The organism is Labrenzia sp. C1B70, assembly GCF_000475395.1.
Taxonomy (GTDB): Bacteria; Pseudomonadota; Alphaproteobacteria; order Rhizobiales; family Stappiaceae; genus Roseibium; species Roseibium algicola.
Map to the genome: position 1 here is coordinate 455267 of NZ_AXCE01000062.1, position 115343 is coordinate 570609.

Sequence of the window (115343 nt, forward strand, 5' to 3'; positions counted from 1 at the left end):
CGCCGGTACACTGGCCATCGGCCTGGCGTTGCAGGGAACATTGAGCGATATCGCGGCAGGCGTGATGCTGATCATCTTCCGGCCCTACAAGATGGGCCAATATGTCGATATCGGCGGAACGTCCGGAACGGTGAAGGATCTCAACATCTTCGTCACCGAGCTTGTGACACCGGACAACGTTCAGATCATCATGCCGAACGGCAAGGCCTGGGGCACGGTCATCACCAATTTCTCGGCGCATTCTACCCGTCGTCTCGATCTGACCTTCGGCATCGACTATGGCGACGATATCGACAAGGCGGTGCAGATCATTCTCGATGTCGCCAACACGGACGAACGCGTTCACAAGGATCCGGAGCCCTGGGTCCGGTTGACCAATCTGGGAGACAGTTCGGTCGATCTTGGCGTCAGGCTGTGGTGTGATGCCGCAAACTACTGGGAACTGAAGTTCCACATGCTGAAGTCGGTCAAGGAAGCGTTTGATGCCGGTGGCATCTCCATTCCCTATCCGCATTCTGTCGAAATTCAGAAAGCTGGATAATACGGCGTACCATCGCCGCAGGGGAACGTCCGCTGCGGCGATTGTATTCCGATCAAAAGCCTATGCCGTCTCGCGGGTCTTGGTCTTCGGCTTTCGAGTTTCCTCAGGCTCGCTCGTGGCGGTGGCTTCTTCAGTCGGTTCCGACTTGCCCTGGTTCGGCGTTGATGCGTCCGCTGCAGAAGCTTCGAAGCCTTTTGAGTGTGGCTGTGTGCCTTCAGCGCCACCCTTTTCCGGTTCCGCATCGGCAGAGCCGGCGTCACTCTTGGCGACTTCCTGTACTTCTTCGCCTTCTTCGGCGTGGCTGTCTTTGTCCTTCTCCAACTGAGACGGCTCTTCAGGCGTTGCAGTGACGGTATCCGCCGCGCTCAACTTCTCCATGAGCGACGGGTCATTCTGCGCGTCCGCCTCATCGAAGGTGAGAATTTCGGTTTCTGTTTCTCCTGCATCAGGCTCCGCAAGAATGGTCTCCGGGGACAGCTCCTCGCCGGTCTGGTTGCTGGTTCTGATCTCGGTGAAAATGGGAAAGACAGGGTCTTCCATTTCTGTTTCACCGTCGTCCAGGTTCATCAGCTGACGCCGTTTGGTCAGCATGGCAACGTGGTTGCGCAAGTCCTCGTTTTCGGCCAGCAGAGCCTTGAAGTCCTGCGCCCTTAGGCTGAGCAACTGGCAATACCCGAGTGCGACGACATCCGCGCTGCGGCGGCCGCCGGTCATCAGCGCAATTTCACCAAACACGTCACCGCGGCCAAGACGGATGTTGTGGCTGGGTGCACGCACTTCCACTGCGCCGGACGCAATGAAATAGGCAGCATCACCGCGGTCTCCCTTGCGGATCAGTTTCTCGCCCGGCGTCGCGAATTGCGGCCGCATCATCCGGCGAATGGCCTTCTGCTGCTTGCGGGTGAGGTCCGCAAACAGCGGATGCGCGCTGACGAGTTCGCGGGTCTTCAGGCCAAGATCGAGTTTAGGCCGCGTGTGACAGGCTTTTCGGGTCCGCTCGACGTCCCGCAGAAGGTCGCGATGCAGTTCGGTGCCGATCAGCATCTGCTCCTTGGCTTCGTCATAGGCGGTTTCTTCCAGCCGGACGCCGGCCTTGCGCAGGAACTGTCCTTCCAGGGCGTCGGCGTAATCCGGATACTGCAGGCGCAGGGCATCGATGGCTGCAAGGGTCTCGTCCTGCCGGATCGCCAGTGTGTCCTGCAGAATGTCGGCAACACGGTCACCGAGCAGGGGGCGTATCCGCTTGTTGTTGAAGTCGACAAGCTCGTCGGCAAGGATCCGGTAGACCAGCAGGAATTCGAACCGGTCGGCAAGACGGATGGCCAGTGGCCGGGCAATCCTGAGCCGCCGCTGCAGTGTCTGGGCGAGGCGGAAGCCGAGGCCAAATTTCAACGGCTGACGCGCAGCCTGATTATAGCCGGACCGGCCGTCGCTTCGTGTCAGGTCACCGGTACGTCCGGTCAGGGCCAGGAACCGCGAAACAGACCGTCCGGAGATGGTCTTTTCGTGGAAATGCTCCAGCACGAGCTGCTGTTCCCGGTCTGCAAGGGCGATCAGGCCAATGCGGACGCGGTCCCAGTCCTTCAGTTCTTCCAGCTTGTTGGTTTCCGCAGCTGCGGCTTCCGCACGGCTCTCGTAGTCTTTCAGCACATCGTCCGTGACGCGCGGTGCAATGTGATAGTTGCGGGCGGCGGTTTCCAGTTCGTGCCGGACGTCTGACAAAGCCAGGGCCAGGAACTGTGTTCGCAAGGCCTCGTCGCGGGCATTCAGCTTGTCGAGGCCGAGCAGCCGGATCAGCGGCTTCAGACTGGTGCCGTAAACCAGCAGCGTGAACAGGACGAAGCCCGTCGCCAGTTTGGTGACGAAGACCGACACTTCGTCCGAGAGCATCGCATGCTCGGACACGCTGAGCGCCAGCGTCAGCGTGACCGCTCCGCGCATGCCGCCCCACAGGATCACCGTCTTGTAGCGGTCGTTGACCGCCTGTCCCATCCGGAACACGCTGAGCACCGGCAGCAATCCGAAGATGACGACCGCACGGGCGGCCAATGCGGCGACGATGACGACGAACAGCAACAGGATGTCGACAGGCGTGAAGCCTTCCACGAAACGCGGGATCAGGATGGCGGACAGGAGGAAGATGAGCGAAGCAGCCCAGAAGGAGATCTGCTCCCAGACCGCATGGAGAAATTGCCAGCTGGCCGGCTGAATGCGGGCCGGGCCGTAAAGGTTGAACACAGTGCCCGCGCAGACGACGGCAACAACGGCGGAAACATCAACGAACTGATCGCTGAGCACATAGGTGCCATAGGGCAGTGCCAGGCTCAGGGTCACCTGTGCCAGCGGAATGTCGCGCATGATCGGCAGAAGGGAAACCGCGATCCGGCCAAGCAGCGCACCCACGATGATGCCGCCGGCGAAAGAGCGGCAGAAGGCAATGGCGGCTTCGCCGACGGTCATGGTCTCGTGACCGGCCAGCATGTGCAGCAGGATGACGAAGATCACGATGGCGGCAGCATCGTTCAGCAGGCTCTCGCCTTCCACGATGCGGCCGAGCCGCGCGGGCGCGCCAATGTCCCGGAAGATGGCGACAACGGCAACCGGGTCCGTCGTGGCGACAATCGAACCCAGCAGCAGGCAGGCGATCAGCGTGATGTCGGTGAGCGAAAACAGCGTTGCCAGCGGATAAAGGGCAAAGCCGATGAAGGCTGTTGCGACGAAGACGGCGACAACCGCCATCAGCAGGATCGGGGCAATGTCCTCGACGATCCGTCGAACTTCCAGGGTGAGTGCGGTTTGAAACAGAAGGATTGGCAGAAAAATGTAGAGGATCATCTCCGAATCCAGCGGGGGATTGATGAAGACGTCCGCAATAGCGTTGAAGGCATTCGTTTCGGCAGTGTAGCGCAGATAGATCGCCAGAATGCCGATCATGGTGCCGACCGTTGCCAGCAAAACGCTGGGCGCCAGCCCAAGCCGTCTGGCAAGGGGCTGCAGCAGGGAAATCGTAATCAGGAGCAGCGCGAAAGCGCCTGTAATTAATGGAGTTTCCATGTCGTTATGGTGCACCGCGATTGCGGCAATTTCAAATTGGCCATCCAAAATTATTGCCGCCACGGGCAATAGGGCACAGGATTACGCGCAAATGCGTTAACGTCCGAATGCTTTTCGGAACGGCCATGTAAGAAATCTCACCCAGTCGCCGATAAAGAGCCAGATCATCGCCGGAACCAGCATGATCAGTGCAAACGGCAGGAAGAAGACGATCTTCACGAGCTTGAGCGGCAAAGAGGGAGCATCGGCGGCAGCCCGGTTCCTCAGCACGAAACGCCAGAACCTGTTCCACCAGCGCCAGAGATACCAGCTCATGAACAGCGTTACGACGGAAAGGACCGAGAGCAGGATCAGGTCGAAATTTGATATCCAGGGTATCCAGCGGCTTTCGACTTCTTCCGTGTGCTCGGGGTCCTCGCCATTGCGGTGAATGGTCCTGACACTTGTGCGCAAGCTTGCGTCCAGCAACCAGCCTGCGAGCGTATAGTCGTCTCCGGCAGTGGCAGACACCTGAGGCGAGGTCGTTACGGCGTTCGCCTCCGGGCTGAAACGGCTTGCGGTAACAAGGCGGAAGTTTCGTTCATCGGCAGCGTGGATCAGTGTCGTGCTGTTCGGAGGCGAAAGTGCCTTGAGCAGCTCCGCCTGGGTCATTGCCGACTGCGCGGCCTCGAAGCGCTTTTCGAGTGCTGTTCTTGAAAACCAGCTTTTGCCGGGCTGCACCAGTGACTTGCTTTCCACAAGCATCAGGTTGACCCGCTGGCTTTCAGCCGCCTTCTGAAATGAGTCGAGGTCGATTTCCCGCACGGACTTGCCGTCACGCACGCTGAGCTGAGGGCGACCGGTTTGCGGGTGCGGGGTGATGCGGCCGGTGACAACCAGCGTCCTGTTTTTGTACTTCGCCAGGCTGGAGGCCAGAATGTCGGCATTCAGATCGGCAATCATGTCTCCGGGACCTGAAGCATTGGCTGCTTCGGAACTGTTGAACCGCGCCATCTTGAGATCCGCGCGTTTAACCGGCCGGGACAGGAACCTGATGTTTCCGTCGAGCGCTCTTGCAGTTGCCGGGTTGATCAGGACGTCTGGAGAAAGCGCAACCGCAAGCCGTGTGCCATTTGAAGTGCTGATCGGTTTCAGGTCGTAGGTCTTGCCATTTGGCCTCACCATCACCGCCCGGGCTTTGGGGGGGAGGCTATCCAGTTGGTCCCGAAGTTTGAAAAAATCGGTTTCCCGAAGCGCAAGTTGCAGGGCGTCGGGCACAGGAGCCTTGCCCGGGAGATCACCCGCCAGTGGCCGGTGGGTCTGTCTGGCGGCATCATCCAGGGCATTCGGCAAGTCGTGCAGGGAGGCGAGCTGAAGGCTTTTTCCGTCAGGCGTGACAAGCTGCCAGGCGTTGCCTGGTGCCGGCATCAGGGCAAGGGATGCAGCACCAGTGACCTTGGGCAACCGCTTTGCCAGGGAAGCGCCTTCATCGAGAAGATGCTTGGGCGTGTCGATATGCTTGCCTGCGGACCCCGCCGCATCGCCTGCTTCCCGCGCAAGCCGCGACAACAGCCCGGCGTCGGCGGTCGAGACAACACACAAGGTGGCTGCCATGAGGGCAAGCACGCGGAGAGAACCTTTGAAACTGCGCAACACGCCTGAAATCCCGGTCAGATAGAAAAGGTGTTTCCAAAAAACTCAAAACGGCAGCAAGGATAATGGGCTACGACCCGGTTGCAACTGGAGCGGCACTGTGCCGATCCGCTTAACCTGCCTTGCGCTCCGACAGCCAGATGCCGCCGATGACCAGCGCCAGAGCGGTGCCATGGTACCATTTGAACGGTTCTCCGAGGATGGAGACCGCCAGTATGGCCGCAAAGATCGGCACGAGGTTGATAAAGACCCCCGCGCGCGCCGGTCCGATCAGTTCGACACCTCGCATGAAGAAGATCTGCGCGAGGCAGGAGGGAAACAGCGCGATATAAAGGACCACGAGCCAGCCCTGGAGTGACGGCCACTGAACGGTGCCGGCAGCGATGTCGTATGCAAGTCCGGGCAGAGATGTGATGGCCGCAATGCCGGACAGAACCGCAAAGAAGGCCAGCGGTGAGACCTGGGGTCGGTCACGCAGGGCAAGCGTATAGCCGGAATAGAGTACACAGGCGATCAGCATGACGCCATCGCCCGGATTGACGGCAAGCGCCAGCAGCACGTCCAGGCTGCCCTGGGCTGCAATCAGCGTCACCCCGGCAAGCGTCAGCAGAATGCCGATCACCTGCAGGGCTCGGATCCTGCTGCCGAAGGCAATCATGGAACCGATCAGAACAAGAATCGGGACGGACCCCTGGATAATGCCAAGGTTGACGGCCGTGGTTTCCGTCGCAGCGATGTAGAACAGGGTGTTGAACCCGATGAACCCGAAGACGGCCATCAGCACCATGCGGAACGAATAGGGCCGCATCAGGGGCCACTCCGCACGTATGTGCCGCCATTGCAGCGGGACCAGGATGCCGGCAACGATCACCCAACGCAGGAACACCACCACCATCGGAGACACTTCCCCCACCGCAAGGCGACCGGCGACGGTATTGCCGCCCCAGAACAGCGTGGTCAGGGCCAGCATCAACAGGGCGTTGCCGTAGGTCAGATCGCCTACACGTTTAACCAGCGAAAACATGAAAACCGTTGCGTGGAAGATGGAGTGGAAACCCATCGGTAACGGATTGGCGGGCCCAGGCAAAGGGCTATCTTTTTGTATACCGACTTATACTGTTGGAGATAATGATCTGGATCTTTTCCAAAATGGAAAAAGTCATCCAATCGACCCGGCAATTGACGATTGCGTGTTAAGACCCCAAAACACGGGCTAATATCAGACATTCAAGTTCGTTTAGGGGAGCTGACAGATGACAGGCCGCGTCGATGCCCATGGATTGCAAGTTGCCAGGGTTCTTTATGACTTCGTCAATGAAAAGGCCCTTCCGGATACCGGCGTCGATCAGGACCATTTCTGGAAAAGCCTGTCCAGCCTGATCCACGATCTGGCACCGAAGAACCGGGCACTGCTGGCAAAGCGTGACAGCCTGCAGGAAAAGATCGATATCTGGCACAAGGCCAACCCCGGTACTCCGGACATGGACGGCTACAAGACCTTCCTGACGGAAATCGGTTACCTGGTGCCGGAAGGTGCGGACTTTGCCGTTGGTACCGCCAATATCGATCCGGAAATCGGCTCTGTCGCGGGCCCGCAGCTTGTCGTTCCGGTGATGAACGCGCGCTATGCGCTGAATGCCGCCAACGCCCGCTGGGGCTCTCTTTACGATGCACTTTACGGCACCGATGCGATGGGCTCTCTGCCGGCAGGCAAGGGATTTGATCCTGCACGCGGTGCCGAGGTGATCGCCTATGCACGCAAGGTCCTGGATGAGGCTGCACCGCTGGCTGATGGGAGCTGGTCCGACGTGACCGGATTTGCCGTTGAAGGCGAAGCTCTGGTTCTTTCCACCAAGACGGGCTCAACGAGCCTTGCCGACGGTTCGCAGTTTGCCGGCTATTCCGGGGACAACGCGGCTCCCTACAAGGTCCTGCTGGTCAGAAACGGTCTGCACCTTGAAATCGACATTGATGCGCAGCATCCGATCGGCAAGACCGATGCCGCCCACATCGCCGACGTGATCCTGGAATCGGCCATGTCGACGATCATGGACTGCGAGGATTCCGTTGCCGCTGTCGATGCGGAAGACAAGGTCGTCGTCTACACCAACTGGCTTGGCCTGATGAAGGGCGACCTGGAAGAAACCTTCGTGAAAGGCGGCGAAACCGTTACCCGCCGCATGAATGGCGATCGCAATTACACCGCTCCCGACGGCTCCGCGCTGTCGCTGCACGGTCGCTCGCTGCTGCTGATCCGCAACGTCGGCCACCTGATGACCAATGATGCCGTGCTCGACAAGGACGGCAACGAGGTGCCGGAAGGTCTCCTCGACGGCATGATCACTTCCCTGATTGCGCTGCACGACATTGGTCCGAACGGCCGGGAGCTCAACAGCCGCGCGGGTTCGGTCTATATCGTCAAGCCGAAGATGCACGGACCGGAAGAAGTGGCATTCGCCTGCGAGATCTTCAACCGCGTTGAAGATGCGCTGGGCCTCGAGCGCAACACGCTAAAGATGGGCATCATGGACGAGGAACGCCGCACCACGGTGAACCTGAAGGAGTGTATCCGCCAGGCCAAGGACAGGGTGTTCTTCATCAACACCGGCTTCCTCGACCGGACCGGCGATGAAATGCACACGTCCATGGAAGCCGGCCCGATGATCCGCAAGGGCGACATGAAGGCCGCGACCTGGATTAGCGCCTACGAGAACAACAACGTCGATGTCGGACTTGCCTGCGGCCTGCCGGGCCACGCGCAGATCGGCAAGGGCATGTGGGCGATGCCTGACCTGATGCATGCCATGCTGGAGCAGAAGATCGGTCATCCGATGTCCGGAGCGAACACGGCCTGGGTTCCGTCACCGACCGCCGCAACGCTCCACGCGCTGCATTATCACAAGGTCGCCGTGAAGGATCGTCAGAACGAGCTGAAGAGCCGCGCTTCCGCCAAGCTGGAAGACATTCTCTCCATTCCTGTTGCCGAACGTCCCAACTGGGCACCGGAAGACATTCAGGCAGAACTCGACAACAACGCCCAGGGCATTCTGGGTTACGTCGTCCGCTGGGTAGAACAGGGCGTTGGCTGTTCGAAGGTGCCGGACATCAACGATGTCGGCCTGATGGAAGACCGCGCAACGCTGCGCATTTCCTCGCAGCACATCGCCAACTGGTTGCACCATGGCGTTGTCGGCCGTGAGCAGGTTCTGGAAACCATGAAACGCATGGCTGCTGTCGTTGACAGCCAGAATGAAGGCGACCCGCTCTACCGGCCGATGGCGGCGGATTTCGACGGCTCGGTCGCCTTCCAGGCAGCTTGCGAACTGGTGTTCGAAGGCACCAGCCAGCCAAATGGTTACACCGAGCCGGTGCTGCATCGCCGCAGGATCGAGTTCAAGGCGAAAACCGCAGCCTGACATTTGTCACCAGGTCTTGAAGTTTCGGCCGCCGGGAGCGATCCCGGCGGCCGAAATCGTTATGATCCCCTGTTCCCGCATGGCGTGTTGCTTCGCTTTGTGTTGCGCAATACGGGAATGGTAAACGGGTAAAAATCGAAGCAAACTGTCTTGGATCGAAAGCGTACAGTTTCCGGAAAATACACTCGCATTTACAATCAGTTAAAACAATTTACCAACTGTTATCCATATTGCATGGGATATAGGTGTTTTTACTACTTTAGAGCAGAAAAACGCTATCTTGCATCATCTGGAGTTGATGATGCTAACCGTCCTGTCTTGCATAGCTTTCGAGCATGACCCGTTGTTTGTTGCCCTGGCGGTAATAATCCTGACGGTCGGTGCCGTTTTGACTATGCGGCTGTTCGCCCGTGTTCGGCGGACACAGGGCGATCTCAAGTATCTCTGGCTGCTGTTGTCCGGCCTGATCGCCGGCGGTACGATCTGGAGCACGCACTTCGTTGCCATGATCGCCTACAAGAGCCCGTTCATACTGGGTTACGATCTCAAACTGACGGCCTTCTCGCTGGTTATCGCCATTGCCGGGACGACAGCGGGACTTCTCGTCAGTAGCATCTCCCAGCGCTCGGCACTCATCGAGGTTGGGGGTGTCATCTTTGGCGCCTCTATTGCGGCGATGCATTTCATCGGGATCAAGGCGCTTCAGATATCCGGCATCATGATGTTGTCGACGCCTTTCGTGGTCGTTTCCATCGTTTTGGCCTGCGTCTTCTGCCTCATTGCCACCAGCCGTGTCGCCCGCCCGGTGACACGCTACTGCAAATACGGGGCTGTACTCAGCCTGATCCTGGCTGTAGCCAGCCTGCACTTTGTTGCGATGGCTGGTGTCGAAATTCTGCCCCTGCGGCTGGATGGCAGCGTCAAGGACCTTGTCTCCAACCAGTTGATCGGCATCTCGGTGGTCTTCACCATGAGCGTCCTGTTGCTGTCGGCGATGATCACCTATTCGATTGACAGTGCGAACTCCCAGGTTGCCGAAAGCAGGGTCAATCACATTACCCATCACGACCCGCTGACCGGTCTGCCGAACCGCCGGGCACTCGACCGCCATCTCGATAGTTTCCTGACAAGGTATGCTGCCGACAATGCCCGGGTCGTCGTGCTCAACTGCAGTCTGAGCCGGTTCAAGGAAGTCAACGAAGTTCATGGCCATGCGTGCGGAGATGCTCTGCTGCGGCACGTTGCCAAGCATCTGTCGGAGAACCTGGAGGCCGACGAATACATCGCCAGGAACGGCGGCGTCGAATTCGTGATCGTCGGCAAGCCGGTCTACTACCGGGGCTACATCCTTGACCTTTGCAAGCGCATCCAGAAGCTGGTCGCTCAGCCACTGCTATGGCAGGGCGAAGAAATCCGCGTCAGTTGCAGTGTCGGCTACGCGAACTATCCTGATCACGCATCGTCGGGTGCGCAGCTGATCGAAGCCGCGGAGCGGGCCATGCACCGTGCCAAGGCGGCCGGCGGCAATGCCGCGCTTTGTTATGACGTCGAGCTAGATCAACAGACCCGCGAGCGCAGTGCCCTTGCCATGGACCTGCGCAATGCCCTGAAGAACGGCGAGTTCGAGCTTTATTATCAGCTTCAGAACGATGTCATGACCCGGGAAGTCACCGGCACGGAAGTTCTGCTGCGCTGGAACCACCCGCAGCGCGGCATGATCCCGCCGTTCGAGTTCATCCCGATTGCGGAAGAGACCGGCCAGATCCGAGAAATCGGCGCCTGGATCATCCGTACCGCCTGCCGTGAGGCAGCGTCCTGGGACAACCGGGTCAAGATCGCGGTCAATGTGGCGCCAGTGCAGCTTGCCGACAGCAGCTTTCCGGATATCGTTGCCCACGCCTTGAAGGAAAGCGGCCTGTCGCCGGAGCGTCTCGAACTGGAGATCACCGAGACCGGCATTATCGCCGACACATCGCACGCGCTTCAGATCATCCACCAGCTGAAACGTCTCGGCATTCGCATCGCCATGGACGACTTCGGCACCGGCTATTCGTCGCTTGCCACACTGCAGGCCTTTCCGTTCGACAAGATCAAGATCGACCGGGAGTTCGTCAAGGATCTCGGGGGCAACAAGCAGTCAGAAGCGATCATCAAGGCAACGATCATTCTGGGTGAAAGTCTCAATATTCCGGTGCTGGCCGAAGGTGTGGAAACGGAAGACCATCTCGGCTTTCTTGCTTCGCAAGGGTGCAACGAGGTTCAGGGCTTCCTGTTTGGCAGGCCCATGCCGGTCGCCGACGTTCGCCGTGCCTTGATGGGATCAACCGCCATCCGGGTAGAAGAACCGGTTCCGCCCGCTGAACCCGCGCAGGACATGACCCTGATTAGCAGGGTGGCCTGAGGCAACCTTCTTTCCCGTCATCCCATGGTTTGACCAAGGCATGACAAAGGCAAGGGCCGGGCAAAGGAATACCGCCTTGCCAGCCCTGATCCCATTAGAGCGGCAAAGCCGGGCTTTCCTGAAACCCGAGATGCAATTCGTTGCCGGTATAGGGATGGGCCCGCGCGACGTCTTCGTTCAGATCATGACCGAGGCCCGGTTCGCTTGAAGGAATGACATAGCCGTCTTCCCAGCAGATCGGCGTCTTCAAGAGGTCGGCATAGAAACCGTCGAAGGTCCGGATCGATTCCAGCACCAGGAAGTTCGGGCTGCAGGTTGCCAGCTGGATGTTTGCGAGCGCCACCAGCGGTCCGCAATAAAGGTGCGGGGCGATCTGCGCTGACCGGCATTCCGCCATGGCGGCAATCTTCTTGGCTTCCAGAAGGCCGCCGACGCGGCCGAGGTTCATCTGCAGGATACTGGCCGCACCGGTTTCAAGCACGCGGGCGAATTCATACTTGGTGCACAGACGCTCACCTGTCGCAATTGGCATGGAAGTAAATCGCGCAACCTCGGCCATGTCTTCCGGCTTTTCGGGCGGGATCGGTTCTTCGAACCAGAGCGGATCATAGCCCTCGATCCGGCGTGCAAGCCGCTTGGCCCCGGAAACGGTGAACTGTCCGTGGGTACCGAAAAGAAGATCGGCCCTCGTGCCAACGGCATTGCGGATCTGCCGGCAGAAGGCTTCCGAGCGTTCCAGATCGTCAAGGCTCGGCTGGTGGCCATCGTAGATCGTATAGGCACCGGCCGGGTCGAACTTCACCGCCGTGAAACCCTGATCGACGGCCTTGAGGGCTGCTTCGGCCGCCATATCCGGATCGTTGTAGACATTGCGTTTCGCGGGGTCCGGATAGACATCGCCATCGGAGGGATAAAGGTAGGTGTAGGAGCGCAGGCGCTCATGCACCTTACCGCCCAGAAGCTGATACGCCGGCTTGCCGGCGGCTTTGCCGATGATGTCCCAACAAGCCATTTCCAGGCCTGACAAAACGCCCATCACGGTCACATCGGGACGTTGCGTATATCCGGCACCATAGGTCTTGTGCCACAGCTTCTCGATGTGATGCGGATCTTCGCCCTCGAACTGGCGCTGGAACACGTCCTTCGCCATCTCGGCCACCAGGTGCGGGCCGAAGGTGGCGTTGTAGATCTCGCCATAGCCTGTGATGCCGCAAGCGGTCACCAGCTTGACGAAGATGAAGTAGCGCCCGCCATGGCGCGGCGGGGCGTTTTCGACGACGAAGGTCTCGATTTGGTCGAGTTTCATGGTGGTCCGCTTAGCTCGCGTTGCTGATCGTGATGGACTTTACCTTGGTATAGGCGTCGAGGCCTTCCCAGCCTTTTTCGCGGCCGTAACCTGATTTCTTGTTGCCGCCGAAAGGCAGCTCAACCCCCCCGGCCCAGTAATCGTTGACCGATACCTGTCCACAATCCATTGCGCCGGCAACCCGCATCGCGCGCCCGACATCATTGGTATAGACGCTGGCAATCAGGCCGAAGTCCGTGCCGTTGGCAAGGGTGACGGCTTCTTCCTCGCTTTCGAACAGTTGCACCGACAGGACCGGGCCGAAGATCTCTTCCTGGATTGCCGGATCGTTCGGTGCAAGGTCCGCAATTACCGTTGGCTGGAAGAACCAGCCTTTGCCCGTCTCTGCGTCGCCGGTCGCGTCGCCGCCGGTCAGGATGTTGGCACCGCGCGCCTTTGCGGCATCCACATGGGCCTTGATACGGGACAGGTGCAGCTCGGAATTGATGGCCCCCATGTCCGGAGCCGTCAGTCCGTGACCGGTCCTGATCTTGGCGGCTCGTTCGGCAAGGATGGAAAGCACTTCGTCGCGGATCGATTTATGCAGGATCAGCCGGGATCCGGCCGAACAGATCTGACCGGCGTTCGAGAAGATTGCCCAGTAGGCTCCGTCGGCGACCTTTTCCGGATCGGCGTCGGCAAAGGCGATCAGCGGGGACTTGCCGCCAAGTTCCAGCGTCAGGCGGGTCACGTTCGGGGCAGCCATCTGGGCAACATTGATACCGGTGGTGACGGAGCCGGTGAAGGTCAGCTGCTTGATGCGCGGATCGCGCGCCATCTGCGCGCCGACATCACTGCCCAGGCCGGTGACCACATTCACCAGCCCTTCCGGCACCCCGGCTTCGCAAAGCAGTTCCGCCATGACCAGCGCGGTAAAGGGCGTGGTCTCGGCCGGCTTGGCAACAACGGAGCAGCCCGCGGCAAGGGCAGGTGCGATACCGCGCGCGAAGGTCGAGGTGGGATAGTTCCAGGGAATGATGTGTCCTGTAACGCCGACCGGTTCGCGCACGGTGAAGGCGGTATAGGCCGGACCAAGATTGACCGATCGGCCATCGAGCTTGTCGGCTGCGCCGGCGTAATATTCGAAAAGGCGCGCGGAGGACTGAACGTCACCCTGGGCCTCCGCCAGCGTCTTGCCGCTGTCGACCACCTCTATCACGGCCAGCCGGTCTGCGTTGTCGCGGAAGACCCGGGCAACATTGTTGAGGATACGGCAGCGCTCTGCCGGTGAGACTTGCCGCCAATGCAGGGCTGCTTTCTCGGCAGCGTCGATGGCGTTATCCATATCGGTGTCGGACCCGAGAGAAAATTCGGCAAAGGCTTCTGCCCGGCCCGGATCGAAGCTTTCCATCTTCTCGTTCGAGGCCGGAGTGCGTTTGCCGGCTATGAAATGCCCGTCGGGCAAGGCATCCAGCTTGCCGGTGGTCAGATAGTCTTGGGCGATGTCCTGAACGGTCATGAGAGGGCTCGCTTCTGGTCTTCAAGTATGAGATCGGCTCCCTTGAGAGCCAGCATCATGGTCGGGGCGTTGGTGTTGCCGGAGGTGATGTTCGGAAAGGCGGAGGCGTCGGCAACGCGAAGCCCTTCAATTCCGTGCACCTGCAGCCGGCTGTTGACGACGGTTGTCTCGCGGTTCTCGCCCATGCGGCAAGTCGATACCGGATGGAAGACGGTGCTGGCCCGGGTGCGGAAGTCCGCCAGGATGCCGTCGCCGTCGAGTTCTCCGAGGTTCGGAGCGATGGGGTGCTCGACAAGCGCGCTCAAGGCCTGGCTTGCCATCAGCTTCTGGCAGAGCTTGCCGCCGTCGATCACGGTCTGGCGGTCTTCCTCGGTCGCCAGCGAATTGGGCTGGATCGAAGGCGCTGCACTGGCATTGGCACTTTTGATGTCGATGCGGCCGCGGCTCGTCGGGCGGGCCGGCTGTGCGCAAATGATGAAGCCGTTGAACGGATCGATGCTCAGCCGTGTCTTGTCCTTGTAAGGCCTCAGGCGATAGCTGATCGGATTGAAATAGAGCTGCTGGTCCGGCCGGTTCAGCTCGGGACGCGAGCGCAGGAATCCGCCGCACTGGTTGACGGATAGAGCCAGAGGACCCTTGCGGGTTGCTGCATATTGCATGGCGGACAGGGCCAGGCCCAGCAAGGGACGCAGGATCGCATTGAGTGTCGGTTCCTTGGCCCGGAAGGTGAAGTTCGCAGCCAGATGATCCTGCAGATTGCCGCCGACATTGTCATTGGCCCGGATCACCGGAATGCCGAGCTCATTCAGCAACCTTCCCGGGCCGATGCCGGAAACCTGAAGCAGTTGCGGCGAACCGATTGCGCCCGCCGCCAGGATGACCTCCCGGCTGGCAAGCAGGATTTCCCCGCTCAGGAGTTCGACGCCGACAGCCGTTCTTCCTTCAAACAGGATGCGGGCAACCTGGGCCTGTGTCCGGACGCTTAGGTTCTTGCGGGCAAGGGCAGGATGGAGATAGGCGCGTGCGGACGAACACCGGCGGCCATCTTGCGTGTTGATCTGGTAAATGCCGCCACCTTCCGGAGCATCACCGTTGAAGTCGTCACTCCAGGGCAGGCCCACTTCACGGATCGCGGCAAAGAAGTGCCGGTTCACCCTGTGGATCTGGTCGGACACATTCTGGATATGGATCGGTCCCTCGCCTTGCTTCACCCCCTCGCAGGTCACCCGGGTTTCAAGGCGCTCGTAAGTTGCCTTTACATTCGCCCAGCCCCAACCTGCCGCGCCGGAGGCCTCCCAGTCTTCGAAATCGCCAGGCAGACCTCGGCAATAGACCATGGCGTTGATCGAGCCGGAGCCACCCAGCAATCGACCGCGGGGCCAGTAGACACTGCGCCCGCCGAGGCCTTCGTCTGGTTCGGTCATGAAGCGCCACGTGCGTTTTGGGTCGGAATTCAGCTTGCCATAGCCGAGTGGCAGCGACACCCAGGGTGAGGCATCGGACCCACCGGCCTCCAGCAGCAGAACACGCGTCTGCGGATCTGCACTCAGGCGTTCCGCCAGGATACATCCGGCCGAGCCGGCGCCCACGATGATGTAATCGACCTTGTCCATGATGCGCTGCCGGTTGACCGCTGTTTAGGAGAAGTGTCTGCGAGGATGGAAAATTCCTGAAACGAAAAAATATTTGGTATAGCTTTGAAAAAATTTGAAGGAGATGCTTGTTGCACAGGTGCGAATTCGTTTCAGAAAATGAAAACAGCTTCCGCACCTGATGATGGAAGGAAGACGAAATGGCCTACAGCCTGCCACCGCTCACATGGCTGCGCGCCTTCGAGGCGGCTGCGCGCCTGGGGAACTTCACCCGGGCGGCGGAGGAGCTGCTGATCACTCCAGCTGCTGTCAGCTACCAGGTTCGCCAGCTGGAACAGCTCCTCGGCTACCCGCTGTTCGACCGTGTTCACAGGGAACTGGCCCTGACCAGACTGGGGCAGACTTACCTGCCGACGGTCGAGAAGGCGTTTTCGGATCTTTCCATCGCCACCGTCTCGGTGTTTGGCGAGCGGGACAGGCAGCCGGTTCGTTTTCGATGCCTCAACAGCTTCGGCCAGCTCTGGATGATCCCGCGCCTGCGCTCTTTTCAGGAGGCCCATCCGGGCATCGACCTGCAGATGATCTCGGCCTCCTGGGCGGAAACTCTCAGCCCGGAACTGTTCGACATCGATATCCGCTTCGGCGACGGCAGCTGGACTGACGGAGTGGTGGCGTTTCTGTTGAACGACCCGATCATTCCGGTCTGTCATCCGGATCTGGCGCTTGACCCTGGCAAGCGTGAAATCGAGGCGCTGGCGGAAGCAACCCGGCTCGACATCATGGGCGTGATCGACACCTGGGAGAGCTTCTTCCGCAGCCACGGGCATGCGGTTCCAAAACGCAACGGCCTGCAGGTCGACCAGACCCTCTCGGCCCTGGAACTGGCTGCTCTCGGCCATGGACACGCTCTGGTTCTGGAAACGCTGGCCCAGCCGTATCTCGACAGCGGCCGGCTGATCCGTTCATCGGACAAGAAGATAAAGAGCCGGCACAGCTACTATCTCGTCACCGACGGCTCGCGTCAGGCACTCGGCCCCGACGCCCAGATCTTTTGCGACTGGATGTTCCGGGAACTTGGCGGCGAAGCGGGATGAGGAACTTGTCCAGGGACACGAACTGCTTGCCTGGTTGATCGCAACGAACTCCGGTTCATTCTTCGAGACGCCGCTCCTCAGAGTTTGTTTTGAAAGTATCAGAGAACGCAGTTGACGTGGGTCGTGTAACGAACTTGCGCCTTGCTCAGTTGTCATTCCCGCTTTCGCCGGAATGACAACTGTGGTTGTCGCGGTCGCCCCGGGCACCACTTTCGGATCAGACACTCAGGATGAGGAAGAGAGTTTGGCTGAGCAAAAGCTCACCCGCTCAAGCTACAAGATTAATCCAGCGAGAAGGTGAACTCGAACAACCGGTCAATCGGGTCGAGCGGTTTGGGGTCGCGGTATCGATTGAGGTCCAGCAGGCCCGCCTGAAGGGTGTCCTGGTCTTTCAGGGCGGTCTGGATCCGGTCGAAGTCGGCCCAGAACTCCGGGTCGGTTCTGCGGACGCCAAAACGGTCGACGAGCTTGAGGAAATCATCTTGTGACCTGATCTCCCGAACCGTCTTCACGAAGGCCGGCAGGTGATCCTGTTTCACCTTGAACATGAAATTCGGATAGCTGCTGAACTGGCCGGGCACGACCGTCACGCTGTCGTTCTGGGGTTCGCGGCGCAGATCCTCGTTGAAGATGAATGCAACGTTGCTGTGGGCCATGTCATGCACCAGGGTAAAGATCTGCGTGTCCCGTTCCGTTTCCACGAGCAGAACCGAGATATCAGGCAGGAACTTTGCATATGGCGCAGGTTTCTGGGCAAGCGGGCGTAGTTGCCCGGCAGGCGTGTCACTGGACGCACAGGCATTGCCGGTGCAGCGGTTGATAGGGTCTTGTTCAGCCCACAGGCCAGCAGGTTCGCGCAGCAGCTCGGTGAGGAACTCCTCCTTGGGATCGCTGGTGGAAAAGTCGATACCTGTTGGAGACCTGGTGTCGAGCGCGCTTTCCTTCCAGAGATCGACCATGCTGACAAGCGGACCCTGATACCAGCTTTCGTGCATGGGTTTGCGCACTTGTGGCGGCAGGAACGACAGGAAGGTTCGCTCTCCTTCACGGCGCAGGCTGTCCATATAAAGGCGTGTCGTGAGCTGGTGTTCCACGTTGCCGAAGACATCGAACCCGGCAACGAGATTGTAGTAGATCCGCTCGAACAGCGGGAAATCGATTACCCAGGCGGTTTCGGGCACCGCGCCGACGAAGCCTGTCACCACCGAGGCGGAAGAGAAATTACGGTAGACGGTCAGACGGGCATCGACTTCGGAACCGTCACCTTGCCAGATGTCACCGTAGTCGGGGCCGCCTTCCGCCAGGAACTTGCGTTCATACCGCCCCTTGCGAAACTCCTGATACTTGACCGGTCCGAGCGACAGGAAGCCTTCCAGACGCTTGGACAGTTTTCCCTTTGACTGGGCAACCGGCAGTTCGAGGATCGGGGTCGCGGCTTCCAGGAAGCTCGGGTCGGTGACGGAGAGATCGGCGTCGGGTGTCAGGAAGGAGACCCAGAAACGGTCCTCGATCACGTTCACCGCGACCTGGCCGTAGCAGACCGGACCACGAATGAACGAGCGGACAAAATAAAGCGCTTCGTCCAGCAGGAACTGGTAGCGGCTGCGCGCAGGAATGGCGCGGAAGGTCGACAGCGGGTTGCCGCCTGCAGCCGTTGAATAGGGCGGCAGGCTCGCAATCTCCCAGTCGCTTTTCAGGAACAGGTCTTCATAGCGGTTCAGGCGTTTGGGGCCGATCTCATAGACCATGTGCTCCTTGTGCAGGATGGTGCCGTCAATCGGGATGAGCCTGTAATGAAATGGGCCACCTGGATCGTCAAAGGGGCGGCGCGAGGCAATCTCATCTGGAGGCGAGCCGGTCGCGGTTCTGGAACGGATTACGCGGAAGAAGCGGTTCGGGTCATCGCTTTCCAGGTGCAGATGGGCCAGGAACAGATGTTCATAGATATAGCGCGCGACAAGTTTCGACCGTTTGTCGCCGCGGTTGAAGAACGTTTCGACGGTGTGCACCGACTGTTCGACACTCTGTGGCAATCCTTTGCCGGCGTCCGGTGCAGGTGCCCCATCCCTGGCCCAGGACAGCAGGGTCTCGTAGTCGCCATCTGCAAGCGGCGCCATGGCAAACGGCATGCCGCCCTGCGGGTGTTCCTTGAGATAGTCCTTCACCTTGCCGGGCATGGCGCAAGTGTTTGCACGCAGCGTCGAAATGTCGATGTCGTCAGGAAGCGGCGCTCCGAGCTTGAACGAATTCTTGCGGCCGGCCAGCAGCAGTTGTTCCAGAACGGATGGCCCGTCCTGTGCACCGACAACGTCGAAGAAACCCTTGGCGCGCCAGCCGGGAACAGACTTTGCGTCGATCCCGAGGCGTGTCATCGGAGCATCTTCCAGACGCGAGGAATCGTAGACTTTCTGCTTGCTTGCTCCGCGCATCCAGCCCGCGGCGGATGACAGTTTGAGCTGACAAGGCGCGTCATAGCAGCCGTGGCAGACGACGCAGCGCTTGTTGAGGACATCGAGAGCTGACGTATCCTCCTGCGCCGATGCAGCACCAGCACAGCAAATCAGAAGTATGGCGCGAAACGCCTGTTTCAGGATCCGGGACCAGAGAGCCTGAAGGCGGCCGGCCGAAATCATGCCAGAGGCATCAACCTTCATCGTCTTCCATCCGCGGACGGGTCACCCGGCTCGGGTCGTCAGGCCCCTTGTAGTTGAACAGGTACGCCCAGGCGGCATAGGCGGTGATTGCCGCCATGATGTAGACCCAGGTGATATTGCCGAATGCATATTCCACTCCGGTCCAGCCGGCGCAAAAAGCGACCAGAACAATTCTGCGCCAAAGCGCATCAAACCAGGGATGTTCTACAGGACCAAACACAGTTTTGCCTTCCTTTTGCGTCATCTGAGCCGAGCTGCCCGGGCTTGCTGACGTAGCGGGAGCCTCAAGAGCTTGCAAAATCAGGCAAAACTTGCCTGCCATCACCTGATTACACCTTGAAACTGGCTGCTGAACAAGGGAATGTGGCGTACCACTCCCGGCCACGGAAATTCATGTTGATAAGAGGAGCCTGGCTTCCGACATGCTGACTGCGCTTGATCTCCTGACAGCTAATGACACGCCAGGTCAACACCCACCTTCCTATTACGCTGCAACTGCCAACAGGCAAACGGCTCACCCGGTTCTCGATGGCTCTCACACCTGCACGGTCTGCGTCATCGGTGGCGGTTATACGGGGCTATCGGCTGCATTGCATCTGGCTGAACGGGGTGTTGACGTCATCCTCCTGGAAGCCAACCGGATCGGGTGGGGCGCCTCGGGCCGCAATGGCGGCCAGGTCGGTTCCGGCCAGCGCATGGACCAGACGGTTCTGGAAGAACGCCATGGCAAGTCTCACGCCAGATTGCTGTGGGACCTTGCCGAGGATTCCAAGGCGCTGGTCAAGGACCTGATCATCAAGCACCAGATCGCCTGCGACTACACGCCGGGGATACTGCATGCCGATCACCGCAAGAGTTTTGTCGAGGAAAGCCGGGACTATGTCGAGCATCTCAGGCTCGTCTACGGCTATGAGGACATTCGCTTTGTCGGTCCGGATGAAATCGGCGAGCAGGTCGGCAGTCCCCGGTATTACGGCGGCTCTCTGGACACGGGCGCAGGCCATCTGCATCCGCTCAATTTCGCACTGGGTCTCGGGCAGGCAGCCGAAGCGGCAGGGGCAAGGATTTTCGAGGAAACCAAGGTCACCGGCATTGACGGCCAGGGCACGGGACGGATCACCGTGAGGACGGGGCAGAGCGACGTTCGTGCAGAGCACGTCATTCTGGCGTGCAACGGTTATCTCGGCCGCCTTGACCGGCAGACCGCCGCGCACGTCATGCCGATCAACAATTTCATTGTCGCAACGGAGCCCTTTTCGGAAGACGAGGCGCAAAAGATCATCCGCAACAACGTTGCCGTGGCCGATAGCAAGTTCGTCATCAACTACTTCCGTCTGTCGGCAGATCGCCGGCTGCTTTTCGGTGGCGGTGAGAATTACGGCTATCGCTTTCCGGAAGACATCAAGGCCTTCGTGCGCGAACCGATGCTGGAAATCTTCCCCCAGCTCAGCGACGTGGCCATCGATTACGGCTGGGGCGGTACGCTGGCGATTACGCCCAAGCGCATGCCCTATTTCGCAAGGATTGCGCCCAACATGCTGACCGCAGGTGGGTACTCCGGCCACGGCGTTGCCATGGCAACCCTTGGTGGTCAGGTGCTGGCGGAAGCCGTGACGGGAACTGCGGGTCGCTTCGACGTCTTTGAAAAACTGAACGTACCGGCATTCCCCGGCGGTGACCGGCTGCGCTTCCCGCTTTTGGTACTTGCCATGACGTGGTTCTCTCTGCGGGACAGGCTCGGGTTCTGAGATGCCGCAGAGCCGTACAGAAGCGCGCCGGACGATCGGCAGTTACTGGGAAGCCAGCGTTCCGCAGGTCAAGCTGGACCGGCAGCTCATCGGCAACGCGCTTTTCGATGTTGCGATTATCGGCGCTGGGTTCGCCGGGCTGAGCGCAGCGCTACGGCTCGCGCAGGCAGGCGTTTCCGTGTGCGTTCTGGAAGCGGAACACGTTGGTTACGGCGCTTCGGGCCGCAACGGCGGATTTTGTTGCCTGGGTGGTACCAAACTCGACGAGCGCCGCCTCATCAAGAAATTCGGCCTCGAGGAAGCGCGCCGTTTCGTTGCCTATCAGGTCGCGGGCGTCAATCTGGTTGCCCAGAGGCTCGACAGCTGGGGTGTTGACGCCGACCGCCATTCCAATGGCGAAATCTATCTTGCCCACCGGCGGAAGGATTTCGCCGGCTTTCAGGCGGAAGCAGCGTTCCTGAAGGAGAACTTCGGCATCAAGGCCCGAGTGCTTTCCAAGACGGACCTGGACGCGGAAGGCTATGGCGGGCCGACATTCCACGGCGGACTGCAGGTACCCTACGGCTTTGCACTCAATCCGATGGCCTATGTCCAGGCTCTGGCGGATCAGGTGCGCCGAGCCGGCGGCAAGATCTTCGGCAAGTCGCCGGTGACAGGGATGACCCGGGACAATGACCGCTGGCAACTGGAGACCGAACACGGCTTCATCCGGGCCCGGAAGGTTGTCCTGGCGGGAAATGGCTATGCACGCGAGGATGCACCCAAATGGCTGCACGGGCGTACGCTGCCGGTCATGTCGTCAATCCTGGTGACCCGCCCCCTGAGCGAGGGTGAACTCGCCGCACAGGGCTGGACCTCCGACACCATGGCTGCCGACACTCGTAACCTTTTGCATTATTTCCGCCTGTTGCCCGACCGGCGGTTCCTGTTCGGAACGCGCGGCGGCATCTTCGAAAATGCCCAGTCGCTCGCGGCGATGTACAAGCGTGCAAGGTCGGATTTCGACGAGATGTTTCCTGCCTGGGCGGGCATTGAGGCCGAACACAGCTGGTATGGACATGTGTGCCTGGCGCGAAATCTGACCCCCTTTGTTGGGGAAGTGCCTGGTCTTGGCGGCGTCTATGCCGCAATGGGGTGGCATGGCAGCGGCATAGCAATGGCATCGATCTCGGGGGAGAAGGTCGCCGGACTAATCCTGGGCAAACTTCAGCCGGAAGATCTGCCGGTTGCCCTGCGCCGGCCTTTTGCAAGGTTTCCCCTGCCGTCACTGCGCAAACTCTATCTTCAGGGCGCTTACTGGTGGTACGGCTGGCAGGACAGGTAAACCGCAGATCTGCATTCGCCATGATCCGGGACCATTGAAGACAGAAATCGGATGCTTATGACTGATACCATGATCGTTCGGCAGGCCGAGCTTCGGGACCTGGAAGCCGTTTACGATATCTGCCTGAAAACCGGCCAGGCCGGGCGCGACGCGACGGATCTTTATTCTGACCCCGCATTGATCGGCCATATCTACGCAGGGCCCTATGTGGCTTTGAAAGGTCCCATCAGCTTTGTCGCTGAAGATGATCTCGGCGTATTCGGTTATGCCGTCGGCGTCAGCGATACACGGGCTTTCGAACACGAACTGGAGCGGGAATGGTGGCCGGCTTTGCGGGAACGTTACCCGGAACCGGTGCAGCAGGAAACCGAGCAGTCAGCAGATGATCAGCGGATCCGCACGATCCACAATCCGTCGCCCGTGCCACAGGCCGTCATCGATGAATATCCGGCGCATATTCACATGAACCTCTTGTCGCGTGCGCGCGGGAGGGGAGTTGGCACGAGGCTGCTGGACGCCTGGATTGCCGCTGCAAAACTGAAGGGTGTATCGGCCGTTCATGCCGGGGTGAGCGCTGCCAACGAAGCCGGGCTTGCTTTCTGGACAGCACGGGAGTTCCGTCCGGTTCTGACAGTCAGCAACAGCGGATCTCATGGCACCATCTGGTGCGGGCGAAGCTTGTAGTCGCCACAGGCCAACGAGGCTTTAGCTCCGCATAGTTCGCACTGAATGTTGTGGTCACGGGAGAGCGATATGCCTGCAACCACGAAAACGGAATTGCTCGCCGCAAGCGAGAGCGAGTTTTCAAAGCTGCAAACGCTCCTCGATGACCTGCCCGCGATGCTGCGTCTTGAAAAGGATGCGGACGGCATATCGCCAAAGGATATCGTCGGTCACCGGGCCCACTGGATAGACCTGTTTCTGGGCTGGTACCGGGACGGCCAGGCCGGCAGACCGGTCTGGTTTCCGGCCAAAGGCTACAAGTGGAACGAGACGCCCAGATACAATGCCGACTTGCGGCAAAAGCAATCCGGTCTTTCCTGGCGATCGATGCGATCCCTTCTGGAGGGAAACCACGCCGAACTGCTTGCCCTCGTGGAAAGTCTGGAGAATGACGAACTCTACGGCGAGCCGATGAAAGGCTCCAACAACAAGTGGACGACGGGACGCTGGGCGGAAGCTGCCGGTCCAAGCCATTACCGGTCGGCTTCGAAATATCTTCGCCAACGTCTCGCGCAGTTTCAGGAGGAAAGAGACCGGCGCAATTCCGATGTGAGGGATCAGTCCGGTTCGATCTGAGTCTTGCGCCTGACAACGGCTACGTTGACCTCCCGCCATATCTCGAAACCCAGCTTGCGGTAGAGGGCAATTGCTCCGTGATTGTCCGCATAGGCGTGAAGGAACGGAATGTCGCCGCGGTTCCTGATGACTTCAGTCACATGAAGAGAGAGCTCGGATGCCAGGCCTCTGCCTCGGAAATCGGGATGAGTGCAGATCCCGCTGACTTCCGTATAGCCGTCGAGGTTGATCCTGCTGCCCGCCATTGCAGCCAGACGGCCGTCCAGCCTGATGCCGAAGAACGTGCCCAGCTCCGGTGTGCGTGCGGTGAACGGGCCCGGTTTTGTCAGCGTTGCAAGCTCGACCATCTCCGGGACATCGGTTTCATCCAGCTGCACGATTGAAGTCGGTCGGGATGGGCCGGCTGACGGGGAAACTTCCACCATGAGAACACCCAGCGCGCTAATCTCTGCCTCAAGTTCATGGGGCAGGGCGATGTCGTCCGCCTGCAGAATGAACGCCCGGTCGTCACCCGGTTGAATCAGTTCCGCCAGCGCGGCCAGAGCTTCGGGCGAGTTGTTCGCCGCTGCCGCAAAGGGGGAGATGGCCGGATCGAAACGGCGGGCAAGGTCGCCTCCCTGGCTGAATTGCGCATGCCGGGAGGTCAGGGCTGACCAGACAACCCGCTTCAGAAGGCTGTCCCGGCTCGGTTCATTCATAACTGCGTGCATCTTCGAGCTCATAATGTTGTGAAATCAGATCCCATCGCTTCAGCACGTCCCGGGCGACATCGGGCACATAACAGCGCTCGTAATCCGGGCCTTGAAACGCGATGATGTCGTCAAGCGAGCGGAAACTCATGATGGTGATGAACTCCACCTCGGTTTCCAGGTTCCTTCGAAGCACCTCGATGCCGAGATAGCCGGGAATGGCTTTCGCCTCGATGCCCGGAATGACCTGTGTCGTGAGAACATGGGCATAGGTGTCGGCCATGCCTGGGTCTGTCCAGCCGTGCCAGATGCGCTTGATCATCGTTCAATCTCCGGGGGCGATTGCAGAGAGTTCCAGTCCTGCAAGGGCCTGTCCTTGCAGCGGACGGACAGCGGCCTCGTGCAAAGGGCATCCTCCAGACCTGCAAGCTGGTCCAGCAAAGGACCTTCCAGACTGTTGCAGGCATCGGCAACTGCCAGTGTGATCGCGGGCCAGAGCGTTTCTTTCAGATGGGCGACGAGGGCTACTCCCTTGTCGGTCAGGCCGATTGTCGTCACGCGACGGTCCTGTTGCGAGGGAACGGATTCAACCAGTCCATCCGACTTCATCTTGTTGATCGTTCTGGTAACACCCGGTTGGCTCTGGCCAAGGGTCTTCGCCAGATCGCCGATACTCAGCGGGCCTTGCCGGTCGAGTGCGGCAAGAACAGGGTTGTGCGGCGTCGGCAGACTGGTGTCGGCAAGCTCGGCCGCAACGATCTGCGTTTGTGCCTGCAGCATTTCCCCGATCCGTTTCAGCCGGCTGCCCAGGGTGGCATAGCCAAGCGCGCGGACGACATCTTCGCTCATGGGTCACTCCATTTACATAACTTGATATATAACTAGTTATGTAAATTCGCAAGATCTAGCTGTTTAGAAATTGGAGACTGACCTGAGGCGGAGATGTGGAAGATCGAAAAACGTCGCCCCACCAGTGGCACTGGCGGGGCGAGGTGACGGTCAACAGTTGACGAGGAGGCCGCCTAGTCGAATTCCGGTCCGCGTGCACGGTACGGAGTGATTTCCTTCCAGGCCCGCATCAGCGTGTCCAACTCGTCGTCGCCGTGCGGCGGCATTACGATCTGCAGCTTGACCAGAAGGTCGCCATGACCACCGGTCTTGGTCGGCAGGCCTTTGCCCTTCAGCCGCATGGATTTGCCGCTGGAGGCGTTGGCCGGAATAGTCAGGTTGACAGCACCGGACAGGGTCGGCGTACGCACCTTTGCGCCCAGGACAGCTTCATAAAGTGTCAGAGGCAGGTCGAGGTGGAGGTCGGATCCCTTCACTTCGAAAAGCTTGTGGGGCTTGAAGCGGATCTCGACCAGGGCGTCGCCTGCAGGACCGCCGTTTTCCCCCGGGTGCCCCTGGCCCTTGAGCCGGATCTTTTCGCCTTCGACCACCCCCTTGGGCAGGGTAACATTCACCGTCTTGCCGCTTGGAAGCGTTACCTGGGTCTTGCCGGAGTTGACGATGTCTTCCAGCGAGGCGCGGGCGACGATTTCCGCGTTGGCGCCTTTTGTCTTGGGCGGCGCCTTCGCGCGGGCGCCGCCGCCGAAACCTGCACCGGGTCCAGCGCCTGCACCTGCGCCGGCGCGTGCACGGCCACCGCCGAAGCTGCCGAAAATGTCGTTCAGAATATCGTCGAAACTGCCGCCGCCACCAGATGTCTTCTGGGTGCGTGCACCGCCGAAGTCTTCATATCCGGAAAAGCCGTCAAAACCATGCGCCTGATAGCGCTGCTTGCCCTCCGCATCGATTTCTCCGCGGTCGAACTTGGCACGTTTTTCCTTGTCGCCGACAATTTCATAGGCCTGATTTGCTTCGGAAAAACGCTGTGCGGCCGTCGGATCATCCTTGTTCTGATCCGGATGGTATTTTTTGGCCAGCTTCCGAAAGGCCTTCTTGATTTCGCTCTCGCTGGCAGATTTTGCCACCCCGAGAACGCTATAGGGATCACGCATTCGTCTCACCAGGTTCCTAAGATTTTCCGGCAGGCTGCCCCGCGCACTGCTCCGTTCGGCGAGCCGAACACAAGCGTGCAAGTTTAGCAGGTCATGCTTGACCGGACTTGTCCTCTATATCGGGATGGATAGGAAAAAATTCCAGACCCCGAATTCGTCTTGAGGACCTTCCGGTTTTAGCGGTTTTTTGACGGGGTTCAAGCTTCGGCGACAGTCAGGCTGGTGACCGCGAATTTTTGCGTGATGTCCCGGCAGGCCGTGCCGGAGTACAGCTTGATGCCGACGATGGTATTCGCCGTCGTCTGAAAGCCGAGACAGCCTGTCTCGCCGTAGGTGGAGGCATTGATGTTCGACAATGTGCCGGAATTGCCGCTGATCGCGTTGAGCCACGTCAGCGACAAGGCCTGCGTCGGCTTTCCGGCGGCAAGGTCCTGGCTGATAGTGTCGAGGTTCTGCGCGATCACAGACCGGTCGTCCTCGTTGATATCGGCATAGGCGACGTCGGATGCGGACGGAATGGAGCCGGTCAGGACTGTCGGGGAATCGATGTTGTTGCTGCCCACCGGAACGGACAACTGGCTACAGCCGCCAAGTGCGGTTGCAATGGCCATGCAAAGTGCGGCTAAGGGTTGGATCTTTATGTGCCCGGCAGTATATGAACGCATACGATACATTTTTCAGGCAGCCCCCCGGTCCGGCTTTTCGAGCCGCTTTAAAGGCTGTCGTTTCCTTCGACAGGTTACCGATGACAGACCTTAAAGATCCCCCTGAAGAGTTAACAAAAGGTGACTTTACAGAGGTAGTGAAACCATTTGAGCTTTTTGCAGAATGGCTTGAGGACGCCAGGGCTTCGGAGCCCAACGATCCCAACGCACTGGCGCTATCGACCGTCGACCCAGACGGCCTGCCGAATGTGCGGATGGTTCTGCTGAAGGACTTCGACGAACGCGGCTTTGTTTTTTACACAAATTTCGAAAGCGCCAAGGGGCAGGAGCTGCTCTCCGCCGGCAAGGCTGCCATGTGCTTCCACTGGAAGTCCTTGCGCCGGCAGGTTCGCATTCGTGGCCTTGTCGAACAGGTTTCGAACGAGGAAGCGGACGAGTACTACCGCTCCCGGCCGCGCGGCAGCCGGATCGGTGCCTGGGCGTCCAGGCAATCGCGGCCGCTGGAAAGCCGTTTCGCGCTGGAAAAGGAAGTGGCGAAATATACCGCCAAGTTCGGTATCGGCGACATTCCGCGGCCCGACCACTGGTCAGGCATGCGCCTGGTGCCGGTTTCCATCGAATTCTGGCACGACCGGCCGTTCCGGCTTCATGACCGCGTGCAGTTCACCCGAACTGGCGCGGATCAGCCATGGTCCAAGGCGCGCCTTTATCCGTAACGCGCCTGCGACAGGGGCTGAAAGTTTCAAGATGCCGGACCGGTTAAAGCAGGCGTTTCCAGCGGAAGAACAGGAACGTCAGCCCGACTGACGACACCATCAGGCCCAACGAGAACAGGAACCCGAGCTGCCAGTTCAGCTCGGGCATGTTGGCAAAGTTCATGCCGTAGATCGATGCGATCAAGGTCGGTGGCAGGAAGATCACGCTGACGACCGTAAAGATCTTCGAGATCTGGTTCTGCTCCAGCGTGACGAGGCCGACCGTTGCGTCCAGCAGGAAGGACAGCTTGTTGTCCAGTGCGTCGCCGTGTTCCTTGATGGAATGGATGTCCCTGCCGAACATCTTGCAGTCGGCTTCCTGCTCTTCGTTCAGGTTCAGACGTTTGGCATGTGTGCTGAGGTAAAGCATCATCCGCGACAGGCTGGTGCAGACATCGTGCATCTTGGACACATGCAGTCCGATCTGTCCCAGTTGCTTGATGGCGATCTGATAGCTTGCGGTCTTGCGCATGTTGAGGCCGTCGCCGAACACCTGCACTGCCAGTTTGTCATACCGCGCTGACGCGCTTTCCATTTCATCCGCACACCGGTCGACGATGATGTCGAGCATCGTGAAGAGAACAGCCGGCCCCTTGTGGGCGATCGTCGAATCGGCCTGAACCTTGCGGGACAGAAGGGCGATGGATTTCGGTTCGCCATAGCGCACTGTCACCAGCCGCTTGGCATTGACGACAAATGTGACAGACGAAAGCGCCGGGTCGATCATCTGCGTGGCGATCGGAAGCTGCGCGGTCATCACCACGGCGCCGGGCTCCAGATAAAGGCGTTCGGAGGTTTCGATGGAGGCGATCTCGTCCCGTGTCGGGATTTCCGCGCCCATCAGCTTTTCTGCTGCCTTTTGCTCTTCCTGCGTCGGGGCGACCAGGTCGATCCATACAGACGTGGTCGGAAGGGGGGCGCCGGAGGCAAGCTCAAGACGCTCCAGACCTTTGACGGTCGGGCAGTAGGCAATGATCATGCAGGCAATCTCCGCCGAAGGACACGGAGCGTGCCCTGTTCGGCGGCAGTTTGCCCAACAGATCGGAAGACGGCAACCGTCTGAAGAAAGTGTTTTGCGGCACCCCGACGGGGCTTGGCCGCTTCAGGATCGCGGACATTCAATCGTCACCGATTGCATGTCCGAACGCTATCCTGGACCGGTCATGCCGGCATTCAAACAGCGTCTCGAAACACCATGGCAAGCTGGCCGTCACCAGCGGCTTGCCGCGTCTTCGAACGCTATGGCGCAGCGGCTCAGTTCTTCTTTTTGGCCACCGTGCCCGAATTCTTGCAAAGGGCAGCTGCATTGAGGGCTGCGATGCCGACGGGCTTGTAGAGGTTCACCAGTTTCGCATCGGCGCTTTGCTTCGGGGCAGGGCGGGCAGATTGCTCAGACATTTGTCTCGTCCGTTGTCTTTTCCAGTGCCCGCTCTCTGGATTAAAGTTTTCATGGCTCGCGGGCGGTGTGCATGTCGTATCCAATTGCGGCAAACGGAAGGCAGAAAACACGCCTTTCAGCCGGTTTTTGCAATGGATGTGAAAAAGCATGCGCTTATTGGCGGAAATCGGCCAGTCAAAAACAATAACAAGATGTAACGAATCCCGGCCGGATTTGAAGTAATACGGTAAGGATTTATTTACGAATTAGGCCTGCCAGTCATTTGAGCAAGTATATGACTGCCCATTCATATGAAATAGCTTCTGTGATTCCGTAGTGGAGAGCCTCGCAAGGCACTGCAGAATCCTAGCAGCGATCGCGCGTAGCTGAGCAGTACCGTCGTGGCACAAAGCCCCAGTCCGGCCAGCATCAATGCAGAAGAGATCGAAGCTCCCAGAAGGATCATCAGGCCTCCTGTGCCGAGGCCTATGACCAAGAGGGCAATGGTTGTCCGCAGGTAGTGATAGTGGGCTTGCAGCCAGCGTCCGCCCGGTTCGGCATAGAGGATCGCAAATGCCAGGGCGATGGGCGACAGGAGTATCGTCAGAACCAGCAGGTGGCACAGGCAGATATTGGCAGAGCCTGGCCGAAACAAGCCAAATGGTGAAAACGCCTTTTGTTTTCCGTCACCGGCAGCGCGGTGTTCCTGTTCGCTCGCCGTATGACGGGACCGCAATCCGGTCATGCCTTACCCCGATTTGCAACTGTATTTCCGGCGTGTCTTGCTTGCACGTTTATCGTTTGCCCAGAAGGAATGTATGATGTGTTCGCTGTCGAAGTGAAGTTCATTTTTGACAAATTGGCTGTAAACGAAGAAACAATCAGGTGGACACCTTGCCGCGCCGATGCGGCAAGCCAGGCGAGATAGGATCTCATGAAGCGCTACGCCGTCTATAAAACAGCTTCGGCACCGGCCAGTCGCACGACCGGCTCCGTGGCGCTGGCGCTCGCGGCAATTGCCTTTCTGGCAAAGCGGTTCGGCCTGATCGACGCGGATGTATTTGTCCTGTCTCTGATTGCAGCGGCTACGATTGCGCTCGCCGCCATCCTGCTTGCCCTGTTCGGCTTCCACCGGATCTGGACCTATGGCGGACCCGGCGTGCCGGCGGCGCTCACAGGTTTGTTCCTGGGGCTGCTGGCGCTTGCGACGCCTGTGCTTGTGGTCGGAATGCTGGTCATGCACGCGGGAGCGAGCGACCTGGCCACCAACCGAACCGATCCACCCGAACTTGAAACGAATGTGGCTTCAAGCGAACAGCCTTTTCTCGACTGGCTGAACACCGCGCTTGTTGAAGACGTCTGGCCGGCCGTTGCCGCTTATACGGGTGCCGCGCCGGGCATGACTGCTATGGCCAATTCGGCGGAAGACCGTCTTTACCCCGATATCGTTCCGCGCCGATACCGCATTTCTACCGCTCAACTGCATGCGGCGAGTGTCAAGGCGCTTGAAGGTCTGAACTGGCAGGTCGTTGATGAATTGCCGCCCGATCTCCTCGATGCACCGACCTATCTGCAGGCCGAGGGCACTTCGCAGATCCTGGGATTGAAACACGATATCGTACTGCGCGTCCGGCCGGATTCGGTGGGGGCCCTGCTTGACGTTCGTTCGCGTTCGCGCACACCGCTGAAGGACCTGACCGACAATGCGGACCGCATCCGTCTTGTCTTCAGCGAGATCGACCGTGTCCTTCTGGAAACATACGGCGATCTGGCGCGGCTTTCGGTCGACGAGACAGAGCTGGAAGAAGACCTGCCGGCCGAACCGGTTGAAGACTTGCGCGAAACCATTCCGTTGCCGAGCTTCAAACCCTATTTCGAGGACGAGGATGCGCCGGTTGCCGAAGGTCTGGATGCGGTCGATCTGGAAGGCTGATCGCTTGCAGGCTCAGCCGGTGAGGCGATAGCGGGCGGCAAGAGACAGCTCCGGACTGGCCTCGACGCGGCCTCTGTCCGCAAGGTCCTCCAGGTGCGCGAATACGGACAGACCTGCCGCCGGGTGCAGCGCCGAATCAACCGCTGCATAGAGCACCGATACGATTTCCGGAATCGATCTTTCGCCTTTTGCCAGTTCATGAAGGATCGAGGCTTCCCGGTCGAGCCTGTGCCGCTTCAGGTCGCGGACGTAGTCGATGGCATTGCGAACAATACCGCCGTGTCCGGGTAGATAGACGGTTTCGGAACGGGCCAGCAGTTTGTCGATCGAGGCCATGTAGTCCCGCATGCTGCCGTCGGGTGGGGCGACGACCGATGTCGACCAGCCCATGACGTGATCGGCGGACAGCAGAACCGGTTCCCCGGCAAGGGCAAAACACAGATGGTTGGACGTGTGGCCGGGCGTGGCGACGGCTTCAAGCGAAATGCCTGCGGCCTCGAACATCTCGCCATCTTCCAGCAACCTGTCGGGCGCGTAGTCCTTGTCGCCGCTGGCGTCGAGTGGATTGACCTCGTTTTCAAGAAGCGCTCGTGCCGGCCGGTGCGGCCCGCACCCGATGATCTCGGCACCGGTTCTTTCTTTCAAGAGCCGTGCGCCCGGCGAATGATCCACATGCGTGTGGGTGATCAGGATCGCCTCGATGACTGCGCCTTGTGCAGCCTTCAAGATGGTGTCGACCTGGCCCTCCAGGGCAGGCCCGGGGTCAACGCAGATCAGCCGACTGGTCCCCAGCAGATAGCTGTTGGTGCCATGAAAGGTGAAAGGCCCCGGGTTGTTAACCGTTAGCCGGCGCACGCCCGGCATCAGCTCGACGGCAGTTCCATATTGCGGATCGAACGTGCGATCGTGCTTCATGATGTCTCCAGTTGGTTCCGCCAGGGGCGACAGTTTCGGCAGGTTCTGCCTCGGTCTGTACGTCATGTATCTGACGTTTGAATCGGCTAGGGAAGCGGTACTTTGCCAAGCCGGGTCCAAATGTGAAACAGTGCGTTTGGGGTTGGAAAGAACGAATTTGACGGAAAATCATGACACATGACACCGAGTGCCGGGTTGAAGGCATGTTGAATCTGCCGCGGAGCCAGGCGTTTTCACTGTTTGTCGACCGGCTTGATCTGTGGTGGACATCGCCTTTCAAGGATGCGGGCGAGGGCAAGGTTCAGGCGGGTATCGATCCCTATGCGGGCGGTAGCTGTTATGAGATCGACAGTGAAGGCCAGCACAGGGTCTGGGGAACCGTCCTCTCACTGGAACCGCCGCTTTACATTCGTCTGGCCTGGCAGGTCAGCCGGGATGGCGAGGAAGTTGCGGATCCTGCGACGGCAAGCCGTGTCATGGTGAACTTCCGCGAGGCCGGGGACAGCACGCGCCTTGAAATCGTTCACAGTGAGTTTCTGAGACATGGCGAAGCGGGAGCGGAATATCTGGAACGCATGCGCCAGCCTGATGGCTGGCCGCGTATTCTGGACAACCTGAAATCCGCCGCCAGACATCCCTTGCCTCAAAATCGGTGATTGGTGCGGGTATTTGGCGCCGGTTCGGAAGTTTCGGTTCACCTGACACGAACAGCGTTGGTGGGTCGGAGCCCGTTTTCAGGGGTGTATTTGATTGTCGCTTGGCTGACATGCTTTCCGTGTTAGGGGAGTGGTCCGATGCTGCCCCGATCTCCCTATTCCGACCTTGCACATTTACTGAGACGTCGAAATAGTGTCTGCACTCGGGACACCTAACTGCTGAAACGAATTCGCTCGACCGTCCATGACCCAACCGCCTTCGCCAATCGAAGAACCTGCTGAAGACCGGCAGGCCGCATCGCCGCTGACCCGACTTGGCGAAGCCCGCTGGATTCTGCTGTTCGCGTTTGCTGCTGCCGCAGGCGCGGTCATCGTCCATGAAGTGCCGTTGACGACGGCGCTGCTCGCCATGGCGGCAATTGTTGTCGTGGCCTGTTTCGTGCCGCGCAAGTCTTCGAGCCGCAGGGTCAAGCTGAATGCCCAGCGGGAAATCCGCAGGATGTGGCCGGGTACGGGCATGAAGGTCACTGTTGATGCGTTGCCGACACCCTGCTTCGTTGCCGACGGGCGGGGCATCACCCGCTATGTCAACAAGCAGGCGCTGTCGATTTATGAAGGCGTGAAACCGGGGGATCCTCTGTCCTTCTCGCTCCGGGCTCCTTCGCTGCTGGAAGCGTTCGACCGTGTCTGCACAACGGGTGAGGCCGAGAAGATCAGCTGGATCGAGAAGGTGCCGACCGAAACCTGGTACGAGGCTCATATCTCGCCGATCTACATGCCCGGAAGCGCAGGCCTGGAAAAGATGCCGAGCTTGCCGGACTTCATTCTGGTGGTCATTCAGGACCTGACAGAAAATCGCCGGCTTGAACGCATGCGCACGGACTTCGTCGCCAATGCCAGCCATGAACTGCGCACGCCTCTGGCCTCGCTCACCGGATTTATCGAGACCTTGCAAGGACCTGCGCGCAACGATCCGGAGGCGAGAGACAGGTTTTTGTCGATCATGCTGGATCAGGCGGGGCGCATGCGCCGGTTGATCGATGATATCCTGTCGCTGTCGCGGATCGAGCTGAAGGCGCACGTCCGGCCCGCAAATGCTGTCGATCTGTCAGAGATCGTCCGGCATACGACCGATGCGCTGTCTCCGCTGGCCTCCGACATGGGCGTCGAGATCCGGCTTCAGCTCCCGGACACCCCCGTGCGGATCAGGGGCGACAGGGACGAGCTCATCCAGGTGACGGAAAACCTGATCGAGAACGCGCTGAAATACGGCCATGACGGCAAGTTCGTCGACGTCGGCCTTGAAAGACCGCAGGCGCCGCAGGATGCACTGACCTGGCAACTTTCGGTACGCGACTACGGCGAGGGCATCCCGCGTGAGCATCTGCCGCGCCTGACGGAGAGGTTCTACCGGGTCGATGTCGAATCGAGCCGGGCGATGAAGGGGACGGGCCTCGGACTTGCCATCGTGAAGCACATCCTGACACGACACAGGGGCCGGATGGAGGTGGAGAGCGAGCCGGGGCAGGGGGCGACGTTCAAGGTCAGTTTGCCTGCCATGGAGAACGTTGAAGGTCTGCCAGAGAAGATCTCCGCCTGATGCCGGATTGGCGACTGTCGTATTCCTGAGACGCGAGACTGCTAGAGACTTGCCACTGCAAGATCGGAAAAGTCTTTTGTGACCGGTCAGGCGATCCGCCTAAAGGAAGGCCTGTCTTGCCGGATCGCGCCAGCATTTTTGTCCAGGAGTTTTAACGTGCCGATGTATTTTTCAGCCCGCGCTGTGTTGTGTGGCGTTTTTTGTTTGGCATCCCTGACCGCCGAAGCGCGTGACCGATTGCTTATCGTCGGCTCGTCAACGGTATTTCCGTTTGCGACCGCGGTCGCAGAAGCAGTCGGCAGCAACGGCGTAAAGTTCCCGATTGTCGAATCCACGGGCTCAGGCGCCGGTTTCAACCTGTTCTGCAAGGGCGTTGGTGAACACACGCCGGACATCACCAATGCATCCAGGCGCATGAAACCTTCGGAACTGGACACCTGTCTCGCAAACGGTGTCACGCCGGTCGAAGTGGAAATCGGTTATGACGGCATCGTGCTGGCCAATTCGCGCAATGGCCCGAAATTCACCCTGACCGTGGAGCAGATTTTCGAGGCGCTGGCCGAGAAACTCCCGAAGGACGGACAGCTTGTCGACAATGGCAACCTTGCCTGGTCGGACATCGACGCGGATTTGCCGAATGAGGAGATCGAGGTGCTTGGACCGCCTCCGACCTCCGGCACTCGTGATGCGTTCGAAGAACTTGTCATGGAAGAAGGCTGCAAGTCGGTCAAGGATCTGGAAAAGGACGGTTGCACGCGCATTCGCCGGGACGGCAGCTTTGTCGAAGCGGGCGAGAACGACGACCTGATCGTCGGTGCTCTGGAGGCCAATCCCGTGACGGTCGGCATCTTCGGCTATTCCTTCCTGATGCAGAACCGGGACAAGATCCAGAGCGTTGGCGTCAACGGGGTCGAGCCGACGTTCGAAAAGATTGCCTCCGGGGAATACCCGGTGTCCCGCCCGCTGTTTTTCTACATCAAGAAGGAACACGTCGGCCTTATTCCTGGCATGGAGGAGTATGTGGCTGCCTTCACCAGCGAAGAGGCCTGGGGCGACGATGGGTATCTGGCGAGCAAGGGACTGATTCCCCTGTCTGCCGAAAAACGCAGGCAAGAGGCGACCGACGCAATGGCGTTGCCGGCCTTGCAACTCTGATCGAGCCGAGCCGGGCAATGCAAAACCCCGTTCGGCCGCTGCGGCAGGTGCCTGAAAGCCTCCCTGATCAGGCATAACGCTCGCCAGATGGATAAAAGGGATGCCTGTCAGCTTTGCCGAGGCAAGTGAGAGCTGCACCATGTGCACCTCGAGACGGGTTTTTGTGACCCTTTGCGACATAAAACCGTCAAGGAACAGGTTTTCTTGAGTAATTTCAGTATCTTAAATTGTCACAAAACTGAAAAGGAACTGTCATAGAACTCTCATCCGTGGAGCCTAGGTTCCCCGCATCGCTCGTGCACATCCAAGCGCGGTGATCATCTAGAAACCTTGACATTCAAAGGGAGTGGTCAAGTGAAATTTACGACCCTCGTTAGCGCAACTGCTCTTGCCGTTGCTTCCACTGCATTCGTTGGTTCGGCTCAGGCTCGCGACCAGGTGCAGATTGCTGGTTCCTCCACGGTTCTTCCTTATGCTTCCATCGTTGCTGAAGCATTCGGCGAAAACACCGATTTCCCGACACCGGTCGTTGAATCCGGTGGCTCCTCTGCTGGTCTGAAGAAGTTCTGCACCGGCGTTGGCGAAAACACCATCGACATCGCAAACGCTTCCCGCGCTATCCGCGAGAAGGAAATCAAGGCTTGTGCCGAAGCTGGCGTGAAAGACATCATCGAAGTCCGCATCGGCTACGATGGCATCGTCTTCGCTTCCCAGAAAGACGGCCCGGCTTTCAACGAATTCACCCAGGTTCAGTGGTTCAACGCTCTGTCCCCGAAAGTCCTGAAGGACGGTCAGATCGTCGACAACCCGTACACCAAGTGGTCCGAAGTTGACGCTTCCCTGCCGGACGCGGAAATCGCTGCTTTCATCCCGGGCACCAAGCACGGCACCCGTGAAGTGTTCGAAGAAAAAGTTCTGGCTGTTGGCTGTGAAGAATCCGGCGCTCTGAAAGCCATGATCGACGGCGGCATGTCCGAAGACGACGCTGAAGACGCCTGCATCGCAGTTCGCACGGACGGCAAGTCGGTCGACATCGACGGCGACTACACCGAGACCCTGGCTCGCATCGACTCCAACCCGAACGGCGTTGGCGTTTTCGGCCTGGCGTTCTACGAGAACAACACCGACAAACTCAAAGTGGCAACGATGGCCGGTATCGCTCCGTCCACCGAAACCATCGCCAAGGGTGAGTACCCGGTGTCCCGTCCGCTGTTCTTCTACATCAAGAAGGCACACATCGGCGTTATCCCGGGCCTGAAAGAATACGCTCAGTTCTTCGTTTCTGACGAAATCGCTGGCCCGGACGGCCCGCTGGCCCAGTATGGCCTGGTTTCCGATCCGGAGCTTGCAGCTACGCAGGCTTCCATCGAAGCCGAAGAAACGATGGGCAACTAAGCACATCTTTCCGGAAGGGCGGCTTCGGCCGCCCTTTCTTTCTTCTTTGCCGGTTGGGTCGCCCTATGTCACTTCCATATATTCTTATTGCGCTGCTGGTTCTGGCTGTCGCCGGATACATAGTCGGCCGCGGAAAAGCCTTAAGTTCTGCCGGAGGGGATGTGCGTGAGCTCCATTCCCTGCCTGGTTATTACGGCTGGAACGTCGTTGTTTCGATACTGGTTCCTGCCCTCCTGCTGCTCATTGCGTGGCTGATCTTCCAGCCCATCATTCTTGACAGCCAGGTTTCCTCCAAGATTTCCGAAGAGACCATTGCCGCAAGTTCACTCGACCTCGTCATGAGCGACGTCGTACGTGTTGCCGAGGGTCTCGACCTTGCCGTTTCTCAAGGCGCCATGTCGGCCGACATGGCGTCTTCCATCCGCACCGATCTGACCGACGTGCGCAGCCGTCTCGGCGAGATAGGTGTCGCGCTCGGTTCCGAAGTGACCGCCGAAACGTTGCGGGCCGCGCAGACATACCGCAGCATCTCGGGTACAGGCCTGCTGTTGCGGACAATCGGCGTTCTGGCGGTCGGCCTGATCGGTTTCGCTGTCGGTGTTCTGCGCACCAACAAGGATTTCCGTGCCCGCAACGTCGTGGAAACGGTCGTCCGCTATATCCTGATTGCAGCAGCCTCGATCGCCATCCTGACGACTGTCGGCATCGTGCTGTCGCTGATCTTCAACACGGTCGAGTTCTTCCGGCTCTATCCGGCTGCTGATTTCTTCTTCGGCCTGACCTGGGCGCCGAGCTTCGGCGGTGGATCGGAGCTGGGGATCGTGCCGCTGATCTGGGCGACCATGTATATCTCCCTGATCGCACTTGCCGTTGCCGTACCGATCGGTCTGTTCGCTGCCATCTACCTGTCTGAGTATGCAACGCCGCACGTACGCGCCGTCGCCAAGCCGCTGCTCGAGATCCTGGCCGGTATTCCAACCATCGTTTATGGTCTCTTCGCGCTGCTGACAGTCGGGCCGCTCCTGATGAACGTCTTCGGCTCCGGCGGTGCGCTTGGCGTAAGCTGGATGTCCGGTGCTTCCTCGGTGTTCACCGCGGGCGCTGTCATGGGCATCATGCTGATCCCCTTCGTCAGCTCGCTTTCCGACGACATCATCAACGCTGTGCCGCAGGCCATGCGTGACGGATCGCTCGGACTTGGTGCCACCCATTCGGAAACCGTGAAGCAGGTCATTCTGCCGGCGGCCCTGCCGGGGATCGTCGGGGCCATCCTGCTGGCGGCCTCTCGCGCCATTGGTGAAACCATGATCGTTGTGCTGGGGGCCGGCGCTGCTGCCCGGCTCAGCATGAACCCGCTCGAAGCGATGACCACCGTAACCGCGAAGATCGTCAGCCAGCTCACCGGCGACGCCGACTTTGCCTCCCCGGAAGCCCTTGTCGCCTTCGCACTCGGCATGACCCTGTTCGTCGTGACCCTGGGGCTCAACATCGTCGCGCTCTACATCGTGCGCAAATATCGGGAGCAGTACGACTAATGACCGACACGACCCTTACGCCACCGTCGGGCAAGACCAGTGCTCCGACCCCGCACAAGACCACGTCGATCCTCGAACTCGATCCGCTGACCAGAAAGCGCAACGCCGCTGAAGCGCGCTTCAAGCTCTACGGCATCATTGCCATCGGCATCGGCCTGTTCTTCCTCGTCGCGCTGTTGTGGGCAATCCTTTCCAACGGCCTTGGCGCCTTCAGCCAGACGTTTCTGAAGGTGGATGTCCCGCTCAATCAGGAGCAGATTGCCGAAGCGGAAAAATCGGTGGTCAAGACCTCCAAGTACCGGGCCATCATCGACGACGCCTTTGCCAAGGAACTCGCCGGTCTCAACATCACCACCGACATGTCGGCAAAGGACCTGCAGAAGCTGTTCTCCTCAGGGGCTGCCGCGACGGTTCGTGACTATGCACTTGCCAACCCGGACAAGATCGGCACGACGGTAACCTTCGAGCTGATCGCCTCATCCCGTGTCGACGGCTACCTGAAGGGCCGCGTCAAGCGCGAGGATCTTGCCGAAGACAAGAACCTGGATGCCGCACACCTGGATCTGGCTGACCAGATGCAGTCCGCCGGCATTCTGGAGAAGCGCTTCAACTGGGCCTTCATCACCGGAACCGATGCTTCCGACAGCCGTCCGGAGCAGGCCGGCATCGGGGCGTCCATGATCGGATCGCTGTTCATGATGCTGGTGGTGCTGTTCCTGTCGCTGCCGATCGGCGTGGCCGCTTCCATCTACCTGGAAGAGTTCGCTCCGCAGAACAAGTTCACCGATCTGATCGAGGTGAATATCTCCAACCTGGCCGCCGTTCCCTCCATCGTGTTCGGTATTCTCGGTCTGGCGGTGTTCATCCAGTTCATGCATCTGCCGCAATCCGCACCACTGGTCGGTGGTCTGGTGCTGACGTTGATGACACTTCCGACGATCATCATCTCCACCCGCGCCTCCTTGAAGGCCGTTCCGCCGAGCATCCGCGATGCGGCCCTTGGCATTGGCGCCTCCAAGATGCAGTCGATCTTCCACCATGTCCTGCCGCTGGCAATGCCTGGCATTCTGACCGGCACGATTATCGGTCTGGCACAGGCGCTTGGGGAAACCGCTCCGCTGCTGCTGATCGGGATGGTCGGTTTCATCGCCTCCAATTTCCCGGACGGTGTGGCTGCCGGTTTCTTCTCTCCGAACTCGGCCATGCCGGCCCAGATCTACGAGTGGGCGAAACGCGCCGACCCGGCTTTCTATGAACGCGCTTGGGGCGGGATCATCGTGCTGCTGGTCTTCCTCATGACCATGAACATTATCGCTATCATCCTGCGCCGCAGGTTTGAACGCCGCTGGTAAGGATTGCTCCGATGAACGAGATGCCGAATTTTGAACAGGCGAAAACCATGACCGACAGCAAAATTTCCGCGAACAAGGTGCAGGTCTATTATGGCGATACCCACGCCATCAAGGACGTGGACATCGAGATTCAGCCGCGGTCCGTGACTGCCTTCATCGGTCCGTCCGGGTGTGGCAAGTCGACGTTCCTGCGGACGATCAACCGCATGAACGACACCATCGACATCTGCCGTGTGGAAGGGTCGATCAAGATCGACGGTGAGGACATCTACGATCCCAAGGTCGATCCCGTACAGCTGCGCGCCAAGGTCGGCATGGTTTTCCAGAAGCCGAACCCGTTTCCCAAGTCGATCTACGACAACATTGCGTACGGTCCGCGAATCCATGGTCTGGCCCGCAACAAGTCCGAGCTTGATGAAATCGTTGCCTCCAGCCTGCAGAAGGCCGGGCTTTGGGAAGAAGTCAAGAACCGTCTGGACGAGCCGGGCACCGGCATGTCGGGCGGTCAGCAGCAGCGTCTGTGCATTGCCCGTGCCATTGCCGTCAGCCCGGAAGTGATCCTGATGGACGAACCGTGCTCGGCGCTTGACCCCATCGCGACCGCGAAGGTGGAAGAGCTGATCGACGAACTGCGGGAAAACTTCACCATCGTGATCGTGACCCACTCGATGCAGCAGGCTGCCCGTGTGTCTCAGCGTACCGCGTTCTTCCACCTGGGTGTTCTGGTGGAGGAAGGTCTGACGGAGGACATCTTTACCAATCCGAAGGACAAGCGTACGCAGGACTATATTACGGGCCGCTTCGGCTAAGCATTTTTTAGGTTTCTGAAGGGGACACAGGATGTCTGAACATACAGTCTCGGCTTACGATGACGAACTGACGGCCATGGCCGGCAAGGTTGCCGAAATGGGTGGTATTGCCGAAAAGGCTTTCGCCGATGCGGTGTCCGCGCTGGTGTCGCAGGATCTGGAGCTTGCCAAGGCGACGATCAAGGGCGATGTCCGTCTGGACAGCCTTTACAACGAACTTGAAGTGAAGCTGATCGAGCTGATCGTCCGCCGCCAGCCGATGGGGCAGGACCTGCGTGAAATCACCGCCGCAACGCGCATTGCCAATGACCTGGAGCGTGTTGGCGATCTTGCCAAGAACGTTGCCAAGCGCGTCATCGCCATCGACAGCGACTTGCAATCCAAGAAGCTCGCGATCGGTGTGGAGCACATGACGGAACTCGCTCTTTCGCAGCTCAAGCAGGTGTTGGATGCCTACGCCCGCAAGGATGCGGAAGCCGCCCGCCGGGTTCAGGAAGCCGACGCCGAGGTCGACGCGATCTACACGTCGATCTTTCGCGAACTCCTGACCTACATGATGGAAGACCCGCGGGTCATTACACAGTGCGTCCATCTCTTGTTCTGCGCAAAGAACATCGAGCGCATCGGCGATCACGCGACGAACATCGCCGAGAACGTCTACTACATGGTCACTGGCGAGCGTTTGCCGGAAGACCGGGCAAAGGTCGACGAAACAGGCGCGGTCTGACCCGCCGGTAATCGTCGGATTTGCAGAAGATCTTAACGGCCGGCGCTTCGGCGCCGGTTGCGGTAATTGGAGCGAGATGTATGCCGAAGGTGCTCATCGTTGAAGACGAAGAACCGCTCAGCCTTCTATTGAGATACAATTTGGAAGCGGAAGGGTACTCGGTCGAGTCCTGTGTCCGGGGTGACGAGGCGGAAATCCGCCTGCGGGAAAGCCTGCCGGATCTGTTGCTGCTCGACTGGATGCTGCCGGGCCTGTCCGGAATTGAACTGTGCCGCCGCCTGCGGGCGCGCGAGGATACCGAGCGCCTGCCGGTCATCATGCTGACGGCACGCGGTGAGGAAGCAGAGCGCATCCGCGGCCTGTCGACCGGTGCCGACGACTACGTGGTCAAGCCCTTCTCGGTACCGGAATTGATGGCCCGCGTGCGCGCCATCCTGCGCCGGGCAAGCCCGGAAGTGGTGTCCAGCATGTTGCGGTCCGGCGACATCGAACTGGATCGCGAAACGCACCGTGTTCGTCGCAACACCAAGGAAATACACTTGGGGCCGACGGAATTCCGCCTGCTGGAATTCCTGATGACATCGCCTGGCCGTGTCTTCTCCCGCGAACAACTGCTGGATGGGGTCTGGGGTCACGATGTCTACGTGGATGAACGCACTGTCGATGTTCACGTCGGTCGCTTGCGCAAGGCTCTGAACAAGGGCAAGGCAAAGGATCCTATCCGTACCGTCCGTGGTGCCGGATATGCCTTCAATGACCAGTTCACCTCTGCCACTGCCTGAGGGCAACTTGCAGAATGGAATTAAGGAGCCCGCTTTCAAGCGGGCTTTTTGTTTCTCAGCGGTTATGTGCCTTTCGCGGAGCAAGGTTCTCTTCTGCGACCACCCCATCAGTTGTGTCGGTGTCGGGGCTGATCCTGCGGTCCCTGTCGTGGCGGAGCGGTCAAACAAGGTTTGTTTTGATGGAACGGAAACGGCATGGAGCGGTGCCGAGAACAAGCCATGGGAGGTCACTGTTCGGGGTCGGGCATCTGGTCAAAGGAAGGCCCAAACAAAAAAAGCCCGCCAAATCGGCGGGCTTTGTCATGAATTGGTTAGGTGCGAGGCTATCAGCCTGCCTGAGCCATCGTCTTGCGATCGCGGCGGCGGTCGGCGACCGGCTGATACGCGATCTTGCAGTGATGAGCGCAGTAGGGGACGCCGGCATCGGACTGGCGGCCGCAGAAGTAGAAGTCGTCGGTCGCCGGGTCGCCAATCGGCCATTTGCAGGTCCGCTCGGTCAGCGTCAGGATGGTAGCCCGCTGCGAGATCGGAACAAGTTCTGCAATCGGCTCTACGCGTGGCTTGGCAGCCACCACTGGAGCCGGCGAGATGTCTGCTTTCAGGGCCGTTGCGCCGATCGACTGCGGATGTGACGTCGTCGGTTTCTTCGGCGCTGCACCGGTTGCAGGAGCTGCGGTGCGCGGCCGGCGTGGCTTAGCGCTTGAAGAGGTGGACTTGGCGCGGCCGGACAGGCCAAGGCGGTGCACCTTGCCGATCACGGCGTTACGGGTAACACCACCCAGTTCGCCTGCGATCTGGCTTGCGCTCAAGCCGTCGCCCCAAAGCTTTTTGAGAAGCTCAACTCGTTCGTTTGTCCAACTCATTGCCGCACCCTTTAGTTTGACCGTCCTGCGGCCATTAACCCCGTGTTAAGCATGCGCAAGCACGCTTAATGCTGGCAGATCTAGTGCCTCTTGGTGATTTGCCTCACGAGATCTCGTGTCTGATTGCTGAGAGGTTACAATAACGTTAATTTGTCAGGCAACCACTCGACCCAAACCAGTTGGGGATGAAACGACTTTTCCCCAATTATGGCGAGGTCATTGAGAATTTTATGAAATCCGCCCTCCGCGGCACATGAAATGTCTTGTGCGCCATTTCCATTGACAGTGCATGGTACCGGCAGTGTATAAGAAAGCCGCTGCGTGCCGCCTCATCGGGGCGGCACGTCGCGTTTTGGCCCTTCGGCATCTTTTCAAGGTGACGGCCCGGCGTCGGGGCGACGCAGGGGACAGCAGGGGCGTTTAAAGGAGACAAACGAGGTTATGTCCGCGACTGCACTATTCGGAAATTACGCAAGATCGAACCTGTCTTTCGATCATGGGGAAGGCGTCTGGCTGGTTACCACCGATGGCCGACGATTCCTCGATTGCGGTTCCGGCATCGCGGTCAACGCACTCGGTCATGCCCATCCGCATCTGGTCAAGGCGTTGCAGGATCAGGCAGCCAAGCTGTGGCATACCTCCAACCTGCACCAGATCCCGGATGGCGAACGGCTGGCGCAGCGCCTGTGCGCGGAAACCTTTGCCGACAAGGTGCTGTTCGTGAATTCCGGCGCGGAAGCGATGGAAGCTGCCATCAAATGCGCGCGCCGTTATCATTATGACAACGGCAACCCCGAGCGGTTCCACATCGTGACCTTTGAAGGCGCTTTCCATGGCCGGACCATCGCGACCATCGCGGCTGGCGGCCAGGCGAAATATCTTGAGGGCTTTGGCCCGAAGGCTCCCGGTTTTGACCAGGTGCCGGCAGGAGACCTGGATGCGCTGAAAGATGCCATCGGTCCGCAAACGGCCGCGATCGCGATCGAGCCCGTGCAGGGCGAGGGCGGTATCCGCGAAATTCCGGCCGATTTCCTGCGTGCGCTGCGCAAGATCTGTGATGACAACGGCATTCTGCTGATCTTCGACGAGATCCAGACCGGTGTCGGACGGACCGGCAAGTTGTTCGCTCACCAGTGGGCGGGCGTGGAACCGGACCTGATGGCAATCGCCAAGGGTATCGGCGGCGGGTTCCCGATGGGCGCATGTCTTGCAACGGCAGAAACGGCGGCGGCGCTGTCCCCCGGGACCCACGGCACCACCTTTGGCGGCAATCCGCTGGCCATGGCAGTCGGCAATGCCGTTCTGGACGTCGTTCTGGAAGACGGGTTCCTGGAAGGTGTCCGTCAGAAGGGGCTCAGCTTCAAGCAGAAGCTGGCCGCACTGGTGGACGGCCATCCGGACGTTCTGGCCGAAGTGCGCGGCAACGGTCTGATGCTCGGTCTGAAATGCGTGGTGCCGGTGGCAGATTATGTGCTTGCAGCCCGTGAAGCCGGTCTGCTGGCAGTTCCTGCCGGCGATAACGTGGTGCGCATCATGCCGCCGCTGACCATGAGCGAAGAGGAAATTTCCATTGCTGTCGAGCGCCTGGAACAGGCTGCTGTCGCCATGGAAGCGAAATTGGCGGAAGGAGCGGCCTGATGACCGCAAACGGAACCTACCGGAACTTTCTGGATCTGACGGACTTCGAAGGCGACGAACTGCGCGCCATTCTGGACACCAGCCGGAAGATCAAGTCGAGCCGTAACGGCGTGCATCGCGGCCAGGGGCCTCTGGCCGGCAAGGTGCTGGCGATGATCTTCGAACAACCGTCGACCCGTACGCGCATTTCCTTCGATGTCGGCATGCGCGAGCTTGGCGGCGAGACCTTGATGCTGACCGGTGCGGAAATGCAGCTCGGCCGCGGAGAGACAATCGCCGATACGGCGCAGGTTCTGTCGCGCTTCGTCGACGCGATCATGATCCGCATCCTCGATCACAACGACCTGCGTGAACTTGCAGAAAATGCGACAGTGCCGGTGATCAACGGCCTGACCAAGCTCTCGCATCCCTGTCAGATCATGGCGGATCTGTTGACCTTTGAAGAGCATCGCGGTTCGATCAAGGGCAAGAGCGTTGCCTGGACCGGTGACAGCAACAACGTGCTGGCTTCCTGGATTCATGCCGCGCCGCGCTTCGATTTCGAATTGCGCATCGCGACGCCGGGCGAACTGGCGCCGCCGATGGACCTGATTGAAACTGCTCGTGCCAAGGGTGGTTCCATTCAGGTCACGACGGACCCATATGAGGCAGTCAAGGGGACCGACTGTGTCGTGACCGACTGCTGGGTGTCCATGGGTGATGACGATGCGGAATCGCGTCACAACCTCCTCAGCGCCTATCAGGTCAACAAACGCCTGATGGCTGAGGCAAACCAGGACGCCCTGTTCATGCATTGCCTGCCGGCCCACCGGGGTGAGGAAGTCACCTCGGACGTCATGGACGGTCCCAACTCCGTTGTGTTTGACGAAGCCGAAAACCGGCTCCATGCCCAAAAGGGCATTCTGGCCTGGTGCTTCGGCGCAGCATAAGGCAAGCCAAGTGGCACTTAATCTTGATGAACTGGGCATTACGCCTGCAGGGCTGGACGCTGTCCGGCCCTTTGCCGTGGAAGGGCTCGATGTGCGCGGCCGTGCGGTCGCGCTTGGTCCTGTCCTGGAAAAAATTCTGGACCGGCATGCCTATCCGGAACCGGTCTCGCGCCTGCTGGCGGAAGCGATCGTTCTGACCAGCCTTCTGGGCACGTCGCTGAAATTCGACGGTCGCTTCACACTGCAGACGCAGACGAAGGGGCCGGTGTCCATGCTGGTCGTCGACTTCAAGTCACCCGACGCAATCCGCGCCTGCGCAACCTTCGATGCTGCAGAAGTCGCAGCGCTGATGGCTGATGGCAAGGCAACGCAGGAGGCCCTTCTCGGGCACGGACATCTGGCGATGACCATCGACCAGGGAATGCACATGCAGCGCTACCAGGGACTGGTGGAGCTGGATGGTGTCTCGCTGGAAGAAGTCGCACGCCGGTACTTCGAGCGATCCGAGCAGATCCCGACAGAAGTTCGTCTTGGTGTCGGTGAACTGTTCACCCGCCAGGAAGGCGAGGGGCACGTGAAAACCTGGACCGCCGGCGGGATCCTGATCCAATTCCTGCCGGAAGCGCCGGAACGCATGCGCCAGGCTGACATTGATCCGGGCAATGCCCCGGAAGGCACGAGCCCGCACGAGATTGACGAGGACGATGCCTGGGTGGAAGCCAAGGTACTGGTCGAGACGGTCAAGGATGTCGAACTGACTGATCCGGAAGTCAGCGTGGAAATGCTGCTCTTCCGGCTGTTTCACGAACGCGGCGTCCGCCTTTTCGAGCCGCAGCCGCTGGTCGACAAGTGCAGCTGCTCTCGCGAGAAGATCGAGAATGTTCTCGCCGGGTTCAGTGACGACGATGTCGACCACATGACTGTCGACGGCAAGATCATCGTCACCTGCGAGTTCTGCAGCACCAGCTACGAATTCGACGGCAAGCCTGGCCAGTAAGCCGGACTGTCGTGAAATTCAAAAAGCCCGGATCGGAAACGGTCCGGGCTTTTTTCCTTGCTGCCTTGCGCGTAAGCCCTGGACTTGCGCTGCGCTTGTCCGGGTACGTAGTGGGCCCTAACTCGTGAGCCGATCCACGAATGCCCTGACTGCTTCGGCTGCCAGCTTGATGTTGCCGTCGAGTGTCGCCGGCGACTTGCCGCGCGGTCCGAAGTCGTGGTTGCCGTCTTCCAGATAAGTAAGGCTGACATGAGCTGGCAAGGTGACTTCATCGAGTTCCGCCTTCGAGCCGAACGGATCCCGGTCGCCCTGGAGAACCAGAACCGGCCGTTTGGCGTCCTGCAGCGGCTGGAGCCGCCACTCGGCATCGGCCTTGCCGGTCGGGTGGAAAGGGTAGCCGAAACAGGCAACGCCCTTGGCACGCCCGGGCAGCGAGCCGCCGCCTGCCAGCATCGCGGCGACCCTACCACCCATCGATTTGCCGCCGATCAGCAGAGGGCCGTCGCTCTGGCTGAGGACAGATTGCAGGGCGGTCTGGAACTCGGCAATCAGCTTGTCGGCCCGGGGCGGCGGCTTTTTCGGGCCTCCCGTCCGGCGACCGGCCATATAGGCAAATTCAAAACGTGCGGCTGCAATGCCTTGGCTCGCGAGGGCTGCCGCAAGCTTGTTCATGAAGGTTGAGTCCATGGCTGCGCCAGCGCCATGGGCCAGCAGCAGTGTTGCCACAGGTGGCGTTTCGGGGCGGTTCCAGAGAAAGTCGGTCATGATGATGTGATCTGTCGCAGCGGCAAGGAATGATATCAGGAGTATTGTCGTATCGCCCTATCGTGCCATCGGGACCGTGGCAAGCAGCATTAGTCAGGACGTTTCAAAAGACCCCATGTTTGACCAGATCGACATCAACCAGGTTCGCATGGCCTGTTTCGGCGGCATCTTTCTGATAATGGCGCTGTTGGAGGCGGGCTTGCCACGGCGGCGCCTGAAGAGCAGCCGTTTGAAGCGCTGGCCGACCAACTGGGGCATTGTTCTGCTCGATGCCCTTCTGGTGCGGCTGATCTTCCCCATCGGCGGCGTCGGCCTTGCAATGCTGGCACAGGAAAAGGGTTGGGGCCTCTTTGCATTGCTCGGCTGGTCGGGTGTTGTGGCCGGTCTGATCACCTTCGTCGTGCTCGATCTTGCGGTGTGGTTTCAGCACCTGGTCTCACACAAGGTTCCTCTGTTCTGGCGCATTCACCGCATGCACCACGCAGATAGTGAGGTGGACGCAACAACCGCGCTCAGGTTCCACCCGATCGAAATTCTGCTGTCCTTCCTCTGGAAGGGGCTGGTCATCATCGCCCTCGGCGGTCCTGTTGAAGCCGTGCTGATCTTCGAGATCGTTCTCAACGGCTCTGCGGTTTTCAGCCACGCCAATGTCCGCTTGCCGCTTTGGCTGGACCGCCCCTTGCGGTTTCTGATCGTCACTCCGGACATGCACCGCATTCATCACTCGGTGCTACCGCACGAGACGGATTCCAACTACGGGTTCTATCTTTCGGTCTGGGACCGTCTGTTCGGAACCTACGTGGAAGATCCCGAGCAAGGACAGGAGACGATGGAAATCGGGCTCGGTGCCGCGCTCACGCCGCGTGCGCATTCGTTTCCCTTCAGCCTGGCGATCCCGTTCCTGAAAAATCCGGACCGCCGGAAGGAGGCGCGTGTCGAGGACGCGAAAGGCAAAAGATGACCTGGTTCTTTGTCAGGAATGGTGGGAAAGGTCAGAAGAAGCTCATGGGAAAATAGCGCAGGTAAAGCTCGCGGTAGATGCCCTTCTGGTGAAGCTGGCGCAAGGCATATGTGAGGGCCGCAGCCCGTTCCGGATCGTCCTGGCGGGTCGCAATGGCCATGCCTTCATCAAAATAGCCCGGCTCCAGCCACGGGCCGCCGGCAAAGGCACAGCAGCCATCTGCAGCTTCGCTCGGCAGCCAGAAGGACAGGTTCAGGCCGTCGCCGAACAGAGCATCGGCCGAACCGCCCTTGACTGCCTCACGTGTCGCCTCTGCGGTTTCCAGACTGATGATCTCGGCATCAGGAAAGAAGCGCTTGGCAAACGCCTCGTAGCGGGACCCGGCTTCAACGGTTATCCGCTTGCCGGTGAGCGCCTGCTCGTTGAAATCGGACGCGTTGTACGCCCGAACCACAAACCGCGCCGGCAGCTTCAGATAGTCCTCGGTGAAGTTGAGGCGGCGCGTGGAGGGGAGGCTGCGCGACAGGCCGGAGATAATCGCGTCGCCTTCTTCTTCGTCCAATGCAGGTAGAAGAACCTCGAAGTCCTTGATGCGCAGGGCGCAGGAACTTCCAAGCTCCTGGCAGAGAGCCCGCGCGAGATCGACATTGAAGCCGGTAAGACGGCCATGCTGGTCACGGAATACGAAGGGCGGATATCCGTCGGTTGCCAGAAACTGGATCTTGTCCGGAATGGCATTTGGCCGGTCGTGGACGGCTTTCGGATCCCAGAAATTGGGAACGCGGACCGAAGCCTCCTGGGCTGAAACCGACAGGACGCCGAGCGCCAAAGTGCCAAGCGTCAGCAGCCCGGCTGCAACGCGGCAGATCGTCTTGAGAAGTGGCAGTGAAGCTGGCACGCGGACGCCTCGTTCCATATCAGGTCATGGTCGGCAATACGCGCCGGGAATCGTACAGACAGAATATCGCGAACCGGCAGCGCTTGTCAGCCCGCTCCGTCGAAGATGGCACGAGGCATTCCTGAAAACAAACGCGTGACCTCTGACAGGCACAGCGTCGCCTGAATTCCGCGGAATGCGGTCAGGTCTCCGGTTCCGGATCGTAGGAGCGCAGGACGACGATCGTATCGAAGCCCTTGATGTCATCTTCATAGAAATGCGCTTCGGTGAAAGTTGCATACGCTTCCATGGAAGAACACTGCACGGTGAGTACCAGATCGGCCGGCCCCGTGACGTGGTAGATCTTTTTCACTTCCCGAAGCTTCAGCAACTTCTGCCGCAACTTCGCCATACGCTCCGGTTGTCCACGCGACAGCATCAGCATCACGAGCAAGGTAACGGAGGCGCCAGTTGCCTCCGGTGACACGATGGCCACTTCCCGCTCGATCGCCCCGACTTCTCTCAGGCGTTGCACCCTGCGCAGGCAGGCGGCAGAAGACAGGCCAACCTTCTCGGAAAGTTCCTTGCCGGTTTGCCGGGCATCGAGACTGAGGAGATGCAGCAGCTGATGATCGAAATCGTCCAGATCCATGATGGGGGAGGTCCAGTTCGGCGTAGTCATGCGGTAGTTTATCTCAAAATCCGAATTATTGCGAATTTATCGCTCAATTTTGAGAATTTTGCGCACTGTCCGTAGAGGCTTTTTCTAAACTTGCTCCTGTCCCGTCGGAAAGGAGCAAAACAGATGACCGATCACCTTGTACCTCTGCACCTGGCGCGCGTCCGTAGAGCCGGTCTCGGTGCTGCCGTCTTGCATTTCGCGCTGAAGTGCCTGCGCCGTCGGCGCGACATGGCCCACCTGGCGGATCTGCCCGACTATCTCTTGAAGGATGTTGGCCTCAGCCGCGCAGATGTCCGGAAAACCCCACAGGTCGGCGAAACGCTGCGCTGAAGAAAAGCCACTGGGAAATTCGGGAATTGGATTGGTTGTTTGGAGCGCGTGAGGGGAATCGAACCCCCGTCTTAAGCTTGGGAAGCTTCTGCTCTACCATTGAGCTACACCCGCCGAACCTGATGAGCTTTCTGCGCCGACTTGCCCGACCTGTCAAGCACGCTTGTCTGATGGGTAGATGCTTTTCCAAAGCGCTGCGATCTTGCGCTGCGACGCTGAAATCGCCATGTTCCGGCCCGGGCAGTGCGGTACGCACGAAAAGACATCAAACCGGGTCATATATATGCGAAATCAGGTCAGGGCGCTGGTCACCTCACGCAACTGGGAAGTCTGCATCATTGGCGTTATCGTTTTGAATGCGGTGACGCTCGGTCTGGAGACCAGTCCTGCTGTCATGGCAGAGGTAGGCAGTTTCCTCAGGCTGGTCGATCAGGTGATCCTGGGCATTTTCGTCGTTGAACTGGCTTTGCGGCTCTATGCTCATGGCCTGAAGTTCTTCAAGGACCCCTGGAGCCTCTTCGACTTCAGCATCGTTGCAATCTCGCTGATGCCGGCAACAGGCAATCTGTCCGTTCTGCGGTCGCTGCGAATCCTGAGGGCTCTGCGTCTCATTTCCGTCGTACCGTCCCTGCGCCGTGTTATCGGCGGGTTGGTGGCCGCCCTGCCGGGCATGGGCTCCATCGTCGTGTTGATGGCGCTGGTCTTTTACGTCTTCGCCGTCATGGCGACCAAGCTCTATGGCGAAGCCTTTCCGGAATGGTTCGGCAACCTCGGCGCATCGCTCTACACGCTGTTCCAGGTCATGACCCTGGAAAGCTGGTCCATGGGCATCGTGCGTCCGGTCATGGATGTCTATCCCTATTCCTGGCTGTTCTTTGTCCCCTTCATCCTGTGCACGGCCTTCACGGTGCTGAACCTCTTTATCGGTATCATCGTCTCCGCCATGCAGGAGGAACACGAGGCTGAAGCCGACGCCAACCGTCAGGCCATTCATGACGACACAGGGCTGATCCTGGAAGAGGTCAGGGCGCTTCGAGCAGAACTGAAAGAGCTGAAGGCGGAAGCTGGCAAGACGCGGACGTAAGGCGGCCTGGTGGACTGAAACAGTGGCGTCAGCGGATAAACCAAGAGCTATCCACGATCTGATGCGTCGTCCCTTGACTGAACCGTGGGAACCAGGACGCTCCGTCTCCTGACCCAATTGTCTCTTTGTGACCGAGATCCAGGTATGGATTGCCGGATCAAGTCCGGCAATGACGACTGGGGGAGGGGCCGGCCCTAGTGCTTGGAAGGAGTGACGGGACGTCGACGCTCTCTAAAGTTCAGCCAGAACCTCTTCCGGCCCTTCGACGGTCAGCGTCACTCCGTCTTCGGTGTAGTCGCGCGCCATGACAGTCAGGCCGAGGGTCTCGATCCGCCGTTCCAGTTCCGATCCGGACGCAAAATCGGCGCGAACTGTTTTCGACAGTATCTTTTGAAACGGTACCAGGTCGGCGTTGTTGATCGCATCCTGCGCTGCGCCGGAATAGGCCCGGGCGAGGCCCCCACCGCCGAGTTTCGTACCGCCGAAATAACGCACGATCAGAACAGCGCAGTTGATCAGTTCGGCGCCTTGCAGCACGCGCAATGTCGGCATGCCGGAGGTGCCAGCCGGTTCACCGTCGTCCTTGCCGCTCTCCTCAATCCGGTCGTCTTCCAGAAGTCTCCGGTGCGCCGTGACGATGTGATTGGCCTTCTTGTGCTCCTTGCGCAGCTCTTCCATCCGCTGGTCGAACATGTCCACCGGCACCAGATGCGCCAGAAAGCGGGACTTCCGGTCTTCCAGAAATCCTTCAAACTCACGGGTGACGGTTTTCAGGGCCATCGGCGGTCAGGCGGGTGCCTTGAAGTGCTTGGACAGCTTGAGTGCCTGGCCCTGATAGTTGGAGCCGATGCCTTCACCGTAGAGTGTCGCCGGGCGCTCCGCCATGTGTTCATAGACCAGACGCCCGATGGTCTGGCCGTGTTCCACGATGAACGGGACATCATGTGAGCGGACTTCAAGAACCGCGCGTGAGCCGACACCACCGGCACTGGCGTGGCCAAAACCGGGATCGAAGAAGCCTGCATAATGGACGCGGAATTCGCCGACGAGCGGATCGAACGGCACCATTTCGGCCGCATAGTCCGGCGGCACATGCACTGCTTCCTGGCTGACCAGAATATAGAATGCATCCGGATCGAGGATAAGTTCCGCCCGCTGGCGGCGATAGATAGGTTCCCAGAAATCCAGAACGTCCTGCGCGCCGACGACATCCACATCGATCAGTCCAGAGTGTTGCTTGGCGCGATATCCGATCAGGCTGTTGGGTCCGGTCCCTTCCAGATCGATGGAGAGCTGCACACCGTTGCCGATGCGCTCGTTGCCGCCGCTCATCAATGTGTGGGCCTTGTGCACCTCTTCCAGTTCCGCATCGGGAATGAGCGATTGACCGCGCCGGAAGCGGATCTGGCTGAGGCGGGACCCGGACCGCACGAGGATCGGAAAGGTCAGCGGCGAGATTTCGGCATAAAGCGGACCGGTGTAGCCGGCCGGAATGGTGTCGAAGGCAAGGCCGTTGTCTGTGATGACGCGGGTGAAGACATCCAGGCGGCCGGTCGAGCTTTTCGGGTTGGCAGTTGCCGAAATATCGGGAGCCAGGGCGAGGCTTTCCTGCAGCGGCACGATATAGACGCAGCCTGTTTCAAGGACGGCACCTTCGCTCAGGTCGACCGTGTGCAGTTTCATCTGCTCAAGCCGAGCCGCGACCTGGATGTCGGGGCCCGGCAGGAAGCTGGCACGCACCCGGTAGGCTTCCTTGCCCAGACGCAGGTCGAGGCTGGCAGGCTGTATCTGACCGGTGACAGGCGGCGCGTCCGCTGAAATCTCTCCGGCGGCGAACATGGCCTGGATTACCCGTTCCGGCAAAATGCCGTTTGCTGTGAGAAGTGCGCTTCCGTTCAAGACCTGACCCGCTGTGACGTTCATGAAGATGTTCCGCATTATGCTGGTCTATGGTCATTAAAGGATCGGGCCGCCCGCGCCAACAGGCATTCTGGCAGAACGGGGCTTTTGAGAGGATCGTGCGCAAGACAATTGACCTGTGCCTGCTTTTCCCGTAGGACAGGCTCACTTCGTGGTGATTTGGGCCGGCCGGCTTGCAGCCACGTTAAACAAGTTGCTAAAAAGGCCGGAGGTGAGAACCCCGGTCTTGAGGCTGGGGTTTTTTGCGTTTGGAGCGAATGAAAGACATGACTGAGACCACCAAGACCGGAATCAAAAACTGGCGCCCTGCAACCACTCTGGTTCATGGCGGCACCATGCGGTCACCGTTTGGTGAGACCTCGGAGACCATCTACCTGACCCAGGGCTTCACCTACAGCGGTGCCGAAGCTGCCGAGGCCAGGTTCAATGGCGAGGACCCGGGTTATGTCTATTCGCGCTATGCCAACCCGACCGTCACCATGTTCGAGGACCGTATCAAGGCACTGGAAGGGGCCGAGGCCGCGCGGGCAACCGCCAGCGGCATGGCGGCCGTCAATCTGGCGCTGATGGCAGCGGTAAGGGCAGGCGATCACGTGATTGCCGCCAAGGCCCTGTTCGGCTCCTGCCGCTATATTTGCGAAACACTGTTGCCGCGCTTCGGCGTTGAAAGCACGCTGGTAGACGGAACGGACATCGAGCAGTGGAAGGCGGCTGTCCGGTCGAACACCAAGGCCCTGTTCCTGGAAAGCCCGACCAACCCGACGCTGGAAGTCATCGACATCGAGGCCGTGGCACAGATCGCCAAGGAAGCCGGTGCCCGTCTGATCGTCGACAACGTGTTTGCGACCCCGCTGTATCAGTCGCCGTTTCAGCTCGGTGCCGATGTGGTCGTCTATTCGGCCACCAAGCACATCGATGGCCAGGGCCGGTGCCTCGGCGGTGTGATCCTGTCGGACGAGGAATGGATCAACGACGAGGTCATGCCCTTCATCAAGCATACCGGTCCGCACATGAGCCCGTTCAGTGCCTGGGTCCTGTTAAAGGGCCTGGAAACGCTGCCGCTGCGCGTTGCGCGCCAGACGGAAACGGCGGGCAGGATTGCCGACTATCTGGCAAGCCAGTCCAAGGTCGCGCGGCTGATCTATCCGGGCCGGGACGACCACCCGCAGGCCGATGTCGCCAAACGCCAGATGAGCGGCGGATCCACCATGCTGGCGATGGAAATCGAGGGCGGCAAGGAAGCCGCGTTCCGTTTCACAAACGCGCTGGAAATCGTCAAGATCTCCAACAACCTGGGCGACGCCAAGAGCCTGATCACCCATCCGGCGACGACCACGCACCAGTCGATTGGCGAGGAAGCGCGCGCGGAACTCGGTATCACCGATGGTATCCTGCGGCTTTCAATCGGTCTGGAGGATCCGCAGGATCTGCTGGAAGATATCGAGAAGGCGCTCCAGGCGATCTAACGGCCTGTCTGCCGCAGCGCCTTCACGCCAATGAGCACCCGGGCGCCGGCGGACACGACGCATATCGCGGCAAAACCGTAGGCAAGCGCAGGAAACCAGGCGGGGACCAGGGCCATCAGCAGGAATAGCGCGATGGTCTCGGTACCTTCGGCCAGCCCGCCTATGTAATAGAGCGATTTGGAGCCCTGAGCGTCGGTGGTCAGCTTGTTCTTCTCCGCCATGATGGCAAAGGCCAGAAAGGCCGAGCCGTTGGCGTAGAAGCTGGCAAGAAGTGCCACTGCCGGCAAAGCGTTGCTGGCCGGGTCCTGTATGGCAAAGGCCAGAGGGATTGCGCTGTAGAAGAAGAAATCCAGTGTGATGTCGAGGTAGCCGCCAAGATCCGTCTTGGCCGTTGCCCGGGCCAATGCGCCATCGAGACCGTCTGCAAATCGGTTGACCGCGATCAGGAACAAGCCGATCAGGGTATGACCCGTTGCGATAGCGATGGCTGCTCCCATACCGGCAGCAAAGCCTGCCAGCGTCACGCTGTTGGCAGTAAGCCCCGTGCCGGCAAGGATCAGGCCCAGCCGGTTCAACGGCGGATCGATCAGCGGGCGCAGGTGGGCATCGAACATGAAGAGATCACTGTTTTGGGTCTGACAGATGGTGTTCTTGCAAAATCCGGCCTCAAATCTCAAGCAATTCCGGCCTCATATGTCACAACCCTCTTTCACGCTTGCGTCATTCGCCCTATAAGCCCCTCCTGAACGAGCGGGCACTACCCGTGGAAGTCGCTTCGGACCGGTCTATTTCAAGGTTCGCAGTTCTGAAATTAAGGAAAAGCCGTGTCTGGCAGTTACACCGCCATCACCCAAGGGATCGAAGTCTCCGTCGAGCCGTTTTATCTGGACGATGAATCGCGTCCGGAAGAGAGCGAGTATATCTGGGCGTATATGGTCGAGATCCACAACGGTGGCAGCGAACCGGTGCAGCTGAAGACGCGTTACTGGCAGATAACCGATGCCAGAGGGCGCCAGGAAGAAGTCAGCGGCGAGGGCGTGGTCGGCGAACAGCCGGTGATAGAGCCCGGCGAGACCTATGAGTATTCGTCGCACTGCCCGCTTTCGACCGACAGCGGCATCATGGCCGGGTCCTACTCGATGGAACGTCCGGACGGCTCCATGTTCGACGTCGTCATTCCGGCGTTTTCACTCGATCTGCCGGATGCGATCCACAGCCTGAATTGAGGCTATCAGCCGATCAGATACTCAGCAGTCCGCCGACAAAGCCGATCAGCAGCCACAAGATCCACTTGCGGCGGTTGAAGGCCGTCAGCAACGTGACCGCTAGTATTCCGAAGATCAGATAGAGGATATGGCCGGCAAAGCCGGTGCCGAGCACCCATGCGAAAAGATCCGGATCCCGGTTCTTTGCCAGATGGAAATGGTCTTCGGCAAACATCACCAGCGCGTCAGCTGCAAGTCCGCAGACGAAGCCTGCAAAGGCAATCATCATTCGCGTGCCCCAGTTCGCCTGCTTTGGAGCGGTGCGAACCTGCACGTACCGGACAGCATAAGGCATGGGGCGCTGTACGCGCAGCCTCTGGCGGCGCCGCCTCAGTGGATAGCGCACACTTGTCCGCTCTCCGATTGCCTGATTGCTCATGTCCCCGTCTCCGCACTGAAGGACCCACAGGTCCCGGCAGCCCACAAGCGTGCTGTCCCCGCACCGGTGATAAGGTGCGGCGGATTGAAGGACCGAAAACAAAAAGGGTTCAATTTGATCGATCTGGTGAAGTTGAAAGGCTGTTTGCTGTTGAGGCCTGTTCCTTGATCCAGATTGTTATGGTGTCCAGTGCGCCCGGTGCGTAGGCACGGCGTCCCAGGACCATGAACAAGGCCTTCGACCAGGAAGGAATTTGCCCCTCGAGCTGGTAGTTGAAGGCTTCCGCCCGCAACAGCGCATGGGTTGCTTCCGGGACGATCACGAAGCGGTTGGCGGGATTGTTGTCCGTCAGCATCTTTCGATAGATGCCGATATTGAGATGAGGATCCACGTTGAGGTCCTCTGCTCCGTGCAGTGTCAGAACGGGCGAAGAGATACGGGCAAGGGAGGCGGTGGAGTCGGAGGCCGCATTCTGGTGCGCGAAGGTGAAGCGATCTTCCGGCATCGGAACCCTGTCCATGCCGCTGTCGAGATAGTCCTGATAGGAAAAATCCCGTTCTAGAAACTTTTGTCCGTCTTTTGCGTCCTGCGCCAAGGCCTTGTCGATCGCCTTGCTGTCTGCACCTGCAAGCTCCAGCCTGCGCCGGGTATAATAACCAGCCTGCCGCAACCAGTTGACAGCTCCGCCGACAATCACGAAGAAATCGCCCTGTGCTGGCTCTTCCGCCAGAATGGGCAAAACCCACCCCGCCTGCGAAAAGCCGAGAAATCCGGCTGGAGACGTCTTCAATTCGGGCTGTTCTTTGGCGGCCGCAAGGGCCGTTGCCGCGAGGCGGGCTCGCTCATCCATGGAAAAGGAAAGCCAGTTGCCCTGGCTTTCGCCGACGCCAGGCTTGTCCCAGGAATAGACGGCAAGACCGCTGTCCAGAAGACGGCTGATGAGAGGCATGTACCCACCGCCGGAATAGCGGTCCGCTGGCCCGTCCCCGTGAACGATCAGGACCAGAGGCGGGTTTGCGTGCCCAGGATCTTGCAGGTGGGGCAGATGCAACGTTCCGGCGACGGAATGTCCGTCGAAGGAAAAGGCAATCGGCCGGCTTTCGTATTCAGAAAGATCGAAATCCTGAAGGCCCTGGAAGATCAGGAAAACACCTGCCAGGACGGCTATCGATACCGCCCCGGCCCAGGCGAGGGCCTTCGTTGCTTTCAAATACCTGCTCCGAGAGGATCAGATGGTCCGGTGACGGGCAATCGCACCGCGCTCGATTGCGGCAACGGTGAGTTTGTCGAGTTTGAAGCGGTCGCGCAGAAGCTGAAGGATGCGCAATTCTTCCTTCTCGACGTGGAGATCGGCAGCCGCGACTTCAACCCCAAGCGCATATGCGGTGTCGTAAAGCTTTGCCGGCAGGACGTCGCCAACCAGCTCCAGCACCAGCTGCAAGCCGTTGTCTTCCTGCAGGATGTCGCCGCAGCGCTGGGCTGCCGGGATGATCCGGTTGCCGTCATAGCCATTGAAAACGGGCAGCATCTTGATCATGTCGCCGATGGTGGCCAGTTCGTTGTCGGTCATCTGGTTGTCCGACGCCGAGACGATAACCATCACGTAGATAAGGGCTTCCTGTACGCTGATCGGCTCGTTCATAGACACTATTCATTCTCCCGTAGCGCCAAAAGACGGAAAATTTCTTCTTGATCGTGCGCCCGATGTAACGGGTTGGAAGACAAGCTTCAAGTCACCGCTACGAGACAATCGATTGACCGGAGTTATCCGCTTTTTTCCGGCGCGATATGTCCGCAGGCGGAAAGAGTTCGCAAAGCCCGAGATTTCGGTCAACTTAGCTGTGTTCATGTGATTGCACATAGAGGCGCGTTGATCTAGTGTCGCGCCGCAGCAACCAGCCGAAAAGTCAAAAAACCGACCGGGTTGCATTCCATCCATTCTCATGAACAGAACGACTTGAAAAATGACCGATCAATCCCTGCCTCCGCTTGACCTTTCGCAAGAGTTTGTCGAGGCGGCCACGAAATCGAAAGCGTGGCCGTTCGAAGAAGCGCGAAAACTGGTCAAACGGATCGAGAAACGGGGAACGGACAAACCGGTTCTGTTTGAAACCGGCTATGGCCCGTCCGGCCTGCCGCACATCGGCACCTTCGGCGAAGTCCTGCGGACTACCATGGTGCGCACGGCGTTTCGGCTGCTGACCGAAGACAAGATCCCGACGCGGTTGCTGTGCTTCTCCGACGACATGGACGGCATGCGCAAGATCCCGGAAAACGTGCCGGACCGCGCAGCGCTTGAGCCATATCTGCAGATGCCTCTGACGGCGGTGCCGAACCCCTTCGGCGGCGACTATGAAAGCTTTGCCGAGCACAACAACGCCATGCTGCGCCGGTTCCTGGATACCTTCGGCTTCGATTATGAATTCGCCAGCGCGACCGAATACTACAAGGCCGGCAAGTTCGATGACGTGCTGATCCGGGCGACCGAGAAGTACCAGAAGATCATGGACGTGATGCTGCCGACGCTCGGCGCGGAACGTCAGGCGACCTATTCGCCCTTCCTGCCGATCTCGCCGACGTCCGGCCGCGTGCTCTATGTGCCCATGAAAGACGTCAATTCGAAGGACGGCACCATCACCTTTGCGGACGAGACGGGCGAGGACATCACTCTGCCGGTCACCGGCGGCAAGGTGAAGCTGCAGTGGAAGCCCGACTTCGGCATGCGCTGGGCTGCGCTTGACGTCGATTTCGAGATGTTCGGCAAGGATCATATGACCAATGCGCCGATCTACGACAAGATCTGCAACATCCTGGGCGGGACCGCTCCGGAACACTTCGTCTACGAACTGTTCCTGGACGAAAAGGGCGAGAAGATCTCCAAGTCCAAGGGCAACGGTCTGACCATTGACGAGTGGTTGACCTACGCTGCACCGGAGAGCCTTGCGCTCTACAATTTCCAGAAGCCGAAGACGGCCAAGAAGCTCTATTTCGACGTTATTCCGAAGGCGGTCGACGAATATTACACTTTCGTCCAGAAGTACGAGCAGATGCCGGTAGAGCAGAAGCTTCAGAACCCGGTCTGGCACATCCATTCGGGCAACATTCCGAAGATCGACATGCCGGTGCCCTTCGCCATGCTGCTGAACCTTGTGTCCGCCTCCAACGCGGAAAACAAGGACGTGCTGTGGGCATTCATCTCCCGCTACGCTCCGGGCGTGACGGCGTCGACCCATCCGGAACTGGATGCGCTTGTCGGCTATGCGATCCGCTACTTCGACGATTTCGTCAAACCGACCAAGTCGTTCAAGGTGCCGGACGATGTCGAGCGCACTGCGCTGGAAAAACTGGACGAAACGCTGGCCGCCCTGCCGGCCGATGCGGATGGCAGTGCCATCCAGGATGCGGTGCTGGACGTCGCCCGGTCCATCGAGCGTTATCAGGACCCGTCCAAAAAGGGTCCCGATGGTGGGCCTGGCGTGTCCGTCGTCTGGTTCTCTGCGCTTTACCAGCTTCTGCTCGGACAGGAAAAGGGACCGCGCTTCGGGTCTTTCGTTGCTCTTTACGGCATTGCCGAAACGCGTGAGATGATCCGCAAGGCACTGGCTGGCGAACTGACAGCCTGATTATCAGACTTCAGGAAAAAGCGGCGCACCAGCGCCGCTTTTTTTGTTTTTAGCTGTGCTCTCCGGCAGAAGAAGCGCGGTATCAGTCTTTGCCGGCAATCGTTCTGACGCGCTCCGTACTGGCGTCCAGCCCTTCACTGATCAGATCCGAAACACCCAGTTCCTTCAGCTTGACGAGACCGGCGGCAGTCGTTCCTGCGTAGTCGACCATCTCCTGAACATGTTCCGCCGGAGATCTGGTGTCACCGGCCATGATTTGCCCAGCCGACAGGATCAGCTGTTTTGCGGCGCGTTCGGCAATATGCCTGTCGACACCGTTTGACCTTGCATAGTCAACAATGCAGTCGGCGAAGAACGCGGCAAATCCCGGTACCGGACCGGTTATGGCGGTGAAGACCTCGATCTGCTGTTCGTCCTGGACTTCATCACTCGGGCCGCAGGCCGACAACAACGACTGGACGAGGTCCCTGTCTTCCTGCGAAAGCGGCGAAGCCGCACACCAGGGGGAGTAGGCCAGCTGCTTGCCCGCCGCCGGGCTCGACATGGCACGAACGACCTTTTCCGAGCCTGTGAGGGTTTTGAGCCTCTCACGTGAGACACCCGCCATGACCGAGAGCACCAGTTTTCCGGGCGCCGAAATGCTGACCGTTTCGACAAGCGCTGGCGGAACCGACAGAAGGATGACATTGCAGGCGTCAGCCAGAAGCTGATTGGATGCGGTGAAGGTGATTTCCGGCCAGCTTTCGAAGCCTGCGGCGGTTCCGGATCGATTGGATATCCAGAGCTGACGAGGTTTGACACAGCCGCTTTCCAGCCAAGCCGTCGCAATGGCGCTGCCGAGTTGCCCGGTTCCACCGATGATGCCGACCTTGATTTCTCCAGTCATGAATACTCCAGATCCGGGACTTCCGAAGTCCGGAGCCTAATACCAATCAGGAAAAATAAGAAACCGGCGGATCACAATTGAGCAGAGGTTTGTCAGCAAGTCTGCCTGCATCCAGTGGTGTGAATGGCTGTAGCAGCCGTTCATTCAAACGTGCATGCGATAAAGCTGGATAAGGTGCCCTTTGGGGCACCTTATCAGGGTTGTCAGCAGGCGTTTCCCGCGAAGTTTATTTGTCTTCGTCGAAGAACTGGACGCCCGCCCTGGTGCCGTCCACCCAGATGATATGGCCAAGGCGCTCCTTGCCATCGCTACGGATGCAAACGGTTTTGCCCGCCTTTGCATCTTTTACGCCCTTCAGGCCGACACCCGTTACGGACACGTTTTCAAGCTCCACGGTCTGGATGGCGCCGTCCAGCAGAACTTCGGCCTTCTTGCCGACGTCCTGTCTTGGCGACTTGCGGGGTTCCGCGTCTTTCAGATCGGTTTCCATGGCGGCGGCAAGTTCCGTCAGGCCATTCAGGACTTCCTTGCTGGCCTTGTCCAGATCGACGAGAGCAGCGAAGGCTTCCGTGGAATTGCCTTGCTCGGCGGCATGCAGGGCTCTGTGGCCTGCATCATGAACTGCCTTGTGCGGAGTGACCAGGTTGCGGAAGACCGGGTGTGTCTTGATCTTCTCGTTCTTGATGGCGTCGTACCACTTGCCAAGACGGCAATGATGATGGTCGGGCATGCCGGAGGACGCCCAGTCGTCGTGTCCGGTCACTGTGTCGACGACACGCTTCTTGAACAGGACATGATCAATCTTCGCCATCTCCAACAGCGACTTGTCGGAATTGGCGTCGAAGAAGTTTTTGGCCGAGCCGCTGAAACTGTCGTTGCTCTGTTTCAGAACACGCTGCATGGCGCCGAGCTGCTGATCCGTATTCCGGTTAGATTCAGCGACATTGGCGACGTTGCGAGCGATTTCGTGGCTGGCTTCTTTCTGCTGGTGCAGGATGCCCGTTATCTGGGTGACCCGTTCGGAAACATTGCCAACCATCCCGTCGATGGATTGCATGAGTTCATTGGCGGCCGCGATGGCATCCTCGCCATTCTGGATGGCGCCTTCGGAGCTCTGGATGGCTGTCTGGATCGTTTCCATGCCGGCAGTCAGTGCTTCGATCCGCTGCGCGATGTCTTCCGTCGCCTTGCCGGTCTGCGAGGCGAGGGTTTTGACTTCCGAAGCAACGACGGCAAAGCCTTTGCCGGCTTCCCCTGCACGGGCGGCTTCAATGGTGGCATTCAGCGCCAGAAGATTGGTCTGGTCTGCGATGGATTGAATGACCGACAGGAATTCGCCGATCTGCGACGCAGCTTCGCTGAGGTCTGAAAGGCTCTGCGCGGTTTGCCGGGACGTTGAGGAAATATCGCCGATAGCACTCGACACGGCCGACATCTTATCCAGGCCATCCTTGGCGGCGTTGTTTGTTTGCACGGCTTCGTTGGCCGCGCCTTCGCTGTTTTCGGAAATCTGGCCGATGGAGGCGACAAGCTGGTCCGCAGCGGCGGAAATCGACTGGCCGTTCGCATTGGCTTCCTGGGTATTGCGCGACAACAACGCCATCGACATCACGATTTCGTTCAGCTCGCTGATGGTGTTTGCGGTCGTGCGCAGGTTCTCCAGCCCGATCGTATCCCGCATTTCAGCGTCTTCAATGCGGCGCTGTTCCGTTTCGAACGCACGTTGTGCAAGGATCATGTCCAGAAAGAACCGTGTCACCACGGCCTGCATCTCGGCAATCATGGCCTTTTGCGAAAACCGGTGCTTCTTGACAATGACAGGAAGGATTTCGTTCAACAGCCGGCCAAACGCGGACATCAGCCATTCGGCCTTCAGCCCGATTTTTACGTGAGCCTGACCGATACGCGCAGCCTGTCCGATGAACTCCAGGTCCGGGTCGTGATTGAAGATATATTCCCAGTGTTTGGTTTGCGCATTTTTGAGAGGAACGGTGTTCTTCTCGTGGGCGCCCATTTTCTGGCGCAACTCTTCGTGCGAAACGAGTTCCTTGTAGAAGCGGTCCAGTATGTCGGGCAGGTGTTTTTGAAGGGAGTTCCATGCCGTCTGAGCGGAAGACGTGTCGCTTCCCGTTGAGGACATGAACTTGATGTACTTCGTGATATTGTCAGTTTCGACAGTGTTCTTGGGGGCAGGTGCGCTCATATTTCTTTGGTCCTCGTCACGGACTGATAATGTTTGAGCCACTTTCCCTTATGGGCGTAAACATTGAACTAATTGTACTGATTGATTTGTCTATGTATTAACCCTATTCGCCGAAGGTATGAGCTGCTTCGAGGCGCTCGCAAGGATTTTTCAGCAGCAGTGAGAGGCGGTCGGTTGAGGAGGAGAAACTAAGGCTTGCTTCAACGCGAAGCGGTGCCGCTCCAGCCTTACTGCACCGGCCGTTCTACTTGCGGGTAATCCTCGATTGCCAGTTGACCGTCCCCCGGCTGTTCCGGTTCGGTTCTCAGGCTCCATTCGACGATTTCCGGGGCAAGTTCCTCAAGGCCTGGCAAGGCAGACGGCACTTCTGTTTCCAGTTCGCTCGTCGGCAACTCGTTCAGCCATTCCGATTGCCACTTGCCGACTTTTCTGTCTCTGGCCTTTTCGGCAAGTTCCATGAAATCGGCAGGTGCGTCCGGCGCCGGATCCGCCCAGCCATAGCGGACAAGACGCTTGCTGAGGTCCATCGATCCGCGGGTGCAGGTTGCCAGAATCTGTTGCGGTCCGGTCTCCTCGATCTTTTCGCATACCACCTTCAATTGCCGCACCAGTCCTCTCAGGAAAGTGCGCGCCCTTGCGCCGCAGGGCCAGGTGCCACCGAGCCGGGAAACACAGGTTTCGTCCGATTTCAGCGGAACGATATGGGCAAGCGTTACTGTCAACCGGTCCGACTTGATGCGTCCGCCGTCAAGAACCTGCACGCGCATCAATTCCAGTGGGCCGTCCGGAACCGGTTCAATCGGCGGATCCTTCAGTTCCAGGTAGCGTTTGGAAGGTTCGATACGTTTGAGGTCACCTTGTACCTGCGGTGCCGATACCCCCTCCGGCGAAACGTTGCGAATGTCGTTCGGCAAAGGCGCAGCGGCAACGACGACGGGTTCACTTTGTGTCTGTGCAGGTTTCTGCGTCTGGGCTTGGGGAGGGGACGATTGCGGAGCGGGCTCGGGCGTCTCTGCCGGCTCGCTTGTTTCCTCGGCGGTGCTGGTGATGCTGCCTGCCGCTACCGGCTCGTCCTGTACGGACGGCGGGTCTGCCAGGAGCAGCCAGGCGAGCAGACCACCTGCGGTGGTCAGCACGATTGCTGGCGTTATGAGAGGCCGAAGCTTCATCAAATGTGTGCTCGCAGGTTATTGGCTCGCCCAGATAATACGGGCAGTCCACTCGATTGCCGAGTGCTGAAAGCGCACTGACTGTGAATTGTCCCCGATTGTGCAAACCGCCAGGTCTTCCTCGCCTGTCTCCTGCAACGTGTAAAGCGACAACCGGCCACTGTTGAGCTTGATGGCAAGCCTGTCACCGGTGCGAAGGGGGGCGCCGGGAGCAACCACGACGATATCTCCCTTCCTGTAAAGGGGATGGAAGTCTTCGGTGCTGACCTGCAGCGCAAAAGCAGCGCCGATTTGGGGAAAGCTGAGACTTTGCCACGTCGCGCCAGCCGGCCGGCCGGCACTGTCGAAGGCATTTCGCTCCGAGGCAGCATCCAATCCTGCAAGGGGCACCAAAGCTGGCGCAGCGTCGGTTGACCCGCCCGGGGGTTCGACCCTGGCGGCAAACGTGTTCAAGGCTTCGCCGGTGGCGGCCAGCACCTTGGCAAGCGACTCTGTCGATGGCCACCGTGGGCGTCCGTCGCCCGCAACGCGTTTCGACGGGTTGAAAGCGGTCGGATCCAGTCCGGCACGCCGAGCCAGGCCGGACGGTGAAAGCCCGTTCTGCGAGGCGAGGGCATCAATGGCCGCCCAGACCTTTTCATGTGAGAGCACGGCTGCCGTTTCTCCGTATTGACGCGACAGGAATAAATACCTTTCGTTCATATGGGTTTTCCCGACCAAAATTCAAAAGAAACAGGCTGGAGTCCCTTGTGCCGCTTGTTCGCTACGGTTCGGATGAGTAGTGTCCCGACCGGCTGAGCATGCGCCGGGCCTTTGCCTGCCATGCCATCCCCGGCAAGAGGCAAAGGCAGACAGATGACCCTGATTTTCAAGATCGTCCCGAAATCCATGTGGCAGGAGGCAACAGACCAAGGCGTCTTCAAGGGCGCGCCAGTGGACCTTCAGGACGGCTTCATTCATTTTTCCGCCGAGGATCAGGTCCGGGAAACCGCTGCAAAACATTTCGCGGGCCAGCAGGATCTGTTGCTGGCCGCCTTTGATGCTGATGGGTTTGGCGACTTGTTGAAATGGGAAACTTCCCGGGGCGGGGCCCTGTTTCCCCATCTCTATGGCTCGCTGGACCCGAAGGTCGCACTCTGGGTGAAGGAACTGCCACTTTCACCGGACGGGTCACATGACTTTCCGGAGCTGGATCAATGATACCGCCTTTCCTTGAAAACGTTGCGCTGAGAGGCCTGCAGTGCCTGGACGCCGAAACCGCGCACCGTGCGACTGTTATGGCTTTGAAATCCGGTTTGATGCCGCCGCGCCGGAAAGTGTCTGACCCGCGCCTTGCAGTGAAGCTCTGGGATCTGACCTTTCCCAATCCGCTCGGAATGGCTGCAGGGTTCGACAAGAACGGCGAAGTGCCCGATGCGCTGCTGAAGTTGGGGTTCGGATATACCGAGGCAGGGTCGGTCACCCCGAAGCCGCAGCCCGGCAATCCGCGGCCGAGGGTGTTCCGCTTGCCCGCAGACGAAGGCGTGATCAACCGCTATGGATTCAACAACGAAGGCCACGCAGCCTTGCGCCAGCGGCTTGAAGCCCGCCGGCGGTTGACAGGAATCGTCGGCATCAATGTTGGTGCCAACAAGGATGCAACCGACCGGATTGCCGACTACGTCGCCGGTATCACCGCATTCGCCGATATGGCGTCTTATTTTACCGTCAACATTTCTTCACCCAACACACCGGGACTGCGCGACCTGCAGGCCCGGTCCGCACTTGCCGATCTGCTGACCGCCGTGATCACGGCGCGGGACGAATGCACGCAGACGTTTGGGCGCAAGGTTCCTGTGCTCTTGAAGATCGCGCCGGACGTTGCTGATGAGGACCTGCAGGATATCGTCGAGGAAGTGCTCGCCAAGAGCGTCGACGGCCTGATCGTCTCCAACACGACGATCGGACGAGACGGCCTGAGCGGCAAGGGGCCGGCACAGGAAACCGGAGGCTTGTCGGGCAAGCCCCTGTTCCGGAAATCGACCATCATGCTGGCGCGCGCACGCAAACTGGCCGGACCGGACCTGCCGATCATCGGTGTCGGCGGTATCGACAGTGCGGAAACCGCCTGGACCAAGATCACGGCGGGGGCGGACCTCTTGCAGCTCTATTCGGCCCTTGTGTTCAAGGGTGCGGGGCTGATTGACGAGATCCTGAGCGGCCTTTCTGCAAAACTGGACCAGCACGGGATTGCATCGCTGCGCGACGCGCGGGATGCCAATGTCGATGCCTGGGCATCGGAAACGGCTTAGATACAGCTGTTCTTATGTTTTGCCGAACGTCTCGGCTGCCCGCTTTCTGCAGGCGGCCAGCAATGTCAGGCCACGCGTTCCGAAGAACAACAGGAAGGCGAGCCAAAGACCGTGGTTCCCCAGGATGGGGAACAGAAGGTAATAGGCAGCCAGGTAAACGACGAGCGACAACAGCATCATGTTGCGCATGGTCGATGACCACGTAGCACCGATAAAGACCCCGTCCATCTGGAATGCCAGTACGCCGAAGACCGGGGTCAGTATCGCCCACACAAGATAGGTCGACGTTACCTGACGGACATCTTCTGCCGTCGTCATGAAATCGATCATGTACTGCCCGAAAAACCAGAACAGCGTCGACAGGATCCCCGCCAGGGCGAAGCTCCACAGTGCTGTCAGTTTCAATGCGCGGTCGAAGGCGGGCCGGTATCTTGCGCCGACCGCGCGGCCCGCAAGCTGTTCCGCCGCAGTTGCCAGACCATCCAGAAAGAACGCAGCCAGCATGATGAACTTCTCAAGCAGAGCGTTTGCGGCCAATACGGTGTCACCCTGGTCTGCCGAACGCGCCGTGAAAAACGCGAAGGCGAAGAGAAGGGTGAAGGAGCGGATCATGATGTCCCGGTTGACGGCCATCATCCGCACCAGCAGGCGGCGGTCGAAAATCACCTGAAGAGCCGGCCAGGACGTCTTGCCGGTGGTGAAGACGACCAGGCAGACGCCCAGTGCCGTTGCCGCGATTTCACTCAGGACAGTTGCCAGCGCGACACCTTCCACGCTCCAGCCGAAACCGATGACGAACCAGACACTGAGGCCGATGTTGAGCCCGTTCAGAACGAGCTGAAGCACCAGCCCTGTTCCTGCGCGCCCGAGGCCGATGAACCAGCCGAGCATGGCATAGTTGGCAAGGAGAAAAGGGGCACTGTAGACGCGGATGTCAAAGTAGCGGCTCGTTGCGGCCTGCACATCCGCACTGCCCCCCAGGAACCAGAGCCCGATTTCTCGCAAGGGGGCTTGCAAGAGGATGACCAGCAGACCGCCGATGGCCGCAATCACGAAGGCGCGCAGCAGTGTTGCCCTGACTTCTTCTTCGTTCTGGGCGCCGAAAGCCTGGGCTGTCAGGCCTGTCGTCCCGGACCTCAAGAAGTTGAAGGTCGTGAACACCAGGTCGAAGATGATCCCGCCTATGGCAATCCCGCCAAGCAGAGCCGGGTCGCCAAGGCGGCCGATCACGGCCATGTCGACGATGCCGAGCAGGGGCGTCGACAGATAGGCGAGTGTCATCGGAATGGCGATGGCAAGAACAGTGCGGTGGGTAACCGCAAACGCCAGTTTCGGCCGCTCGCCGGTTGCTGAAAGTTGGGACATCGATGGCTCGCTTCGAGAGGAAGACCTTCATGTCTGCCTTGCCTCGGCACGTCAATTCATTTCGGCACATACCGGGTATTCACGGACATGGCTGCCGAATTTGCACTGAGCCGTAAAATTCGGATCTGCGGTGTCGTTCAAAGGGGTGCCCGTGGCGCCGGCGCGCCTTATATTGCGCACAGATGACCCTGCCTATCGTTCACCATCCGGCCTACTGCGCCGACCTTCCCGCCAATCACCGGTTTCCGATGGACAAGTTCCGTGCCGTCGCCGAGTTGATACGGCAGGAAGGGCTTCTCGGCGACAGCGCCTTTTTCAGGCCTCGTCCCGCCCCCTTCGAGTGGGTCGCACTCGCACATGATCCTGCCTATGTGGATCAGGTCTTCAATGCCCGGGTGCCGGAAAAGGTGGCGCGGGAAATCGGTTTTCCGATGCGCGAGGACATCGCCCTTCGGGCACGCTGTGCAACGGGCGGGACCGTGTTGACGGGATATCTGGCGCTGGAACACGGCATTGCCTGCAACACCGCCGGCGGCAGTCATCATGCCCGGCGTGCACACGGAGCCGGGTTCTGCGTCTTCAACGACGTCGCAGTTGCCATCAAGGTGTTGCAGGCGGACGGCGCCATCCGCAAGGCGCTGGTGGTCGACCTGGACGTGCATCAGGGAGACGGAACCGCGGACATCTTTCAGGGCGACCCGGATGTCTTCACTTTCTCGCTTCATTCGGAAAAGAACTACCCCGTGCGCAAGGTCCCCTCCCATCTCGATATAGGTCTTGCCGATGGGACGAGTGACGAAGTCTATCTTGCTGTTCTGGAAGAGGTTCTGCCTGACTTGCTGCGCCAGGGGCGCTGGGACATCGTTTTCTTCAATGCCGGTGTCGACCCCTATGCCGGTGATCGTCTCGGCAGACTGTCGCTGTCACGCGACGGTCTTTGCAGGCGTGACCGCTATGTCATCGAAACGGTGCGAAAGGCGGGCGTGCCGCTGGCAGGAGTTCTGGGCGGAGGCTATTCGACGGATATCGACGAATTGGCCGATCGCCATGTGACACTGCATCGAACAGCCAAGGCCGTTATGGCTGAAGATTTCACTATGGTTGCCGCGCATGAACAGGTGGCCGGCTAAAGGAGCCGGTTCACACCAGGATATCGGACACCTGCAGGGAGACCGATGTCGAACCGGTTGCGGTCGAAACCCCGTCCGTACCCGCAGGGCTCGCGGTGGAAGCCGGGTCTGGCTGCGCGCTGAAGTCTGAGGTCCTCAGTGCCTTGACGCCGTCCTTGAGATCTGCACGGACGTCTTTCAGATCTTTTTTTGTGTCGCGCTCATCGCGCTTGAGCAGGCGTTCTATCTGTTGGGCAAGAGATTTGATGTCCTCAGCCATCTTGGCGAGGGCTTCCTTGTCGCCCTGCAGCCCGGACCTGCGGCTTGCGGCGAGTGCCTTGTTCGTTTCCTGTTGCTGTTCTGTGTAGGTCAGGACAGCCGCTTTCAGGTCTTCCCGCCAGCTGTCCGGATCCTGTGCGCCTGCGGAAGAACCATCCTGCTCCACTCCGGTCTGAGCCTGACCCGTCGCCTGGCTCTCCGGTCCCGAAGTCGCAGCACTCGTTTCAGATCCGGATACCGGAATTTGTGTCTCGGGACTGCTCGCTGCCGCAGACACAGTCTCGACCAATGCGGAGGTTGCATTAACCTGCGTCCCGGCACCGGTTATGATATCTGCTGTGGCGGCGATGTTTGAAGCACCTGAAAGAACACCCGTGCCGACGCCTCCACCGCTCAAGCCCTGACCTGCCGACTTGAGGTCCTGGGAGGCGGACTTGAACTCCTTGGAGATCTGTTTCAGCTCCTTGAGCAGACGCTTGGCCTGCTCCGGCGTTGCGAACCGCAGCATTTCCTTGAGCCGTTCGATGCGCTTCTGGACCATCTCGATCTTTTGCCTGCGCATCGCATCCTTGTTGTTCTCTACCGAGCGGGCGAGGCCGTCGCTGAGCTCAACAGAATCCTTGTAGGTTTCGAAGAGGGATTTTGCCTTGTCCTCGTCGTCGGCCGAACCGTTGGCCCCCAGAAACGTGGTGAGCGTTTGTGCGGCAGCAAGCGAACCTGAGCGATTGCCCGCACCAGAACCCGCGCGGGCGTAGGCCTGGTAGGAGGTGGCAAATTTCGATGTTGCGATGGCGGACATGCAAGGGCCCCTTAAGGCTCGGGGAGGTTCCGCCAGTTTCAGTTAATTATGATTAAGAAAGGGTTAATTTCCCGCAAGGGTTGCGTGCTTGCCTTAAGTGACAAACGCAGTCCTCTGCCGGGACTAGCGGTTTCGACCCATGGCCAGAATGCGAGTAACCAGCCAGATCGGGACAACCACCATTGCACCGATAACCAGATACTTGCCCAGGCGTCCAAGGGCGTTGAAACCCATGTTCCACAGGCGTTCGACAAAATCGATCGACATGGTGATCAGGTCGAGCGGGTCGAGGTTCAGCGCGGACAGGATAATGCCGACAACGAAGGACAGGAACACAAGCCGCAAAAGCACCTGGGCTGGTGAACCTCCCAGAAAACGGCTCAGGCCGGTGTCGGACATATGTGTCTCCTGCATGACGTTGCTTACCATTCCTGGCCAGAAGTTAGGAATATTCGGTGTCGATTACAATGAGGCCTGGCAAGCACGGCGGCAACTCCAGCTCGTGCGAAGGCCGTTTGTAAAATTTCTTATTAATTAAGTTTGGTGTCGTAATTCGTAAAGTTCTGTTCGCTTCCTGCCAAAGACGCAGCGGCCCTGTTGGCGTATTAAACTTTCAGGAATGTGCATCTAGATTGTTTGCGGCCACCCACAACCGCGACGGTCTGCCTTCCTCTACCTGCGGTGAAAGACAGCCGCCGGACCGGCACAAGTGTTGAACCGGCAGAAAAGGCGCACACACTGCAGGATGGGCCAGCCGCCATCGACCCGTCCTGTTCTTCATGCAAATGAAAGAGCAGCCGATAGCGGTATTGGCGGGTTTAGTCGAGTGTTCTCGACGGAACCGCCGGCAACAAGAATGATCTCTGGCACGGTGGTGACAAGCCCGTAACCGCCGTGCCGCAATTCTCAAGCCATCACAGCTTCGCGGTGACCAAGCCCTGTCAGAGGCTGGAGACGAAATCATTTTGTGGCAGCGGATTGCCGAACAGCGGAGGGTGTCGCAACCGTGACCCTGGAGCGCTGCATCGGTTGCTTGCGCCCCGTCGTGGAATTAGCAGCAGCAGGAGATCTGGAGCGGGGGGCATCCCGAACCTTCTTGGGGGAGACCCCAAACCATGTCTTCACGGCGCGCGAAAAGGTGCTCAGTTCCGAAAAGCCGAGGAGATAGGCGATCTCCTTCATGGGAAGGTCCGTTCCCAGAAGATATCGTTCGGCTGCGGAACGTCGTACTTCCTCGCTTAGCTGACGGAAGCTGGTGCCTTCCTTTTCCAGAAGCCTCTGCACCGCCCTCTGCGACATGCCAAGTTTCGCTGAAATGAGCGGCAGGGTGCATGTCCCGGTCGACAGACTGGCGGAAACTTCGTTGGCAATGCGCGACAGCGGAGATTCAAACTGGCCGAACCTTTCCAGTTCCGAATTCGCCGACGCCAGGATGATCTCGTAAAGGTGGGCGTCGTGGCGCCGGAGCGGGCGGGAGAGCAGCGTTTTCGGAAACGAAATCCTGTTGCGGGTCGCGCCGAACTTGATCCGGCCCTGATATTTCTTCTGAAAATTGGACGTGCAATTTGGTTGTGAGGTCGCGAGCTCGATAAGGATTGGCGGCGCTTTCATGTCGAGTGCATGTTCAATCTGCTGGGTCGCCCAGCCGATGCGTCCGAACACGTTCTGTCGCCATTCACCGCGTCCTTCAAGGATAGGCCATTCCACGAAGCCTCCGGTCTCGTCTTCCTCGAAAATCACCCGATAGGCATTGGTTCTGATCGGACTGAACTTCGCCCAGGCCTGACAGGCCTCCCGAAGTGACGGAGCGCAGGCAAACAGATAGTCGAAGATTGAAAAGCAGCCGATGTCGATCGTGTTGAACAGATCGAACATGACGGAGTCATCGCCCAGGACATCGGCGATATGTTCAAAAACGGCATGCCAGGCGGCTATCGGCACGGTGCCTTGCGGGTCGTCCAGGCTGGCGAGATCGAATTCATAGTCCCTGGCCATTTGAGGCCAGTCCAGATTGGCGTTCGAACAAATGTCGCGCAGAACGCGGAAGACATCCGAGCGCGCCCATTCGCCATCTAGCGGCATTCGTATCTCCAGCCTGCCCATGCTTAATTCCAAGCAGAACTGTGCATGACAAGTCACGCCGGATCAAGTTTTGTCGTAAAATGCTAACAATTGCTGGCGAATGCGATAGGCCGATGCCGCTCCCGTCCGGAAGCGGCATCGGTTGTCGATCAGGCTGCGTCCTTGACCTTCGCTTCGGCTTTCGGCGGGAATTTGCCGTAGAACGTCTCGTTTTCCTTGGCCATATCCTTCAGCAGCTTGTTCGGCTTGAAGCGCGGTCCCCACTTGCGGGTGAACTTCTTGCACAAGTCGACAAACGCCGGCGTGCCCATCATGTCGATATAGCTGAGCGTACCGCCGGTATAGGGTGCGAAGCCGAAGCCAAGGATGGAGCCGACATCGGCTTCACGCACGTCCGTCAGGCACTTTTCCTCGAAGATGCGGGCGGTTTCGAGCGCCTGCATCACCAGGAGACGCTGCTTGAGTTCTTCGATGTTGAAGCTCTCTGCGGGTTTCGGCTGGCCGGTGACTTCCGGAATGCCGGGCCACAGGCTCTTGTCCTTGCCCTTGTAGTCGTAGAAGCCCTTGCCGTTCTTGCGGCCGAAACGCTCCTGCTTCACCACCATCTCTTCCAGGATGTTGTCGAGTGGGCCTTCGACATATTTGACGCCGAGGTCCTTGCGGGTGGCGGAAACGATCTTCCAGGCAAGATCCAGCGCCACTTCATCGCCAAGCGACAGCGGTCCGACCGGCATGCCGGCCATCTTGCCTGCATTCTCGATCATGGCCGCCGGAACGCCGTCCGCCAGCATCATCAGGCCTTCGCGGATATAGGTCATGACGACACGCGAGGTGTAGAAGCCGCGGCTGTCGTTGACGACGATCGGGGTCTTCTTGATGGCCTTGATATAGTCGAGCGCCATGGCAAGCGCGCGGTCGGAGGTGCGCTTGCCGAGGATCACTTCCACCAGCATCATCTTGTCGACAGGCGAGAAGAAGTGAATGCCGATGAAGTTCTTCGGCCGCTTGGATGCCTGCGCCAGGGAGGTGATCGGCAGGGTCGAGGTGTTGGAAGCATAGATGGCACGAGACTTCATCACCGCCTCGGCGCGCTCCGTCACCGTCTTCTTGATCTCACGATCTTCGAAGACGGCTTCGATCACCAGATCGCAATCTGCCAGGGCTTCATAATCGACGGTGGCGGTGATCTTCGACAGCAGCTTTTCCTTCTGCTCCTCGCTCGCCCGGCCACGCTTGATCGCCTTGGTGATCAGCTCTTCGGAATGAGCCTTGCCCTTGTCGGCGGCTTCCTGGTCGCGGTCGATCAGCACGACGTCGATGCCCGCCTGTGCCGTGACATAGGCAATGCCTGCACCCATGAAGCCTGCGCCGAGAATGCCGATCTTGCGGATCTTGTTTGGACGCTGATCCACCGGGCGGCGAGCCAGCTTGTTCAGCTCCTGCATGGAGACGAACAGCGAGCGGATCATGTTGGCGGCTTCCGGGGCCTGCAGCACCTTGGCGAAGTAGCGGCTTTCCACCTGAAGCGCGAGATCCATCGGCAGCTGCAGACCTTCGACGACGGAGCGCAGCAGGTAGCGGGCACCCGGATAGTTGTCATAGGTCTCGCGGCGGTAGATCGCATTGGCGGCCGGCCAGAACTGGAAACCGGCAGGGGAATAGACCTTGCCGTTTGGCAGCTTGTAACCCTTCTTGTCCCAGTCCTTGACCGGGTCGAGGCCTGCCTTCAGCATCTTCTTGGCGGCGGCGACCAGTTTCTTGGTCGGGGCGACTTCATCCACCAGTTTCATCTGTTTGGCCTGGGGTGCCCGCAGGGTGCGGCCCTGGAGCAGGAACTGCATGCCCTGCTGTCCGTCCGTCATGCGCATGACACGCTGGGTGCCGCCGGCGCCCGGAAAGAGGCCTACCTTGACTTCCGGCAGACCCATCTTCAGGCCTTCGTCAACGATGCGGCCATGACAGGCCAGTGCCAGCTCGGTACCGCCGCCCATGCAGGTGCCGGCAACGGCGGCGACGAAGGGTTTGCCGCAGGTTTCCAGCTTGCGGTAGACCTGAGACAGCTTGCGCGATCCTTCGAACAGAGCCTTGGCTGCAGCTTCCGCATCGTTACCACGCTTGATGTGGAAGTCCTTCAGAAGCCCTTCCAGCATGGTCAGGTCGGCACCACCGGAAAAGGCGGACTTGCCGGACGTGATCACGGCCCCCTTGATGGCGTCGTCACTTGCCACCTGGTCGACAATCGCATCCAGCTCGTCCATGACCGACAGATCGATGACGTTCATCGATTTTTCCGGCATGTCCCAGGTGATCAGGGCAAAACCGTCCTCATCGGTTTCAACGGTGAAATTCTTGTAGCTCATTTGATGGTCCTCCTCGGGTCAGGCGCCGGTCGACTGCAGATGGGCGCGCTGTTGCGCAGCCGTCTTCGTGCCGTCGACGACAACGTCGCCGGTGTGTTTGGTCTCTGCGGGTTCGAACAGCATCACCCAGCATTCGTCTTCTGCGAGCGGATTGTGCTCGACGCCCTTGGGCACGACGTGCATGTCGCCGGCGTTCAGGACGACATCGTCCCGGTCGCGGTAGCGGATGGTGAGGCTGCCCTTGATGATGAAGAAGAGCTCGTCCTCGTCCTGGTGGTCGTGCCAGACGAACTCGCCTTTCAGCTTCGCAAGCTTGACGCTCTGGTCGTTGACGTCGGCCACCACACGCGGCGACCAGTAGTCAGTGATCTGGGCGAATTCCCTGTCGATGTTGCTGATCATGATCAGACCCGCTCGATGATGGTCGCTGTTCCCATGCCCGCGCCGATGCACAGCGTGACGAGAGCGGTGTTGAGATCGCGGCGTTCCAGTTCGTCGAGCACGGTGCCAAGGATCATGGCGCCGGTGGCTCCAAGAGGATGGCCCATGGCAATCGCACCGCCGTTGACGTTGACCGTTGCCGGATCAAGATCGAAGGCTTGCTGGTAACGCAGGACGACGGAGGCAAAGGCTTCGTTGATCTCGATGAGATCAATGTCCTTGATGTCCATCTTGGCGTTTTTCAGAAGCTTTTCGGTAACATCCACCGGACCGGTCAACATCAGGGCCGGTTCGGAACCGATATTGGCGAAAGCCTTGATGCGGGCACGCGGCTTCAGGCCGGAGGAACGGCCTGCGGTGCTGGAACCGATCAGAACGGCGGCAGCTCCATCGACAATGCCGGAGGAGTTACCGGCGTGGTGCACATGGGTGATCTTTTCGATTTCCGGATGCGCCTGGATGCCGACCGCATCGAAACCGCCCATGTTGCCCATCATTTCGAAGGAGGGGTTGAGCGAGGCGAGCGACTGCATGTCGGTTTCCGGCCGCATGTGCTCGTCCCGGTCAAGAATGGTGATGCCGTTGACGTCCTTCACCGGCACGACGGATCCGGAGAACCGGCCATCTTCCCAGGACTTGCCGGCGCGCTTCTGGCTTTCCACCGCATAGGCATCGCAGTCATCGCGTGAAAAACCGTATTTGGTGGCAATCAGATCAGCCGAGACGCCCTGGGGCATGAAATAGGAGGGGATGGCCACCTGCGGCTCGATCGGCCAGGCACCGCCGGAAGCGCCAAGGCCGACACGGCTCATGCTTTCCACGCCGCCGGCGATTACCAGCTTGTGCTGGCCTGCCATGACCTGGGCCGAAGCCATGTTGACCGCGTCGAGACCGGAGGCGCAGAAGCGATTGATCTGCATGCCCGGAACCGACTTGTCGTAACCGGCCGCAAACACCGCCGCACGGGCAATGTCGCCTCCGGCTTCCCCGACCGGGTCGACACAGCCCAGGACGACGTCGTCCACCCGGGTCGTGTCGAGACCGTTCCGGTCGCGGATCGCTTCCAGCGCGGTGGCCGCAAGCCGGACGGCGGGCACTTCGTGCAGCGAACCGTCCTTCTTGCCGCGTCCGCGCGGCGTGCGCACGTGGTCGTAGATATAGGCTTCGGGCATCAGATCCTCCTCTAGATCGGATTGGCCTCAGGTCTTATCCGGCAAGGGATGGCCGGGCATGAGGTCGTAAGGATGTTTCCAGCCGGGCAGAGCCTTGATCCGCCCCAGCCACTTGGTGACATTCGGATAAGCCTCGAGATCAATCCCGAGCTCACCTTCGTAAAAGAGGTAGCTGCACAGCGAGAAATCCGCGCTTGTTGGCTTCTTGCCGATGGCGAAGTCATTCTTCGCGAAATGCTTGTCCAGGATGGCAAGGGCGGATTTCGACCGCCCGTCGAGCCATTTGACCACGTCCGTCTCGCCGGTCTTCATCAGTGTGCGCAGGAAGCGCAACGGACCGAGCAAGCCGGAAACCTTCTGGTTGTCGAAGATCGTCCAGCGCAGGATTTCCCGCCGCTCTTCATCGTTTTCCCAGCCAAAGGCGCCGAACTTCTCGGACAGGTCGTCCATGATGACGGCGGACTGGGTCAGGATGTCGTCACCATGCACAAGCACCGGCACTTCACCCATCTCGTTCAGCGTGTCCCGGAATTCTTCGGTTCGGGTGGCCCCGTTGAAGAAGTCGACCCACTCCGGCTTCCAGTCGGCGCCGCACAGCTCCAGCATCAGGGCCACCTTGTAGGAGTGTCCCGACTGGGCCATGCAGTGAAGAACGTATTCAGCCATAACTTGAAATTCCCCTCGCAAATCAAATTGGAACGCGACTATAGCCGCCGGTTTCGATTTGCGGGCTCAAATTTCCGCCATCAGCGAGCTGGCCCCCGGACGCTTTAAAAAGCGTCCGCGGCAACCGACATCATGGTTTCGGACCCGGATGAGATTCGGGCAAGATGCGCGCCCGTTTCCGGCAAGGTGCGTTCCATGAAGAAACGCCCGAAGGTCAGCTTGGTTTCCAGCCATTCGGCCTTTTCGCCTGCGCCTTCCGCGACCTTTTCCTGAATGGCCTTTGCGATCTTCGCCCACATGTAGCCAAGGGCAACAAGCCCGAAGAGGTGCATGTAGTCGACGGAGCCGGCGCCGGCGTTGTCCGGGTTCTTCATGGCGTTGTTCATGAACCACATGGTCGCGGCCTGAAGATCGTCCATGCCCTTCTTCAATGGCCCGGTGAAGACGGCAAGGGCTTCGTTGTCCTTGTTCTCCTTCAGGAAGGTATTGACCTCGTTGAAGAAGCTCATGACAGCCCGACCGCCGTTCGCGGGCAGCTTGCGGCCGACGAGGTCCAGTGCCTGGATGCCGTTGGCGCCTTCGTAGATCATGGCAATACGGGCATCACGAACGAACTGCTCCATGCCCCACTCGCTGATGTAGCCATGGCCACCGTAAAGCTGCTGGGCATTGACCGCGTTGGCAAATCCGGTGTCGGTCAGAACGCCTTTGAGCACAGGTGTCATCAGCCCCATCATGTCGTCGGAGAACTGCTTGGACTTTTCGTCGTCGGACCTGTGCGAGACATCGCCATGAAGCGCGGTCCAGATGACGAGAGCACGGGCCGCTTCGTTGAACGAGCGGATTTGCATCAGGGTGCGGCGTACGTCCGGATGCACGATGATCGGGTCGGCGGGCTTGTCCGGGTTTTTCGGTCCGGTGAGGGCGCGGCCCTGGATGCGATCCTTGGCGTAGATGACGGCATTCTGATAGGCGACCTCCGACTGGGAGAGCCCCTGAACCGCAACGCCGAGGCGGGCCTCGTTCATCATGGTGAACATGGCGCGCAGGCCCTTGTTCTCTTCGCCGACCAGCCAGCCGGTGGCATCGTCGTAGTTCATCACGCAGGTGGCGTTGCCGTGAATGCCCATCTTGTGCTCGATCGAGCCGCAGGAAACGCCATTGTTGTCTCCCACCGAGCCATCGTCGCCGATCGCGTTGCGGGGCACGACAAACAGCGAAATGCCCTTGGTGCCTTCCGGGGCGCCCTCGATGCGGGCCAGCACCAGGTGGATGATGTTTTCCGCCATGTCGTGCTGACCGGCTGAGATAAAGATCTTGGTACCGGTAATCTTGTAGGAGCCGTCGGCTTGCGGCACCGCCTTGGTGCGGATGAGGCCGAGATCCGTTCCGCAGTGCGGTTCGGTCAGGTTCATGGTGCCGGTCCAGGTTCCGGCAATCATGTTGGGAAGGTATGTCTGCTTCTGATCATCCGTGCCGTGGATCGTCAGGGCTGCAACGGCCCCTGCGGTCAGGCCCGGGTACATGGAAAAGGCCATGTTTGCCGAAGAGGCAAATTCATTGAAGACGGTGGTCAGAGTATGTGGCAGGCCCTGTCCGCCGTAATTCGCGTCCGCCGACAAGGTACCCCAGCCGTTTTCGCAAAACGCCTTGTAGGCTTTCAGAAAGCCTTTTGGGGTCGTGACCGTGCCGTCGTCGTTGCGCGTGCAGCCTTCGCTGTCGCCGGTCTGGTTCAACGGCTGGAGAACTTCTTCCGCGAACTTGCCACCCTCGCGCAAAATCGCTTCCACAAGGTCGAGAGGTGCATCGGAAAAACCCGGCAGGTTGGAATATCGGTCATAGCCGAACACGTCCTTCAACAGGAAAAGCGTGTCATCGACGGGAGCGGTATAGCTCGGCATGGAAATCCTCCCAGATCTGCCGTTTATGTCTCGACCTTACGTTTCCGTAAACGTCACCTTGAGGCCTATATACGCGTGTTGTTATTGCCCGGCAAGTGGTGTCCCAACGGAAGGGTTGTCAAAAAAATACGCCTAAAACATGCTGATGGGAATGATTTCCGAAGGTCCCGTACGCGAAATCGTGTTGCGAGGTGTCGTTTTTGGGGAATTTCACAGTTTTGGAAAAAGGGCGTCAATTCTCGCAGAAATTGCAAGTTGACGTCCGCACAAACAAAAAACCGCCGGCGTTGCCGCCAGCGGTTTCAAAACTCTGAGGTCGAAAGGAAAGGGACTTATGCCTCTTCCGCTTCCTTGTGCTTCAGCATGCCGGAAACGATCTCGACAGTGCGTGACAGTTCCTCAATGGCCTGTTCGATGTCCTTGCGCTGATCTTCCAGAACGGCGATCTGCTCGTTGAACTTGGACAGGGCGACGCGGAGCTGGGTCACCTGACCGTCGCGCAGGTCGTAAAGGTCGAGCATGTCGCGGATCTCGGACAGGGAGAAGCCAACGCGTTTGCCCATCAGTACCAGTTTCAGGCGGGCACGATCGCGGCGGTTATAGACGCGGTTCAGGCCGTCGCGCTTGGGGTTGAGCAACCCCTTGTCTTCGTAAAAGCGCAGCGTGCGCAGGGTGCAGTCGAATTCTTTCGCCAGGTCGCCGATTGTGAACTGGGTTTTCTTCGTGCTGTCGTCGTTTGCGGACACAACGTCCACAAGATCGTCTTCATTGAGGATCGAAAGCGCTTCGCTCATAGCAGTTTGTTCTCGTTTTTCAGCCGTTGTCCGGCTCATCGTTGATGTTTTGCAGTTTTCGAAACCCGCTCCGAAGACATGATCTCCAGTGCGTTCTCAGGCGATGCGGTTGTGTGCACAGTGGCTCAGCCGGTTTCTTGCGCACTGTTTAGCTTACGTTTGCGTTAAGGTCCAGTCACGGAAGGTCGCAGGGGAAAAATTCGTTAACGCAGCGTTTGCCGATTCGCGTCACCCTGATCGCGTGAACATCTGATTTTCATTCGAAAACGGTCTGTTTTCGCATTTAGCAAGGCCAATTAACGGCCTGTTTACCCTAAAACGACAAAGTCTTTCAAAACGCTGTGCCTGTCCCGTCCTCGACGGAATCATGGCGCAGCCTGTTTCATCAGCGGTCTGAATGACCGTCAGCCCAGGGTCAAGAGATGCCGGCTTGGAAGAAAAACGAGGCAGGACGCCGCGGCCGTGATGCGTATGAAGGCGACGACTTTTACGATGCACCACGCCGCGAGCCGGCGCGAAACCGCATAGAACGGTTGACGCGCACTGCAACGGCGCTTGGCAAAAATGACCGTTATCCCTCCGAGGAACGTGACGAGGATCTCGACGCCGTGGCAGACGAGCTGGACCGGCTTCTGGCCGACCAGGCGGAACCACGCCGGCCCGAAGTGCGTCGGCCGGAGCCTCACCAGTCTGCGCCGCGCCGCAGGGTGTCTCGCCGCGAGCCGGGCATTGATGAAGTCATGGGTGCGCTCGACCGATTGGACGAACAGGTGCAGGGGCTTGCGAGCCCGGACCCGCGGGAAGACTATCGTCAGGAGCATCGCGCGGACTACCGGGATGAGCCGCTTCGGCCGGCGCCGAAGCCACGTCGTCGCCCGGGAAGCTATGCCATCGACAATCTGCCGGCTGACGAACCCTATTATGACGAGGACGATGCCTACGAAGCGCAATATGCGCCGCAGCCCTCTCGCCAGCGCGACCGGGACGTACGCTCCAGAAGCGAAGCGTCCATGCATATCTACAAGGACCTTGGCCGCCGCATCGACGCATTGAGAGCGCCGCAGGAACAGGCCTTCAATCAGGTTCGCGATGAGCTTGGTTCGCTGCGCGAGGCACTTGGCGGCCTGTCGCGCGGCACCAACGAAACCGTGAGCCGGCAAAATGCGGAACTGCGTCGCCTGTCCGACATGGTCGAGCGTCTGCGTGCAGACAAGAAGAACGACCAGCTGGCCCGCGAGATCCGCAAGGAAGTCGCCGACCTGAAGGACATGGTCGGCCGCACGAACGTGGAAGGGGCACTCCAGACCCTGGAGCACGGATATGCCCATATCCTGCAGCGCCTTGATGAATTGTCCCGTGCGTCTGTGGATCCCCGCGTCCTGCGCGGTGTGACCGCGCGCCTCAATGAAATCGAGGACGCCTTTGCCGCGCTGCCGCGGTCCGAGCACATGATGGTGCTGGAAGACCGGGTCGTCAGCATTGCCGAACGCATGGAAGAGCTCCTGCAGCGCAAGGGCCACGCCGATATCGAACCGCTTCGCGCGGAACTGCGTGAAGTCCGCGGCTTTGTCGAACAGATCGATATCAAGGGTCTTGTCGAGGGTATCGATGACCGGATGAAATTCGTGTCCGGCCGCCTCGACGATCTGGAAGTCCTGGCCCGGGAACAGCGCGGCCTGGACAGCCGTCTGTCCGCCATGGAACAGCGCATGCCCGAGCCGGAAACGATCTCCAGGCTGCAGGGCCGCCTGGAAGACATCGTCGGTATGATGGCCGACGACCGTGCAGCTCCGGTGGACACTCAGCATCTGGGTCAGGTTGACCGGCGCCTCGACGAAATCGTTGACCGTCTCGAGAGAATGGAGCAGGCAGGTCCGCTTCCGTCGACCGACACGGGCGCCTTTGCAGCGCTGGAACAGCGTCTGGAAACGATCTCCGGCAAGATCGACGCGATCGAAAAGAAGTCTGCGCGCCCGGTGCCGGTTCTGGATGCAGCCGCGATGCGGTCCGGCGGCAATGCGCCGGACACCAAGTTCATGGCACAGCTTCAGGAGCGGTTGAACGATCTGACTGCTCGTCTGGATCAGCCGAAAGACACGGTCACGACATCGGACCTAGACAAGCTGCGCGCGGAGATCGGATCCATGCGTGCCAGCGTGTCGGCACCGGCATCGACAGAAGCGCTAGAGCAGCGGATTGCCGATCTGGCACAGATCGTGTCGAAGGGGGCCGAAGTTACCGACGACAGCCGCTTCGAACAGCTTGGAGCCAAGGTTGCCGCGCTCGCGGAACAGATCGAAAGCACGTCCACTCAGGCGTTCAGCATGGAGCAGTTCTCGCCGTTCCTGGAGCGGATCGAGAAGGGCCTGGAAAAAACCCGCTCAGACGTCGTGGGCATCGCCCGCGAAGCGGCAAGGGAAGCGATCGAAAGCGCACCGGCACCGAGAAACGGCCAGTACGATCAGGCCATCACGGAGCTTCAGTCCGATCTGAAGCGGTTGCTTGACGCTGCTGAAGGTACTGACGAACGGACGCGGAACACCTTTGACGGGGTCAAGTCCGTGCTGGGCTCGCTGACCGAGCGCCTGGACAACCTGGAACGTGCCGACCACTTCGGTGAAACGCCGGCCTCCAGCTTCTCCCCGATCAAGGTTGATGAACCGGCCCCGTTGTTCTCCAAGGCCCCACAGGCCGGGAAGACGGAAGGCGAGCAGCAGCCCGCTGATGCACCGCAGGCACCGCGAGCCGATGACCGGACCCGTGATCGCAAGGCAGACTTCATCGCAGCTGCCCGCCGTGCAGCACAGGCAGCTTCCGCGGAAGCTGCCCAGCTGGAAAAGCGGCAGAAGGTAACGGAAGAACCTGACGTTGCCGACGAGGAACGCGGCAAGGCCCGTGTCGGCTGGCTGCGCAACGTTCTCAAGCGCGACAAGTCCGCTGCGAAGGAAGACAAGGCCGAGCCGGTTGGCGATCTGGAGCTGAATGCCGAGGACGTTGCCGATCAGGCGTTTGAAACCCAGGATTCTGCCGTTCTGCCGGGTGATCGCCCGGCGCCGGAAGCTCCGCAGGCCTCCAGCGGCCGTCGTCGGGCCATTCTCTATACTGCTGCCGCCGTTGTCCTGTTGATCGGAACACTGCAGGTGTTCCGCCTGGCAACCGGTGGCCCGGAAGAGGCCGATCAGCTTGCCGCGAACACGCCGGAAACCGTTGAAGCGGTTCCTGCGCCGGAAATGGCAGACGCTGCTCCGGTACAAGCCGACGTGAAGCCGGACGTTGAGGTTACTAGCGAGGTCGCTCTGGCAGAAAGCCGCGGCGTCGGATCTGCGGCCGAAGGAGCAGAATCCGGGGCTGTCAGCGCGATGCCGGACGAGACGGCCGACACGATGTCAGAACAGGCCCCGGCTGTTGCATCAGCGCAGTCCGCGCCGCCGCAAACGACACCGGTCACCGAAAGCAACAATGTTGAGGCTGCTTCCGCGTCCGGTCCGCTTGCCCCTGAAACCGAACTGGCGTTCGCGCCGCCCGCAGGCGTTGCAAGCAGCTTCGGCGAAGCAGGTGAAAGCACTGTGTCCGGGTTCCAACCGGCAAGCGAAGCCGGCGCCCCGGCAAGCCTCCTTGCAAACCTGCCGCCGGAAGGCGTTGGCCCGATGGCGCTGCGTAGCGCTGCTGCCAGTGGCAATGCGGCCGCAGAATTCCTGGTGGGTGTGAAATTCACCGAAGGCAGTGGTGTATCGGCGGATCTGTCCAAGGCAGCCGTCTGGTATCAGAAAGCGGCCGACAAGGGTCTCGCGCCTGCCCAGTACAGGCTCGCAAGCCTCTACGAAAAAGGCCGTGGTGTCGATAAGGACCTGCCGAAGGCAAAGGCCTGGTATTCCAAGGCGGCCGAGGCCGGTAATGCGAAGGCCATGCATAACCTCGCGGTTCTTTATGCCGAGGGAGGTGGTGAACAGCCTGACTATGCAGCTGCTGCCAAGTGGTTCGAAGAAGCCGCCAATTTCGGCGTCAAGGACAGCCTGTTCAACCTGGGCATCCTCTATGCCGGAGGCATCGGCGTCGATAAGGACCTGGTCGCCAGCTACAAATGGTTCGCGATTGCGGCTGATCAGGGCGACCCGGAAGCAGCCAAGCGCCGCGACGATGTCGCCAACATGATGGACCAGGAAACCCTGGCCAATGCTCGGCTCGCGGTCGAAAACTTCAAGCTGAAGACGCCGAACGCAGCGGCCAACAAGGTGACGATGGAGCCGGGTTGGGTGGACAGCGCTACATTGCCGGCGGAAAAGGTGTCGATCCAGGCGCCCGACAACACGGCCATGGTCAAGGAAGCCCAGGACAAGCTCAACTACCTTGGTTTTGACACCGGTACCCCGGACGGCCAGATGGGTCCGCGCACCCGCAGCGCGATCCGCGCCTTCCAGCGGAGCATCGGAATGCCGGAAACCGGAGAAGTCGACAACCGTCTGCTGGACGAGTTGAAGAGCCAGGCGATCTAGACCATCCCTAGGTGTATCCGGGGTGGGCGCGACAAACGGCGACCTGATGAAACAAGCACCCAGCCAGGCCAGATGCCCGGCTGGGTGTTTTCACATTGCGGCCCGCATTGTTTTTTCACGGTGACACGAAATGGAATTTTCTTCGGTAACGGCGCTACAGGCAATTTGCCGATGGAAAAGGCAGAGCCTGAATGCAGTCAGATATTCGAACGTGAAGCACGATGGGCGTGGTTTCAAAAACAGACCGGAACGCGGGATATTTGCGCAACGCAATGGTCGAATTCCGCCTGGCACTTGTCTAAAATCGGCGAACCGAACCAAACAGACCTGCTGGCCGGTTGACATGCTGGACTCTACAGGTCTTTAACCATTTCATCGTAATCTTTACGCAGTCATTTCTGCAGTTTTCCGGTTGATCCCGTGCAATTATACCTGCCCATAGCCGAGATTCCGGTGAATATCTTCGTGATATTCGGCATGGGCGGCGCCGTGGGTTTTCTGTCGGGGCTGTTCGGTATTGGCGGTGGCTTCCTGCTGACACCGCTTTTGATCTTCTCCGGTATCCCGCCCGCGGTTTCCGTTGCCACCGTTACCACGCAGGTGGTTGCCTCTTCGTCATCGGCCGTCGTCACCTATTGGCGACGAAAGGCCATCGACCTGAAACTTGGCACCATCCTGCTCTGCGGCGGTGTCATAGGGTCGTTTATCGGCGTCATATTGTTTGAGGTTCTGCAGTCCATCGGTCAGCTGGATGTCGTGATTTCGCTGTCCTATGTGACGTTCCTGGGCGCCATTGGCGGCCTGATGCTGTTCGAATCCATCCGTGCCATCCGTCGGCGCAAGTCCGGCGTTGCGCCCAAAGCCCGCAAACCGGGTCAGCATAACTGGATCCACGGGCTGCCGCTGAAAGTCCGTTTCCGGCGCTCCAAGCTTTATGTGAGCATCATCCCGGTTGTCGGCCTTGGCGCGATCATCGGCTTTCTCGGCACGATCCTGGGGATCGGCGGCGGCTTCATGATGGTGCCTGCGCTGATTTACCTGCTGCGCGTGCCCACCAGCATCGTCATCGGCACATCCCTGTTCCAGATCCTCTTCACAATGGCAGCCGCGACCGTGTTCCATGCCATGGGCACGAAGACTGTCGACATCGTTCTGGCCATGACGCTGATGGTCGGCGGTGTGATCGGAGCCCAGTTCGGGGCTCGCATGGGCCAGAACCTGCGCGGCGATCAATTGCGTCTGCTGCTTGCGCTTCTGGTCCTGGCTGTCGGCTTGCGCTTTGCGGTCGACCTGCTGCTGACACCGGACGATTTCTATTCCATCGCGATCCGGAAGGGGGCAGGGGCATGAGCCGGCTGATCCTGCTTCTGTCGATTGTCGTTGGCCTGGTAACCGGCGCTGCTGCCCAGAGCCGGCCGAACCAGGAACTGGTGACGTCCCTGTCCTCGGATCTGATCTCGATCCAGTCCAATTTCACGGGCACGGAAATCGTCATCTTCGGGCAGGCAAGCAACATCGAGCGCCAACCCAACGATCCGAGTGGCTATGAACTGGCCATCGTCGTGGAGGGACCACCGCAGGACATCACCACGCGGCGCAAGGGCCGTTTTCTGGGCGTTTGGGTGAACCGGGAGGCCGAGCGGTTCCAGAACGTTCCTTCCTACTACGCGGTCGCGAGCACCATCAATATCGGCAACCTTGCGAACCGCACTGTTCTTGACGACCTTGGCATCGGCCTCAACCACATCAACCTGGCTGTCTCGGGCGTTTCCAATGTCGCATTGTCAGACAGGGATGATTTTCGCCGCGCCTTCGTCCGGCTGCGGGAGCAGATGGGTCTTTACTCGGAACAGCAAACTTCGATCACCTTTCTGACCGATACGATGTTCCGAACAAATATTCCCCTGCCGGCCAACATCCCGGTGGGAGACTACAAGGTCAAAAGCTTCCTCTTCCTCCATGGCGAGGTGGTGGCCCAGACGGAGCAGACGCTGGCTGTTGCCAAAAGCGGTTTCGAACAGGTCACCTTTGAACTGGCGCAGTCCTATCCGTTCTTCTATGGCCTCCTCGCGGTGTCACTGGCCATTTTCACAGGCTGGCTCGCCGGTGTGATCTTCCGCAAGGACTAGGCAGACCCGATCTCGGCCCGCCCGATTTGGTCTTCTCGAGCCGATTGTGTCCTACCGGGCTTACCCATCTGACTGAACGCCGAATGTTATCGTCGGAAACCGCATGTTTGCGCACTTTCCGCTGGCGCTTGCCGCCGCCGCGGCTATTCTCGAGGCCAAAGAATTTTCAGGCTGTTGGGGCAGGCGGACATGACAGAAGAACCCTCATCCACACAACGGGTGGAAACAGTTGTGAAACCTGACCCGACACTGGATGCAAAGGTCATCGATATCGCCATCCGCCTGGGCGTTCTGGGGCTCTTTGCCTATTTTTCACTTCAGCTCGTCGCGCCGTTCTTTCTGTTCCTGGTCTGGGCGGTGGTGCTGACGGTCGCACTCTATCCGGTGTTTGACTGGCTCGCCGCCAGGCTTGGTGGACGAAAGGTTCTTGCAGCAGTCCTGATAACGCTCTGCTGTCTTGCAATCGTGATCGGTCCCGTTGCCGTGTTGATCGTCAGTCTCGTGGACACGCTTCAGGGCTGGTACCACGGCATGGCGAACGGCGTCCTCAAGCTGCCGCCCCTGCCTGAGAAACTCGCCGGGTTGCCGGTCGTCGGTGCCAAGATTTCCGAATTCTGGCAACTCGCCGGTCAGGGGCTGGAACAACTTCTGGCCAAGGTCGGGCCGACGCTGGTGCCGGCCGGCAGCCGCATCCTCGGTGTTCTGGCTTCACTCAGTGGCAGCGTGCTGTTTTTCATCGTCTCCATCATACTCGCAGGCTGCCTGTTTGTGCCGGCCCCGTCCCTGGCAAAGGGCAGCAAGCTGTTTGCCGACCGCATCATCGCGCCGCGCGGATCGGAATTTGTCGATCTGGCCGGTGCCACCATCCGCAACGTCTCGCGCGGTGTCATCGGTGTTGCTGTCGTCCAGGGGCTGCTGACAGGGATCGTGCTGATAGCGTTTTCCGTGCCGCTTGCCGGCGTCCTGACCTTCGTGGCGCTGATCCTGTGTATTATCCAGATTGGTCCGGCACTGGTGATTATTCCCACGATCATCTGGGCCTGGAGCTCCTGGGAACTGGTGCCGGCACTCCTGTTCACTGTGCTGATCGTTCCTGTGATGCTCATCGACAATGTCCTGCGGCCAATCCTGATGTCCCGTGGCCTCAACGTGCCGATGCTGGTGATCCTGATCGGCGTTCTCGGCGGCACCATTGCCTATGGCTTGATCGGTCTCTTCCTCGGGCCCGTCATCCTGGCGGTGTTCTACGAACTGATCATTGCTTGGGTGAAGGCAGGCGAGAAAAGGCCGCCTGCAGTAACGACCTTGCCCGATCGCTAGAGCGTCTGAAAATAGCCACTTACCGGATCTTCGGCGAGATGACCGGAAATCATGGCCCAGGTTCCATCAGCAATCAGTCCTTCGATATGTGCCTTGTGGATTGCTTTGTTTTCCCAGCTTTCGACAAGCGTGAAGCGGCATGCATCATCCAGGTCCTTCAGAACCTCGACACCTTGACATCCGGATACGCCCGGAAGATCGGCCGAAACCGAGTGCATGATGGTTTCAAACGCCTCTTGCCGGTCCTTGAGAGCCTTGAATTGAACGACAACTTTGATGGCCATGGGGGATCCTTTCCGCGTCGGCTGTATGTTGCCGGCATGGGATAAACAGCCAAGGCAGTTGGCGACAGATCCATTCCTGCTGAACGGCTGCCCGATCCTGCGGAACTTTCCTCAAGTACCGTTCTGGCGAGGCTAGTCCAGAGTTTCGGCATATTGGCGCGGAGCCATGCCGAAAGCGGATTTGAAATCACGCGTGAAGTGGGACGTGCTTGCATAGCCGGCAGCCTCGGCTGCACGGGCCACGCTGGCGTTTGACGTCAGCAGGTGTTGCCGGGCGCGGTCGAGACGTAGCTGCTTGCGGTATTGAAGCGGGGACTGACCGAACAGAGCAGTGAAACCATGTGCGAAATGGGAGGGGCTCATGGCAACTTCGGCTGCAATTTCGGCAATCGTCAGCTCCGGTCGTGCCGCATGGGTCTCGATATAGCGCAAGGCATTGACCAGCCTTTCATCCCTTGCGCTGACCAGGGTCCTCAAGACGCCAAAGGCGTCGGACCGCAGGATCCGGTAACAGATTTCCTGCAGGCACAGCGGTGCCAGAACATTGCAGTCGGCTGGATCCCGAAAAGAGGTGACGAGGCGCAGCAGCGAACCGGCGAGTTCATCGTCCAGTGGTTCACAGGAGATAAGCGCGCCTTTGGCCGGGGAAGACGCATGGGCATCGGTTTCGGCAAGGCGAACCAGTGTTTGAGCAATCAGCTCAGGTGACAATTGCAGTTTGAGGGCCAGATAGGGCTTTGCAGGTGTGCCCTCGACAACTGCGCTGTAAGAAGCGTCACCATGAAACGCGATCACGTGGCCGGGGTCATTGACGATCTGCTTGTCACCCAGGCAAACGCGTTTCAGCCCGGAGACGGCAACGGCGACCGAAAGTCCCTTGTTCCGGCCACGGTGATAGGGAAGGCATTCCGACAGTTTCAGAGCCCAGACGGAGCCGAGTGGGGACGGAGTGACCCCTTCCGTTTTCGCAAACTTCCGAACGGCATCACTCAGTGCGGCGATTGCTGGCGAAGCATTGTCGGTATGGACGGAGTGGCAAGCTTGTACGGGAGAATTCGTCAGCATAGCTCTGGCTTAGCCAACGGCAGCCAGGAGCACAAGCGGCAGATGAAGTGTCAGTCCCCGACCAGACGGCTGGCAGTGAAGGGGAACAGGCGGTCATTACCGAGCATGAAAACGGAAAACTGCCGTCGCCGGAAGAGCATGCCATAGGCTTCATCGGTGACATTGAGCCCACCGGTCAACGCGCCAAAGGCGGGCAGGACAAGACGGGTGCCGTCGGTAACGAAGCAGGCCCGCCGGATCGAACGGCCGAAGCGGCGCACGCGGGCGGCCGGATGCAGGTGTCCGCAGATTTCTCCTGCGGTCGACGTGGAACCGACCTTCTCGATTGGTTCGTGCCGGAAGGTCAGCGGGCCGATAGTGATTTCGTCAACCGTTACACCGCACAGGCGCACCGGTGCAATCGGATCATGGTTTCCCGTCACCCAGATCCACTCACGGCCGAGCTGAAGGGTCGTCAGCATTGCGCGGTAGGGCGCTGGCAACCGGTCGGAGCCGTCGGGATCGTGGAAACTGTCTCCAAGGCAAATGACGCAAGCCGGATCGAAGGCATCGATTACGCCGGCAAGTTTCTCCAGCGTTGCTCCGGTGTCATAGGGCGGAAGCATCACGCCGCGTCGGGCGTAGCTGGACCCTTTTTCAAGATGGAGATCCGCGACGATCAGGGTGGACTCATCCGGCCACCACAAGATTCCGCTGTCGTGCAGACCGACCAGCTGGCCATTGATCTGAATGTCATGACATACCGGCGCAGCAGCATATTTGCGCAAATGGGATGTCAGGGCACTCATTCCATAGCCTCCAGTACGAGTTCTTCGGCTGCCTCTGCCAACAGCGTGTCCATGGCCTCCCCGTAGACCGGTTCCTTCCCTATTTCCAGGAGAATTGGCACGGCAAGGGGAGAGACGTGCGGAAGTTCAGTATGCGTGATTCGTCCTCGGATCCGGGCAAGAAGTTCCCCCAAACGCGAGATATCCAAAAGTCCTTCGGCGGCGTCGTTCCAGGTTGCCTTGAGTAATATGTGGTCTGGTTCATGGGCTCGCAGCACGTCATAGATCAGGTCCGAAGATACGGTTACCTGCCGGCCCGACTTCTCCAGCCCCGGATGGCGGCGTTCGATCAGACCGGCAATGACGGCACAATTACGAAACGTACGTTTCATGAGGCTGGATTCGGCGAGCCAGGCATCGAGATCGTCGCCGAGGATGTCTTCCTCGAACAATCGGTCGAGAGGAATTCTGCCGGAAGAAAACAGCAGAGACAGGTCTCCGAGGCCCCATATGGCAAGCGCATAGTCGTTGGCGACGAAGCCGAGCGGGTTCGCACCCAGCCGCTCCAGGCGCTTGGTCAGCAGCATGCCAAGTGTCTGGTGCGCCAGGCGTCCCTCGAACGGATAACAGACCATGTAGTGCTTGTTGGCGCGCGGAAACGTCTCCACCAGCAAGCCGTCCCTTGCGGGCAGGACGGATTTCTCCCTCTGGATGTTCAGCCAGTCGCGCACCTGTTCGGGCAGCGCCTTCCAACTCTCGGGTGTCGCCAGCATCGTGCGGACGCCTTCAGCGAGATAGGTGGAGAGCGGAAACTTTCCGCCCATGTAGGACGGGATCATCGGATTGTCCGATGTGGTGCGCGAGACATAGGCCTCGTTTTCGCGGATGCCCTCGAAACGCACGACCTCGCCACCGAAAAGAAACGTGTCGCCCGGCGCCATCTGCTCCAGAAAATACTCTTCCATCTCACCCAGAACTCGCCCGCCGCGGCCGACGGGTGTTCTTCGCCCGGCGGCCTTGGAGCGCACCAGCCGCACCTTGAGCATCGGTGCTTCGACGATGGTGCCGACATTCAGCCTGTATTGCTGCGCGATCTTCGGGTGGGAAATCCGCCAAAGCCCGTCCTGGCCTTTCCGCAGCTTGGCATATTGGTCGTAGCTTTTCAGTGCGTAGCCTCCGGTGGCAACGAAATCGAGCACCCGCTCGAACGTCTCCCAGTCGAGATGCCTGTAGGTTTCAGAGGACCGTATTTCATTAAAGACATCTACTGCATCCAACGGGTCTGCGCAGGCAAGGCCGAGCAGATGCTGGGCAAGCACGTCCAGCGCGCCCTGGCGCAGCGGCGGCGTGTCCTGATCGCCGCGCATGGAAGCGGCAAGGGCTGCCTGACACTCGAGCACCTCGAACCGGTTGGAGGGGATGAGGATCGCCTTCGACGGTTCGTCCATGCGGTGGTTGGCACGGCCGATCCGCTGGGCAAGGCGGCTGGCCCCTTTCGGCGCACCGATATTGACCACCAGATCGATATCGCCCCAGTCGATGCCCATATCCAGCGAAGAGGTGGCAACCACGGCCTTCAGGGCACCGGAGGCCATGGCCGTTTCGACTTTCCGCCGCTGGCCGACATCAAGCGAGCCATGATGCAGCGCGATCGGCAGCGTGTCGTCGTTTATGCGCCAGAGTTCCTGAAACACCATTTCGGCCTGGCTGCGCGTGTTGACGAACAGCAGCGATACGTTGTGCGCCTTGATCAGCTTGTAGATGTCGGCAATGGCATAGCGCGACGAGTGGCCGGACCAGGGAACGCGTTCTTCGCTCTCCAGGATCGAGATGTCGGGCTTGGCGCCACCGGCAACCTCAACGACATGAGACAGCGCCCGGCCATTCGGGTCGGGCTGATCGACAAGATAGGCGCGCAGGTCATCCGGTTCGGCGACAGTTGCCGACAGGCCTATGGTCTTGAGGTTCGGGGCAAGACGTCTTAGCCGTGCCAGGCCAAGTGCCAAGAGGTCGCCACGCTTGGAGGTCACCAGCGCATGCAACTCGTCCAGAATGACGGTTCGAAGCGAGGCAAACATCCGTGCCGAGGCTGGATCCGACAGAAGCAGGGCAATCTGTTCCGGCGTGGTCAGCAGAATGTCCGGTGGATTGAGCTTTTGCCGCTGGCGCTTGTGAGAGGGCGTGTCACCGGTGCGGGTTTCCAGCCGGACGGCAAGATCCATTTCCGAAACCGGAGCCTCCAGGTTGCGGGCAATATCGACCGCAAGTGCCTTCAGCGGCGAGATGTAAAGCGTGTGGATGCCATTGCCCGCGGAACCGGGTTTTCTTTTGCCCTGTGCTTCCAGTTCCACCAGGCTTGGCAGGAACCCGGCCAGGGTCTTCCCGGCGCCCGTGGGCGCAATCAGCAGGGTGGAATGGTCCTGTTGCAGATGATCGATCAGTTGCAGCTGATGAGGCCTTGGAGCCCATCCCCGCGAGGCAAACCAGCTTTGGAATCTGTTTGGTAGCAACTGCACGTCCATGGCTTTGGTTTTAGGCCAGGGATGGGTGAAAGGCGAGGGGGAATGTTCCTTGATTGTTCAGCTTGTGTTCAGGTGACCTATGGTCAATTCTGCGCGAATATGACCTAGGGGAGGTTCTTTTGAAAACATTGGTATTTATGGGACTTTTGTCAGTAACCGTTCTGTCTGCAGGTGGAAGCGCAAATGCTTCGGAAAGCCTCAATTACCGTTGCAAACTCGGCAACCAGTTCGTCTTCATTGAAACGATCCCGGAAGAGGGACGCGCAATTCTCGAGGATATCAACGGCAAGACAATCCTGGTGCCGGACGGGCGGGGTGGTTACTTCAACGATGACGAGGAAATCTCTTTTGAGCGGGCTAAAGCCGTTCCTGAACTCTGGCTTGGCGATGTGTCACATAACTGCGAAATAGCGGCGCCAGATTCCATCGGCAAGAGCCAGGCAAGCAACGCTGTTGGAAAAAATGAAACGCAATTGAATCTCCAGGGCCAATCTCGGGGAGGCAAGTTGCGCGCAGGTCCGGGAACGAATTTCGCGCAGGTCGGCAGCCTTTCGGAGGGGACCTGGGTCACCATCCTGAAAAACAGTGGTGTTCGAATGGACGGCTACGACTGGTTTGAAGTTGTGGCCGACAGCGGATTGCGCGGTTTCCAGTGGGGCGGAATCATGTGCTCCAACGGCTCGAAGATTGCCGGTGTCTATCAAGCTTGTGGTGCGCAGGCGTCTGCGCAGCCGGCCACGAAAGTGGCTCAGCAACTCGGTGGTGGCTGGATGGCGTTTGCCCTGGCACCTGGTGGAGCCTTTGGTCATGGCGCTGCCCCCACCAGGGCAGCCGCGGAACAATTCGCCATGCAATATTGCGGCAACAATCAATGCCGGATTGCGGACGCCACCCAGGCAAGGTGCCATGCATTGGCCGTTTCGCCTTCCAGCAACGGTATTGGCGCTGGCGACAGCGAGCAGGCAGCGATGAACTTTGCCATGGGCTGGTGCTCGAACAGCGGCGCAAGCGGCTGCCGTATCGAGTATTCCTATTGTCAGTGAGCCACTTGCCAGTGAACCACGACGCCATGGCCATGCGACCTTTTCGACGCATGGCCATGGCACATCCGCAAATCAGACCTATCTAGCGACGGATGTCCGATCTACTGACGCTGACACCCGAAGGCCTCTATTGTCCTGAAGCAGGTGTCCATATCGACCCCGTCCGCCCGGTCGAAAAGGCGGTCATCACGCATGGCCACGCAGATCATGCGCGTTCGGGTCATGGCGCGGTGCTGGCAACGGGCCAGACCCTCGACATCATGGCAATCCGCTATGGCGAGAACTTCTGCGGATCGGCGCAGGCGATCGGATATGGCGAGACGTTGAAGCTTCGGGATGTCGAGATCTCGCTGCACCCGGCAGGTCATGTACTTGGCTCTGCACAGGTTCTGCTGTCATCTGCCGGGCGGCGAACCGTCGTATCGGGAGACTACAAACGGCAGGCAGACCCAACCTGCGCGCCTTTCGAAGTGGTGCCCTGCGATACCTTCGTTACCGAGGCGACCTTCGGTCTGCCGGTGTTTCGTCATCCCCCGGCGCGAGAGGAGATTGCCAAGCTACTGTCGTCGCTGGAGCTGTTTCCGGAGCAGACCCATCTGGTCGGTGCCTATGCGCTCGGCAAGGCGCAACGTGTTCTCGCAGAATTGCGGGCGGCCGGTTACCAAAAGACGGTCTACCTTCACGGCGCATTGGAGAAGCTGACGGCCTATTACCGAAGCCAGGGGATCGAACTTGGCGATGTCGAACCTGTCGGCCAGCGTGGCAAGGAGCTTGCCGGTGAAATTGTCATGTGTCCGCCCGGCCAGCTTTCGGACCGTTGGTCCCGCCGGTTCGGCGACCCGGTCGCGGCAATGGCCTCGGGGTGGATGCGTGTTCGGGCGCGGGCGCGACAAAGAGGGGCAGAGTTGCCTCTGATCCTGTCCGACCATGCCGACTGGGACGACCTTTGCCGCACCATTCTGGAAACGGGTGCCGAGCAGATCTGGGTGACCCATGGCGCGGAGGAGGCACTTGTCCACTGGTGCGAATTGAATGGACGAAACGCCCGCCCGCTCAATATGATAGGCTATGACGACGGCGAGGACGCCGACGTTGCGCGGGCCGCACAAGGCTGATCCGGCCCACGCGAAATTGCGGCATTTATTTCCTTTTGGGGGAGAGGCAGTCATGGCGGACGACGGTGAATTTGCAGGTGCCGGCAACGGCCAGACAAACGGCGCCGGGGCTGGTGCCAACGGCGAAGCCGAAGAGGCGATTGCACAGCTCTTTGACGATTATCAGGCCGGCTTCAACGATTATGACATCGACAGGATCTGCGACTGCTTCGCCCTGCCGACCATCATCTGGCAGCACGAGAAGGGGCATGTCTTCAACGACGACGAAGAGTTGATCGAGAACATCGAAGCGCTCCTTCAGGCATTGGAGAAGGAAGGCGTGTCCCATTCGGACTTTCACGTCGTATCCAGCCACGTGAGCGGCTCGGTCGCACTGGTGACCCTCGACTGGAGCCAGGAAACGGCGGACGGCGAAGCCGTGTTCGAATTCACCTGCCATTATCAGCTTATCCAGGACGGAGCGGATTGGGTTATTGCCTGCATCGTCAATGAATAGAACGACAGGCCGGAGGGCAGGGTGCCTTGCCCTGCTGCCGATCCTTTGCCTGCTTTCGGTCCTGTCGGGAACCGCAGCGGGCGAAACGCGGGCTATCTATGGGGCATTGACGCCAGCACCGGAAACCTTGCGAGCCTGCACACTTCCGGAGATGACGCCTGGCAAGGTGTTGCTGGAGACCGATTGCCGTTATACGGAACCGGTCGTCATTTCTGCCGACAACATCCTGCTGGATTGCCGCGGTGGCACCATCACGGGCATGCACCGGCGCGGCATTACCATTCGGCCAGGCCTGAAAAACATCTCCATTCGCGATTGTCGCCTCGACGATACCGGCGGCATCCTGATTGAAGGTCAAACGCCGTCGGATGATGCGGCGGCGCGGGACGAGGCGCGGGCAAATTCGTCTCAAGGGGTTGTTCTCGACCATCTGACCATCACCAAGTCCTACATGACAGGTGTCTTTGTCGATCACTACGTCGTCGGCGCGACGATCCGTAATTCCATCGTTGCCGATGGTCACCATGTTGGCATCTATCTGGAGCATGGGTCGCAGAAGAACGTCGTTTCCGGCAATCTGATCCGCAACAATGGCCTCTTCACCAACAAGGGCATCCGGCGCATCGGCCCGACCCGCCGAGAAGGACTGTCCGTGGATGGGTCCGCGTACAACCTGATCGAAAACAACATCTTCGACAGCAACGCTTTCGGCGGCATCTTTCACTACAAGAACTGTTGGGAGTTCCACACCACCAACCCGGAAAGCCGACCACGCCTGCAAGGATCGGACGGCAACGTCATCCGCGGCAACGTCTTTCGGAACATGGACATCGGCATCTGGGTTGCCTCGCGCCAGGCGCGCGACCTGGTGATGTGGGACTGCGGCGACAAGAGCCCTTACGACAGTCCTGTTTCACTGGCCCCGATGATGGGTGACCGCCCATGGGGGAAGTCCGACACTTTTCTGGGGTATCACTTCAACCCGGAACTCATCGCCGGTTTTGTCGACAAGAACGCGCTTGCTCCCAGATGGCCGTTTCCGATGGAGCTGCACCTTTACGAGGATTTCGCCGAAGACAACACATATCAGGACAACTGCTTCGAGAACCTTGTCACGGGCATCCGGATCGAGGACGACGGCAACACGGTCCAGGACAATCTGTTTGTGGGAGACTTCGAATACCTTTATCTCGGCAGTCCGTTCCGGGCAAAAATGCTGAACCGGCCGATAGAGGGAACAGTGATAGAAGGCAACAAGAATGCCTCGCCCTCGTCGCGAAGCTTCCTGCAGAACAGCTTTCTGGCCGATGACGAGCACAAGGACACTGTCATCGTCCAGCCCGATGCTGGTTCATCCGGGCCTGCGCCGGATACCTGCAAGACGGGACAGATCTAGACCGGTTCAAATGAAAAAAGCCGGTGACACGGGTCACCGGCTTTCTGTCAGGGCTTTGTTTTCGAGGCCTTGCGCTCGGCGCGCGACGGCTTGTTTTTCTTTGCGGCCTTTTTCTTTGGCGGCGCGGAGTTGGCAGCCGACCGGGTCCGCGGCTTGCGCCGGTCGCCGTCCGGGCCATCCGCGGCACGTTCCTTGCGCTTGGGAGCGCGGTCGCCGCCGTCGAGGTCGCGAGCCAGGTCCTTGGTGTTCAGAGGCTCGTAGGCAGGGTGGTGCGGCACGAAATCGTCGTCACCGGACCGGCGGCGGGATTTGCCGCGAGGTCCGTCAAACTTGCCGCGCGGCCCGTCGAATTTGCCTTTGGGACCGTCGAACTTGCCTCTGCCTTCGCGCTTCGGCCGGCCGGATTTCATGCTGTCTTCGGCACCGAGGTTTTCATAATCCGGTGCATCTGCACCACGTGGACGGCGCTTGGGCGGGCCGGAACGGTCAGACCGGTCACGGCGGAAGCCGTCTTCCTTCGGCGGGGCAGGAATCTTGCCGCCACGTGCATCAAGCAGTGTGATGGTGGCATTTTCCTCGCCCGTGCCTTCGCGCTTGACCACATCGGCGAAGCGCTGGCCATGACTGCCGGCGATTTCGAAGTAGAGCTCGTTCTGGAAGATCTTGATCGCGCCGACTTCCTTCTTGGTGACGTGACCGGCACGGCAGATCATCGGAAGGATCCAGCGCGGTTCTGCGCGCTGGCGGTGGCCGAGCGACAGCGAGAACCAGATGCCGTCTTCGAACTTGCCGGTGATTTCCGCGTTGCGACCGCCGCGCGAGCCGGCGTCCCTGCCTCGAAGCGAGGTCTCATCGAGATCGGAAACTTCTTCGGGAGCGGGCAGACGCGACTGACGCAGCTTGACGAAGGCGGCAGCAAGCTGTTCCGGGCTGTGAAGCGCAAGCAGCTCGTTCGCGATCGCCAGTTCTTCTTCTTCCAGTTCCACCTTGAGTGCGGGATCGGCCAGAAGCCGTTCCTTGTCCTTGGCACGGATATCGTCGGCGGTTGGAGCACCCTTCCAGGTCGCCGTGATACCGGCAAAATGAAGCACGCGCTCTGCCTGGCGGCGGCGCGGGAAGGGAACCATGAGCACACAGGTGCCCTTGCGGCCGGCACGGCCCGTACGGCCGGAGCGGTGCAGCAGGGCGGCCTTGCCTGTCGGCAGGTCGGCGTGGATCACCAGATCGAGGTTCGGCAGGTCGATACCGCGTGCGGCAACGTCGGTTGCCACACACACACGGGCGCGGCCGTCCTTCATCGCGGCCAGTGCGCTGGAGCGCTGTTCCTGGCTGAGTTCACCGGAAAGGGACACGATGGAGAAACCGCGGTTCGCGAGGCGCGATGTCAGCCGGCTGACAGCTTCACGCGTCGAGCAGAAGACGATTGCCTTTTCCGCTTCATGCTGGCGCAGCACGTTGATGATGGCGTTTTCGCGCTCGTTCGGAGCAACCGGATGCGCGACGTAGTCAATGTCGCCGTGCTGTTCGCGAGCGTTGATGGTCGACAGTCGAACGGCATCTTTCTGGAAGCGCTTGGCGAGTTCTGCAATCGGCTTTGGAACCGTTGCTGAGAACATCAGCGTGCGGCGGTCCTGCGGCGCGGTATCCAGAATGAATTCCAGGTCTTCGCGGAAGCCCATGTCGAGCATCTCGTCGGCTTCGTCGAGCACGACAGCCTTGATTTCCGACAGGTCCAGTGCGCCACGTTCGATATGATCGCGCAGGCGGCCAGGCGTTCCCACGACAATATGAACACCGCGTTCCAGTGTCCGCCGTTCGGTGCGCGGGTCCATGCCGCCGACACAAGAGGCCGTTACGGCGCCGGCTTCATTATAAAGCCAGGTCAGTTCTTCCTTCACCTGAAGGGCAAGTTCGCGGGTCGGTGCAATGGCCAGCGCAATGGGAGCGCCTGCCTGGCCGAGGCTGTCCTGGCCGTCAAGCAGCGTCGGGGCGAGTGCGAGGCCAAAGGCAACGGTCTTGCCGGACCCGGTCTGCGCAGATACCAGAAGGTCGGCTTCCGGCGGAGCGTCGCTTAGAACGCTTTCCTGCACGGAGGTGAGGTTTTCATAGCCACGTTTCGCCAGCGCGGCCTTCAGCGCCGGGGCGAGAGAAGTCAAATCGGTCATAGAAATCTTTCAACTGCTCCGGATCTTCTGCATGCCAGTCAGCAGTCTACCGGATAGGGCCATCCAGTTATCGGCCCATTGATGGCCGCGGCTTATACAGGCATTTTTCCTTGTCGTCCATCCCGCATTTTTCAGGCGTGAAAGTGGTGCACTGGCAAAAACAGCAGTGAATTTCCCGATCCGCTTGACCCACTATTGGTAATTATACCGTAGATTGGTGTCTGCCTATTTTTTCATCTTTAGGTTATTGAAAATATTAACCTGCCCTAGCGTTAGATTTTGCCACCTATTGTTCGGGGGCTAAAAATGCTGAAATCGATTCGAGTTCAGATTGCGCTGCTCGCAATGGTTCCGTTACTTGCTTTTGTAGTGGCCGGTGCGATTGCCTTGCAGGAAGCGTACACAGAAAGCCAGCAGGCGTCTGAAATCTTGCCTATTGTTGATCTTGCAGAAAAATCCGAAATGGTTCTGCATGAGCTGCAGAAGGAGCGCGGTCTGACAGCAGTGATGCTGGCATCAGGCTATGCGGATGAGCCGCGAAAGCTTCTTCAGGCGCAACGCGAAGCGACCGACGCAGCAGTGAAAGAACTGCATTCAGCCGTGGACCAGTTCGACATAGGCAATGAGCAATTGCTTTCAGAAGCTCGCGAAACGGCTGCCGGCATGGATGCTATTGCTTCGCATCGATCTGGAATTGATGGCAAGACCATCGATGGTGGCAAGAACCTGGCCTTTTATTCCGGAAAGGTGCGCGACCTCATTACGCTCGTCCAGTCCGCCGCGCAGGCAAGTTCAGATAACGCCTATGCCAACCAGATGAGCCCCTTCATTCTTTTGACGGAAGCCGGAGAAGCCGGAGGGTTGGAGCGAGCAATCGGTGGACAGCTTTTTGCACTTGTGGGCAAGAGTGGAGAAGTACCGCCAGATCGGTTCCTGGCCTATTTCGACCGCCTGTCGGTTGAAACCGCATTCCTGAACAATTTCAAACGGACCGCTACACCCGCGCAACTGGCGGCTTTCGAGAAACAGGTGGCCGGATCATCAGTCGAGCAGGTTTCAGAGTGGCGCAAGGTCTTGCGGTCGCTGCCTGAAACCAAGGATGGGCAGGGCATTGACGGGACTGTCTGGTTCGGCAAGGCAACCGAACGGTTGAACCTCATTCGCGCAGCCTCTCTCGAAATGCTCAAGGCAGCGGAAGCCCGCGCGGCAGTGATGGCCGATGAAGCAGCATCTCATCTGCGAAATGTTATTGTTGTAAAGTTGGCTGTCGTGTTGATCACCATCGCGCTCTGCATTTGGCAGATCGGCCGCGTCAACGGCATTCTGGGCAAACTTACAAGTGAGCTTGTCCGGATCTCGAAAGGCGATCTCGACTTCAAGATGTCGTTCACCGAGCGCGCGGACGCGATCGGCGATCTTGCCCGTGCTGGCGGTATCTTCCAGGAAAACGCGAGGGTTCGGGAGACACTCGAACGTGAAGCCGTGAAGGAACGCGACCGCGAGCGCATGCGCCAGAACCACGTCGAAAATCTTATCGAAAAGTTCCGCAACCTGATGGAAACCGTTACGGGCGACGTTGATAACCGGACTGCGGCCATGGCGGATATCGCAGCCCGCGTCCGGGAAATTTCGCAGGAGGCCTCGAACGCTGCTTCCGAAGCGAAAAACGCTTCGACGTCGTCGTCGAACAACGTTCAGACCGTTGCCGCTGCTGCCGAGGAAATGTCGGCGGCAATCCAGGAGATCATGAACCAGGCGGAACGGGCAAGTGGTGTTATCGACGAGGCAACAACTGTTGCGCAGCGCACGGATACCAATGTTTCCAGCTTGGCCGAAGCGGTTGAAAAAATCGACACGGTTGTTGAAATGATCCGGGCGATTGCCGAGCAAACCAACCTGCTTGCCCTCAACGCGACCATTGAAGCTGCCCGTGCAGGTGAGGCTGGAAGGGGCTTTGCCGTGGTTGCAGCGGAAGTCAAGGAACTCTCGACCCAGACCGCCAAGGCAACGGAAGAGATTTCAAGCCAGATTTCTGCCGTACAGGGGCTTACGGATGAGGCGGTGGATTCCATCCGAAGGATTTCCGGGTCCATCGAGTTGATCCACGAAGTCACCGGCGCCATCACCGTGGCAGTCGGCGAACAAAGTGTCGCCACGCAGGAAATCTCGCAAGGCATCACCATGGCGGCAAGCGAAACCAGCAACGCTGTCAGCAGTGCAGAAACAGTTGACCAAGCCATCCAGACAACAGCCGGTGAGGCGGAGAGGGTCGACACCATCGCCGGTGAGGTGAAGCAGGTGGCAGACCAGATGGCCCATGGCATTGAAGGCTTCCTTGAAGAAATGACGCGCGATGTCGAAGAGCGCCGCCGGGCAAGCCGCAAACAGGAAATGGGGCAGGAAGTCACGCTTGTGACCGAGGATGGCCGGTCTTTCGAAACGCGTCTGATGAACAGCTCGGAAGGCGGTATCGGTGTGATGTATTTCGACGGAGCGCGCGAAGGCCAGTTGCTGACTTACGAGGACTTTTCCGGCCGCAAATACCCGATGGAAATCAAATGGGTAAAGGAAGACACGGTCGGTCTGCAATATCGTGCCGAAGCGGACCGCGTGGCCGCGGCAGCCTGACAGGCTGCAAGCTGTCCCATGTAACGTCTGCCGGAACCCAGGTATTTGTTTTGACCGGACACCGAAAGGCTGTCCGGTCAAATCCTTTCTGGAAAAACCACCAGGGCTTGCAGTCCGGGCGCTTTCGCGGTTCGTATAGCGCTTATGCTGGCTTTTTCCCATCTGCTCGACCGGCTTTCGCTGGAACCCAGGCGCCTCGCCAAGGAAGCGCTCCTGATCCGTTATTTCCAGGAGGTCGCGGATCCGGACCGGGGCTTTGCCCTGGCCGCACTGACAGGCGGGCTGAGTTTCAAACACGCCAAACCTGCCCTGCTCAGGGCTTTGATCGGCGAGCGGACGGACCCGGAGCTGTTTGCGCTTTCCTATGATTTTGTTGGTGACCTGTCCGAAACTATTGCGTTGATGTGGCCGCAGGCTGCAAACGGAGAGGTTGCCCTGAAAGAAGCTGCCCCCAGCCTGTCTGAAGTGGTCAAGCGGCTGGAAGGGGCCGGAAAGAGCGAAGTGCCCGGTTTGCTGACCGACTGGCTGGACACGCTGGATGAGACCGGCAGATGGGCCCTTTTGAAACTGGTGACGGGCGGTTTGCGCGTCGGGGTATCTGCGCGCCTCGCGAAAACGGCCGTGGCAAAGCTCGGTGGACTGGACGTTGCTTCCGTAGAGGAGGTCTGGCACGGGCTGGAGCCCCCCTATGAGGCACTGTTCGCCTGGGCGGAAGGACTGGCCGGACAACCGCAAACATCCGATCCCGCACCATTCCGGCCGGTGATGCTGGCGCACCCCCTGGACGAGGACAGGGACACGGAGCTTCTGTACGCGGAGGACTTTGCGGTCGAGTGGAAATGGGACGGCATTCGCGTTCAGGCGGCAGCCGGTCTGACAGAGCGTGGCGACCGCGTACGCCGCCTGTTCAGCCGGACCGGTGAAGACATATCCAGGGCCTTTCCCGATATTCTGGATTTGCTGACATTCGATGCCTGCATTGATGGCGAATTGCTTGTGGTGTCGGACGGTCAGGTGCGTCCTTTTGCAGATCTGCAAAAACGCCTCAACCGCAAGACCGCCGGGCCAAAACTGATCCGCGAATACCCGGCAGCGATCCGTGCCTACGACCTGCTCAGTGTCGGCGGAACCGATTTGAGGGAGCTGCCGTTTGCAGAACGGCGCAAGGCGCTTGAAGCCTTTATCACCGGATTGCCGGAGGGAAGCATCGATCTGTCGCCCATGGTGAAGGTAACCGGATGGGAGGAAATCACCGCCGCGCGCACCGATCCCCATGCCCATCTGCCTCCTGCCGACGCCGATGCCGTTGAAGGCTTGATGCTGAAGCGGTGGGATGCGCCCTATGTCACCGGCCGGCCGAAGGGATTGTGGTTCAAGTGGAAACGGGAACCCTACCTGATCGATGCCGTGCTGATGTATGCGCAGCGCGGCCACGGCAAACGCTCATCCTTTTATTCCGACTATACCTTCGGTGTCTGGCGTGACGGGGAGGCGGAAGCCGAGCTGGTTCCGGTCGGCAAGGCATATTTCGGCTTTACCGATGAGGAATTGCGTGAAATCGACCGCTATGTGCGCAACAACACCATCAACCGGTTCGGACCGGTGAGGGAAGTCGTTCATAGCGCTGAAAAGGGGCTTGTGCTGGAGGTCGCCTTTGAAGGGCTCAACCGGTCCAGCCGGCACAAGTCCGGCGTTGCCATGCGTTTTCCTCGCATTTCCAGGCTGCGTTGGGACAAGCCGGCGGCTGAGGCCGACAGGCTGGAAACGCTTCAGGCAATGTTGCCAGGCGAAGAAGGGTAATTCGGTGTTCGACAACTCGCTTTTGAAAACCCGCCCTTAAGTCGTGCTTTGGCCATGGAAATATGGCACCCATGGCAAGATACAAACGGCCAGACGCTTGTGCCCCTGTTTCAACTGAAATGCCTGGGGTGCGAAAGCGCGAGGCCGGCAACCGGAGAGGCAATATGACGATCCGCAACAAATATCTGGCTCCCGTGGTCCGCGGGCTGGCCTTGGCCATTCTTCTGGCCCCGGCAGCTGTCGCCCAGGACAGCGTCTCCCCTGAAACCGCAGACGCAGTGACAAAGGGACAGGCGGACCGCTTTTCCCTGGTCAGGGTGGATGAGGATATCCTCAGGGTGGACCGGCAGAACGGGACCGTCTCCATTTGCAAGGAGCAGAGCGACGCCTGGCGCTGCAATCCGGTGCCGCTGGCAGAAGATGCCTATCTTGCTGAAATCAACGAGCTGGCCGGTGAAGTGGATCGCTTGACAGCCCGTGTGGAGGAGCTGGAAGGCAATGGCGTAAAGTCCGACAAGCAATTGCCACCCGGTTCCGCACTTGATCGCCCAAAAGCACGCGGCTCCAGTCAGGGCGGACGCAGCCCATCGACAACCGAGGAAGATGAGGAACTGGAAAAGGTTCTGACTTTCACAGAAAGCGCCATGCGTCGTTTCTTTGGCATGGTTCGCGATCTGCAGAAGGACTTCGAAGGCGAAGCCAACTGATCGCCTGAAGTCAGGATAAAAAAACAGCGTGTCCCTGCCAGGGGCACGCTGTGTCCGGCAAAGTTCCTTGGCCGGGAGACGTCAGTCGATCAGCATCTTGTTGATGCTCTGATAGGCTTCATCCGGCTGTTCCACGGCAACACGCCTGGTCAGATCCATCGTCAGCGCGACAACATCCAGGACGGCGGCGAGACGGTTCGTCCGTGTTTCAAACAGGTGATGGCGCATCGAGAAGGTCTTTGGATTGACGCCGGTAAAGCCGGAAACCACCAGCATTGCGTCGCCGGTCTTCAGCGGTGTGATCCAGGTCAGCTTCATTTCAACGGCCACCCGGCCGAAACCGTTTTCCGTCAGATAGGCGTGTGTCATCGGCGTACGCTGCCAGACATGGGCTACGCCGTCCGTGCAGCAGGACAGGGCAAATCTGTCGTCGGCCTTGCCGTCTGGACCGATATCGCGGGGCAAAACGGTTCCCCGGTAGACGATCTGGGCGCCTTTCGACTGCAGGGCCGCAAGCGTTGCGCGTGCATTTGCCGGTCCGGCGGAAATCCCCCTTGGTCCGGCCTCTGCAATCATTGGCGTCTGGAAGTCGCGGAAGCGCTGGCGCAAGGTCTTCGCGGCGCTGGCGCTCGGCTCATATCCGTCGAGAGCTGTTGCCGAAAGCGTTCCTGTGGCGGCGTCGCGCATTTCGTGAATGACAGTGAGCATATGCGGGCCGTCGAAGGCGATACTGGAGTGAACCGTGATCAGGTCTCCCGTGCGCATCTCCTTGTGGTAGCGCACGTGGCGCACCCGGCGAGCCCCCACGACGGTTTCGCTCAAGCCGGTCATCAGCCGGAACTGGCGATCTGCTTCCTCGAAGCGGCTGAAGTAGAACTGGACGTTCAGATGATCGTTTTCGTCACATTCCCAACGGTTCACAAATGAAAACAGCGTTGCCTGAATTGTCATAATTGCTTCGTGCACTCAGTGATTTTTGATTATGTGATGTGTATTGGACAGGTCATTTGTTGCTGTCTTTGCATTGATTATCAACAAGAAATGTAGATTCTGGAAAATTAGTTCAGGCAACGTTGAGGAAGCGGGTAAAATGAAAAGATCAACTGCGGCGAGGTAATTTAAACTTAAGGTTGTTTTTGTCGGTGGTTCTAACTTGACTATTTTTCTTGCGCGTAAAGGCAGCCTATTTGCCGTGCCAACAGCGAATGCGCAGCGCGTGAACATGGAGTGTTGGTCAAAAGCATGGTTTGACTTGCGCGTAACCCATGTTGCAAACATACTTCACAATGGCCGCAACAACGGGGCTTCGCCATAAAATCAAGAAGCGAGCGGGTGCAGGATGACTGCGACGCATGGCTCTGGCGGAACCTGCGGGCCAAACGGACCGTTGAGGGAGGAATAACAACGTGTCGGCGACATCGTATCGGTTCATCATCGCGGATGATCATCCCCTGTTCCGGGGTGCTCTGCGTCAAACGCTCGAAACACAATACCCCGATGCTGTGATCGAGGAAGCCGGTGCGTTGGAGGACGTTACGGCCAAGCTGGAACAGGATGGCGAAGTCGATCTCATCCTGCTTGATCTGTCCATGCCCGGCATGCGCGGTTTTTCCGGGCTTATGTACCTGCGGGCCCAATATTCCGGCGTTCCTGTGGTGGTGGTCTCGGCCAATGAAGATCCGCAGGCCATCCGGCGCGCGGTTGAATTCGGAGCTTCCGGCTTCATTCCGAAGTCTCACGGGATCGATGTCATTCGCGAGGCGATTTCGGAGGTCATGTCCGGCAACATGTGGACCCCGCCGGATGTCGACCTCGCCGCCGACGATGGCAGCGGCGATCTGGTCCAGCGCCTTGCAACGCTTACCCCCCAGCAGGTTCGTGTTCTGATGATGCTGTCTGAAGGTCTTCTGAACAAGCAGATTGCCTACGAACTGTCCGTTTCGGAAGCGACCGTAAAGGCCCATGTATCCGCGATCCTGCAAAAGCTTGGCGTGGAAAGCAGAACCCAGGCCGTTATTGCAGCGTCCAAGATCGAGGCCGGGCAGTGGCAGGTTGGCGGCGAAACCGCCGAGGCTGCCCAGGCTCAATGACGCCAGGCACACGCGCCACGTTACTTTCTGGCTGCTCCACCTGGAAACGGTCTCCAATGCGTGAGACCGTTTTCTGCTTTGCGTGCTGAGAGGGACCTGCCCGGATGCAATTTCTGTAGGCCTTCAGGGCGAGCTTTCCAGTCAGGATTGCAAAAACATAGCGGAATCCAGACCACCGTTTTTACCGTAATTTCAGGGAATGGCTGTAACCGTCATTGCTGCGGGGCGCTGCCACGCAGAGTGCGAGTAGCCACCCGGAGAGAAAATGCGGTCCAGCTTCAATTGGCGACTGATCTTCAAGACGATCGGCATGGCCTTCGTGTTGCCCGGTCGTCAGCTCAAGGTGGACTTCCAGTCTGACGCGGACACGCAGACCGGACAGCAGGAAAGCAATCCTGTTCGCGCCTTCATGCTCGCGTTCGGTCACCCGGTGGTCGACGAACTCCTCGCCCGCAAGGTACGTGCAGCGCAGATCGCAAGTATCGCGCGCCTGACACCCTTTATCGTGCTGGCAAACGTCGTCAACGTAATCGTCATTACGCTCGCGTTTCAGCACTTCATGCCGTTCAGTTTCATTGCGGTCTGGATTGCGGCCATTGGAGCTTTTCTTGCCTACACCCTATACAAGTGGCTGAAAGCGAACAGATCGCCAATTCATCTTGCCTCGCGGCGATCGCTGAACAAGGCGGTCTTGCACGCGACGATTTTCAGTGGTCTTTGGGCGGTCGTTCCAATTGCCGCATTCGGCTATGGCGATCCCGACGGCATCTGGATTGCCTCCTGCGTTACCACCGGCATGCTGTGTGGTGGCGGTTTTACGCTGGCAACCGTGCCGCAGGCAGCCTTTCGCTGGGTCGCGATCCTTTTCCTTGCATCGCTCGTATCGTTCGCAATCGGACGCAGCGCGGAGCTGTGGCCGCTGGTCTTCCTGTTGAGCAGCTACACGCTGGTGGTGGTCGGCAGCGTTGCTTCGGCAGGCTGGCTGTTTGCCTCCCATTTCCTTGCTGAAGCCGAGCTGGAACAACGCGGTGAACTGATCGCCCTGCTGCTGAACGAGTTCGAGGAAAAGTCCAGCGACTGGCTCTGGAAATCGGATAGCCACGGTAATCTGCATTCCATTTCCGACCGGTTCTTACATGCCAGTGGCCGGGACCGGGCGGAACTGGAAACCATGCGCATGGTCGATCTGGCCTATTCCCTGGACGAGAACGATGCGCGTTCAGCCGTGATCAGGCTGGAAAACGCCATGAAGCGTCAGCAGGCTTTTCGCGAAATCGTCATCGGGGTGGACGTGAACGGCGAGGAGCGCTGGTGGTCCCTGGCAGCACGTCCGGTCTACGACGACCATGGTTCCTTTACCGGTTACCGCGGTGTTGCTTCCGACATCACCGAAGCCCGCAGGGCAAGCGCCCTTGTTTCTCACCTGGCCGAGCACGATTCCCTGACGGGGATCGGCAATCGGAGCTGGTTCCTGAAACAGGCCGAGGCGCAACTGGAAGAGCAAAACCAGAATGGCCAGAACACACTGACTCTCTTCCTCATTGACCTCGACAATTTCAAGGTCGTAAACGACACCAGCGGCCACCCGGCAGGGGATGAACTTCTGCGGCAGGTCGCAAGCCGGTTTACCGCCCTTGGCGAAGGCAGAACGATGCTCGCGCGTTTCGGTGGCGACGAATTCGCCGCGCTCGGCCGTTTCGTCAGCGATCAGGCAGCTCTTGCATTTGCCGAGGAACTGGTTGCCGTGACACGCAAGCCTTTCCGGATTGGCCGTCGCGACTTCGCGATTGGTGCCACCGTCGGGTTCACCCGTCTGTGCGACAGCAAGGACACTGTCGACGATCTGATGCGCAAGGCTGACATTGCGCTTTACAAGGCAAAGGAAGGCGGCCGGGGACGGTCGCTCGCCTTCGAGCAGGACATGGAGCGCGAGGTCCGCGAGCGCCGTGAACTGGAATCGGATCTGCGCGAAGCATTCGAATACGGCAAGCTCAATGTCGATTTTCAGCCGATCGTGGACGCCCGGTCCGGCAAGGTGGTGTCCAGCGAGGTCCTGCTCCGCTGGCTGCATCCCGAGCGTGGTGAGGTGCCGCCGGACGTGTTCATTCCGATTGCCGAACACGCCGGTCTGATACTGCCGCTCGGCAGCTGGGTTCTGAGGAAAGCCTGTGCAGCGGCAGCCCAATGTCCCGAACTGGAGAGCGTTGCGGTCAACCTGTCGCCGGTCCAGTTCATGGATCCAAACCTGGTGGAACAGATCCTGACCGTGCTGCAGGAAACGGGGTTCCCGCCGGAACGCCTTGTCCTGGAAATCACCGAATCCGTGTTCCTGCGCGACTTCGGCACAGCATCGATCAAGCTGCAGAAACTGCGTGACCTTGGTATCCGCATCGCGCTGGACGACTTTGGTACGGGCTATTCGTCTCTTTCGTATCTGCGGCACTACAAGTTCGACAAGATCAAGATCGACAAATCCTTCGTCGATGAAATCGGCGAACGCAGCGACGGTCTGGCGATCATCTCTGCAGTCATTGCGCTTGCGCATAACCTTGGTCTGGAAGTCACGGCAGAAGGCGTGGAGCGCCAGTTTCAGGTGGATGCTTTGCGCACGCTCGGCTGCGACACCATGCAAGGCTATTACTTCGGCAAGCCGGATCCCAATCCGATGCGGGTCGCCCAGATTCGCAGGGAAGATTGGCAGGACCGTTCGCCGAGCACCGCGCCGAAGAACCCTGGAGCGCTCCGCTCAGCTTCCTGATGCATTGGTGCTGACAGCGTTCGGGACCCGGGCTCCAACGCGGCTTATTCGGCCGCCTGGCCTGCCTGGCAGCGGGCCAGATGGGCACGCAGGGCAGCTGGTTTCAACGGCTTGTTGAAGAAGGCGATGTCCTTTTCCTCGGCTTCCGTGCGCACAGGGCGGCTTCGGTCCGCGGTGATCAGGATCGCGGGGATCTGGCGACCGAATTTCCATCTCAGTTTCAAGATCGCCTCGATACCGGTGCCATTGTCGAGGTGATAGTCCGCCAGTATGACGTCCGGCGTCAGGCCGGCTTTGCTGAGCTCGTTTGCAGCCTCCACGTCATCGGCAGCTGCAATCACCTTGCAGTTCCAGTTCGTCAGCAGGTGGCGCATGCCGCTCAGGATGTCCGGCTCGTTGTCGATGGCCACAACGCACAGACCATCAAGCTGGCCAGCCATTGTTGGGGCCTGCGGAATGGGAACGAGATCGGGCATGTCCGCGGAACGAGGCAGTTCGACCGAGAAGCACGAGCCCTTGTTGGCTTCCGAGCGGAGTTCAACCGGGTGGTTCAGAACGTGGCTGATGCGCTCGACAATAGACAAGCCTAGCCCCAGCCCCTTGGCAACGCGCATGCCGTCATCCAGCCGGTGAAATTCCTGGAAAATCGCCTTCTGCTTGCTTTTCGGGATGCCCATGCCGGTGTCGTGAATTTCCACGATCACCCGATTGCCGCGTCGGCGGCACCCCACAAGGACGCGGCCTGACTGAGTGTATTTCAAGGCGTTCGAAACGAGGTTCTGCAGCAGGCGCCGCATAAGGCGTCTGTCTGTCCGCACCGAAAGGGATGTCGGCACGATCCGCAGTTCCAGTCCCTTTTCCTTGGCGACAGGCTGGAAATCGAGATCGATTCCGCGCAGCAGTTCGTCCAGCCGGAAGACCGTCGGTTCCGGTTTCAGGGCGCCAGTGTCGAGCCTGGAAATATCGAGGACGGCGCCGAGAATGTCCTCGACCGATTCCAGCGCCATTTCCACATTGCGGACCAGCGAGCCGTCGTCACCGTCCTTAAGCTTGTCGACCAGAACCGAGGCGTAAAGACGGGCGGCATTCAGAGGCTGCAGGATGTCATGCCCGGCCGCTGCCAGGAAACGGGTCTTGCCGATATTGGCTTCTTCCGCGGCGTGGGTGGCCTCCACCAGGCGTTCGTTGACGTGGGTGAGTTCTTCCGTGCGTTCCCTGACCCGGCGTTCCAGCGTCTCGTTGGCGCGGGCGAGCGCTTCTTCCGCCAGAACCCGTTCGGTGATGTCTGTATAGGTGGTCACAATGCCGCCGTCAGGCATCGGACTGATGCGGACTTCGAACACCGCTCCGCTTGATTCCAGTTTTTCCTGAAAGGTTTCCTGGATCAGCACCAGCTTCTCGATCCGGTCGGCGACGATCGCTTCCACTGGCCCGGGGCCATGCTCGCCCCGTTCCGCGTTGAAACGCAGGATCGCATCCAGTGTGGTGCCGACCTGACCATATTCGGCAGGCAGTCCCAGCAGGTCGCGGAACTGCCTGTTCCAGCAGATCAGACGCAGATCCCGGTCGAACACTCCGATGCCCTGGCGCACCTGATCGAGTGCCGTCTGCAGCAAGTCGCGGTTGTACTGAATGGCGATGGAGGCGTCGTCGAGCAGCTTCACTGCGCCCTTGGTCGACGGGTCGTGCCGCTTGAGCATCAAGGTCAGCACAAGGCGCGACGAGGCCGCGCCAATGGCACTTGCCAGAAGCTGCTCGGAAAAGCGCAGCAGGTTGGCGTCCGCCAAAGTTTTCGGATCGAGTTCGATACCTCGTTCGCTCGCAAACCGCCGGAACGAACGGGCCGTCCGCTCTTCGCCGAGATAGCGCGCGACGGTTGCCTGCAAGTCTCCGGCGGTAACGGACGTACGCCAGTACCGCAGGCTGGGGGAGGGCGCGAACTCGGCCGGTACGAAGACGTTTGCCTGAAGGGTTTCCGCAGGCAGAGGCTTTCTCAGGAAGGAGCCGCCTACAAACAGGACGATGTTGACGAATAGGCTCCACAGGGTGCCATGGATAAACGGATCCATGGTGATCCCGAGCAGGGCTTGCGGGTTCAGTTCGCTAATGCCGAACGGGCCGGTTTCCAGGAAACCGTCGGAAATCAGGCCGGATTTGGCGAAGGTCGGTAGCAGCAGCGTATAGGCCCAGAAGACAAACCCGCCGCTCAGCCCGGCGATGGCCCCCAGAGACGTGGCCCGGCGCCAGAAGAGGGCGCCGACGAAAGCGGGAGCGAATTGCGCGATTGCGGCGAAGGACAGAAGCCCGATGGAAACGAGCGCCGCGGTATTGCCGGCCGCCTTGTAGTAGGCATAGGCCAGCAGAAGGATGCCGAAGATGGCGAGGCGGCGGATCGTCAGCAGCCGGTCGCTCATGTCCTGGCCGCCGATGTTGACGATGTCGTCCTCGCTGTGCCGGCGCAGCAGGAGCGGCACAACGATGTCGTTGGAAATCATGATGGCCAGCGCAACCGTCGCCACGATGACCATGGCCGTTGCCGCCGAAAGGCCTCCTATGAAGGCAAAGAGGGCAAGCCACGGGTGTCCGGCGTCTATAGGCAGGGCCAGAACGAAGGTATCCGGATTGACGTCCTGTCCGAAGCGCAGCAGGCCGGCAGCTGCAATCGGGATCACGAACAGGTTGATCAGCACCAGATAGAGCGGAAACATCCAGGTCGCGCGGCGCAGCTCGGCGTCTGAATTGTTCTCCGTCACCGTGACGTGGAACTGGCGCGGCAACAAGAGCACCGCAAAGGCCGACAGGCACGACATGACGAGCCAGTTGCCGATGTTCAGCGGTTTTTCGAAAATCTGCGCGACTTCAGGCGCTTCCGAGATGGAACGGATCAGGTCGACCGGGCCGTCGAAAAGCGAGTAGGTGACCCAGAAGCCGACCGCGAGAAAGGCAATAAGCTTGACCACCGCCTCGGCTGCGATCGCCAGCATCAGCCCTTCCTGGTGCTCCGTCGCGTCAATGTGTCTTGTCCCGAACGCCCAGCTGAAAATGGCCATGCCGAGGGCAATCAGCAGGGTGACGTCATCGAACACCGGCGTGAAGATGTCACCGGGGGAAATCAGCGGGCCGATCATGGTGGTGATCGACAGCGACACGGCTTTCAGCTGCAGGGCGATGTAGGGAATGACGCCAATGACCGCAATCAGTGTGGCAAGTGCTGCGACCGACTGGCTCTTGCCGTACCGCGCGCCGATGAAATCGGCGATCGACGTGATGCTTTCTGTCTTGGAGATCTGGATGATCCGCTGCAGCAGCGGATAACCGAGCGCGAAAACAATCAAGGGGCCGATATAGATGGTCAGGAATTCGATGCCCGTCCGGCTGGCGTTGCCGACTGAGCCGTAGAAGGTCCAGGACGTACAATAGACCGAAAGCGACAGGGCGTAGATGAAGGGGCGGCCGCCCGTACGCGAAGAATACCGGCGCGGCATCCGGTCGCCGAAGCTGGCGATGGCGAACAAGCACAGGATGTAGGCCGTTGCGGCCAGTATCACGAGCCATCCATGCAGCATGATCTGGTAACCGTCCTCCCGAGCGGCATGGAGTCCGTCGGCCTCTTGTCGGGCCGGCTCGAACCTGTTTCCCGGCAACCCCTTACGCTGCCTTGTCCGATCCGACCACAGCCAAATCGATCTGTCTATTCGCCTTGCGACTGATCTGCTTTCAAGGCTTTCCCAAGGTATGTGAATTGATCACCTTCGGTGAAGTCTTCTTCACATCCTTTCATGGAACATTGGCAAGCAAACCCGATAAGGTGGCGCCAATTGACAATGAAGGATCTGCCACGTGACCAGCCTGATCGAGCGATTGAGCCCGGAAGCCAGAACCGCACCTGAAAGCGGTATCGTCGAAGTTTTCAATGCCGGACGTGACCGGAAAGATCTGATCCCGCTCTGGGCAGGCGAAGGCGATCTGCCGACGCCCGAGTTCATCCGCGCAGCCGCAAAAGCGTCGCTCGACCGGGGCGAGACGTTCTACACATACCAGCGCGGCATCCCGCAGCTGCGCGAGGCACTGGCGGCCTATCATCAGGATCTTTACGGCAAGCCTTTCTCGCCGGAACGATTCTATGTGACCGGATCGGGCATGCAGTCCATTCAACTCGCCGTGCAGGCGGTTGCAGGAGCCGGGCGCGAAGTGATCGTGCCGACGCCGTCCTGGCCGAACATATCGGCTGCCATCGAAATTCACGGGGCGCGTTCGGTCAGTGTGCCGATGCGGGAGGAGGGCGACGGCTGGCGGCTGGCCATTGAGGACGTCGAAGCAGCGATCACGCCGCAGACGACCGCTCTCTTCCTGAACTCGCCCTGCAACCCGACCGGATGGGTTGCAAGCGAAGACCTCTTGAAGGCTTTTCTGGATCTCGCGCGAAAGCATGACCTTTGGATCATCGCGGACGAAATCTATGCACTGTTCTATTACGGGGAAGGGGAGCGTTCGCCCTCCTTCTACGATATAGCCGAAGAAGACGACCGCATCATCTTCGTGAATTCCATGTCCAAGAACTGGGCCATGACCGGGTGGCGGGTCGGCTGGATCTCGGCGCCGCCGGAACTCGGCCAGGTGTTTGAAAACCTGATCCAGTATTCCACGTCGGGTGTTCCGTCCTTTTCGCAGTGGGGCGCCGTTGCCGCCCTGATCGAAGGGCGCACGTTCCTGCAGGAGCAGGTCGCACGTGCTCGCAAGGGGCGTGACTGTGTTCTCAAGGGATTGCAGGGCCTTAACCGCGTGAAGGTGCTGCCACCCGACGGCGCGTTCTATCTCTTCTTTTCCATTGAGGGCGTCACGGACACACGCAACTTTGCGCTGGACCTTGTTCGCCAGACAGGTGTGGGTCTTGCACCGGGCACTGCGTTCGGCAAGGGCGGTGAACATCACCTGAGGTTATGCTATGCCCGGCGCGAGGATCACCTGGAGGAAGCAGTGCGTCGAATTAGCACTTGGATACCAGAGATTTAGAGCCCTGACGGGTTGCTGGCCTACGGGAAAACCCTTAAACCTAGACGGGACGAGAATTCCATTTGGGTGCGGGGACGGTGGGCGACGACGTTTTAGATCACGATGATGACAATGCAGCCGTAACGGAAGCGCGTCTTGCCAGTGTTTTCGATACCGCGGCCGACGGCATAGTCGTGATCAATGATCGTGCCCAGGTGCTGGCCTTCAACAAGGCATGCGAACGGCTTTTCGGCTATGAAGCCGCCGACCTTCTGGGGCGCAATGTCAACAGGATCATGCCTGCAGAATATGCCAACGCGCATGATCACTACGTGAACAACTATCTCACCACCGGTCATAAGAAGATCATCGGTATCGGCCGCGAGGTCCAGGCCCGCCACAAGGACGGCACGGTCTTTCCCATCGAGCTGTCTGTCGGTGAGGCATGGACACCGGCCGGACGACAATTCATCGGCATCCTGCGCGACCTGCGCTCGCGCCGACAGATGGAAGACCGGTTGGCCAAGACCCAGGCACAGCTTCTCCACATGACCCGGATCAGCGCACTGGACGAAATGGGCGCGGCGATTGCGCATGAGCTCAACCAGCCGCTGACCGCTGTACTGCTCTACCTGCAATCCGTATCGCGCAAGACCCGTGCCGACAAATCCCTGGATCCCTTCATCATCGAGGTTATCGACAAGGCGGTACGCGAAGCCGAGCGGGCGGGAGAAATCATCCAGCGCATGCGTCAACTGGTGGAAAAGAAAACGCCCAATCGCCAGTCGATCGAAGTGCGGGACTTTGTCACCAGCTGCCTGGAAATGGCGGAACTCGGCAGCGGCAATGGCAGATCGATCATGAAGGCCGAGATCGCAAGAGGACTGCCGCCACTAATGGCCGACCCGGTGCAGATTCGGCAGATTCTCATCAACCTGCTGCGCAATGCGCGTGAAGCGGTCTGCGATCAGGCCGACCGCAAGGTGGTGCTGGCCGTATGCCGGAATGGAGATCGCCTGGAATTTCGGGTTACGGACAACGGCCCGGGCGTTCCCGAAGAGCTGGTTGACAACCTGTTCCGGGCCTTTACGGGTGCCAAGCACAAGGGGGTTGGTCTGGGCTTGGCGATATCCCGTTCGATTGCTCAAAACCATGGTGGTGATTTGCGTCTGGAAAAGGGGGCAAACGGACGAGGAGCCTCCTTCGTGTTGTCTTTGCCAATAGACCCGCCCGAAGAAGATGTTGCAGAAAGAGCCGAAACGAACGGTTCGAAAGAAATGAGCTGAGGAAGTGATGGACATGAAAGCTGACGCGGAGGCCATATACATCGTTGATGATGATCCGGCGGTGCGCGACGCGCTGTCGGTGCTTTTCAATATGGAAGGCTATGTGGTCGAAACCTTCTCGGATGGCGACACTTTCGTGCAGTCTGCAAGCAAGGCTGTTCCTGCCTGTGTCATGCTGGATGTCCATATGCCTGGGCGCTCCGGCATCGAGATTCTCAAGGCGCTGAATGCCGAACACTATCCGGCGCCGATCTTCATCATTTCCGGCCAGGGCGACATTCCGATGGCTGTTGAAGCCATCCGCAACGGCGCCTTTGACTTCGTGGAAAAACCGTTTTCTGCTGAAACCGTGCTGGAGCGAGTGAAGGAAAGCATTGCCATCACCAAGCAGCGTCAGGACGAGGTCGTCACGGCCTCCTTCCAGGGAGCGGATCTGCTGACCCGCCGTGAGCTGGAAGTCCTGAAGGAAATTACCGACGGAGCTTCCAACAAGGAAGCCGGCCGCACTCTTGGAATCAGTCCGAGAACGGTAGAAGTGCACCGGGCGCGGATCATGGAAAAACTGGGTGCACGCAATGCGGCGGATCTCGTTCGCATTGTTTTGGGCCACTCCGCCTCGGGATAAGCCGGGTTCAGGTGAACGGCTGGAATGCATTTCCGGATGACCGGCATGCCGAAACGTATTTCTGCGTACATCCGGCAAGCAAAAAATCGCGTATGTATGATTGATCGTCTGCGTTGGGGGCAGGCTTTGAGGATCTACATTCGTGGTTGTTCACATTGTTGAAGATGATGAAGCAGTCGCCGATGCATTGGCGATTGCGCTCGAAGATCTCGATCATCATCCGATAACTTACAAAGATGCGGAGAGTTTTTTCGCCGGCGGTATTCCTTCGTCGGACGATTGGGTGATCGTGGACATCGGCCTTCCCGACAGATGCGGCACGGATGTCGTTCGTGAACTCATGGGCCTGCCAACACCTCCGAGCATCCTTGCCATTTCCGGCAAGTCGAGAGTGAACCTGTTGCAGCAAATTCGTGAGCTTCCGGGGCTCAAGGTCCTGAGGAAACCGCTGTCGATAGACA

At 59.4% G+C, this 115343-nt stretch carries 96 protein-coding genes, 1 tRNA gene and 1 riboswitch (2 of these 98 running past the window's edge); of the genes, 48 read left to right on the forward strand and 49 right to left on the reverse strand.

Features of this window, described 5'->3' with window-relative positions:
• On the forward strand, positions 1-541 hold the 3' portion of the coding sequence (locus Q666_RS63000; RefSeq protein ID WP_023001850.1) for a mechanosensitive ion channel domain-containing protein. 266 nt of this gene lie to the left of the window's left edge; only the last 541 of its 807 coding nucleotides appear in the window; its start codon lies beyond the left edge, outside the window; its stop codon occupies positions 539-541.
• Between the two features lie 60 nt (positions 542-601).
• On the opposite strand, the gene Q666_RS63005 is transcribed toward Q666_RS63000, so the two are convergent.
• From Q666_RS63005 to Q666_RS63015, 3 genes are all read right to left on the reverse strand, one after another.
• Positions 602-3595, reverse strand: a complete 2994-nt coding sequence (locus Q666_RS63005) for a cation:proton antiporter (protein ID WP_023001849.1) — start codon at positions 3593-3595, stop codon at positions 602-604.
• A 96-nt stretch (positions 3596-3691) separates the two neighbouring features.
• A complete protein-coding gene (locus tag Q666_RS63010; RefSeq protein WP_031269676.1) occupies positions 3692-5230 on the reverse strand; it encodes a hypothetical protein in 1539 nt (512 codons plus the stop codon).
• Positions 5231-5339: 109 nt separating this feature from the next.
• Complete coding sequence (locus Q666_RS63015; protein WP_031269674.1) at positions 5340-6251, reverse strand: DMT family transporter; 912 nt, start codon at positions 6249-6251, stop codon at positions 5340-5342.
• Positions 6252-6480: 229 nt separating this feature from the next.
• On the opposite strand from Q666_RS63015, the gene Q666_RS63020 reads away from it, so the two are divergent.
• Both Q666_RS63020 and Q666_RS63025 read left to right on the forward strand, forming a co-directional pair.
• Positions 6481-8643, forward strand: coding sequence for a malate synthase G (locus Q666_RS63020; protein WP_023001846.1), 2163 nt, complete (start codon positions 6481-6483; stop codon positions 8641-8643).
• Between the two features lie 298 nt (positions 8644-8941).
• Positions 8942-11044 carry an EAL domain-containing protein gene (locus Q666_RS63025; protein WP_152533465.1) on the forward strand — a complete coding sequence of 701 codons (2103 nt, stop codon included), beginning with the start codon at positions 8942-8944 and terminating at the stop codon, positions 11042-11044.
• A 94-nt stretch (positions 11045-11138) separates the two neighbouring features.
• Here the strand turns inward: Q666_RS63025 and Q666_RS63030 are convergent, their stop codons facing one another.
• Genes Q666_RS63030 through Q666_RS63040 form a run of 3 tightly spaced genes read right to left on the reverse strand, consistent with a single transcriptional unit; the run spans position 11139 to position 15461 of the window.
• A complete protein-coding gene (locus Q666_RS63030) occupies positions 11139-12350 on the reverse strand; it encodes a mandelate racemase/muconate lactonizing enzyme family protein (RefSeq protein ID WP_023001844.1) in 1212 nt (403 codons plus the stop codon).
• 10 nt (positions 12351-12360) lie between these two features.
• Positions 12361-13848 carry an aldehyde dehydrogenase family protein gene (locus Q666_RS63035; protein ID WP_023001843.1) on the reverse strand — a complete coding sequence of 496 codons (1488 nt, stop codon included), beginning with the start codon at positions 13846-13848 and terminating at the stop codon, positions 12361-12363.
• Complete coding sequence (locus tag Q666_RS63040; RefSeq protein WP_023001842.1) at positions 13845-15461, reverse strand: GMC family oxidoreductase N-terminal domain-containing protein; 1617 nt, start codon at positions 15459-15461, stop codon at positions 13845-13847. Before Q666_RS63040 ends, Q666_RS63035 begins: the two co-directional genes overlap by 4 nt.
• 179 nt (positions 15462-15640) lie before the next feature.
• Here Q666_RS63040 and Q666_RS63045 point away from each other — a divergent pair, with 179 nt between their 5' ends.
• Positions 15641-16534 (forward strand): LysR substrate-binding domain-containing protein, encoded by an 894-nt coding sequence (locus tag Q666_RS63045; protein ID WP_023001841.1) that lies wholly within the window; start codon positions 15641-15643, stop codon positions 16532-16534.
• Between the two features lie 281 nt (positions 16535-16815).
• Here Q666_RS63045 and Q666_RS63050 read toward each other — a convergent pair whose 3' ends face one another.
• Both Q666_RS63050 and Q666_RS0134310 read right to left on the reverse strand, forming a co-directional pair.
• Positions 16816-19188, reverse strand: a complete 2373-nt coding sequence (locus Q666_RS63050) for a fatty acid cis/trans isomerase (protein ID WP_023001840.1) — start codon at positions 19186-19188, stop codon at positions 16816-16818.
• Positions 19178-19408, reverse strand: a complete 231-nt coding sequence (locus Q666_RS0134310; protein ID WP_208984440.1) for a hypothetical protein — start codon at positions 19406-19408, stop codon at positions 19178-19180. The genes Q666_RS63050 and Q666_RS0134310 overlap by 11 nt, the downstream gene beginning before the upstream one ends.
• A 202-nt stretch (positions 19409-19610) precedes the next feature.
• Here Q666_RS0134310 and Q666_RS63055 point away from each other — a divergent pair, with 202 nt between their 5' ends.
• The 4 genes from Q666_RS63055 (at position 19611) to Q666_RS63070 (ending at position 23559) form a co-directional block, all read left to right on the forward strand.
• Positions 19611-20936 carry an FAD-binding oxidoreductase gene (locus Q666_RS63055; protein ID WP_023001838.1) on the forward strand — a complete coding sequence of 442 codons (1326 nt, stop codon included), beginning with the start codon at positions 19611-19613 and terminating at the stop codon, positions 20934-20936.
• A gap of 1 nt (position 20937) precedes the next feature.
• Positions 20938-22260 (forward strand): FAD-binding oxidoreductase, encoded by a 1323-nt coding sequence (locus Q666_RS63060; protein WP_023001837.1) that lies wholly within the window; start codon positions 20938-20940, stop codon positions 22258-22260.
• 57 nt (positions 22261-22317) lie between these two features.
• Positions 22318-22944: a GNAT family N-acetyltransferase gene (locus tag Q666_RS63065; RefSeq protein WP_031269670.1), complete on the forward strand. Its 627-nt coding sequence runs from the start codon at positions 22318-22320 to the stop codon at positions 22942-22944.
• A gap of 69 nt (positions 22945-23013) precedes the next feature.
• On the forward strand, positions 23014-23559 hold the full coding sequence (locus Q666_RS63070; protein WP_023001835.1) for a ClbS/DfsB family four-helix bundle protein: 546 nt from the start codon (positions 23014-23016) through the stop codon (positions 23557-23559).
• On the opposite strand, the gene Q666_RS63075 is transcribed toward Q666_RS63070, so the two are convergent.
• The 5 genes from Q666_RS63075 to Q666_RS63095 all read right to left on the reverse strand — a co-directional run bounded on the left by Q666_RS63075 (position 23541) and on the right by Q666_RS63095 (position 26859).
• Entirely contained in the window at positions 23541-24269 is a 729-nt protein-coding gene (locus Q666_RS63075) for a GNAT family N-acetyltransferase (protein WP_200863795.1), read from the reverse strand. The genes Q666_RS63070 and Q666_RS63075 overlap by 19 nt on opposite strands.
• The gene (locus Q666_RS66890) at positions 24250-24570 is read right to left on the reverse strand and encodes a hypothetical protein (protein ID WP_023001833.1); all 321 of its coding nucleotides are present in this window, start codon (positions 24568-24570) and stop codon (positions 24250-24252) included. Before Q666_RS66890 ends, Q666_RS63075 begins: the two co-directional genes overlap by 20 nt.
• Positions 24567-25097 carry a MarR family transcriptional regulator gene (locus Q666_RS63085; protein ID WP_023001832.1) on the reverse strand — a complete coding sequence of 177 codons (531 nt, stop codon included), beginning with the start codon at positions 25095-25097 and terminating at the stop codon, positions 24567-24569. The genes Q666_RS66890 and Q666_RS63085 overlap by 4 nt, the downstream gene beginning before the upstream one ends.
• A 173-nt stretch (positions 25098-25270) precedes the next feature.
• Complete coding sequence (locus tag Q666_RS63090; RefSeq protein WP_023001831.1) at positions 25271-26248, reverse strand: J domain-containing protein; 978 nt, start codon at positions 26246-26248, stop codon at positions 25271-25273.
• Positions 26249-26445: 197 nt separating this feature from the next.
• Positions 26446-26859 carry an RT0821/Lpp0805 family surface protein gene (locus Q666_RS63095; protein WP_023001830.1) on the reverse strand — a complete coding sequence of 138 codons (414 nt, stop codon included), beginning with the start codon at positions 26857-26859 and terminating at the stop codon, positions 26446-26448.
• 134 nt (positions 26860-26993) lie between these two features.
• Between Q666_RS63095 and pdxH the strand changes: the two genes are divergently transcribed.
• Entirely contained in the window at positions 26994-27629 is a 636-nt protein-coding gene (pdxH, locus tag Q666_RS63100) for a pyridoxamine 5'-phosphate oxidase (RefSeq protein WP_031269667.1), read from the forward strand.
• 43 nt (positions 27630-27672) lie between these two features.
• On the opposite strand, the gene Q666_RS63105 is transcribed toward pdxH, so the two are convergent.
• The 3 genes from Q666_RS63105 to Q666_RS63110 form a co-directional block, all read right to left on the reverse strand.
• Positions 27673-28647 (reverse strand): magnesium transporter CorA family protein, encoded by a 975-nt coding sequence (locus Q666_RS63105; RefSeq protein ID WP_023001828.1) that lies wholly within the window; start codon positions 28645-28647, stop codon positions 27673-27675.
• 275 nt (positions 28648-28922) lie between these two features.
• Positions 28923-29066: a hypothetical protein gene (locus Q666_RS66500; RefSeq protein WP_023001827.1), complete on the reverse strand. Its 144-nt coding sequence runs from the start codon at positions 29064-29066 to the stop codon at positions 28923-28925.
• 287 nt (positions 29067-29353) lie between these two features.
• A complete protein-coding gene (locus Q666_RS63110) occupies positions 29354-29791 on the reverse strand; it encodes a hypothetical protein (RefSeq protein WP_023001825.1) in 438 nt (145 codons plus the stop codon).
• Between the two features lie 189 nt (positions 29792-29980).
• On the opposite strand from Q666_RS63110, the gene Q666_RS63115 reads away from it, so the two are divergent.
• Positions 29981-30979 (forward strand): DUF1499 domain-containing protein, encoded by a 999-nt coding sequence (locus Q666_RS63115; protein ID WP_023001823.1) that lies wholly within the window; start codon positions 29981-29983, stop codon positions 30977-30979.
• A gap of 12 nt (positions 30980-30991) precedes the next feature.
• Here Q666_RS63115 and Q666_RS63120 read toward each other — a convergent pair whose 3' ends face one another.
• Positions 30992-31894 (reverse strand): MBL fold metallo-hydrolase, encoded by a 903-nt coding sequence (locus Q666_RS63120; RefSeq protein WP_031269665.1) that lies wholly within the window; start codon positions 31892-31894, stop codon positions 30992-30994.
• 170 nt (positions 31895-32064) lie between these two features.
• On the opposite strand from Q666_RS63120, the gene Q666_RS63125 reads away from it, so the two are divergent.
• From Q666_RS63125 to phoB, 9 genes are all read left to right on the forward strand, one after another.
• A complete protein-coding gene (locus Q666_RS63125) occupies positions 32065-32550 on the forward strand; it encodes an SRPBCC family protein (protein WP_023001821.1) in 486 nt (161 codons plus the stop codon).
• 244 nt (positions 32551-32794) lie between these two features.
• Complete coding sequence (locus tag Q666_RS63130; protein ID WP_023001820.1) at positions 32795-34150, forward strand: ATP-binding protein; 1356 nt, start codon at positions 32795-32797, stop codon at positions 34148-34150.
• A gap of 204 nt (positions 34151-34354) precedes the next feature.
• Positions 34355-35305: a substrate-binding domain-containing protein gene (locus Q666_RS63135; RefSeq protein WP_023001819.1), complete on the forward strand. Its 951-nt coding sequence runs from the start codon at positions 34355-34357 to the stop codon at positions 35303-35305.
• 354 nt (positions 35306-35659) lie between these two features.
• Positions 35660-36700 (forward strand): substrate-binding domain-containing protein, encoded by a 1041-nt coding sequence (locus Q666_RS63140; protein WP_023001818.1) that lies wholly within the window; start codon positions 35660-35662, stop codon positions 36698-36700.
• Positions 36701-36765: 65 nt separating this feature from the next.
• Complete coding sequence (gene pstC / locus Q666_RS63145) at positions 36766-38235, forward strand: phosphate ABC transporter permease subunit PstC (protein WP_023001817.1); 1470 nt, start codon at positions 36766-36768, stop codon at positions 38233-38235.
• Positions 38235-39587, forward strand: coding sequence for a phosphate ABC transporter permease PstA (gene pstA / locus Q666_RS63150; RefSeq protein WP_023001816.1), 1353 nt, complete (start codon positions 38235-38237; stop codon positions 39585-39587). The genes pstC and pstA overlap by 1 nt, the downstream gene beginning before the upstream one ends.
• Positions 39588-39634: 47 nt before the next feature.
• Positions 39635-40396, forward strand: coding sequence for a phosphate ABC transporter ATP-binding protein PstB (pstB, locus tag Q666_RS63155; RefSeq protein ID WP_228148061.1), 762 nt, complete (start codon positions 39635-39637; stop codon positions 40394-40396).
• Positions 40397-40427: 31 nt separating this feature from the next.
• The gene (gene phoU, locus Q666_RS63160) at positions 40428-41123 is read left to right on the forward strand and encodes a phosphate signaling complex protein PhoU (RefSeq protein WP_023001814.1); all 696 of its coding nucleotides are present in this window, start codon (positions 40428-40430) and stop codon (positions 41121-41123) included.
• A gap of 80 nt (positions 41124-41203) precedes the next feature.
• Entirely contained in the window at positions 41204-41905 is a 702-nt protein-coding gene (phoB, locus tag Q666_RS63165) for a phosphate regulon transcriptional regulator PhoB (protein ID WP_023001813.1), read from the forward strand.
• Between the two features lie 326 nt (positions 41906-42231).
• On the opposite strand, the gene Q666_RS63170 is transcribed toward phoB, so the two are convergent.
• Positions 42232-42768: a GcrA family cell cycle regulator gene (locus tag Q666_RS63170; protein ID WP_023001812.1), complete on the reverse strand. Its 537-nt coding sequence runs from the start codon at positions 42766-42768 to the stop codon at positions 42232-42234.
• 441 nt (positions 42769-43209) lie between these two features.
• Here Q666_RS63170 and Q666_RS63175 point away from each other — a divergent pair, with 441 nt between their 5' ends.
• Genes Q666_RS63175 through Q666_RS63185 form a run of 3 tightly spaced genes read left to right on the forward strand, consistent with a single transcriptional unit; the run spans position 43210 to position 46332 of the window.
• A complete protein-coding gene (locus tag Q666_RS63175) occupies positions 43210-44406 on the forward strand; it encodes an aspartate aminotransferase family protein (RefSeq protein ID WP_023001811.1) in 1197 nt (398 codons plus the stop codon).
• A complete protein-coding gene (gene argF, locus Q666_RS63180) occupies positions 44406-45335 on the forward strand; it encodes an ornithine carbamoyltransferase (RefSeq protein WP_023001810.1) in 930 nt (309 codons plus the stop codon). The genes Q666_RS63175 and argF overlap by 1 nt, the downstream gene beginning before the upstream one ends.
• Before the next feature lie 10 nt (positions 45336-45345).
• Complete coding sequence (locus Q666_RS63185; protein ID WP_023001809.1) at positions 45346-46332, forward strand: Hsp33 family molecular chaperone; 987 nt, start codon at positions 45346-45348, stop codon at positions 46330-46332.
• Positions 46333-46449: 117 nt separating this feature from the next.
• Here the strand turns inward: Q666_RS63185 and Q666_RS63190 are convergent, their stop codons facing one another.
• Positions 46450-47097 carry an alpha/beta family hydrolase gene (locus Q666_RS63190; protein ID WP_023001808.1) on the reverse strand — a complete coding sequence of 216 codons (648 nt, stop codon included), beginning with the start codon at positions 47095-47097 and terminating at the stop codon, positions 46450-46452.
• Between the two features lie 115 nt (positions 47098-47212).
• Here Q666_RS63190 and Q666_RS63195 point away from each other — a divergent pair, with 115 nt between their 5' ends.
• Entirely contained in the window at positions 47213-48058 is an 846-nt protein-coding gene (locus Q666_RS63195; protein WP_023001807.1) for a sterol desaturase family protein, read from the forward strand.
• Positions 48059-48089: 31 nt separating this feature from the next.
• Here the strand turns inward: Q666_RS63195 and Q666_RS63200 are convergent, their stop codons facing one another.
• Together Q666_RS63200 and Q666_RS63205 are read right to left on the reverse strand one after the other, a co-directional pair.
• On the reverse strand, positions 48090-48956 hold the full coding sequence (locus Q666_RS63200; protein ID WP_208993948.1) for a transporter substrate-binding domain-containing protein: 867 nt from the start codon (positions 48954-48956) through the stop codon (positions 48090-48092).
• Between the two features lie 181 nt (positions 48957-49137).
• Positions 49138-49617, reverse strand: coding sequence for an Lrp/AsnC family transcriptional regulator (locus Q666_RS63205; RefSeq protein WP_023001805.1), 480 nt, complete (start codon positions 49615-49617; stop codon positions 49138-49140).
• A gap of 123 nt (positions 49618-49740) precedes the next feature.
• On the opposite strand from Q666_RS63205, the gene Q666_RS63210 reads away from it, so the two are divergent.
• Complete coding sequence (locus Q666_RS63210) at positions 49741-49947, forward strand: DUF1127 domain-containing protein (protein ID WP_023001804.1); 207 nt, start codon at positions 49741-49743, stop codon at positions 49945-49947.
• Positions 49948-49987: 40 nt separating this feature from the next.
• On the opposite strand, the gene Q666_RS63215 is transcribed toward Q666_RS63210, so the two are convergent.
• Positions 49988-50061: transfer RNA gene (locus Q666_RS63215), tRNA-Gly, on the reverse strand.
• 169 nt (positions 50062-50230) lie between these two features.
• On the opposite strand from Q666_RS63215, the gene Q666_RS63220 reads away from it, so the two are divergent.
• Positions 50231-51031 carry an ion transporter gene (locus Q666_RS63220; RefSeq protein ID WP_031269660.1) on the forward strand — a complete coding sequence of 267 codons (801 nt, stop codon included), beginning with the start codon at positions 50231-50233 and terminating at the stop codon, positions 51029-51031.
• Positions 51032-51262: 231 nt separating this feature from the next.
• Here the strand turns inward: Q666_RS63220 and Q666_RS63225 are convergent, their stop codons facing one another.
• Positions 51263-51811, reverse strand: a complete 549-nt coding sequence (locus Q666_RS63225; RefSeq protein ID WP_023001802.1) for a YigZ family protein — start codon at positions 51809-51811, stop codon at positions 51263-51265.
• A gap of 6 nt (positions 51812-51817) precedes the next feature.
• Positions 51818-52954, reverse strand: coding sequence for a 2'-deoxycytidine 5'-triphosphate deaminase (locus Q666_RS63230; RefSeq protein ID WP_051990224.1), 1137 nt, complete (start codon positions 52952-52954; stop codon positions 51818-51820).
• Between the two features lie 138 nt (positions 52955-53092).
• Positions 53093-53172: riboswitch (SAM riboswitch) on the forward strand.
• 45 nt (positions 53173-53217) lie between these two features.
• Between Q666_RS63230 and Q666_RS63235 the strand changes: the two genes are divergently transcribed.
• Positions 53218-54417, forward strand: coding sequence for an O-succinylhomoserine sulfhydrylase (locus Q666_RS63235; protein ID WP_031269657.1), 1200 nt, complete (start codon positions 53218-53220; stop codon positions 54415-54417).
• Here Q666_RS63235 and Q666_RS63240 read toward each other — a convergent pair.
• Positions 54414-55031, reverse strand: a complete 618-nt coding sequence (locus tag Q666_RS63240) for a CDP-alcohol phosphatidyltransferase family protein (RefSeq protein WP_031269656.1) — start codon at positions 55029-55031, stop codon at positions 54414-54416. The genes Q666_RS63235 and Q666_RS63240 overlap by 4 nt on opposite strands.
• A gap of 210 nt (positions 55032-55241) precedes the next feature.
• On the opposite strand from Q666_RS63240, the gene apaG reads away from it, so the two are divergent.
• The gene (apaG, locus tag Q666_RS63245) at positions 55242-55643 is read left to right on the forward strand and encodes a Co2+/Mg2+ efflux protein ApaG (protein WP_023001798.1); all 402 of its coding nucleotides are present in this window, start codon (positions 55242-55244) and stop codon (positions 55641-55643) included.
• 13 nt (positions 55644-55656) lie between these two features.
• On the opposite strand, the gene Q666_RS63250 is transcribed toward apaG, so the two are convergent.
• The 3 genes from Q666_RS63250 to Q666_RS63260 all read right to left on the reverse strand — a co-directional run bounded on the left by Q666_RS63250 (position 55657) and on the right by Q666_RS63260 (position 57703).
• The gene (locus tag Q666_RS63250; RefSeq protein ID WP_023001797.1) at positions 55657-56061 is read right to left on the reverse strand and encodes a hypothetical protein; all 405 of its coding nucleotides are present in this window, start codon (positions 56059-56061) and stop codon (positions 55657-55659) included.
• Between the two features lie 109 nt (positions 56062-56170).
• The gene (locus Q666_RS63255; protein ID WP_023001796.1) at positions 56171-57271 is read right to left on the reverse strand and encodes an alpha/beta fold hydrolase; all 1101 of its coding nucleotides are present in this window, start codon (positions 57269-57271) and stop codon (positions 56171-56173) included.
• An 18-nt stretch (positions 57272-57289) separates the two neighbouring features.
• On the reverse strand, positions 57290-57703 hold the full coding sequence (locus Q666_RS63260) for a tellurite resistance TerB family protein (protein WP_023001795.1): 414 nt from the start codon (positions 57701-57703) through the stop codon (positions 57290-57292).
• 322 nt (positions 57704-58025) lie between these two features.
• Between Q666_RS63260 and Q666_RS63265 the strand changes: the two genes are divergently transcribed.
• Positions 58026-59684: a lysine--tRNA ligase gene (locus Q666_RS63265; RefSeq protein ID WP_023001794.1), complete on the forward strand. Its 1659-nt coding sequence runs from the start codon at positions 58026-58028 to the stop codon at positions 59682-59684.
• A gap of 82 nt (positions 59685-59766) precedes the next feature.
• On the opposite strand, the gene Q666_RS63270 is transcribed toward Q666_RS63265, so the two are convergent.
• From Q666_RS63270 to Q666_RS63280, 4 genes are all read right to left on the reverse strand, one after another.
• Positions 59767-60570 (reverse strand): pyrroline-5-carboxylate reductase dimerization domain-containing protein, encoded by an 804-nt coding sequence (locus Q666_RS63270; protein WP_023001793.1) that lies wholly within the window; start codon positions 60568-60570, stop codon positions 59767-59769.
• A 226-nt stretch (positions 60571-60796) separates the two neighbouring features.
• Entirely contained in the window at positions 60797-62773 is a 1977-nt protein-coding gene (locus tag Q666_RS65300; RefSeq protein WP_023001792.1) for a methyl-accepting chemotaxis protein, read from the reverse strand.
• 227 nt (positions 62774-63000) lie between these two features.
• A complete protein-coding gene (locus Q666_RS63275; protein ID WP_023001791.1) occupies positions 63001-63942 on the reverse strand; it encodes a hypothetical protein in 942 nt (313 codons plus the stop codon).
• An 18-nt stretch (positions 63943-63960) separates the two neighbouring features.
• Positions 63961-64644: a S24 family peptidase gene (locus Q666_RS63280; RefSeq protein WP_023001790.1), complete on the reverse strand. Its 684-nt coding sequence runs from the start codon at positions 64642-64644 to the stop codon at positions 63961-63963.
• Positions 64645-64797: 153 nt separating this feature from the next.
• Here Q666_RS63280 and Q666_RS63285 point away from each other — a divergent pair, with 153 nt between their 5' ends.
• Together Q666_RS63285 and Q666_RS63290 are read left to right on the forward strand one after the other, a co-directional pair.
• Positions 64798-65142 carry a DUF952 domain-containing protein gene (locus Q666_RS63285; protein ID WP_031269651.1) on the forward strand — a complete coding sequence of 115 codons (345 nt, stop codon included), beginning with the start codon at positions 64798-64800 and terminating at the stop codon, positions 65140-65142.
• Positions 65139-66233, forward strand: a complete 1095-nt coding sequence (locus Q666_RS63290; protein WP_023001788.1) for a quinone-dependent dihydroorotate dehydrogenase — start codon at positions 65139-65141, stop codon at positions 66231-66233. Before Q666_RS63285 ends, Q666_RS63290 begins: the two co-directional genes overlap by 4 nt.
• Positions 66234-66245: 12 nt before the next feature.
• Here Q666_RS63290 and Q666_RS63295 read toward each other — a convergent pair whose 3' ends face one another.
• Positions 66246-67598 carry an MATE family efflux transporter gene (locus tag Q666_RS63295; protein WP_023001787.1) on the reverse strand — a complete coding sequence of 451 codons (1353 nt, stop codon included), beginning with the start codon at positions 67596-67598 and terminating at the stop codon, positions 66246-66248.
• Between the two features lie 182 nt (positions 67599-67780).
• Between Q666_RS63295 and Q666_RS63300 the strand changes: the two genes are divergently transcribed.
• The gene (locus Q666_RS63300; RefSeq protein ID WP_023001786.1) at positions 67781-68728 is read left to right on the forward strand and encodes a histone deacetylase; all 948 of its coding nucleotides are present in this window, start codon (positions 67781-67783) and stop codon (positions 68726-68728) included.
• A gap of 10 nt (positions 68729-68738) precedes the next feature.
• Here the strand turns inward: Q666_RS63300 and Q666_RS63305 are convergent, their stop codons facing one another.
• The 9 genes from Q666_RS63305 to Q666_RS63345 form a co-directional block, all read right to left on the reverse strand.
• A complete protein-coding gene (locus Q666_RS63305) occupies positions 68739-69785 on the reverse strand; it encodes a hypothetical protein (RefSeq protein WP_023001785.1) in 1047 nt (348 codons plus the stop codon).
• Positions 69786-69908: 123 nt separating this feature from the next.
• Complete coding sequence (locus tag Q666_RS63310) at positions 69909-70184, reverse strand: DUF6460 domain-containing protein (RefSeq protein WP_031269649.1); 276 nt, start codon at positions 70182-70184, stop codon at positions 69909-69911.
• A gap of 561 nt (positions 70185-70745) precedes the next feature.
• Positions 70746-71867: an AraC family transcriptional regulator gene (locus tag Q666_RS63315; RefSeq protein WP_031269648.1), complete on the reverse strand. Its 1122-nt coding sequence runs from the start codon at positions 71865-71867 to the stop codon at positions 70746-70748.
• Between the two features lie 149 nt (positions 71868-72016).
• Complete coding sequence (locus Q666_RS63320) at positions 72017-74227, reverse strand: 3-hydroxyacyl-CoA dehydrogenase NAD-binding domain-containing protein (protein WP_023001782.1); 2211 nt, start codon at positions 74225-74227, stop codon at positions 72017-72019.
• An 18-nt stretch (positions 74228-74245) separates the two neighbouring features.
• Positions 74246-74629 (reverse strand): cupin domain-containing protein, encoded by a 384-nt coding sequence (locus tag Q666_RS63325; protein ID WP_023001781.1) that lies wholly within the window; start codon positions 74627-74629, stop codon positions 74246-74248.
• A gap of 2 nt (positions 74630-74631) precedes the next feature.
• A complete protein-coding gene (locus tag Q666_RS63330; protein ID WP_023001780.1) occupies positions 74632-75840 on the reverse strand; it encodes an acetyl-CoA C-acetyltransferase in 1209 nt (402 codons plus the stop codon).
• A 27-nt stretch (positions 75841-75867) separates the two neighbouring features.
• Positions 75868-76506: a glutathione S-transferase gene (locus Q666_RS63335; RefSeq protein WP_023001779.1), complete on the reverse strand. Its 639-nt coding sequence runs from the start codon at positions 76504-76506 to the stop codon at positions 75868-75870.
• A gap of 104 nt (positions 76507-76610) precedes the next feature.
• Positions 76611-78407, reverse strand: coding sequence for an acyl-CoA dehydrogenase C-terminal domain-containing protein (locus tag Q666_RS63340; protein WP_023001778.1), 1797 nt, complete (start codon positions 78405-78407; stop codon positions 76611-76613).
• A 332-nt stretch (positions 78408-78739) separates the two neighbouring features.
• The gene (locus Q666_RS63345; RefSeq protein ID WP_023001777.1) at positions 78740-79201 is read right to left on the reverse strand and encodes a MerR family DNA-binding transcriptional regulator; all 462 of its coding nucleotides are present in this window, start codon (positions 79199-79201) and stop codon (positions 78740-78742) included.
• Positions 79202-79623: 422 nt separating this feature from the next.
• Here Q666_RS63345 and Q666_RS63350 point away from each other — a divergent pair, with 422 nt between their 5' ends.
• The 4 genes from Q666_RS63350 (at position 79624) to Q666_RS63365 (ending at position 87143) form a co-directional block, all read left to right on the forward strand.
• Positions 79624-83694 (forward strand): peptidoglycan-binding protein, encoded by a 4071-nt coding sequence (locus Q666_RS63350; protein WP_023001776.1) that lies wholly within the window; start codon positions 79624-79626, stop codon positions 83692-83694.
• Between the two features lie 420 nt (positions 83695-84114).
• Complete coding sequence (locus tag Q666_RS63355) at positions 84115-85044, forward strand: sulfite exporter TauE/SafE family protein (RefSeq protein ID WP_031269647.1); 930 nt, start codon at positions 84115-84117, stop codon at positions 85042-85044.
• Positions 85041-85823, forward strand: a complete 783-nt coding sequence (locus Q666_RS63360; protein ID WP_023001774.1) for a TIGR02186 family protein — start codon at positions 85041-85043, stop codon at positions 85821-85823. The genes Q666_RS63355 and Q666_RS63360 overlap by 4 nt, the downstream gene beginning before the upstream one ends.
• 189 nt (positions 85824-86012) lie before the next feature.
• Positions 86013-87143, forward strand: a complete 1131-nt coding sequence (locus Q666_RS63365; RefSeq protein WP_023001773.1) for an AI-2E family transporter — start codon at positions 86013-86015, stop codon at positions 87141-87143.
• Here the strand turns inward: Q666_RS63365 and Q666_RS63370 are convergent.
• The 4 genes from Q666_RS63370 to Q666_RS63385 all read right to left on the reverse strand — a co-directional run bounded on the left by Q666_RS63370 (position 87140) and on the right by Q666_RS63385 (position 91781).
• The gene (locus tag Q666_RS63370; RefSeq protein WP_023001772.1) at positions 87140-87427 is read right to left on the reverse strand and encodes an antibiotic biosynthesis monooxygenase family protein; all 288 of its coding nucleotides are present in this window, start codon (positions 87425-87427) and stop codon (positions 87140-87142) included. The genes Q666_RS63365 and Q666_RS63370 overlap by 4 nt on opposite strands.
• Before the next feature lie 132 nt (positions 87428-87559).
• Positions 87560-88492 carry an AraC family transcriptional regulator gene (locus Q666_RS63375; protein WP_023001771.1) on the reverse strand — a complete coding sequence of 311 codons (933 nt, stop codon included), beginning with the start codon at positions 88490-88492 and terminating at the stop codon, positions 87560-87562.
• Positions 88493-88542: 50 nt separating this feature from the next.
• The gene (gene pdeM, locus Q666_RS63380) at positions 88543-89280 is read right to left on the reverse strand and encodes a ligase-associated DNA damage response endonuclease PdeM (RefSeq protein ID WP_023001770.1); all 738 of its coding nucleotides are present in this window, start codon (positions 89278-89280) and stop codon (positions 88543-88545) included.
• The gene (locus Q666_RS63385) at positions 89277-91781 is read right to left on the reverse strand and encodes a ligase-associated DNA damage response DEXH box helicase (protein ID WP_023001769.1); all 2505 of its coding nucleotides are present in this window, start codon (positions 91779-91781) and stop codon (positions 89277-89279) included. Before Q666_RS63385 ends, pdeM begins: the two co-directional genes overlap by 4 nt.
• 137 nt (positions 91782-91918) lie before the next feature.
• Between Q666_RS63385 and Q666_RS63390 the strand changes: the two genes are divergently transcribed.
• From Q666_RS63390 to Q666_RS65305, 4 genes are all read left to right on the forward strand, one after another.
• Positions 91919-92824, forward strand: a complete 906-nt coding sequence (locus tag Q666_RS63390; protein ID WP_023001768.1) for a DUF4189 domain-containing protein — start codon at positions 91919-91921, stop codon at positions 92822-92824.
• A 92-nt stretch (positions 92825-92916) separates the two neighbouring features.
• Positions 92917-93939 carry a ligase-associated DNA damage response exonuclease gene (locus tag Q666_RS63395; protein WP_023001767.1) on the forward strand — a complete coding sequence of 341 codons (1023 nt, stop codon included), beginning with the start codon at positions 92917-92919 and terminating at the stop codon, positions 93937-93939.
• A 52-nt stretch (positions 93940-93991) separates the two neighbouring features.
• A complete protein-coding gene (locus tag Q666_RS63400; protein ID WP_023001766.1) occupies positions 93992-94435 on the forward strand; it encodes a DUF4440 domain-containing protein in 444 nt (147 codons plus the stop codon).
• Positions 94428-95831 (forward strand): right-handed parallel beta-helix repeat-containing protein, encoded by a 1404-nt coding sequence (locus Q666_RS65305; protein WP_023001765.1) that lies wholly within the window; start codon positions 94428-94430, stop codon positions 95829-95831. The genes Q666_RS63400 and Q666_RS65305 overlap by 8 nt, the downstream gene beginning before the upstream one ends.
• 47 nt (positions 95832-95878) lie before the next feature.
• Here Q666_RS65305 and Q666_RS63405 read toward each other — a convergent pair whose 3' ends face one another.
• Positions 95879-97996: a DEAD/DEAH box helicase gene (locus Q666_RS63405; RefSeq protein ID WP_023001764.1), complete on the reverse strand. Its 2118-nt coding sequence runs from the start codon at positions 97994-97996 to the stop codon at positions 95879-95881.
• 306 nt (positions 97997-98302) lie between these two features.
• Here Q666_RS63405 and Q666_RS63410 point away from each other — a divergent pair, with 306 nt between their 5' ends.
• The 3 genes from Q666_RS63410 to Q666_RS63420 all read left to right on the forward strand — a co-directional run bounded on the left by Q666_RS63410 (position 98303) and on the right by Q666_RS63420 (position 103131).
• On the forward strand, positions 98303-100624 hold the full coding sequence (locus tag Q666_RS63410; protein WP_023001763.1) for a nitrate- and nitrite sensing domain-containing protein: 2322 nt from the start codon (positions 98303-98305) through the stop codon (positions 100622-100624).
• Between the two features lie 144 nt (positions 100625-100768).
• The gene (locus tag Q666_RS63415) at positions 100769-102424 is read left to right on the forward strand and encodes a cisplatin damage response ATP-dependent DNA ligase (protein WP_023001762.1); all 1656 of its coding nucleotides are present in this window, start codon (positions 100769-100771) and stop codon (positions 102422-102424) included.
• Positions 102425-102588: 164 nt separating this feature from the next.
• Entirely contained in the window at positions 102589-103131 is a 543-nt protein-coding gene (locus Q666_RS63420) for a hypothetical protein (protein ID WP_208993946.1), read from the forward strand.
• Between the two features lie 81 nt (positions 103132-103212).
• Here the strand turns inward: Q666_RS63420 and Q666_RS63425 are convergent, their stop codons facing one another.
• On the reverse strand, positions 103213-104082 hold the full coding sequence (locus Q666_RS63425) for a thioesterase family protein (protein ID WP_023001760.1): 870 nt from the start codon (positions 104080-104082) through the stop codon (positions 103213-103215).
• A gap of 455 nt (positions 104083-104537) precedes the next feature.
• Here Q666_RS63425 and Q666_RS63430 point away from each other — a divergent pair, with 455 nt between their 5' ends.
• Together Q666_RS63430 and Q666_RS63435 are read left to right on the forward strand one after the other, a co-directional pair.
• Positions 104538-105221 (forward strand): response regulator transcription factor, encoded by a 684-nt coding sequence (locus Q666_RS63430; RefSeq protein ID WP_023001759.1) that lies wholly within the window; start codon positions 104538-104540, stop codon positions 105219-105221.
• 265 nt (positions 105222-105486) lie between these two features.
• The gene (locus tag Q666_RS63435; protein ID WP_023001758.1) at positions 105487-107979 is read left to right on the forward strand and encodes an EAL domain-containing protein; all 2493 of its coding nucleotides are present in this window, start codon (positions 105487-105489) and stop codon (positions 107977-107979) included.
• 44 nt (positions 107980-108023) lie between these two features.
• Here the strand turns inward: Q666_RS63435 and Q666_RS63440 are convergent, their stop codons facing one another.
• On the reverse strand, positions 108024-111545 hold the full coding sequence (locus Q666_RS63440; RefSeq protein ID WP_031269641.1) for a PAS domain-containing hybrid sensor histidine kinase/response regulator: 3522 nt from the start codon (positions 111543-111545) through the stop codon (positions 108024-108026).
• A 274-nt stretch (positions 111546-111819) separates the two neighbouring features.
• On the opposite strand from Q666_RS63440, the gene Q666_RS63450 reads away from it, so the two are divergent.
• From Q666_RS63450 to Q666_RS63465, 4 genes are all read left to right on the forward strand, one after another.
• The gene (locus Q666_RS63450) at positions 111820-112992 is read left to right on the forward strand and encodes a pyridoxal phosphate-dependent aminotransferase (RefSeq protein WP_023001755.1); all 1173 of its coding nucleotides are present in this window, start codon (positions 111820-111822) and stop codon (positions 112990-112992) included.
• Between the two features lie 77 nt (positions 112993-113069).
• A complete protein-coding gene (locus Q666_RS63455) occupies positions 113070-114257 on the forward strand; it encodes a PAS domain S-box protein (protein WP_023001754.1) in 1188 nt (395 codons plus the stop codon).
• Between the two features lie 7 nt (positions 114258-114264).
• A complete protein-coding gene (locus Q666_RS63460) occupies positions 114265-114882 on the forward strand; it encodes a response regulator (RefSeq protein WP_023001753.1) in 618 nt (205 codons plus the stop codon).
• 142 nt (positions 114883-115024) lie between these two features.
• Positions 115025-115343 carry the 5' portion of a response regulator gene (locus Q666_RS63465; RefSeq protein WP_023001752.1) on the forward strand. The gene runs 38 nt beyond the window's last position, so 319 of the gene's 357 nt are visible here — the first part of the coding sequence; its start codon is at positions 115025-115027; its stop codon lies off the right edge, out of view.

Excerpts from the sequence above, each read along its gene's own strand:
- Q666_RS63005 (WP_023001849.1), bottom strand. The coding sequence starts at position 3,595 with ATGGAAACTCCATTAATTACAGGCGCTTTCGCGCTGCTCCTGATTACG.
- Q666_RS63015 (WP_031269674.1), bottom strand. The coding sequence starts at position 6,251 with ATGTTTTCGCTGGTTAAACGTGTAGGCGATCTGACCTACGGCAACGCC.
- Q666_RS63020 (WP_023001846.1), top strand. The coding sequence starts at position 6,481 with ATGACAGGCCGCGTCGATGCCCATGGATTGCAAGTTGCCAGGGTTCTT.
- Q666_RS63025 (WP_152533465.1), top strand. The coding sequence starts at position 8,942 with ATGATGCTAACCGTCCTGTCTTGCATAGCTTTCGAGCATGACCCGTTG.
- Q666_RS63030 (WP_023001844.1), bottom strand. The coding sequence starts at position 12,350 with ATGAAACTCGACCAAATCGAGACCTTCGTCGTCGAAAACGCCCCGCCG.
- Q666_RS63035 (WP_023001843.1), bottom strand. The coding sequence starts at position 13,848 with ATGACCGTTCAGGACATCGCCCAAGACTATCTGACCACCGGCAAGCTG.
- Q666_RS63040 (WP_023001842.1), bottom strand. The coding sequence starts at position 15,461 with ATGGACAAGGTCGATTACATCATCGTGGGCGCCGGCTCGGCCGGATGT.
- Q666_RS63045 (WP_023001841.1), top strand. The coding sequence starts at position 15,641 with ATGGCCTACAGCCTGCCACCGCTCACATGGCTGCGCGCCTTCGAGGCG.
- Q666_RS63050 (WP_023001840.1), bottom strand. The coding sequence starts at position 19,188 with ATGAAGGTTGATGCCTCTGGCATGATTTCGGCCGGCCGCCTTCAGGCT.
- Q666_RS63055 (WP_023001838.1), top strand. The coding sequence starts at position 19,611 with ATGCTGACTGCGCTTGATCTCCTGACAGCTAATGACACGCCAGGTCAA.
- Q666_RS63060 (WP_023001837.1), top strand. The coding sequence starts at position 20,938 with ATGCCGCAGAGCCGTACAGAAGCGCGCCGGACGATCGGCAGTTACTGG.
- Q666_RS63065 (WP_031269670.1), top strand. The coding sequence starts at position 22,318 with ATGACTGATACCATGATCGTTCGGCAGGCCGAGCTTCGGGACCTGGAA.
- Q666_RS63070 (WP_023001835.1), top strand. The coding sequence starts at position 23,014 with ATGCCTGCAACCACGAAAACGGAATTGCTCGCCGCAAGCGAGAGCGAG.
- Q666_RS63075 (WP_200863795.1), bottom strand. The coding sequence starts at position 24,269 with ATGCACGCAGTTATGAATGAACCGAGCCGGGACAGCCTTCTGAAGCGG.
- Q666_RS66890 (WP_023001833.1), bottom strand. The coding sequence starts at position 24,570 with ATGATCAAGCGCATCTGGCACGGCTGGACAGACCCAGGCATGGCCGAC.
- Q666_RS63085 (WP_023001832.1), bottom strand. The coding sequence starts at position 25,097 with ATGAGCGAAGATGTCGTCCGCGCGCTTGGCTATGCCACCCTGGGCAGC.
- Q666_RS63090 (WP_023001831.1), bottom strand. The coding sequence starts at position 26,248 with ATGCGTGATCCCTATAGCGTTCTCGGGGTGGCAAAATCTGCCAGCGAG.
- Q666_RS63095 (WP_023001830.1), bottom strand. The coding sequence starts at position 26,859 with ATGGCCATTGCAACCGCACTTGGCGGCTGTAGCCAGTTGTCCGTTCCG.
- pdxH (WP_031269667.1), top strand. The coding sequence starts at position 26,994 with ATGACAGACCTTAAAGATCCCCCTGAAGAGTTAACAAAAGGTGACTTT.
- Q666_RS63105 (WP_023001828.1), bottom strand. The coding sequence starts at position 28,647 with ATGATCATTGCCTACTGCCCGACCGTCAAAGGTCTGGAGCGTCTTGAG.
- Q666_RS66500 (WP_023001827.1), bottom strand. The coding sequence starts at position 29,066 with ATGTCTGAGCAATCTGCCCGCCCTGCCCCGAAGCAAAGCGCCGATGCG.
- Q666_RS63110 (WP_023001825.1), bottom strand. The coding sequence starts at position 29,791 with ATGACCGGATTGCGGTCCCGTCATACGGCGAGCGAACAGGAACACCGC.
- Q666_RS63115 (WP_023001823.1), top strand. The coding sequence starts at position 29,981 with ATGAAGCGCTACGCCGTCTATAAAACAGCTTCGGCACCGGCCAGTCGC.
- Q666_RS63120 (WP_031269665.1), bottom strand. The coding sequence starts at position 31,894 with ATGAAGCACGATCGCACGTTCGATCCGCAATATGGAACTGCCGTCGAG.
- Q666_RS63125 (WP_023001821.1), top strand. The coding sequence starts at position 32,065 with ATGACACATGACACCGAGTGCCGGGTTGAAGGCATGTTGAATCTGCCG.
- Q666_RS63130 (WP_023001820.1), top strand. The coding sequence starts at position 32,795 with ATGACCCAACCGCCTTCGCCAATCGAAGAACCTGCTGAAGACCGGCAG.
- pstC (WP_023001817.1), top strand. The coding sequence starts at position 36,766 with ATGTCACTTCCATATATTCTTATTGCGCTGCTGGTTCTGGCTGTCGCC.
- pstA (WP_023001816.1), top strand. The coding sequence starts at position 38,235 with ATGACCGACACGACCCTTACGCCACCGTCGGGCAAGACCAGTGCTCCG.
- pstB (WP_228148061.1), top strand. The coding sequence starts at position 39,635 with ATGACCGACAGCAAAATTTCCGCGAACAAGGTGCAGGTCTATTATGGC.
- phoU (WP_023001814.1), top strand. The coding sequence starts at position 40,428 with ATGTCTGAACATACAGTCTCGGCTTACGATGACGAACTGACGGCCATG.
- phoB (WP_023001813.1), top strand. The coding sequence starts at position 41,204 with ATGCCGAAGGTGCTCATCGTTGAAGACGAAGAACCGCTCAGCCTTCTA.
- Q666_RS63170 (WP_023001812.1), bottom strand. The coding sequence starts at position 42,768 with ATGAGTTGGACAAACGAACGAGTTGAGCTTCTCAAAAAGCTTTGGGGC.
- Q666_RS63175 (WP_023001811.1), top strand. The coding sequence starts at position 43,210 with ATGTCCGCGACTGCACTATTCGGAAATTACGCAAGATCGAACCTGTCT.
- argF (WP_023001810.1), top strand. The coding sequence starts at position 44,406 with ATGACCGCAAACGGAACCTACCGGAACTTTCTGGATCTGACGGACTTC.
- Q666_RS63190 (WP_023001808.1), bottom strand. The coding sequence starts at position 47,097 with ATGACCGACTTTCTCTGGAACCGCCCCGAAACGCCACCTGTGGCAACA.
- Q666_RS63195 (WP_023001807.1), top strand. The coding sequence starts at position 47,213 with ATGTTTGACCAGATCGACATCAACCAGGTTCGCATGGCCTGTTTCGGC.
- Q666_RS63205 (WP_023001805.1), bottom strand. The coding sequence starts at position 49,617 with ATGACTACGCCGAACTGGACCTCCCCCATCATGGATCTGGACGATTTC.
- Q666_RS63210 (WP_023001804.1), top strand. The coding sequence starts at position 49,741 with ATGACCGATCACCTTGTACCTCTGCACCTGGCGCGCGTCCGTAGAGCC.
- Q666_RS63220 (WP_031269660.1), top strand. The coding sequence starts at position 50,231 with ATGCGAAATCAGGTCAGGGCGCTGGTCACCTCACGCAACTGGGAAGTC.
- Q666_RS63225 (WP_023001802.1), bottom strand. The coding sequence starts at position 51,811 with ATGGCCCTGAAAACCGTCACCCGTGAGTTTGAAGGATTTCTGGAAGAC.
- Q666_RS63230 (WP_051990224.1), bottom strand. The coding sequence starts at position 52,954 with ATGAACGTCACAGCGGGTCAGGTCTTGAACGGAAGCGCACTTCTCACA.
- Q666_RS63235 (WP_031269657.1), top strand. The coding sequence starts at position 53,218 with ATGACTGAGACCACCAAGACCGGAATCAAAAACTGGCGCCCTGCAACC.
- Q666_RS63240 (WP_031269656.1), bottom strand. The coding sequence starts at position 55,031 with ATGTTCGATGCCCACCTGCGCCCGCTGATCGATCCGCCGTTGAACCGG.
- Q666_RS63250 (WP_023001797.1), bottom strand. The coding sequence starts at position 56,061 with ATGAGCAATCAGGCAATCGGAGAGCGGACAAGTGTGCGCTATCCACTG.
- Q666_RS63260 (WP_023001795.1), bottom strand. The coding sequence starts at position 57,703 with ATGAACGAGCCGATCAGCGTACAGGAAGCCCTTATCTACGTGATGGTT.
- Q666_RS63265 (WP_023001794.1), top strand. The coding sequence starts at position 58,026 with ATGACCGATCAATCCCTGCCTCCGCTTGACCTTTCGCAAGAGTTTGTC.
- Q666_RS63270 (WP_023001793.1), bottom strand. The coding sequence starts at position 60,570 with ATGACTGGAGAAATCAAGGTCGGCATCATCGGTGGAACCGGGCAACTC.
- Q666_RS65300 (WP_023001792.1), bottom strand. The coding sequence starts at position 62,773 with ATGAGCGCACCTGCCCCCAAGAACACTGTCGAAACTGACAATATCACG.
- Q666_RS63275 (WP_023001791.1), bottom strand. The coding sequence starts at position 63,942 with ATGAAGCTTCGGCCTCTCATAACGCCAGCAATCGTGCTGACCACCGCA.
- Q666_RS63280 (WP_023001790.1), bottom strand. The coding sequence starts at position 64,644 with ATGAACGAAAGGTATTTATTCCTGTCGCGTCAATACGGAGAAACGGCA.
- Q666_RS63285 (WP_031269651.1), top strand. The coding sequence starts at position 64,798 with ATGACCCTGATTTTCAAGATCGTCCCGAAATCCATGTGGCAGGAGGCA.
- Q666_RS63290 (WP_023001788.1), top strand. The coding sequence starts at position 65,139 with ATGATACCGCCTTTCCTTGAAAACGTTGCGCTGAGAGGCCTGCAGTGC.
- Q666_RS63295 (WP_023001787.1), bottom strand. The coding sequence starts at position 67,598 with ATGTCCCAACTTTCAGCAACCGGCGAGCGGCCGAAACTGGCGTTTGCG.
- Q666_RS63300 (WP_023001786.1), top strand. The coding sequence starts at position 67,781 with ATGACCCTGCCTATCGTTCACCATCCGGCCTACTGCGCCGACCTTCCC.
- Q666_RS63305 (WP_023001785.1), bottom strand. The coding sequence starts at position 69,785 with ATGTCCGCCATCGCAACATCGAAATTTGCCACCTCCTACCAGGCCTAC.
- Q666_RS63310 (WP_031269649.1), bottom strand. The coding sequence starts at position 70,184 with ATGTCCGACACCGGCCTGAGCCGTTTTCTGGGAGGTTCACCAGCCCAG.
- Q666_RS63315 (WP_031269648.1), bottom strand. The coding sequence starts at position 71,867 with ATGCCGCTAGATGGCGAATGGGCGCGCTCGGATGTCTTCCGCGTTCTG.
- Q666_RS63320 (WP_023001782.1), bottom strand. The coding sequence starts at position 74,227 with ATGAGCTACAAGAATTTCACCGTTGAAACCGATGAGGACGGTTTTGCC.
- Q666_RS63325 (WP_023001781.1), bottom strand. The coding sequence starts at position 74,629 with ATGATCAGCAACATCGACAGGGAATTCGCCCAGATCACTGACTACTGG.
- Q666_RS63330 (WP_023001780.1), bottom strand. The coding sequence starts at position 75,840 with ATGCCCGAAGCCTATATCTACGACCACGTGCGCACGCCGCGCGGACGC.
- Q666_RS63335 (WP_023001779.1), bottom strand. The coding sequence starts at position 76,506 with ATGGCTGAATACGTTCTTCACTGCATGGCCCAGTCGGGACACTCCTAC.
- Q666_RS63340 (WP_023001778.1), bottom strand. The coding sequence starts at position 78,407 with ATGCCGAGCTATACCGCTCCCGTCGATGACACGCTTTTCCTGTTGAAG.
- Q666_RS63345 (WP_023001777.1), bottom strand. The coding sequence starts at position 79,201 with ATGAGCGAAGCGCTTTCGATCCTCAATGAAGACGATCTTGTGGACGTT.
- Q666_RS63350 (WP_023001776.1), top strand. The coding sequence starts at position 79,624 with ATGCCGGCTTGGAAGAAAAACGAGGCAGGACGCCGCGGCCGTGATGCG.
- Q666_RS63360 (WP_023001774.1), top strand. The coding sequence starts at position 85,041 with ATGAGCCGGCTGATCCTGCTTCTGTCGATTGTCGTTGGCCTGGTAACC.
- Q666_RS63365 (WP_023001773.1), top strand. The coding sequence starts at position 86,013 with ATGACAGAAGAACCCTCATCCACACAACGGGTGGAAACAGTTGTGAAA.
- Q666_RS63370 (WP_023001772.1), bottom strand. The coding sequence starts at position 87,427 with ATGGCCATCAAAGTTGTCGTTCAATTCAAGGCTCTCAAGGACCGGCAA.
- Q666_RS63375 (WP_023001771.1), bottom strand. The coding sequence starts at position 88,492 with ATGCTGACGAATTCTCCCGTACAAGCTTGCCACTCCGTCCATACCGAC.
- pdeM (WP_023001770.1), bottom strand. The coding sequence starts at position 89,280 with ATGAGTGCCCTGACATCCCATTTGCGCAAATATGCTGCTGCGCCGGTA.
- Q666_RS63385 (WP_023001769.1), bottom strand. The coding sequence starts at position 91,781 with ATGGACGTGCAGTTGCTACCAAACAGATTCCAAAGCTGGTTTGCCTCG.
- Q666_RS63390 (WP_023001768.1), top strand. The coding sequence starts at position 91,919 with ATGGGACTTTTGTCAGTAACCGTTCTGTCTGCAGGTGGAAGCGCAAAT.
- Q666_RS63395 (WP_023001767.1), top strand. The coding sequence starts at position 92,917 with ATGTCCGATCTACTGACGCTGACACCCGAAGGCCTCTATTGTCCTGAA.
- Q666_RS63400 (WP_023001766.1), top strand. The coding sequence starts at position 93,992 with ATGGCGGACGACGGTGAATTTGCAGGTGCCGGCAACGGCCAGACAAAC.
- Q666_RS65305 (WP_023001765.1), top strand. The coding sequence starts at position 94,428 with ATGAATAGAACGACAGGCCGGAGGGCAGGGTGCCTTGCCCTGCTGCCG.
- Q666_RS63405 (WP_023001764.1), bottom strand. The coding sequence starts at position 97,996 with ATGACCGATTTGACTTCTCTCGCCCCGGCGCTGAAGGCCGCGCTGGCG.
- Q666_RS63410 (WP_023001763.1), top strand. The coding sequence starts at position 98,303 with ATGCTGAAATCGATTCGAGTTCAGATTGCGCTGCTCGCAATGGTTCCG.
- Q666_RS63415 (WP_023001762.1), top strand. The coding sequence starts at position 100,769 with ATGCTGGCTTTTTCCCATCTGCTCGACCGGCTTTCGCTGGAACCCAGG.
- Q666_RS63420 (WP_208993946.1), top strand. The coding sequence starts at position 102,589 with ATGACGATCCGCAACAAATATCTGGCTCCCGTGGTCCGCGGGCTGGCC.
- Q666_RS63425 (WP_023001760.1), bottom strand. The coding sequence starts at position 104,082 with ATGACAATTCAGGCAACGCTGTTTTCATTTGTGAACCGTTGGGAATGT.
- Q666_RS63435 (WP_023001758.1), top strand. The coding sequence starts at position 105,487 with ATGCGGTCCAGCTTCAATTGGCGACTGATCTTCAAGACGATCGGCATG.
- Q666_RS63440 (WP_031269641.1), bottom strand. The coding sequence starts at position 111,545 with ATGCTGCATGGATGGCTCGTGATACTGGCCGCAACGGCCTACATCCTG.
- Q666_RS63460 (WP_023001753.1), top strand. The coding sequence starts at position 114,265 with ATGGACATGAAAGCTGACGCGGAGGCCATATACATCGTTGATGATGAT.